This is a genomic window from Alsobacter soli, from assembly GCF_003004785.1.
Classification (GTDB): Bacteria; Pseudomonadota; Alphaproteobacteria; order Rhizobiales; family Beijerinckiaceae; genus Alsobacter; species Alsobacter soli.
Genome location: NZ_PVZS01000003.1, coordinates 110938 through 223669, shown reverse-complemented (window position 1 = coordinate 223669; position 112732 = coordinate 110938). Strand labels below are relative to the sequence as shown.

Below are 112732 nucleotides of genomic sequence, written 5' to 3'. Positions count from 1 at the left end.
ATTTCCGGCAGGGCATGCTGGTCAGCATTCCGCTGCATCTCGACACCCTGAAGGGCTCGCCCAAGCCGCAGAACCTCTGGGAGGTCCTGGCGGCCCGCTACGCGGGCTCGGAGCTCGTGTCGGTGATCCCGTCGACGGACCCCAGCGTCGCCGGCGGTAAGCTGGAGCCGGAGGCGCTGAACGACACCGACCGGATGGAGCTGCGCGTCTACGGCAACGAGACGCGGAGCCAGGCCGTGCTGGTCGCCCGGCTCGACAACCTCGGCAAGGGCGCCAGCGGCGCGGCGGTGCAGAACCTGAAGCTGATGCTCGGGCTGGCGTAAGGCGAATCCGTCATCCCCGGCGGCGCGCCCATGGCTGGAAAAGGTCCGGCCTTGGCCGCCACGGCGCGGGCCCTCTCCGCCGTCATCCCCGGCGCGCCGAAGGCGCGGGAAGGGGATCCAGGGCAGTGCGCGCAATGCTTGCCGCGCCGTCTATTGGAGGTCTGACCGGGACTTCAGAGCCGCGGCCCAGTCGCCTGGATCCCCTTCCCCTCCGCGGCTTCGCCGCTCCGGCCGACGATGACGGTGTCCGGGACTGAGGCGTGCGGCGACTGAGCGCGTCGCAACGAAAATGGCCGGGGCGAGCCCCGGCCATTTCACGTTCAGTTCTCTTGAAGGGGCGCTCAGCCCTGCTGCTGGATCGCCGACAGCTTCCAGCTATCGCCGGGGTCGCGGCGGAAGGTCCAGATCTCCGTGACCTCCTGCGGCCGGGTCGGGTCGCCTTCCACCACGCGCCCGCTGGCGCGCTCGAAGAGAGCGTTCACCACGGAGAAGCGCATGGCGACGGTCGCATAGTCCGCCGAGCCCTCGCGCCAGGCTTCCGCCAGGTCGCCCTGGAGCAGTTTCACCTCCTTCACGCGGTCGTGCAGGCCCTTTCGGGCATTGTCCGCCAGCTCCTGGCCGAAGTAGCTCGCCATCTCGGGCGTGGTGTAGCGGCGCAGAAGGCCTTCGTTCTCGGCGTCCCAGGCGGCGTTGACGTCGCCGAGCAGCTTTTCGAAAGCAGCGTAGTCCTGCGGGCCGATCTCGATCGGCGTCCCGGCCGGAGCCGGCTGCGGCTGGCCGCCGCCGAAGCCCATCCCGGACCCGCCGAGACCGCCCATGCCGCCGCCAAGCGCGCTGCGCTGGTAGCCGGCGTCGCCAGCGCCCGCGCCGGCCGCCGCAGGCGCGTTACGCGAGCGGAACCAGTTGATGGCGAAGCGCACGACGAAGAACACCAGCGCCAGCTGCAGCAGCAGGCCCAGAAACGACATGATTCCGCCCAGGCCGCCGAAGAAGCCGTGGCCGAACAGGGCGCCGAGAAGGCCGGCGCCGAGCAGTCCGCCCAGCAGGCCCGTGCCGAAGCCCGGCCGGAAGAAGCCGCCCGGACGCGTCGCGCCCGTGGCCTGCTGGCCAAACGAGGGCTGGCCGGGCTGGGTGATGGAACGCTCGATGGGGGCGGCGGTGCGCGGAGCCGTCGTTGTGGCCGGCGGGGCCGAGAACGTGCGCGATCCGCGGCTGCCGAAGCTGCCGCCGCCGCCGGGCCGGGCCTCCGCGGCTCCGAGGCCGAGCGCCAGGATCGCCGCAGCGGCGAAGAGGACGCGGCCGCGCCGCGAGGTCTTGAGTGTCGTCATGGTCCTACCAAAAGGGCCTTTCCATGGGCACGATGCCCACGAACGCAGCATATGGGAGGTCGGTTGCTGAATTTCAAAGGTAGGACGGTAAAGTGGCCCCAGCCTGCGCCGCTCCGGCCGGGGATGACGGCGAAAGAAGCGCCGATCAGTTAGGCAAGCCGTCCGGTTGGGGCCGCCCGCGCGCTTGCGCTTCGCGAAGGCCCCGACTATAAGCGCGCGCATTCCACACGCGGATCTATCGGCTTCGGCCGTTCCGGTGCCCGGGAGAGGTCTCCCGGCTCACTTGTCCGCGGAGGCTCAACCGGAGAAACACGACCATGGCTCTGCCCGATTACTCCATGCGCCAGCTCCTCGAGGCCGGCGCCCACTTCGGCCACCAGGCTCACCGCTGGAACCCGAAGATGCAGCAGTACATCTTCGGCACCCGCAACAACATCCACATCATCGACCTCGCGCAGACCGTGCCGATGCTGCACCGCGCGCTGCAGGCGATTTCGGATACGGTGTCCCGCGGCGGCCGCGTGCTGTTCGTCGGCACGAAGCGCCAGGCGGCGGACTCCATCGCCGACGCGGCTAAGCGTTCGGCCCAGTACTACGTCAACTCCCGCTGGCTCGGCGGCATGCTGACGAACTGGAAGACGATCTCCGGCTCCATCCAGCGCCTGCGCAAGGTGGACGAGATCCTGGCCGGCGGCGCCCAGGGCCTTACCAAGAAAGAGCGCCTGATGCTCTCCCGCGAAAAGGAGAAGCTCGAGCGCGCCCTTGGCGGCATCAAGGACATGGGCGGCGTGCCGGACCTGATCTTCGTGATCGACACGAACAAGGAGCAGCTGGCGATCCAGGAGGCCAACCGCCTCGGCATCCCGGTGGCCGCCATCGTCGACACGAACTGCAACCCCGACGGCATCGCCTTCCCGGTTCCGGCCAACGATGACGCCGGCCGCGCCATCGCGCTCTACTGCGACCTCGCTTCGCGCGCCGCCATCGACGGCATCTCGCGCGGCCAGGGCGCGCTCGGCATCGACATCGGCGAGTCCGAGGCTCCGGTCGAGGAGGCCCTCGAGACGGCCGACGCCGCTGCTCCGACGGGCGAGGCCTTCGAGCTGCTGGCCGCCCCGCGCGGCGCGCCCGACGACCTGACCAAGCTCACGGGCGTTGGCCCGCAGCTCGAGAAGAAGCTGAACGAGACCGGCCTCTTCCACTACTGGCAGTTCGCGGCCATGACCCCGGACGACGTCGCCAAGGTGGACTCGGCCGCCAAGCTCAACGGCCGCATCGAGCGCGATGGCTGGGTCGCCCAGGCTCGCTCGCTCCTCGAAGCCGCGTAAGAAAGCCTGCCGGCCGCCGGATGATCGCCCCATTGGGTGGTCACCCTGCGGCCCGGCGCAGGAATTGACGGGCGGCGTCCTACGGCGTCGTCGATCACGGGAGCGGTCGCCGTTCCCGTGTTTTCACATGATCGATCGAAAGGTGAACCATGGCTACGATCACCGCCGCTCTGGTGAAGGATCTGCGCGAGAAGACCGGCGCGGGCATGATGGACTGCAAGGCCGCCCTCGAGGCGAACGGCGGCGACGTCGAGCAGGCTATCGACTGGCTGCGCAAGAAGGGTCTGGCCAAGGCCGCCAAGAAGTCCGGGCGCGTCGCCGCCGAGGGCCTGGTCGCCGTCGCGGTGCGTGAGAACCGTGGCGTGGTGGTCGAGGTGAACTCCGAGACCGACTTCGTGGCCCGCAACGAAGAGTTCCAGGCGCTGGTGCGCACGGTCGCCGACGTGGCTCTCGAGAAGTCGGCCAATGTCGAGGCGCTGCTGGGCACGCACTACCCGGGCGGCGAGGCCACCGTGCAGGAAGCCATCAGCAACGCCATCGCCACCATCGGCGAGAACATGACCCTGCGCCGCGCCGCCGAGCTGCAGGTCGCCCATGGCGTGGTCGGCCAGTACATCCACAACGTCGTGGCTCCCGGCCTCGGCAAGATCGGCGTGATCGTCGCCCTCGAGTCCACCGGCAACACCGACGAACTCGCTGCGCTCGGCCGCCAGCTCGCCATGCACATCGCCGCCTCGAACCCGCAGGCCCTGGACGCCTCGGGCCTCGATCCGGCGGTGCTGGAGCGCGAGAAGGCCGTGCTGGCCGACAAGAACGCCGGCAAGCCCGCCCACGTGCTCGAGAAGATCGTCGAGAGCGGCCTGAAGACGTACTACAAGGAGGTCTGCCTCCTCGACCAGGCCTACGTCCACGACGGCGGCAAGTCGGTCGCCCAGGCCGTAAAGGAGGCCGAAGGCCGCGTCGGCGGGCCGATTGCGATCAAGGGCTTCCACCGCTTCGCCCTCGGGGAGGGCATCGAGAAGCAGGAAAGCGACTTCGCGGCGGAAGTCGCCGCCGCGGCAGGCCAGGCCTGATCGGCTTCGAACAAACGGCGGCGCCCAGCGCCGCCGTTCTTGTATTGGGAGCCCTTTTTCGCGGAGATAGCGCATGATCGTCGGCAAACGTGTTCTGGTGAAGCTTTCCGGCGAGGCTCTGATCGCCGCAGACGGCTACTGGCTGAACCCGCAGACGCTGACGACGCTCTCGCAGGACCTGAAGCAGGCGGCGGACGCCGGCTTCGAGATCGCCGTCGTGATCGGCGGCGGCAACGTGATCCGCGGCGCCAAGGTGGGCGCGGCAGGATGGATCGACCGGGCCACCGCCGACGCGATGGGCATGCTGGCGACCGTGATGAATTCGATCGCCCTGGAGAGCGCGCTGGAGAACGTGGGCGCCTCGGCCCGCACGATGTCGGCGGTTTCCATGCCGTCCATCTGCGAAACCTATGCGCGCCAGCCGGCGCTTCATCACCTGGCGAAGGGCAGGGTGGTCGTGCTCGGGGGCGGCACTGGCAACCCGTTCTTCACCACGGACACGGCCGCCGTGCTGCGCGCCATCGAGCTCAATTGCGACGCGGTGCTGAAGGCGACACAGGTGGACGGCGTCTACTCGGCCGACCCCAAGAAGGACCCGAACGCGACGCGCTTCGACGTGCTGTCGCACGACGAGGCCATCCAGCGCGACCTGAAGGTCATGGACACGGCGGCCTTCGCCCTGGCGCGAGAGAACCGCCTGCCCATCATTGTGGGCTCGGCCCACGGTCCCGGGGCGATCACGGCCATCTTGAAGGGTGAAGCCCCTGCAACCAGGGTGACGCCCTGAGGCCCCTCACCCCAACCCTTTCCCCGTGCCGGGGAGAGGGGCGCGCGACGGCGCCGTTCTTCCCTTCTCCCCGGCACGGGGAGAAGGTGGCGCGGAGCGCCGGATGAGGGGAACGCCTCTCGAATGGGACCATTCGCGGGCTCCGTCCGCCTCGGGCCTTGAACCTCGGCAGATGCGGGCGTAAGCCCATCCGTAACGGCAAAGAAGAATCCGGGTGTCACGATGAGTACGCAATTCGACCTCGCCGACATCAAGCGTCGCATGGCCGGCGCCGTGCAGGCCTTCCACAAGGACCTGTCGAGCCTTCGCACGGGCCGCGCTTCGCCCACTCTGCTCGACCCGATCCAGGTCGACGCCTATGGGGCGCTGATGCCGATCAGCCAGGTCGCGACCATCAACGTTCCGGAGCCGCGCCTGCTCACGGTGCAGGTCTGGGATCGTGGCATGGTCAACGCCGTCGAGAAGGCGATCCGCGACTCGAACCTTGGCCTCAACCCGGCCACGGAAGGCCAGGTGATGCGCATCCGCATCCCCGAGCTCAACGAGCAGCGCCGCAAGGAGATGGTGAAGGTCGCCCACAAATACGCCGAGGAGGCGCGCGTCGCCGCCCGGCACGTCCGCCGCGACGGCCTCGACCTCCTGAAGAAGCTGGAGAAGGACGGCCACATGTCGAAGGACGACCTCGACCGGCAGTCCGACCAGGTGCAGAAGGCCACCGACCAGACGATCGCCGAGATCGACGCCGCGCTGGCGTCCAAGGAAAAGGAGATCATGCACGTCTGAGGACGGCATGAGGAAAGCGCCGATGGTCTCCATGACAGAGACGGCCCTCGAGAGCCCTGCCGCGGACGCGGGTGGGGCCGCAGGCGCTCCCGCGCACGTCGCCATCATCATGGATGGCAACGGGCGCTGGGCGGCTGCTCGCGGGCTGCCGCGCTTCGAAGGCCATCGACGGGGCGTCGAGGCGCTGCGCCGGACGGTGCGGGCTGCGCAGGACCTGGGGATCCGGTATCTCACGGTCTACAGCTTCTCGTCCGAGAACTGGGCGCGGCCGGCTGAGGAAGTCAGCTTCCTCATGGGCCTGTTGAAACGGTTCATCCGCAACGATCTGGCCGAGATGCACCGCAACAATGTGCGCGTGCGCATCGTGGGCTCGCGCAAGGGCCTCGCGGAGGACATCGCGGCGCTGTTGGCCGAGGCGGAGACGCTCACGGCCGACAACACGGGCCTCACCCTGGTCGTGGCGTTCAACTACGGCGCGCGACAGGAACTCGCCGAGGCTGCCGCCGCGCTGGCGCGCGACGTGGCGGAGGGGCGCCTGAGCGCCGACGCGATTTCGCCGGAAGCCGTGTCGGCCCGGCTCTGGACGGCGGGGATTCCCGATCCCGACCTCGTGATCCGGACCTCGGGTGAGGTGCGGCTGTCCAACTTCCTCCTGTGGCAGGCCGCCTACTCGGAATTCGTGTTCACGCCCGTGCTGTGGCCCGATTTCGACCGGGCCGCCTTCGAGGCCGCCATCGCCGAGTACCGGGGCCGCGACCGCCGGTTCGGCGGATTGTCGGCGCGCGTCGGAGCCGGCGGGTGAGCGAGCCGGCCCGGGCTCCGGACCCGACGCCGCGCCGCGGCCCCTCCGAACTGCTGCTTCGCGTGATCTCCGGAATCGCGCTCGCCGCGTTGGCGCTCGTCACAGCATGGGAGGGCGGCTGGTCCTTCGGGCTGCTGTGGACATTGGCCGCCGTGCTGGGCCTTCGCGAATGGCTCACTCTGGTGGGCCTGTCAGGCGGCCGGCGCACGCTGGCGTGGGCCGTCGGCGGGCTGGCGATAGCCTTCGCGGGCGTCGTCGCCGAAACGTCGCCGCTGCCGTCGCCGCAGGCGTGGCTGGCTCCCGCCGTTGCGGGCCTGATCGCCATGGCGGTCGCGCCCACGAATCGGGTGTGGGCGGGCGTCGGCGTGCTCTACGCCGCTGTGCTGGCGATCGTGCCCATCGACCTGCGTGGCGACCCGGCCTTCGGGCTCGTCGCGATCCTGTGGGTCTTCGCGGTCGTGTGGGTGACGGATGTCGCCGCCTTCTTCGTCGGCCGCACGCTCGGCGGGCCGAAGCTGTGGCCGCGCGTGAGCCCCAAGAAGACGTGGTCCGGCTTCATCGGCGGCGTCACAGGCGGAACCCTGGCGGGGCTCGCCGTCGTGCATTTCGCGCGCACGCGCTGGGGCCTCGGGTGGGAGTTCGGCGGCCTTGCGCTGGTCGCGCTCACCTTGTTCGCGGCGGTGCTGTCCCAGGGCGGCGACCTGCTCGAATCCAGCATGAAGCGCCGGTTCGGGGCCAAGGACTCGAGCCATCTGATCCCGGGCCACGGCGGCGTGCTGGACCGGCTCGATTCATTCTGGGCGGTGAACGTGCTGCTCGCCATCTTCATGTACGCCATGGCCCGGGGCTGAGCATGGTCACGCGGGTCAGCATCCTCGGCGCGACCGGGTCCGTGGGGCGATCCACGGCGGACATCCTCGTCGCGCACCGCGACCGCTTCGCGGTCGAGGCGGTCGCGGGCGGGCGGGACGCGCCGGCGCTGGCGGACATGGCGAAGCGCCTGGGCGCGCGCTTCGCGGCGATCTCGGATGAGCGCGCGCTGCCGGAGCTGCGCGCCTGCCTGGGCGGGACCGGCATCGCCGCCGCGGGCGGGGAGGGCGCGGTCATGGAGGCCGCGCTCAGGCCCGCGGACATCGTGGTCGCGTCCATCGTGGGCGCGGCGGGGGTACGGCCGACGCACGCCGCCGTGCAGGCGGGGCGCACGGTGGCGCTCGCGAACAAGGAGTCGCTCGTGTGCGCGGGCGCCGCCTTCATGCGCGACGCGCGCGCGGGCGGGGCCACGCTCCTGCCCCTGGACTCCGAGCACAACGCGATCTTCCAGGCGCTGGGGCGCCACCGCCCGGACGAGATCGAGCAGATGGTGATCACGGCCTCGGGAGGGCCGTTCCGGACGTGGCCGGCGGGCCGAATCGCAACCGCACGGCGCGAGGAGGCGCTGGCCCACCCCAACTGGTCGATGGGGGCCAAGATCACCATCGATTCGGCTTCGCTCATGAACAAGGGCCTCGAGCTGATCGAGGCCCACCACCTGTTCGGCGTTTCGCCGGAGCGGCTGGGCGTCGTGGTCCACCCCCAGTCCATCGTGCATGGGCTCGTGTCCTTCAGCGACGGGTCCGTCGTGGCCGGCCTGGCGCTGCCCGACATGCGGGTGCCGATTGCGCACTGCCTCGGCTTCCCCGAGCGCCTCGGCACGTCCGCCCGCCGCCTGGACCTGGCGTCCATAGCGCGTCTCGACTTCGAGGCGCCCGACTTGGCGCGTTTCCCGGCCCTGCGCCTCGCCATGGAGGCTCTCGAGGCCGGTGCGGGCGCGCCGACGGTGCTGAACGCCGCCAACGAGGTCGCGGTCGCGGCCTTTCTGGGCGGCCGGCTTCGGTTCGGCGACATGGCGCCGTTGTGCGAGGCCATGCTGGATCGCTTTGGCGAGGCCCGCGACTCGGGTGTCCTGGACAGCGTGGAGGCGGCGCTGGCGCTCGATGCGGAGGTCAGGCGCGCGGCGGAGGCGTTGGTTCCTGCAGCCCTGAAATCGGCGCATTAACCAAATATTCACTCTGCCTCGACGTTCGTTCCCGTTCGCCGTATCTTCACCCCTGCCGGCGCATAACGTCGGGGATGCTTCGGCTTGGGCCACGTGAGGTTTTCGACATGACGGTTCTGGAGACGCTGGCCGGTTGGGCCGGGTCGCTTGGTGGCTACATCCTGCCGTTTCTTTTCGTTCTCGTCATCGTCATCTTCATCCACGAGTTCGGCCACTACATCATCGGACGCTGGTGCGGCATCCGGGTGCAGGCCTTCGCGCTGGGCTTCGGGCCCGAGCTGATCGGCTTCACGGATAGCCACGGCACGCGGTGGAAGATCTGCGCCGTTCCGCTCGGCGGCTACGTCAAGTTCTTCGGCGATTCGGGCGCCGCGAGCACCCCGGACGGCTCGGCCCTGCGCGCCATGACGGCGGAGGAGAAGGCGGTCAGCTTCCATTACCAGCCCGTGTGGAAGCGGGCGGCCGTGGTGGCGGCGGGCCCCGTCGCCAACTTCATCCTGGCCATCGTCGTGTTCGCGGCCATGAGCTACGCCTATGGCCGCCAGATCATTGCGCCCCGCGTGGACCAGGTGATCGAATCGAGCGCGGCGGCCAAGGCCGGCATGCGCAACAACGACCTCGTGCTTTCGATCGACGGCCAGCCGATCGAGAGCTTCAGCGACATGCAGCGGGTGATCTCAACCTCGCCCGGCAAGACCCTCACCCTCGTGGTCGAGCGCGCCGGCAAGGAAGTGACGCTGACCGCGACGCCCGAGCTGAAGGTGATTGACACGCCATTCGGCAAGCAGCGGCTCGGCATGCTCGGCATCCAGGCCTCGCGCGATCCCGCTGACCTGAAGTTCCAGACGCTGGGCCTCGGGGCCTCGCTGAAGAGCGCCGTCCAGGAGACGTGGTTCATCGTCGAACGCACCGGCGCCTATGTGGGCGGCCTGTTCGCCGGCACCGAGAGCGCCGACCAGCTGTCCGGACCGATTCGGATCGCCCAGGTCTCGGGGCAGGTCGCCACGGCGGGAATCGTCGCGCTCCTGAACCTCGCCGCGATTCTCTCGGTCTCGATCGGACTGATCAATCTGGTGCCTGTTCCGCTGCTCGACGGCGGTCACCTGCTGTTCTACGCCTTCGAGGCGGCGAGGGGCCGGCCGCTCAGCGAGCGTACGCAGGAGTTCGGCTTCCGGGTTGGGCTCGCACTGGTGTTGATGCTGATGCTTTTCACGACCTTCAACGACGTCGTTCACCTCGTTTCCCTCTGAACTTTCCCGCTTTTTCAGAAGGCCAGCCAGCAAGCGGCTGGCCTTCATTAACCATGCGGTAAGTGTCATCGAAGCCACGCGCCCCCGGATTTAGCGGCTGCTGCGCATTCGTCATTTGCAGTGCGGCTGAAACTTGGTAGATGCGTCGAGTAGCTTGGGACATCCGGCCTGCCTGTGGGGGCTGCCGGAGAGATAAGAAATAAGGGCGGGTTCCTCGATGGCTTTCGAGACTGGCGGATTGCGGCGCACGACGCGCGCGCTCCAGCAGACGGCGGTGAGCATCGCCCTGGTGATCGCGATGGGGGCTCCGGCTTTCGCTCAGAGCGTCGTTGTCCAGGGCAATCGTCGGGTGGATGCGGAGACGATCCGCTCCTACGTCAACGGGCAATCTCCCGAGCAGGCGCGCCAGGACCTGATGGCGACGGGCCTGTTCTCCAGCGTGAGCGTCTCCCAGCGCGGCGGCCAGATGGTCGTGTCTGTGCGCGAGAACGAGGTGGTGAACCGCGTCGTTTTCGAGGGCAACAAGAAGCTCAAGAGCGACGCGCTCACCCAGGAAGTTCAGACCAAGGCGCGTGGACCCTACAGCCAGGCGACCATCGACGCCGACGTGCAGCGCCTGAAGGAGATCTACAGCCGCGGCGGTCGCAGCCTCGCGTCGGTCACGGCCCGCACCGTGCCGCTCGACAACGGCCGCGTCGACGTGGTGTTCACCATCAACGAGGGCGACAAGACCGGCGTGAAGTCGATCGAGTTCGTCGGCAATCGCGCCTACGGCTCTGGCCGCCTGCGCGACCAGATGACCACGACGGAGAGCAACTTCCTCTCCTGGCTGAAGACCTCGGACGTCTACGATCCGGACAAGATCCAGTCGGACCTCGAGCTCGTCCGGCGCTTCTACCTGAAGCACGGCTATGCGGATTTCCGCATCGTGGGCACGGACGTGCAGTTCGACCAGGCGGCCGGCGGCTACCGCATCGTCGTCACGGTCGACGAGGGCCAGCAGTACCACGTCGGCCAGGTCGGGGTTGAATCAAAGATCCCGGACGTCGATGCGGATCGCCTTCGCGGCAAGGTCCGTACGGCTTCGGGCGACGTGTACAACGCCGAGGACGTCGAGAAGACCCTCCAGTCGATCACGACCGAGGTCGCGAGCCGCGGCTACGCCTTCTCGCAGGTGCGCCCGCGTGGCGACCGCGACCCGGCGACGGCGACGATCAACCTCAGCTACGTGGTCGAGGAAGGTCCGCGCGTCTACATCGAGCGGATCAACATCCGCGGCAACACCCGCACGCGCGACTACGTCATCCGCCGCGAATTCGACGTGGGCGAGGGCGACGCCTACAATAAGGTGCTGATGGACAAGGCGGAGCGCCGCCTGAACAACCTCGGCTACTTCAAAAAGGTCCGGATCTCGAACGAGCCCGGCTCCACGCCCGACCGAGTCGTCGTGAACGTGGACGTCGAGGATCAGCCCACGGGCGCCTTCGCGGTCTCTGGCGGCTATTCTACGTCGGACGGCTTCATCGCCGAGGTGTCGGTCACCGAGACCAACTTCCTGGGTCGCGGCCAGTACGTGAAGCTCGCGGCGTCCACGGGCCAGTATTCCAAGGGCGTCGAGTTCTCGTTCACCGAGCCGTACTTCTTGGATCGCCGCATGGCGGTCGGCTTCGACCTTTTCGCCAAGCAGAGCGACAACACCCGGTACTCGTACTACGAGAACCGGATGACGGGCGGCACCATCCGCCTCGGCTTGCCGCTCACGGAAGAGGCGAGCGTGCTGTTCCGGTACTCGCTGTACAATCAGGACATCAAGATCCCGAATACCTACAGCAAGCCGTTCAACGACTGCTGGTATCCGCTTGATGCGAGCCTCGGCTATCCGGGCTGCTTGTACAATGGCGAAGCCTCGCTGGCCCTCAAGGAGTCGGCTGGCTCCTACCTGACGTCCGCCGCCGGTTACACGCTCAACTACAATACCCTCGACAACAACAAGAACCCGCGCGCCGGCTACTATGCGGAAATTAAGCAGGACATCGCCGGCCTCGGCGGCGATTCCCGGTGGATCCGTACGACCGGCGAGGCCCGGTTCTATCGCGAGCTGAGCGACGATTTCGTCGGCATGGTCAAGCTGCAGGCCGGCAATATCCATGCGCTCGGCGGCAAGGATCTGCGCATCACGGACCAGTTCTTCCTGGGCCCGAGCCTCGTGCGTGGTTTCGCTCCCTCGGGCATCGGCCCGCGCGACGCCGCCGATCCGAAGAACAACGCGTTGGGCGGCACGACCTATTTCGGCGGGTCGACCGAAGTGCAGTTCCCGATCTTCGGCTTGCCGCGTGAGCTTGGGTTCAAGGGCGCCGTGTTCGCCGACGCCGGTACGCTCTACGGCTATGAGGGTCGCAAGGACTTCAGCGGCATCATCCCGCCCTCGGCCGTCGCTGGATACCCTGCGACTGTGAGCGTGATCGACTCCCACAAGATCCGCTCGTCCGTGGGTGGCAGCTTGCTCTGGCAGTCGCCGCTCGGCCCGATCCGCTTCGACCTCGCCTACCCGATCTCCAAGGCGCAGGGCGATCGCACCCAGGTGTTCCGCTTCTCGGGCGGCACCAGCTTCTAATGACGGGCGCCCCGGCCACGCAGGCCGGGGCGCACCCGTCGGATGCATGATGACAGACCCCGTTTTCTTTAAGCTCGCCGCCCCCATCACGCTGGCGGATATCGCGGCTCTGACGGGGGCGAAGCTTCCCGAAGGCGCTGACGCTTCCCTGGCTATCGAGGCGGTTTCTCCGCTCGACTCGGCTGGTCCTCGCGACCTCGCGTTCCTGGAAAATCCGAAATACGTGGGCGAACTCGAGACGACCCGGGCTCTGGCCTGCCTGGTCGCTCCGAAATTCGCCGCGCGCGTTCCCGCCAATGTGGTGCCTCTCGTGGTGGGGCAGCCCTATCGGGCCTGCGCCATGGTCACGGCGAAGCTGTTTCCGGAGGCCATGCGCCCGGGCTCCAGCTTCGGAGCCAGCGGCATCGCCCCCGGCGCTTTCGTGCATCCCGAGGCGCGCCTTGAATCGGGCGTGACGGTCGACCCTGGCGCGGTAGTCGGCCCTGGGGCCGAGATCGGCGCCGGGTCGGTGATCGGCGCCAACACGGTCATCGGGCCGCAGGTGCGCATCGGCCGCCAGTCCTCCATCGGTCCGAACGTCACCATCCAGAACGCCCTGATTGGCGACCGGGTGATCATCCATCCGGGCGCACGCCTTGGGCAGGACGGTTTCGGCTTTGCGATGGGGCCGCAGGGGCACCTCAAGGTGCCGCAGGTCGGCCGCGTCATCATCCAGAACGACGTGGAAATCGGCTCCAACACCACGATCGACCGCGGGGCGAACCGCGACACGGTCGTGGGCGAGGGGACTAAGATCGACAACCTCGTGCAGATCGCCCACAACGTGGTGATTGGCCGCCATTGCGTCATCGTCGCCAATGTCGGCATTTCCGGCAGCACCACCCTTGGCGACTTCGTCGTGCTGGGCGGGGCAGTTGGGACGGTCGGGCACGTGCATATCGGGACCGGCGCGCAGATCGCAGGGGCCAGCAACGTGGCGACCGATGTGCCGGCGGGCGCCCGGTGGGGCGGCACGCCGGCCAAGCCGATGCGCCAATGGGTGCGCGAGTTGACGACGCTCAGCAATCTTGCGAAGCGGAAAAGCAGCGGCGCGCCGCAGGAAGACACCGACTAAGGCGGCGCCAGCCGACCTCGACAAGACAGAAGGCCTTGCCGATGACCGAGACGGAATCCACGACGCTGGCGACGGCGGACATCATGCGGGTCATGGACCTGCTTCCGCACCGCTATCCGTTCCTGCTCGTCGACCGCATCATCGAGATGAAAGGCGACGAGAGCTGCATCGGCATCAAGAACGTCACCATCAACGAGCCGCAATTCCAGGGCCATTTCCCCAATCGGCCGGTCATGCCGGGGGTTATGCTGATCGAGGGCATGGCGCAGACGGCAGGAGCCCTGTGCGTCAACGCCAAGCTCGGGACGTCCCGGCCGAAGGTCGTGTACTTCATGACCATAGACAAGGTGAAGTTCCGCAAGCCGGTCGAGCCGGGCGACGTCGTCGAGTACCACATGACCAAGCTGCGCCAGCGCGCCAACATGTGGTGGTTCGGCGGCCAGGCCAAGGTGCAGGGCAAGGTGGTGTGCGAGGCCGAGCTCAGCGCCATGCTGGTGACCGAGTGAGCGCAGTGACACAGATTCATCCGACGGCCATCATCGAGCCGGGCGCGGAGCTCGGCGAGCGCGTGCGCATCGGGCCTTATTGCATCATAGGCGCGGACGTCCGGCTGGGTGACGACAGCGAGTTGATCAGCCACGTCGTCCTGGCGGGGCGCACGACCATCGGGCCGCGGGCCAGGATCTTTCCCTTCGCCTCCATCGGTCACCAGCCGCAGGACCTGAAGTTCCACGGGGAACCCTCGACGCTGACGATCGGCGCGGACTGCATGATCCGCGAGAGCGTGACCATGAACCCGGGCACCGAGGGCGGGGGTCTGGCCACCGTGGTGGGAGACAAGTGCGTCTTCCTCACGGGGGCGCACGTGGCGCATGACTGCCGGGTCGGCAACAACGTCATCTTCTCGAACAACGTGATGCTGGCCGGGCATTGCACAGTGCAGGACTTCGCCATCATCGGCGGCGGGGCGGCCGTGCACCAGTTCTGCCGGATTGGCGCCCACGCCTTCATCGGCGGGCTCTCCGGCGTCGAGAACGACGTCATTCCGTATGGCATCGCCATCGGGAACAGGGCCCACCTGGCGGGCCTCAACATCGTGGGGCTGAAGCGCCGCGGCTTCTCGCGCGAGGTGATCCACGATATTCGCAAGGCCTATCGGCTGCTGTTCGCCGACGAGGGCACCTTGCAGGAGCGCGTCGAGGACGTGGCTGCCAGCTTCGAGGGCCACGGCGTCGTGCACGAGATCCTCGACTTCATCCGCGAGGGCGGCAACCGGTCCATCTGCACGCCACGCGACGCCCAGGAGGGCTGAGCCGTGGCGCCCGCCGAGGGCCCGGTCGCGATCGTGGCTGGCGGCGGCCGCTTCCCCGCCGAGGTGGCGGAGGCTGTGCGCGCAACCGGGCGCGAGGCCCTGGTCATCGGCTTGCGCGGCTTTGCGCCGCGGCGCATCGCGGGAAAGCGGGTCGCCACAGTCGACATGCTGGATCCAGCCGGGCTGATCGGCCTGTTGCGCGAGGCGCGGCCGGCTTGCGTCGTGCTCGCGGGCGCCGTGACTCGGCCTGGGCCCCTGGCGATCTCATCCGTCTTTTCAGCTTTCCGCAATCGCGAGGAGCTCGCGCGCATCCTGTCGAGTGGCGACGACCGGATTCTTCGGGGCGCCGTCGCGCTGCTCGAAGAGAACGGCTTCCGCGTGGTCGGCGCCCAGGAGGTCGCGCCGGGCGTCCTGGCGCCCGAAGGCGCGCTCACGGCTGCGCGTCCCACGGTGGCCCAGGAAGCCGACATCGCGCTCGCCACGGACCTGCTGGCCGTCACCGGGCGATTCGACATCGGGCAGGGCGTTGTGGTCAGCGGCGGGCGCGTGCTGGCCGTGGAGGGCCCGGAGGGCACCGACGCCATGCTGGACCGGGTCGCCCAGCTCCAGCGCAGCAGGCGCGTGCGCCTCGACGGCGGGGGCGGGGTGCTCGTGAAGCGGCCCAAGCCGGGGCAGGACCTGCGGGTGGACCTCCCGGCGCTGGGCCCCCGGACGATTGCGAAGCTCCGGGCGGCGGGACTCTCCGGGGCGGCCGTGGAGGCGGGCGGCGTGGTGCTGATCGACAGGGCCGAGACCGTGCGGGCGGCGGACGCCGCCGGCCTGTTCCTGGTGGGGCGGCGGGCATGAGCGCGCCCATTCCCGGGCAAGCCGCGGGCGCAAGCCCGCCGGAGCCGCTCAGGGTCGCCATGGTCGTCGGCGAGCACTCGGGCGACCAGCTCGGCTTCAAGCTGATGCGGGCGATCAAGGCCCGGCTCGGGGCGGACGGCGTCAGGTTCTCGGGCGTGGGCGGGGAGGCCATGGCGGGCGAGGGCCTGAGCAGCCTGTTTCCGCTGTCCGACATCGCCGTGATGGGCATCCTGCCCGTGCTGGCGCGGCTGCCGACCATCATTCGGCGCGTCCACGCGACCGTCGACGCCGTGCTTGCGGCAAGGCCCGACGTGCTGGTGATCATCGACAGCCCTGATTTCACGCATGCCGTGGCGAAGCGGGTGCGCAAGAGGGCGCCGGGCCTGCCCGTGGTGAACTATGTGAGCCCCAGCGTATGGGCCTGGCGGCCGGGACGGGCGCGCAAGATGGCGCGCTACGTGGACCAGGTTCTGGCGCTGCTGCCGTTCGAGCCGGACGCGCATCGGCGGCTCGGTGGGCCGGCCTGCGCCTATGTGGGGCACCCGCTCATCGAGCGGCTGGACGAATTGCGCCCGTCCGCGGCGGAGATGGCGCGGCGACGGGCGGAGCCGCCGGTGCTGCTGATGCTGCCGGGGAGCCGGCGCTCGGAGATCGGCCGGCTTCTCGAGCCCTTCGGGCAGGCGCTTGAACGCCTGGCGGACCAGGGCGTCGCGTTCGAGGCGGTGCTGCCGGCAGTGTCGCATCTGGAGCAGGCGATCCGGGCTGCGGTGGCGGGCTGGCGCGTGCAGCCGCGGATCGTGATGGGGGAGCGCGACAAATACGCGGCCTTCCGCCAGGCGCGGGCGGCCCTGGCTGCGTCCGGGACGGTGACGCTGGAGCTGGCGCTTTCAGGCGTGCCGATGGTGGTGGCCTACCGGGTGTCCAAGCTGGAGGAGCAGCTGAAGCACGTCATCCAGGTTCCCTCCATCGTGCTGCCGAACCTGATCCTGGGCGAGAACGCCATTCCGGAGCTGCTGCAGGAGGCGAGCGCGCCGGAGCGCCTCGCCGCGGCTCTCGGGCCGTTGCTGCGTGACAGCGCGGAGCGTCAGGCGCAGGTGACTGCCTTCGAACGCCTGGACCAGAAGATGATCCTGCCGGAAGGGGACACGCCGAGCGAACGGGCCGCCGCCGTCGTGCTCCGGGCGGCGGGGCGCTGAGCCAGCCGGGAAAGTCTCCCCTCGTACGTGCAATTCAGGATAGCGAGCTGCCATTCACGATCTTGAAAGATGTCATGTGGCTTCCTTGTGACGCAAATCGAGCTTCCCGCGGGGGCGGGGGCCCGCTCAGGAGGCAGGCATGAGCATCAACGCCGCTCAATCGGATATCACGCGGCAGCGGGACGCGGTTCTCAAGGAAGGCATGCGGTCTATGTGGACGCATGCGCTGGGCCGGACGGTGCTGGATCTGGCCCGCGTCGGCGAACTCGACGCGAAGCATCTGCTCGCGGAACTGGAGCGGCGGCTTTCTGACGCCAAGCACGAGCCGGCGCAGGCGTTGCGCATGGAAGCCTTCGACGAAGCCCTGTCGCGGCTGCGCGAGGCGCTAGCGGAGGCCGCCTGAGCGACTTGCCGAGCCGGTCCGGAAAGGTCCGGACGATCCCCCACCACAACGGAAAGGCCCGCAGATGCGGGCCCTTTTTGTGTCTGCCCGCTACGCGGCCGCCTCAGGCGGCGTCCGACGTGGCGGATAGCATTGCGCGGATCTTGTAGGGCAACAGGCGCCAGTTCACGGGCTTGCTGACGAAGGAGGCCGCGCCGAGCGCATGCGCTGCATCGATGGAGGCCAGATCCTTCCGGCCGCTGATGACCAGCACCGCCACCTTGGCGTGCGTCGGCGACAACCGGACCTGACGGAGCAGCGCGAGCCCGTCCAGCTTGCCCATGTCGATGTCGGTCATGATGAGGTCGAAACGTCCTCCGGAAAGCAGGTTCAAAGCCTCCTCGCCGGAACGGGCGACGTGTACCTCCGTATTGGGGTTCTGCAGAAAGCCTTTGGCCATCTCGCCCATCAACGGGTCGTCGTCAACAACCAGCAATCGCTTCATGTACCGCACCATTTCGCCGTGCGAAGCAGCCCCTCGGCCAGATGGATTCGTGATCCTCCCCAGCCTTTGCTCGCTCGTTCGCTCGCGCGCCTCTGACGGGCGCACCGAAGACCTTGGAAGCAAGATGTTTCCAAGTCCTTACGGGTTTTCCCTCACTCAACCTGCGATGGATTGGTCGTCGGCTCTTGAATGGGTGAGTGTGTGACTGCAGACTACAGGCAAAATTGCCGCTGGCCGATGATTTCCCGAGGGACGGTGACGCCGGAATGGATGGTGACCTGCTGCGCCGGCTCGCCGCAAGCGAAGAGCGGCTTCGGCTCGCCCTGGAAGCGACCGGCGTCGGGATCTGGGACAACGACATCGAGCGTGACGAGCACACGTGGTCGCCGGAGTTCCGCGCCATTCTCGGCGTTCCTTCCAATGTTCCAGCCCACCGCGACCTGTTCGCTGACCTGATCCACCCGGACGACCATGGGTGGGTAATGGAGCGCTACCGCAGCTCCTACGCTCCCGGCGGACCTGATCACTACGGCGCCGAATTCCGAATCTTTCGGTCAGACGGAGCCGTGCGGTGGGTCGTGGCCCGTGGTCGCATCCTTCGCGGTGACGGCGGGGTGGCCGTGCGCGGCGTCGGCACGCTTCACGACGTCACGGAGCGCAAGCTCGCAGAACTGGCTTTGCGCGCCAGCGAAGGCCGGCTCCGGGCGACGCACGAGAATGCGGCCGTGGGCATCGCGGAACTCGGCGCAGACGGGCGCATCAAGTCCGTCAACGAGGCCCTGTGCCGGATCACGGGCTATTCCCGCGCGGAAATGTTGGACGCGCCGATCTTCACCTTCGTCTCCGGTTCCGAATTCGCCAGCCAGGATGAGGAGCTCTTCTCGCAGCAGCGCGCCGGGGTCATCCCGAGCTATCAGCTGGAGAAGAAAATCAGGACAAAGGGCGGGGAGGAGCGCTGGACCCACGTCTCCAGCACGAGCGTGCGCTCCCCCGACGGCGCCTTCATCTACGCCGTGCGGGTCGTCCAGGACATCACGGAGCTCAAGCGGTTCTCGGCCCAGCGGGAGATGCTCCTGGCCGAGCTGAACCATCGCGTGAAGAACAGCCTTGCCGTCGTGCTGGGCATGATCACCCAGACCAGCCGAAACGCGGCGTCCTTCGCCGACTTCCGCGCCGCGATCGAGGGCCGCATCATGGCGCTCAAGCACTCCTATGACCTGCTCAGCGACTCGAGCTGGGATGGAGCCGACCTCGCCACGCTGTTGCGGACCGAACTGGAAGCCTTCGGCTTTGCCGACCCGGTTCACTGGCGCGTGACGGGCGGGCCCGTTCATCTTGGGCCGCGCCAAGTGGTGCCTGTCGCGCTGATCCTGCACGAACTGGCCACCAACGCCGTGAAGCATGGGGCTCTGGCGGCGCCCCACGGCGAGGTCGCGGTCGACTGGCGGGTCGAAGGAGAGCCGGAGCCGAGCCTGATCCTGCGGTGGCGTGAATCCGTGAGCTCCGACAGCGCGCCCGCGCCGGAGACCAGTGGACGACGGGGTTTCGGCTCGACTCTCATCGCGCTCTGCATCGAGCGCGAACTGCACGGCGGCTACTCCGTGGTCTACACGCCCGGGCTCGACGCCCAGTTCACGTTCCCGCTGGCCGCACGCGAGCTTCCAGACGCGGGTTGATCAGGCTCGCGCCTGAGTTCAGGCCGCGTCCCCCTGCGAGATGACGGTCCCCGAATAGGGCTCGATCGTCGTGACGTGGTCCTTCACAGCCTTGACCCCCGCAACGTTCTCGGCGGCCACCTGCAGCGCTTCGCGTTCGCGGTCGTCGAAGATGCACCCGTTCAACTCCACCACGCCGCCCTGGACGCTGATGTTGATGGTGCCGGTCGGAGCCCAGCTCTGCGCCTCCAACTCGGCCAGGATGGCGGACCTGATCTCGAGGTCGCTGGGGTTGGCGGCCACGGCCCCGCGCTCCAGCATGCCTTCGAGCGCCTTCAGCAGATCGGCCCGCGTGACGAGGCCAATCACTGAGCCCCCGCGCAGGACCGGGATGCGCTTGATCCGATGGTCGTTCATCGAAGTCACGACATCGGCCAGATCGGCGTCCTCGTTCACGGTCACGACACGGGAGGTCATCACCTCGCCGACCTTGCGGCCGCGCGTCTGGACATAGTCCGTCGACATGCGGCCGGGACCCAGGATGAACTCCAGCCACTTCGGCCGCTTCTGCTGGGTGCCCAGCTCGACTCGCTTGAGCAGATCGCCCTCGGTCACCATTCCGACCAGCGCGCCGGCCTCGTCGATGACCGGCAGTCCGCTGATGTGGCGCTCCAGCATGAGCGCAGCCGCATCCTTGATGGAGGCCTCCGGGGAAATCGAGACGACACCGGGGGTCATGACGTCTTTCGCCAACATGGCTTCGTCCTTTCGTGATCAGGCCGTGATCTGACCGCAGAATGCGCATGTCGTCATTGATCTCGATCCAAGACGGCGCATCGGGGGCGAATACCTTGTCTGCTACGGAAGGAGACCCGCCATGGCGAGAGTTCAAGGCAAGGTTTGCATAATCACCGGTGGCGCCCTGGGCCTCGGTGAAGCCGCTTCGCGCCTGCTGGCCCGCGAGGGCGCTGCGGTCGTGGTGACCGACGTGAAGGACGTGGAAGGACAGCGCGTCGCCGAGGAAATCCGGTCAGCAGGCGGGCAGGCCCTCTACCTGCATCACGACGTTGCGGACGAGTCGGCTTGGGAAAAGGCGATGGACGCCACCCTGTCGCGCTTCGGCCGGCTGGACGTGCTCGTGAACAATGCGGGTGTCGGCATCGGCTGCGCGCCGGATGAGCAAACGCTCGAACAGTGGCGCTTCCTCATGTCGATCAACCTGGACGGCGTGTTCCTCGGGACCAAGCACGCGATCCGCGCCATGCGTCGCAACAGCCCCGCGGCGGGATCCATCATCAACCTGTCCTCCATCGAGGGGCTGGTGGGAGACCCCAACCTGGGCGCCTACAACGCCTCAAAGGGTGGGGTCACGTTGTACACGAAGTCGGTCGCGCTCTGGTGCGCCAAGGAACGCACCGGCATCCGGGTGAACTCGGTGCACCCTGGCTATATCTGGACGCCGATGGTGGAGAACTACCTCAAGGAGGCTGGCGATGTCGCGGCCGGGCGGAAGGCGCTCGACGCCATGCATCCGGTCGGGCATGTCGGCGAGCCGGACGATATCGCCTACGGTGTGCTCTACCTCGCGTCCGACGAATCCAAGTTCGTGACCGGTTCGTCCCTCGTCATCGACGGCGGCTACACGGCTCAGTAGACGCCGCCCCCAGTCAGGTCGGGCCGTCCACGTCCGCGTCGTCGACCCGCCTGTACAGCTTGCGATCGAGCACGAAGCCGCCTGTCAGGATCACGAGCACCAGGAGCGAGCTGGTGAGCGCCAGTTGCCAGGCCCCCAGCCCGCAGGCCGTGCCAAGCGCGGCGGTAACCCAGATGGTGGCGGCCGTCGTGATGTGCTGAATGCGGTCGCCCGAACTGGAGCGCAGGATCACTCCTGCGCCCAGGAAGCCGATGCCGCCCACGATGCCCTGCACGATCCGGCTCACCGCCGCGACATCGAATTCGCCCCGGCCATAGCGGCCGGCGAGCATGACGAAAAGCGCACTGCCGAGGCCTACGAGCGAGTGAAGCCGAACGCCGGTCGGCTTGCCGTGCAGGTCCCGGTTCACGCCAATCAACGAGCCCGCCAGCACGGCCGCGCCCAGGCGCAGCAAAGGCTCCAGCAATTCGTCCATCCGTGTCTCCGCGAGGCTCCTTGGGGCCATGCTGGCCCTTGCTCAACCGCATTCGCGTCAATCGGGGGCGGCACGACCCTATCAGGCGGGGCGACTGGCGCGAAGATGCAGGGCGGTTCGGCTTCGGGTGACAGGGTTTGGCCTCGCGGCTGGCGTCAGGTATGGAGCGAGCGTCACGTCGCCCCAGGAGATCCCGTGCCGATCGCCTCGTTTCTTCGCCCGAGCCCGCCATGATCCCGTGGGAGCTCCTGGACACCGCCGAGATGCCTGGCGGGGGCGGCCAACTCCGGCTCATGCGCCGCGGGACCGAATACGTGATCCGGCTCGGGCATACGGAGCTGATGAACAGTCGCCTAAGCGGTTCGGAAGAGGCCCTGGCGACCCTGACAGCCGCGCGCTTGCGCAATCCAGCCGCGGCCCGCGTCCTGATCGGCGGCCTCGGCATGGGGTTCACGTTGCGGGCCGCCGAGAAGGCGTTGGGGGAGGGGGCCCGCATCGAGGTGGCGGAACTCGTTCCGGCCGTAGTGGCGTGGGCGCGCGGGCTGATGGCTCCCGTTTTCGGCGATTGCCTGGACGACCGGCGGGTCACCGTGCTCGAGTCGGACGTGCTCGACGTGATCCGCAAGGCGAAGCGCTGCTATGACGCCATCCTGCTCGACGTTGACAATGGTCCCGAGGGGCTGACCCGGCAGGAGAACGACGCCCTCTACGATGCGCGCGGACTCGTCGACGCCTTTGCGGCGCTGAAACCAGGGGGCGTGCTGGCCGTGTGGTCATCGGGCCCCGACCGCGGGTTCACCCCGGGGCTGAAGCGGGTGGGGTTCGCCGTGGAGGAGACCACCGTCAAGGCGGACCGCGGCAAGCGCGGGGCGCGCCACGTGATCTGGCTCGCGACGCGCCCCGGAAATGGCTGACTCTGCGGCAGCCTTCTGGGAGATCCGGCCGCTTATTATACGGCAATTTACGTGTAATATGAACAATTGACGTTCTGTTGCGGGAATACTATCTCGTCCACGAGCGCCCCACCGGGGCCGACGCGCCTCTCGCGTCGAGAATCTTCGCGGATGGATCTTCCGACATGACTAGCCTCAGCTCGGCCGTTGGCGCCGATCTCCACGGCCAAGCCGTCAAGCCTGCGGCCAGTGCGGCCGCTCCAAACACAGGCGCCGCCTGGGGCGCCGGCTTCGCCGTGGTCGCTGGCGCAGCGCTGGTGGGCGCCGTCGTCAATCCGAAGCAGGCGGCCCTCTATGTGCTGGGCGCGCTGATGGGGCTCGTGCTCTACCATGCGGCCTTCGGGTTCACGTCCGCCTGGCGGGTCTTCATCGCGGACCGGCGCGGGGCGGGGCTGCGGGCGCAGATGTTGATGCTCGCCGTGGCGGTGGCGCTGTTCTTCCCTGTGCTTGCTGCTGGATCCTTGTTCGGCCAGCCCGTGCAAGGGTTGGTGTCGCCGGTTGGCGTTTCCGTGGTGTTCGGGGCTTTCCTGTTCGGCGTCGGCATGCAGATGGGCGGCGGCTGCGCGTCCGGCACGCTCTATACCGTGGGCGGCGGCTCGACCCGCATGCTGATCACGCTCGCCGCCTTCGTGGCGGGGTCGACGATCGGGGCCGCTCATCTCCACTGGTGGGCGGCGCAGCCCAGCTTCGCGCCGGTCTCGCTCGTGAAGCTCTGGGGCCCCTGGACGGCGCTGGCGGTCAACCTGGCCGCATTCGCGGCCATCGCGGGCGTGACCATCTGGCTCGAGCGCCGCGAGCATGGCGCGCTCGAGGCCGCCAAGGCTTCGCCGCGGCGCGGCCTTGCGCGCTTCCTGCGCGGCCCCTGGCCGATGGTCGCGGGTGGGCTGGCGCTGGCGCTGCTGAACTTCGCCACTCTGGCCCTGGCGGGCCGGCCCTGGGGCATCACCTCAGCCTTCGCCCTGTGGGGCGCGAAGATCACGGCGGCGCTCGGGACCGCGGACGTGGCGAGCTGGCCCTATTTCGCCAATGCGGGGAACAAGGCGGCGCTCAACAGCAGCATCCTCAACGACGTCACGTCGGTGATGGACATCGGCATCATCGTGGGCGCGCTGCTCGCAGCGGCGCTGGCCGGCCGCTTCGCGCCAACCTGGCGCGTGCCGGTGAAGTCCGCCGTGGCGGCGGTCGTCGGCGGCCTGTTGCTCGGCTACGGCGCCCGCCTGGCCTATGGCTGCAACATCGGGGCGTATTTCTCCGGCATCGCCTCGGGCAGCCTGCATGGCTGGGTATGGATGGTCGCAGCTTTCGCCGGCAATGTTCTCGGCACGCAACTGCGGCCGCTGTTCGGGCTCGAGGTCGAGCGCACCCCCAGGCTGACCGCCTGCTGATCAGGCGATCGCGGCGAGGTACCGGTCGAAGGACGCCGCCACGGCGTCCTTCGCGTTTCCGATGATGTTGCGCCCCCACCAGGCGCCGTAGACGCGGTCGAAGGCCAGCGGCGCCACGATCGCCTCGACGCTGCGGATGGTGGCGGCGTTCACGGGGATGAGGTTCGGGTAGCTGAACATCACGCTCACATGCCGGCGGTCCTGCGTGACCTGCAGGATGTCGCCCGCGAGCAGCGCGCCCTTGCCGTCCGGCCCCTCCGCCCAGTGCAGGATCGTGCCGCCGTCGAAGTGGCCGGGGCAGCGATAGAGCGTCAGCCCTTCGGCGATGGCGCAGGATTCTCCCGCCCACCAGGTGATGGACGGATGGCGCCGCATCACCCAGTCGCGGTTGGCTTCGTGCAGCAGAATGGGGGCGTCCAGCCGCTCCGCCCACTCCACCATGGTGGTGTAGTAGTGGCAATGGGAAATGGCGATGGCGGTGACGCCGCCCATCGCCTTGATGCGCTCGACGGTGGCGTCATCCAACGGCGCGGAGCAGTCCCAGAGCACGTTGGCCCTGGGCGTGCGCACCAGGAGCGCACGCTGGCCGATCGCGAAAGCGGGCTTGCTGCCAATGCCCCAGAGGCCGTGGTCCTCCTCCCAATGCACCGGATGCGTGCGCGCGAGCTCGTCCAGCGCGGTCCAGGCCTGGCCTTCCCAGCGCACGTACTGGCGGACGTCCTCGCAGATCGGGCATCGCGCAGGCGGGGCCTCGGATGGCGGGTATTGCGTGCCGCACTGGACGCAGATGAAGGCCTGCATCCGGCTTAGCCCAGGAACTCTGTCACGAGCGCCGCGAAGCGCTCCGGATGCTCGACGTTGGAGATGTGGGCTGCGTCCAGATAAGCCTTTTGCGCGCCCGGGATGGCGGATGCGATGTATTCGCCGTCCGCCGGCGTGGTGGCGGGGTCGCGCGACCCGATGATGACGAGCACCGGCCGGTCGACCCCCTTGATGGCTTCGCGCTGGTCCATGTCGCGGATTGCGGCGCAGTTGGCCTGGTAACCTTGCGCCTGCGTGCGAAGGATCATGGCGCGCATGCGATCCATGACGGCCGGGTTCGCTCCTCGGAAGTGGGCCGGGAACCAGCGTTCCAGCGTGGCCTGCACGAGCGCCTCCATGCCGCCTCGCTCGGCGGTGCGGATGCGCCCGTCCCAAAGCTCGCGCGGGCCCATGTAGGCGGCCGTATTGGCCAGGACGGCGCGGTCGATGCGTTCGGGCGCGTGGGTCAGCATCCACATGCCCACCATGCCGCCCATGGAGAGGCCCACCCAATGGGCCTTCCGGACCCCGAGCGCGTCCAGGATGTTGACCGCGTCCCGGCCGAGCTGGTCCATGGAATAGGGCGCGGGCGACACGACGCTTTGGCCATGGCCACGGTGGTCGTATCGGATCACCCGGTAGCGCTCCGCCCAGACGGGGACCTGGTCGTCCCACATGGACATGTCCGAGCTCAGCGAATTCGAGATCAGCAGGGGCGGCGCGTCGTCGCGGCCGTCGATCTGGACGTGGAACGGCTCTCCCGCGATCTCGATCATGGCCATGCGCTCGGTCCTCCCGTTCTTGTCGGCGCGCATTGGATACCCGTGGACCGCCCGGACGCAAGGCGGACGGCGAGCCGAATTTGGCAGGCGGACCTCGGCTCGGCTAAAGGACGCCGGCCCAGTTCCGGGTCTTTCGGCCGATTCCCCCATGCTGCAGTTCCTGGCGACGAGTTCGCCCTTTTTTGCGGTGATCGCCGTCGGCGTGCTTGCGGCGCGCCGCCGCGGGCTGTTCGGGCCGGACGCCGTCAAGGTGCTGAACACCTTCGCCTTCATGATCGCGACGCCCGCCATGGTGGTGCGGGTGATGGCGCGCCAGCCCATCGCGGAGCTGTGGAACCCGCTTTACGTCGCAGGGCTCGCGCTCGTGGCCGTCGTGCTCCTGTTCTCTGGTCTCCTCGCGGCGCGCCGCCTTGCCGGGCTGCCGTTTCCGGACGCGGTGTCGCGGGGGCAGTGCCTGGTGGGCGGCAACTTTGCATTCCTTGGCATTCCGCTCACCATGGCCTTCCTGGGCGAGAGGGCGGCCGCCCCGGTGGCCATGGGGCTGATCTGCGACACGGCGCTCGTGGTGCCGCTCGCCATCGGCCTGATCGAAGCGGGGAGGGGCGTGGGCCGGCCCGGCGCGATCGCATGGCGGCTCGCCAAGGGCACGGTGGTGAATCCGTTCATGCTGTCCATCCTGGCGGGAGCGGGCCTGTCTCTTTCGGGAATCGCGCTGCCGGAGCCGGCGGACCGGTTTCTGGGATTTCTGGGCGGGGCCGCGGCGCCGGCCGGTGTCTTCGCGCTCGGACTGGCGCTCTCGCAGTGGATGCGGCCGGACCTCTGGCGGATCGCGCCCCTGGCTCTCGCGAAGCTCATCGTCCATCCCGCAGCCGTGTGGGGCGCGTTGTCGGCGATCGGGCTCGACCCGTTCTGGGTGAAGGCGGGCGTGCTCTACGCCGCCGTGCCGGTGGCCGCGAACGCCTTCGTGATCGCCGAGCGGTATGGAACGGGCGACAAGCCCGTGGCCGGCGCCATTCTGGTTTCGACAGCCCTCGCGACGCTGACTTTTCCAATGACGGTGTGGCTCGTCTCCGGTTGAGGCCAGGCTTCAGGCCGCCGGATACGTCATCTGCTCAAACCTGAGGCAATCGTCGCCAAACCCGCGAATCGGCGTGGACAAATCCGCCGGGCCCATCTTCTAATGGGTTCAATGACGAATGACGCCGCAAAGCCGGCGCATCAAGGAGGAACTGTCCAATGCAGGTGACGAGGCGCGTCTTCACGTCCGGACTGGCCGCGGGCCTGGCGGCCCCCGCGCTGTTGCGGGGCGCCCAGGCGCAGGGGGCGACCATCAAATTCGGCCAGGTGGTGCCGATCACCGGTCCGGCCGCGGAGGCCGGCAAATACGCGATGGCCGGGGCGAAGATCGCCCTTGAGAAGGTCAACAAGGCGGGCGGCGTGCTCGGCAAGCAGGTCGAGATCGTCACCGAGGACGACCAGACCACGAATCCCGGCGCTGTGCTGGCCTTCTCCAAGCTCGCCACCAACGCCGACATCGTCGGCTTCATCGGCTCGATCCGGTCCACCCAGGTCCACGCCATGGCGCCGGACATCCTGAAGACCGCAAAGCCTTGCATGTTCGGCGGCACCGACCCGACGCTGACGAAGCTCGGCAATCCGTGGCTGTTCCGCTGCCGGCCGAATGACAGCTATTCGGGCCGGGTGATCGCCGCCTACGGCCTTGAAGAGCTCAAGCTCAAGAAGTGGGGCATCGTCCATTCCACGGACGCCTTCGGCACCAACGGCATGAAGGCGCTCGCGGGCGCGCTGGAGGCCGCCGGCGTCAAGCCGGTCGTGATCCAGGGCTACGCCAACCAGTCCCAGGACTTCACGCCCGTTGTGCTGGCGCTCAAGCAGGCCGGAATCGACGTGCTGGGCTCCTATTTCACCTTCGAGAACGACCTCGGCATCTTCGCCCGCCAGCTTCGGCAACTCGGGGTGAACGCTCCCTGGGTGGGCTCCCCGTCCATTGTCAACGTGACGGCGCTGAAGCTCGCCGGGCCGGCGCTCTACAACACCTTCGGCGTGGCCGACTACGCCGAGGATTCGAGCCCCGAGGCCAAGGCCTTCGCGGACGCCTACCGGGGCATGATGAAGGTGGACCCGGACAATCAGTCGTCCTGGACCTACGACGCCGTGAACCTGCTGGCCGCGGCCATCAACAAGGCTGGCAAGACCGACCCGCAGGCTGTGCGCGAGGCGATGCTCTCCATCAAGGGCTTCAAGGGCGCCGAGGGCGAATACAACTTCGACCAGAACGGCGATGGACTGCACGGCTACAACGTGGTGCAGAACAAGAGCGGGAAGATCGTCTTCTCCAAGCACATCGAGTTCAAGGACTGACCCTTCGCGTCCCGCTGGCTGGCGCCGCCGGCCAGCGGTTTTCCGTTCCTACGTTCTCTCGTTTGAACACGCCGTCATCCCCGGCCGGAGCGGCGCAGCCGCGGAGGGGAAGGGGATCCAGGGCCGCTTGGCGCCAAGCCCCCCTGGATCCCCTTACCGGCGCTTCGCGCCGCCGGGGATGACGGCGGAGAACGCCAGACCGAAGGCTTGGCCACAAGCCGTTTCAAAGGGTCGTCATGGATCTCGTGCTTCAACTGCTGTTCACGGGCATCGGCATCGGGTCTGTCTACGCGCTGGTGGCGCTGGGCTTCGTGCTGATTTTCCGCGCCACAAACGTGGTGAACTTCGCCCAGGGCGAATTCTCCATGGTGGCGGCGTTCCTCATGGTCATCTTCGCGGTGGACCTGGGCTGGCCCTATTGGTTGTCGGCGCTGCTGTCGCTGGGCGGCATGGCGGTCTACGGGGTGATCTTCAATCTCGGCGTCTACTACCCGCTGCGGCACCGGACCTACCTGCCGGTCATCATCTCGACCATCGGGGCCTCGATCCTCGTCACCAACACCATGCTGGCGCTCTATGGACCGCAGCCCCAGGTGCTGGCGCCGGTGTTCGAGACGCCCGGCTTCAACATCGGGCCGGTCTACCTGGACAGCCAGTACCTGCTGATCATCGCGGTGACGATCGTGCTTGTGGCGTTCCAGTACTGGTTCTTCGAGCACACGCTGCTCGGCAAGAAGCTGCAGGCGACCTCGCAGGACAAGGAGATGGCCTCGCTGCTCGGGATTCCCGTCGCCGCGATGATCATGATCACCTTCGTGTACAGCGCCCTGATCGGCGGCCTCGCCGGCATCCTGGTGGCCCCCATCCTGTTCGTGTCCATCCAGATGGGCGGGACCATCGCGCTCAAGGCGTTCGCGGCCACCATCATCGGCGGGTTCGGCGACGTGGCCGGCGCGATCATCGGCGGGCTCGCGCTGGGGGTCATCGAGACGTTCGGGGCGGCCTACGTGTCCGTGCCCTACAAGGACGGCTTCGCCTTCCTGGTGCTCGTGCTCTTCCTCGTGTTCCGGCCGCAGGGCCTCTTCGGCGAACGGGTGGCGGAAAAGGCATGACCAGCATCACTGACGTCTCACCCGCCGCGCGTCGGACGGCCCCGCTCGGTCTCCTCGCCTATGTGGCGCTGGCCGCGGTGGCGGTGTTCTTCGCCGCGACGCATTCCTTCGACGCCTACATCACCAACATCCTCATGCAGGCCGCCACCTACTCGGTCGCCGTCATGGGGCTGACGGTGGTGCTCGGCCTTTGCGGCCAGATCAACCTGGCGCAGGCGGCCTTCTTCGGCCTGGGCGCCTATGCGGTCGGCCTCGGCACCGTGGATTACGGGCTCAATTTCTGGGTCTGCATCGGCCTGGGCCTCGTCACCGTGCTGGCTGCAGGCGCGTTCCTGGGCGCCTCGACGATCCGGCTCGGCGGCCACTACCTCGCCATGGTCACGATCAGCTTTCAGCAGATCGTTACGCTGGTGATGATCAACTGGATCCCGGTGACCCACGGGCCGGACGGCGTGTCCGGCATCTCCCGGCCGGGCCTGTTCACGACGGCGCAGGCCTACCTGGCCTTCTGTGTCACCGTGCTGGCGGTCGTCGGCTACCTCGTCTGGCGGCTGCCGTCGTCGCCGCTCGGGCGCGCGATGCGGGCCGTGCGCGACAACGAACTGGCGGCCAGCGTGGCCGGCATCGACGTGCAGCGCACGAAGGTGACCGCCTTCGCCATCTGCGCGCTTCTGGGCGGCCTCGGCGGCGCCCTGTTCGCCGGCGGCTTCGCCTATGTGAGCCCGGACCAGTTCTCGTTCGCCGAATCCATCGTGTTCCTCACCATGGTGCTTCTCGGCGGCGTCGCCTCGCCGATCGGGGCGGTGGTGGGCACCGGCCTGTTGATCCTGATCCCGGAATGGCTGCGCTTCCTCAAGTCGGTGCCGGGCCTCTACCTGGCCATCTATGGCTTGGCCGTGATCCTGATCGTGCTGTTCATGCCGGACGGCATCTGGGGGTGGATTTCGCAGTTCACCCGCCGCTTCGGATCCAGGTCGGGAGTGGCGCCGGTTCGGGCCGAGGCGACTGCGCTGGAGCTTCGCGGCTCCTCCGGCCACGCGCCCGAGGTGCTCAGGGTCGAGGGGCTCGCCAAGCATTTCGGTGGCCTGAAGGCGGTGGACGGGGTCAGTTTCAGCGTGAAGCGGGGCAGCGTGCACGCGCTGATCGGGCCAAACGGCTCGGGCAAGACCACGACGCTGAACGTGCTCTCCGGCATCTACGCGCCGACGGCGGGGTCGATCACGCTCGACGGTCTCGACGTCACCAATCTGCCGCCGCACAGGCGGACGATTGCGGGCCTGGGGCGCACGTTCCAGAACATCCGCCTGTTCCGCACCATGACGGCGGTCGAGAACGTGATCATCGGGGCGGAGCACCCCGGCAACCCCGTGCAGAAGGCGCACCATGCGCTGGACGCCCGGGCGCGTGCGGCCCTGGCCTTCGTGGGGCTGGGGGACCGGGCCGACGAATTGGTCACGTCATTCAGCTACGGCCACCAGCGCCTGATCGAGATCGCCCGCGCCCTTGCGGGGAACCCGACCCTGCTGCTGCTCGACGAGCCTGCCGCCGGCCTCAACTCGACGGAGAAGCTGGAGCTCACGGCCCTGCTCAAGCGCATCGCCGCCAAGGGGCTCACCATCCTGATCATCGATCACGACATGACGCTGGTCAGCGACGTGGCCGAGCACATCACCGTGCTGAACTTCGGCCGCCGCATCGCGGACGGCGATCCGGTCTCGGTGCTGAATCACCCCGATGTCGTCACCGCCTATCTCGGGAGCGAGCCCGATGCCCCTTATTGAGTGCAAGGACCTGGTGGTCCGCTACGGCGAGATCGAGGCCCTTCATGGGCTCTCGATCGCCGTGGAGGCTGGGGAGGTCGTGACCCTGCTCGGCGGCAACGGCGCGGGCAAGTCGACGACGCTGCGCTCCATCTCCGGTCTGGCGAAGCCCGCGGCGGGCGACATCCTGTTCGAGGGCCAGTCCATCCTCGGCCTCGGGCCGGAGGAGATCGTCCGGCGCGGCATCGCGCATGTGCCGGAGGGGAGGCGGGTGTTCCCGGGCCTCTCGGCGCGCGAGAACATCATGCTGGGCGCCTCCAACCGGAAAGGTCTGAGCAAGGCGCAGATCCAGCGCGAGGCGGACGAGATGTTCGACCTGTTCGCGGACATCCGCCCGTTTGCGGACGCGCTCGGATGGACGCTCTCCGGCGGCCAGCAACAGATGGTCGCGGTGGCCCGCGGCCTGATGGCGCAGCCCAAGCTGCTGCTCCTGGACGAGCCGTCGCTGGGGCTGGCTCCCGTCATCGTCCAGAAAGTCTTCGCCATCATCGGCCAGATCCGCGAGCGCGGCACGACCGTGCTGCTGGTGGAGCAGAACGCCCGCATGGGCCTCTCGGTGGCGGATCGCGGCTACGTGCTCGAGACCGGCAGGCTGGTGCTCACGGGCAACCCGGCCGAGCTCTGGGCCAACGAGGACATCCGGGCCGCCTATCTCGGCGGGCACTCGCGCGCCAAGGCGGCCGCGGGGTGAGCCCTTCTCCCCGGCGCGGGGAGAAGGTGCCCGAGCGAAGCTTGGCCGGATGAGGGGCGCGCGCGACGGCCCCAAGCCCAGCCCGCTCCCCGTTGCCGGGGAGAGACGGCGCCTGCGTCGGTTTCGCGACAGACATCATCCAGCCGCCTAGCCAATCTGGGGACGCATGGGGTATAGACCCCCCACATCTTGCGGGGGCGGCGGGCTGCGTCGTCGCCGCAGGTGCAAAGACCCGACAGTCGACACGAGCCGACCCGTCACGTGAGCCCCCTGGGCCGGAGACCAACGATGTCCCTCAGCGAAGCGCGCCAGAGCCATATGTCGAACAGCTTCTTCGCCGCGTCCCTCAAGGATCGCGACCCGGAGATCGCGGAAGCGATTCGCCTAGAGCTCGGCCGTCAGCGCGATGAGATCGAGCTGATCGCCTCGGAGAACATCGTGTCCCGCGCCGTGCTGGAGGCGCAGGGCTCGGTGATGACCAACAAGTACGCGGAGGGCTATCCCGGCCGCCGCTATTATGGCGGCTGCCAGTTCGTGGACATCGCCGAGAAGCTCGCCATCGACCGCGTGACGCGGCTGTTCGGCTGCAAGTTCGCCAATGTGCAGCCGAACTCCGGCTCCCAGGCCAACCAGGCGGTGTTCCTGGGGCTGCTGAAGCCGGGCGACACCTTCATGGGTCTCGACCTCGCGGCGGGCGGCCACCTCACCCACGGCGCCGCGCCGAACATGTCGGGCAAGTGGTTCAAGGTCGTGAGCTACGGCGTGCGGCCGGAGGACCAGACGGTCGACATGGACGCGGTGGAGCGCCTGGCCCAGGAGCACAAGCCGAAGCTCATCATCGCCGGCGGCTCAGGCTACGCCCGGCACTGGGATTTCGCCCGCTTCCGCCAGATCTGCGACGCGGTGGGCGCCTATTTCATGGTCGACATGGCGCACTTCGCGGGCCTCGTCGCCGGCGGCGCGCATCCGTCGCCGTTCCCGCACGCGCATGTGGTGACCTCGACCACCCACAAGACCCTGCGCGGCCCGCGTGGCGGCCTGGTGCTCACGGATGACGAGGACATCGCCAAGAAAATCAACTCGGCCGTGTTCCCCGGCCTGCAGGGCGGCCCGCTGATGCACGTGATCGCCGCCAAGGCGGTGGCCTTCGGCGAGGCGCTGACGCCGGAGTTCAAGCTCTACGCCCGCGCAGTGGTCGACAACGCCAAGGTGCTGGCCGACACGATCAAGGCGGCCGGCTACGCCATCGTGACGGGCGGGACGGACAACCACCTGATGCTGGTGGACCTGCGGCCGAAGAAGCTCACCGGCAAGGCCGCCGAGGCCTCGCTCGGGCGCGCCCACATCACCTGCAACAAGAACGGCGTGCCGTTCGACACCGAGAAGCCGACCATCACGTCGGGCATCCGCCTCGGATCGCCGGCCGCGACCTCCCGCGGCTTCGGCGTGGCCGAGTTCAAGCGCGTCGGGGAGCTGATCGTCGAGACGCTGGACGGGCTCGCCCAGAACGGCGAAGAGGGCAACGCGGCGACGGAGCAGGCTGTGAAGGACAAGGTGACGGAGCTGACGCGGCGGTTCCCGATCTACGCGTAACACGCCGTCATCCCCGGCCGGAGCGCCAAAGGCGCGGAGGGGAAGGGAATCCAGGGGCCGCATGCGCGTTTGCCCCTGGATTCCCTTCCCGACCTGCTTTGCAGGCGGCCGGGGATGACCGCGCCAATTCATCACGGCGAGGATCACCACCCGTGCGCTGCCCCTATTGCTCTAGCCTCGACACGCAGGTGAAGGACTCGCGGCCGACCGACGACAGCTCCGCCATCCGGCGGCGGCGCGTGTGCCCGGATTGCGGGGGCCGGTTCACCACATTCGAACGGGTGCAGTTGCGCGAGCTCATGGTCGTGAAGCGCTCCGGGCGGCGCATCCCGTTCGAGCGCGACAAGCTGGTGCGGTCCATCGAGGTCGCGTTGCGCAAGCGCCCGGTGGAGCCCGAGCGGGTCGAGCGCATGATCAACGGCATCGTGCGCCAGCTCGAGAGCCTGGGCGACGGCGACATCCCGAGCGCGACCATCGGCGAGCTGGTGATGGAGGGGCTGAAGGCCCTCGACGACGTGGCCTATGTGCGCTTCGCGTCCGTTTACAAGAATTTCCGCGAGGCCAAGGACTTCGAGAACCTTCTGGGCGAGCTGTCCGGGCCCGAGGAAGACCTCGCCGCGGCGCGCAAGGCGAGCTCGCGCGAGCCGTCATGACGACCGAGCCGCCCGTCGGCGCGCCGACCGGGCCGGCGCAGCGCTTCCATCCCGACGACATCGCCACCATGCGGATCGCCCTGGCGCTGGCCCGCCGGGGCCTGGGCGACACGTGGCCAAATCCCGCCGTGGGGGCCGTGGTGTGGAGGCCAGGCCCGCAGGGGCCGGTCATCCTGGGACGCGGCTGGACGCAGCCCGGCGGACGGCCGCATGCCGAGCCGGTGGCGCTGGCGCAAGCGGGGGAAGCCGCGCGCGGCGCTTTCATGAGCGTCACCCTCGAACCATGCTCCCACTTCGGCAAGACGGGGCCGTGCAGCCACGCCATCATCGAGGCCGGTATCGCGCGCGTGGTTTCCGCCATCGAGGATCCCGACCCGCGCGTGAACGGGCGCGGGCACATCCTCATGCGCGCGCACGGGATCGATGTGACCGTCGGCGCCCTCGGGCGCGAGGCGCGGTGGGCGAACCGTGGCTTCATCAAGCGCATGGTCGAGGGGCGCCCCATGGTGACGGTGAAGCTCGCCCGCTCGGCGGACGGCTTCGCCGCGGGAGCGGAAGGTCCTCGGCTGATGATCACCGGGCCGGAAGCCGCCGCCCGGGTTCACCTGATGCGGGCCCAGCACGACGCCATCATGGTCGGCGTCGGGACGGTGCTGGCCGATGATCCGGCCCTGACCTGCCGGCTTCCCGGGCTGGAGCATCGCTCGCCGGTGCGGGTCATACTGGACAGCGCGCTGCGCACGCCGCCCGCCAGCCGCGTGGCCGCCACGGCCGGGGAGGTTCCGACGTGGATCCTCTGCGCGGAGGATGCGCCCGCCGAGCGGGAGGCGGTTCTGGCGGGGCAGGGCGCTGTGATCGAGCGTCTGGCGTCGGCGCCTGAAGGTGGCGTCGATCTCCTGTCCGCCGTGGGGGCCTTGGCACGGCGCGGCGTTACGCGCGTCTTCTGCGAAGGCGGGCCGCGGCTCGCCGAGGCCCTCGCCGCCGTCGGCCAGGTGGACGCGCTCGAGTTGCTCACCGGGCCGGAGGCTCTCGGCCGGGCCGGACTGCCGGCGCTTGGGCCGGCCCTCGCCCGATTTATGGAAACTGACCCGCATGTCGAGCGCGCCGCGCCGGTCCCGCTCGGCCGCGACCTTTGGCAGAGCTTCGAAAGGAGGCGCTGATGTTCACTGGAATCGTCACGGACGTAGGCGAGCTCGTCGCCGTTGAGGATCACCAGGGATCGCTCCGGCGCCTGCGCGTCCATTGCTCCTATCTGGCCGAGAGCATCGAGATGGGCGCCTCCATCGCCACTGGCGGTCCCTGCCTGACCGTGACCGGCTTCGGGCCGCGGCCTGAGGGCGGCTCCTGGTACACGGTGGACGCCGCCGCCGAGACCCTGGCGCGGACCACAGTGGGCGCTTGGCAGGTTGGCCGGAAGCTCAACCTGGAGCGCTCTCTCAAGATTGGGGACGAACTGGGCGGCCACCTCGTCTCCGGGCACGTGGACGGGGTCGCGGAGGTGGTCGCGCGCGATGACGTCACGTCCGAGGACGGCGGCGCCTGGGGGCCGACGGCGCGGTTTACGATCCGCGCCCCAAAGGGGCTGGCGAAGTTCATCGCGGAAAAGGGCTCGGTGGCGATCGATGGCGTGTCGCTGACCGTGAACAGCGTGGAGCGCGACCTTTTCACGGTCTTCCTGATCCCGCACACGCTTGAGGTGACGACCCTCGGCGCGCTTAAGGCCGGCGACAACGTGAACCTTGAGGTTGACCAGATGGCGCGCTACGCCGCGCGGCTTGCAGAAGCGCGCGAGGGGGGCTACTGACAGCCGCCTCCAGACAACCGCCGGGATCCGACCATGGCCGCCCCTCGCTTCGCCCGCGCCACGACCGACGGCGTGCCCACCAAGGGCCGCCTGCTGATCGTTGAAGCCCGCTTCTACGACGACATCGCGGACGAACTGCTGGCCGGCGCCAAGGCGGTGGCTGAGGCGGAGCAGGCCGAAGTCACCGTGCTGACGGTCCCGGGCGCGCTCGAGATCCCGGCCGCCATCGCCATCGCGCTGGATGGGGCGGAGGCGGCCGGGCGTCCCTTCGACGCGGTGGTGGCCCTGGGCTGCGTTATCCGTGGAGAGACGGGCCACTACGACATCGTTGCTGGCGAGAGCTCGCGGGCGCTGATGGACCTTTCGGTGACGCGGCGCATTCCGCTCGGCAACGGCATCCTGACGGTCGAGAACGACGCGCAGGCATGGGCCCGGGCGCGGGTCTCGGAAATGAACAAAGGCGGGGGAGCGGCGGAGGCCGCCCTTGCCGTGCTGAGAATCAAGCGCCGCTGCGCGGCGGGAAGGATCTGATCGGATGGCCAAGGCCGAAAACCGCGGCGATAAGCGCGAGAAACGCTCCGCCGCGCGCCTCGCAGCCGTGCAGACGCTCTATGAGATGGAGCTGTCCGGCAAGGGCGTGCTGGACGCCGTCGCCGACTTCGAGGCCCACTGGATGGGGCGCGAGATCGAGGAGATGGAGTTCAAGCCGGCCGACGCCGGCTTCTTCCGCGAGATCGTGTCCGGCGTGGTGCAGGAGCAGCGCCTCGTGGATCAGAAGGTGGACGCGGCCCTCGCCAAGGGCTGGCCGCTGAAGCGGATCGAGGCGGTGCTGCGCGCGATCCTGCGCGCGGGCGCGTACGAGCTCATCCGCCGCCAGGATGTGCCCGCGCGCGTGGCGATTACCGAATACGTTGACGTGGCCAACGCCTTCTATGACGGAGACGAGTCCGGCATGGTGAACGCCGTGCTCGATTCCATCGCCCGCGAGGTGCGCGGCGACGAACTCAGCAAGCAGCGCGCCTGACGGCCCGCGGACGCCGGGAGGGCGCCATCGCCATGGAGCACCGGCCGTCCGAAGACGAACTGATCGCGAAGTATTTCCGGCCCATGGCGGGCGAGGGGGGCATGGCCCTCCTGGACGACGCGGCGCGGCTCGCAGGCGAAGCCGGGCGCGACCTCGTGCTCAAGGTCGACGCGATCGTCGGCGGCGTTCACTTCTTCCCTTCCGATCCGCCCCAGGACGTCGCCTGGAAGGCGCTGGCCGTGAACCTGTCGGACCTCGCCGCCAAGGGCGCGGAGCCCCGCGGCTTTCTGCTGGCGCTGGCCCTGCCGCCGGACTGGACGGAGGAGTGGCTCGCCGCCTTCTCGGAAGGCCTGCAGGCTGGAGCCGAGGCGACCGGCTGTCCGCTTCTGGGCGGCGACACGGTGAAGACGCCGGGGCCGCTGACGGTATCGGTGACGGTGATTGGCTCCGTGCCGGCCGGCCGCATGCCCGTGCGTATGGCGGCGCAGCCGGGGGACGTGATCCTGGCGTCCGGCACGATCGGCGATGCAGCGCTCGGGTTGGCCCTGCGGCTGGATCCGGATGCCCGCTGGGCCAAGGCGCTCACGCCGGCCCAGCGGGAGCACCTGCTGTCCCGCTACCTGCGCCCGCAGCCGCGGCTGGCGTTGGGGCCAGCCCTGCTGGCCTACGCCAAGGCCTCCATGGACGTCTCCGACGGGCTTGTCGGCGATCTTCGCAAGATGCTTGCGGCCTCGGGCGTAGGGGGCGCGCTGGATCTCGACGCGGCGCCTCTGTCGGAGGCGGCGAAGACGGCGATCGCGCACGAGCCCAGTCTTCTGGAGCGCGCGGTCACGGGCGGGGACGATTACGAGGTGCTCTGCACCATCGAGCCCGGCCAGGTCGAAGCCTTCCGCAGTCAGGCGGCTGCGCTGGGCGTGCCGGCGACTCCCATCGGGACGGTGGGCTCTGCGGGCGATCCCTTCGTGGTCTTGCGCCACGGCGCCCCCGTGTCCCTCGCCCACGGCTCCTTCAGCCACTTCTGAGGCCCCATGCACGCCCCTGTCGCCGATGACCGCCTCGCGCGTCGAAACGCCGTGATCCTGGCCGTGGCCCAGGCCTTGGCCGGCGCGAACTCGACCGTCGTCTTCGCCACTGGGGCGATCGTCGGAGCGCAACTGGCGCCCAGCGCGGCCTGGGCCACCGTGCCGGTCTCCGTGTTCGTGCTTGGCATGGCCTTCGGCACGCTGCCGGTTGGCGCCATCGCCAGGCGCTACGGACGCAGGGCGGCGTTCCTGACGGGTGCGACGGCGGGCGGCCTCACTGGCCTGATCGCCTGCGCGGCCATTATGACCGGCTCCTTCGCGCTCTATTCGCTGGCGACCTTCTTCGGCGGCTTCTACGCCGCCGTGGCCCAGTCGTACCGCTTCGCAGCCGCGGATACGGCCAGCGACCGTTTCCGCCCGCGCGCCATCTCGTATGTCATGGCTGGCGGCGTCGTGGCGGGCGTATTCGGGCCGCAACTCATCCAGCACACCATGAACTTCTGGCCGCCATACCTGTTCGCGGCCAGCTACCTGGCCCAGGCGGCCGTGGCCGTGATCGCCATGATGGTGCTCGCCCAGGTGCGCATTCCTTTGCCGCCACGAGCGGCGATCGGAGCAGGCGGAGGTCGCCCGCTTGGCGAGATCGTGCGCCAGCCCAAGTTCATCGCCGCCGCCCTGTGCGGCGTCATCAGCTATGCGCTGATGAACCTGGTGATGACCTCCGCCCCGCTCGCCATGAGGATGTGCGGCCATTCGCTGGAGGACTCGAACTTGGCGATCCAGTGGCACGTGATCGCCATGTATGGGCCGAGCTTCTTCACGGGAACGCTGATCTCCCGTTTCGGGGCGCCTCGGGTGATCACAGTCGGCCTGTTGCTGCTGTGCGCCGCCGGGATCGTAGACATGGCGGGCGTGAGCGTCGCTCATTTCTGGATAGGCCTGATCCTGCTCGGCCTCGGCTGGAATTTCGGCTTTGTCGGCGCTTCCGCCATGGTGACGGAAACCTGCGCGCCTGCCGAGCGCACCCGCGTGCAGGCCTTCAACGACTTCCTCGTCTTCGGGACGATGGCCCTGGGATCCTTCTCCTCCGGTCAGATTCTGGCCGCGGCCGGCTGGACGGCGGTGAACGAGGTGATCTTCCCGCCAGCCGCGCTGGGACTGGCCTTGCTGCTCTGGCGAGGGCTGGCGCGCAGGCCGGCTTAGGCGAGCCGCTGCCCGCGCCGGCGCAAAAGCCTAAAAAGACTGCCGAAACCTGCCATTCACTCGAAAGTCCGTTTGCGTCGGCCTTCCGATTTTGTCACGCTTGCGCCGCTTCCCTAGGGGGGCGCGTCACAATAGCGGCTCGCCGCCGTCAGGCGCAGAGGGCCGTACCGCGTGGGAACTGCAAGGACGGCACAATGGCTTTAGCGTTGATCATCATCGGCGGCCTGCTATCGGTCGCCTACGGCGTGTGGGCGGTCGCGGACGTGAACCGTCGCGACGCCGGCACCCAGCGCATGCAGGAGATCGCCGCCGCGATCCGGGAGGGGGCCCAAGCCTACCTCAAGCGGCAATACACCACGATCGGGATCGTCGGCGTGGTGTTGTTCGTCGTCCTCGCCTGGCTTCTGGGCGTTACCGTCGCCATCGGTTTCGCCATCGGAGCGATCCTGTCCGGCGCCGCCGGCTTCATCGGCATGAACGTATCCGTCCGCGCCAATGTGCGCACGGCGCAGGCCGCGGCGCAGTCGTTGGCTTCGGGCCTCGACGTGGCGTTCAAGGCGGGCGCCGTCACGGGCCTCCTCGTGGCTGGCCTGGCGCTGCTCGGCGTCGCCGTCTACTACACTGTGCTGACGGGGCCCATGGGGCTCGCCCCGGATAGCCGCGTGGTGGTCGACGCGCTGGTGGCGCTCGGCTTTGGCGCCTCCCTCATCTCGATCTTCGCCCGTCTTGGCGGCGGCATCTTCACCAAGGGCGCGGACGTCGGCGCCGACCTCGTGGGCAAGGTCGAGGCCGGCATCCCCGAGGACGACCCGCGCAATCCGGCGACCATCGCCGACAACGTGGGCGACAATGTCGGCGACTGCGCCGGCATGGCGGCGGACCTGTTCGAGACCTACGCGGTGACGGTCGTCGCCACCATGGTGCTGGCCTCCATCTTCTTCGCCGGGCAGCCGATCCTCGCCTCGGCGATGATCTATCCGCTCGCGATCTGCGCCACTTGCATCGTGACGTCGATCATCGGCACCTTCTTCGTGAAGCTGGGCGCCAACAACTCCATCATGGGAGCCCTCTACAAGGGCCTGATCGTAACCGGCCTGCTGTCGATCGCGGGCCTCGCCATCGCCACCCAGTACCTGGGCTGGGGCGCGATCGGGACCGTTGGGGGCGTCACGATCACCGGCACGAAGCTTTTCGCCTGCGGCATCGTGGGCCTGCTCGTGACCGGCCTGATCGTCTGGATCACCGAGTACTACACGGGGACGGGCAAGCGGCCCGTGGTCTCCATCGCCCAGGCCTCGGTCACCGGCCACGGCACCAACGTGATCCAGGGCCTGGCCGTGTCGCTCGAGTCGACCGCGCTTCCGGCGCTGGTGATCGTCGGCGGCATCATCGCCACCTACCAGCTCGCCGGCCTGTTCGGCACGGCGGTGGCGGTGACCACCATGCTCGGCCTGGCCGGCATGATCGTGGCCCTCGACGCCTTCGGCCCGGTCACGGACAACGCCGGCGGCATCGCGGAGATGTCCGGCCTGCCCAAGGAAGTTCGGCACTCGACGGACGCGCTCGACGCTGTGGGCAACACCACGAAGGCGGTCACCAAGGGCTACGCGATCGGTTCCGCCGGTCTCGGCGCGCTGGTTCTGTTCGCCGCCTACACCAACGACATCCAGGCCTTCACCAAGGCTGGCGTGCCGTACTTCAAGGACGTGGGCGCGGTCTCCTTCGACCTGTCCAACCCCTATGTGGTGGCGGGCCTGATCTTCGGCGGCCTCATCCCCTACCTGTTCGGCGGCATCGCCATGACGGCGGTCGGCCGCGCGGCGGGCTCCGTGGTGGAAGAGGTGCGCCGGCAGTTCAAGGAGAAGCCCGGCATCATGCAGGGCACGGACCGGCCGGACTACGGCCGCGCCGTCGACATGCTAACGCGCGCGGCGATCAAGGAGATGATCGTTCCGTCGCTCCTGCCGGTGCTGGCGCCTCTGGTGGCCTATTTCGGCGTGCTGGCCATCTCCGGCTCCAAGGCGTCGGCCTTTGCGGCGCTGGGCGCCTCGCTGCTGGGCGTCATCGTCAACGGCCTGTTCGTGGCCGTCTCGATGACCTCGGGCGGCGGCGCCTGGGACAACGCCAAGAAGTCCTTCGAGGACGGCTTCATCGACAAGGATGGCGTGAAGCACTTCAAGGGCGGCGACGCGCACAAGGCTTCGGTCACCGGCGACACGGTGGGCGACCCCTACAAGGACACTGCCGGCCCGGCCGTGAACCCCGCCATCAAGATCACCAACATCGTCGCGCTGCTGCTGCTGGCGATCCTCGCCCACGCGGCGTGACGGGGAGGGCCCGGTTGGACGGGCCCTTTCGTCTCGTTCGAGCGGCCAACGAGATCCGCCCAACAAAAAAGCCCGCGGGAGACCGCGGGCTTTCGCGTGCAGCTTGCGGCTGCGAATCAGATGACGCCCTGGCCGGTCGCGCGCAGGAGCTGGCGGACCACGGAGAGCTCGTTGCCGCCCGTCGGCGTCGTGCGGCTGATGAAATCGAACACGACGCCGTCCTGCATGCCGTAGCTGGCGATCTTCTCGACCTTCATGCCCTTGTTGAAGTTGACCACCAACACGCGCTGGTCGATCACCGTTGGGTTCATGAACTGCAGCGGCTGGCTCGTCTTCTGGCTGATGTAGTACCAGGTCTGGTTGCCGACCGTGGACACCGTCGAGGGCGTTCCCATGGTGGAGAGAACCTTCTGGGCGTCGGTTCCCACCTTCAACTGGCTGAGCAGGTTCTCGTCCAGCACGTAGCCGCGGTTCTGCGCCTCGGTGTTGCAGGCCGAGAGACCGAGGCCAAGCGCGGCGCCAAGCACGAGCCGCATGGACCAAGCCGCGGCGAAGGACCTTTCCGAGGTCTTGCGAGACGCCATCGATGAACTCCCAGGAGGCCGACGAAGGGGCCGGATAGAGGGGGGCGGGACTTCGCCCGACGAATTCTCTTGCCGGAACCGGCAGGGATGCCGTAACCCGCGTCCGATGGAATTGCAAGGAGCGCCGCGGGCGACCTGGGAGCATGGGCGCTCCGCCTCGCCGCGGCACAAGCAGGCATGATCTTCGGCCTTTTCAGGCGGCGGGACCCCAACGCCGATATGGTGGACCGGCTCTATGCGGCGGTCGCCGGGCACTCGCGCGAGCCCGCCTTCTATCATGAGGGCCGGGCCCCGGACACCGTCGAGGGGCGCTTCGACCTCCTGGTCATCCACGCCTTTCTGACGCTCAGGCGACTGAAGGCGCTGCCAGCGCCCGGGCCTGACCTGGCGCAGGATCTCGTGGACGCCATTTTCAAGCACCTCGACCATGCGCTGCGGGAACTCGGCGTGGGAGACGTGGTGGTTCCCAAGCGCATGAAGACGATGGCGAGCGCGTTTTTCGGACGCGCCAAGGCCTACGAGGACGCGCTCAACGGGGCCGAGCCGCTCGAGGACGCGATCCTGCGGAACGTTTATGCCGGCGCGGCGGACCTGCAATCCGAGGCTGCGCAGATGGCCCGCTACGTGCGTGATTCGGCGGACGCCTTCGATCGGGTCGGGTTCGACGACATCGCCGCAGCGCGGCTGCCGTTCCCGGCCCCGGACCCTTATTTCGGAGGTCGCCCATGAGCGAACATACCGTTCCTCCGCTGCTCTCCCGCATGGTCGATGTCTCGACGATTCCGGCGGGCGGCCTTCAGACGCAGGTGGAAGCGACGCCCGCGGAGCGAGAGGCGATCGCCAAGGCCTACAAGCTGAACGGCGTCGACCGGCTGGAAGGATTGTTCAAACTCACCGGCCGCGGCCGCACCGTGAAGGTGACGGGCGAGGTCACCGCCGACATTCGGCAGACCTGCGTGGTGACGCTCGAGGAATTCCCGGCCACCGTGGCGGAAGAGGTCGATCTCGAATTCGCCGAGGACGCGCCGGAGGCTCGGACTCAGGAGGGGGACGAGGAGCGCTCGTCCGAGCTCATTGATGCGCCGGATCCCATCGTGAACGGCAAGATCGATCTCGGCGCGCTCGTCGCCGAGTTCCTGGCGCTGGGCCTGGACCCGTATCCGCGCAAGCCGGGCGTGGAGGAATTCGAGCACCAGGAAGACAATGGGGCCGAGGACTCCCCCTTCGCGGCCTTGGCCAACCTGAACCGCGAGCGCGACAGCTGACGCTCTCTCGTTCTCGGGAAAACGCGGTTGCCTCGCGCGGCCGCTCCGTTATTGTCCGCCGTCCGCACGAGCCCGCGTGCGGCTCCGGGGTTGTCGAGTCGTTTCCGGGCAGGCCACTGTTTTCATGACCCAAAAAGTGAGGATTTCGCTCGACGCGATGGGGGGTGACCATGGGCCGTCCGTGGTGATCCCCGGGGCCGCGCTCACGCTTCAACGGCGGCCCGACGCCGAGTTCATCATTCACGGCAAGGCCGAGGACTGCTTGCCTTTGCTGGAGCAGCATCCGGTTCTGAAGGCCGTGACGACGTTCCAGCACGCCGATATCGCCATCCGCATGGACGACAAGCCGAGCCAGGCGCTGCGGCAGGGGCGGTACAAGTCATCGATGTGGCGGGCGCTCGAGTCCGTGAAGAAGGGCGAGGCGGACGTCGCTGTCTCGGCCGGCAACACCGGCGCGCTGATGGCCATGTCGAAGTTCTGCCTGCGCACCATGGCGCAGGTCGACCGGCCTGCCATCGCGGCGATCTGGCCGACCATCCGGGGCGAAACCATCGTGCTGGACGTCGGCGCCACCATCGGCGCGGACGCGCGGCATCTCGTGGACCTCGCCATCATGGGCTCGGCCATGGCGGAGATCGTGTTCGGGATCGACAAGCCGACCGTCGGCCTCCTCAACGTGGGCGTGGAGGAGATCAAAGGCGTCGAGGAGGTGAAGTCGGCCGGGCGCATCCTGAAGGAGGCCTCATTCCCCCATCTCAGCTACGCCGGTTTCGTCGAGGGCGACGATATCGGCAAGGGCGCCGTGGATGTGGTGGTGACGGAAGGTTTCGCCGGCAACATCGCGCTCAAGACCGCCGAAGGCACGGCCAAGCAGATGGCCACCTATCTGCGCAGCGCTATGAGCCGCACGCTCATGGCCAAGATCGGATACATCTTCGCCAAGGGCGCGTTCGCCGCACTGCGCGAGAAGATGGACCCGCGCCGCGCGAATGGCGGCGTCTTCCTCGGCCTCGACGGCATCGTCATCAAGAGCCATGGAGGGGCCGACGCGACAGGGTTCGCGGCGGCGGTTGAACTGGGCTATGACATGGTCAAGCACGACCTGCTGTCCAAGATTCGCGACAGTCTCGAGGTCCATTTCCCGAGCGCGGCGCCTGAAACGGCTGTCGCGGCGCCGGAGACCCCCTCGTCATGACACTGCGTTCCGTCGTCATCGGCTGCGGCCACAGCCTGCCAGAACGGGTTCTTACGAACGCCGAACTGTCCACCATGGTGGACACCTCCGACGAGTGGATCATCGAGCGCACCGGGATTCGCCGACGCCATATCGCCGCCAAGGAGGAGACCACCTCCGTGCTGGCCACGCGCGCTGCGCGGGCGGCTCTGGCCTCCGCGGGGCTCAGCGGACCTGACATCGACCTGATCATCGTCGCCACCGCGACCCCGGACTACACGTTCCCCGCAGTCGCCACGCAGGTCCAGGCGGCGCTGGGGTCGCACACCGGCGCGGCCTTCGACATGCAGGCCGTGTGCTCCGGCTTCGTGTACGCGCTGACCACGGCCGACAAGTTCCTGGCCGCGGGCGCCGCCCGGCGAGCCCTGGTGATCGGCGCTGAGACGTTCTCGCGCATCCTGGACTGGACGGACCGCACCACCTGCGTGCTGTTCGGGGATGGCGCCGGAGCGGTGGTGCTGGAGGCGCGACGCGGCGACGGAGAACTGACCGATCGGGGCGTGCTGTCGACGCACCTGCGGGCCGATGGCCGCCATCTCGACAAGCTTTTCGTGGACGGCGGTCCCTCGGCTACCGCCACGACCGGCCACCTGCGCATGGAAGGCAAGGAGGTGTTCCGGCATGCGGTGACCTGCCTTGCCGAGACCATCGAGGAGACGTTCCGGCTGACGGGCGTGACCGCGGACCAGATAGACTGGTTTGTGCCGCACCAGGCCAATCGGCGCATCATCGACGCGACGGCGCGCAAGCTGGGCATCGATGCGTCCCGCGTCGTGGTGACCGTGGAAGACCACGGCAACACCTCCGCGGCCTCGATCCCGCTCGCCCTTGCGACGGCCTGTGCGGACGGGCGGATCAAGCCCGGGCAACTCGTCCTCATCGAGGCCATGGGCGGCGGGTTCACCTGGGGCTCGGCCCTGATCCGCTGGTGACCTTTCCCGCCGCATTGCAACCGCAAGCGGTGCTGCGTGGACCTTGCCTCATCGGCGTTGACCCTGACCGGCAAGGTGAATAGCTTTTGGCGTTAACAGATTAGCGGCGATCAACGCCGGTCGATTCCCGAACAATTCCAACAAACAACGGGGTGGGGGACAGCGTGGCCGAACGGACCATCACGAGAGCTGAGCTTTCCGAAGCCGTCTACAAGGGCGTGGGCCTGTCCCGAACCGAATCCGCCGCCCTGGTGGAATTGGTCCTGAAGGAGATTTCCGACTGCCTCGCCGCGGGCGAGACCGTGAAGCTTTCTTCGTTCGGCTCCTTTGTGGTTCGCTCCAAGGGCGAGCGCATCGGCCGCAATCCCAAGACGGGTGTCGAAGTGCCGATCGAGCCACGTCGGGTGATGATCTTCAAACCGTCCAACATCCTGAAGGCCCGCATCAACGGGCTCGACGCCGCGGCCGAGGAGGAGTGAGAGCCGCCGGCCGGTTGGTCTGACAGTCTGCCCGGGGGCTTGTGGTGGACAAAAGTCCTGACGCCTTTCGAACCATCAGCGAGGTCGCGGACGACCTCGATCTGCCGCAGCATGTGCTGCGCTTCTGGGAAACGCGTTTCTCCCAGATCCGTCCTTTGAAGCGCGGCGGCGGCCGCCGCTATTACCGGCCCGATGACGTCGATCTGCTGCGCGGGGTCCGGCAACTGCTCTATGGGCAGGGGTACACCATCAAGGGCGTGCAGCGGATCCTCAGGGAGCAGGGCCTGCGATCCGTTCAGGCCCTGGGCCGGGGCGAAATCACCGCGCCGATGCCGCCGCCACGGTCCGCGTCGGGGCTGGAGAACGACGAGGACGATTTTGCGCCGGAGGACGAGCGCGAGCCTATTCCCGACGAGGACGGCCAATTGTCCCGTCCAGCCATGCGCGTCCTTGCCGGCCCGGCGGGCGGAATTGTGCTATCCCCGGACGCCTTGCGGAGCCTGCAGTCCGCCCTTTCCGAGTTGCTCGAGTGCCGGAGGCTGCTCGCCGCAGCACGCGGGCAGGTCGGGCAGGACCTCGAGCTTGAACAGGGCTGAGCGCGAAGCCCGCTCCGCGCCAAGACCATAAAACGGGAGGAAGTCGCATGCTGTCGATCCTGGAGATCCGCCGGCAGGTCGAAGCAGGCGTGCTCACGCCCCGGGAGGCGGTCGCCAAGGCGCTCGTGTCGAGCCGGGCCCGCAATCCTGACCTGAAGGCATTCGCGGCCCTTGCCGACGACGACGGCGCCTTCCCCGAGGCTGGCCCGCTCGCCGGGGTAGCCGTGGGCGTCAAGGACGTGGTGGACACGGCCGACTTCCCGACTGAGTTGGGCAGCCCGGCCATCTATGGCGGCTGGCGGCCCAAGGCGGACGCCGCCATCGTCAGCCGGATCAAGCGGCTTGGCGGAGCGGTGATCGGCAAGACGGTGACGACGCCGTTCGCTTATCTCGACCCCGCCGAGACTGTGAATCCCCGCATGCCGAACCGCACGCCCGGCGGATCGTCCGCGGGCTCGGCGGCGGCGGTCGCGGCCGGCTTGATCCCCCTCGCCGTGGGAACGCAGACGGGCGGATCCGTGATTCGGCCCGCGTCCTATTGCGGGGTCGCCGCCATCAAGCCGTCGTTCAGGCTCTTGCCGACGGTCGGAGTGAAGGTCACGGCCTGGACCTTGGACACCCTCGGACTGTTCGCTGGAGGCGTGGCCGACCTCGCCTATGCGCTCCAGGCGATCAGCGGGCGTTCCATGGAGGCGCCAAGCGATCCGGGGGCGTTGCGTTTCGGGGTGACCACGATGCCGCACGCGGGCGAGCGCAGCCCCGATTCGGAAGCGGCGCTGGAATCTGCCGCGAAGGCCTTGGCTGAGGGGGGCGCGAAGGTGATTCGGGTAGACGTGCCGGACGCCTTCGGGGAGGCCGACCGGCTGCAGCCCAGGATCTATGAATTCGAGCTGTTCGCCAGCCTGGAATGGGAGTGGTCCGCGCACAGGGCCGAGCTTCCGCCGCGGCTCGCCGAAGCGCTCCAGAGCGGCGAGGGTGTCTCGCCTGACGCCTACGACGAGGCCCGCGCCGCAGCCCGCCGCGCCCGGCTCGCCTCCAAGGACTTGTTCTCGTCCGTGGACATCTTGATCACCTTGTCCGCGCCGGGGCCGGCGCCCGGGCGCGAGACGACCGGAGAGGCGCGGTTCAACCGGCTCTTCACCCTGCTCGGCGTGCCTTGCGTGAATGTTCCGGGCCTGCGCGCAAGTGACGGCGCGCCCATTGGAATCCAGGTCGTGGCGCCCTTCGCGAGGGACACGCGTGCCCTGGCGGCGGCGCAGTTCCTGGAGCAGCGCATCGCGACTCTTCTATGAGACTTTGCGAATAAATCGAACTTTCGCTGACGGAAGAAGGCATTCCACTGCGAACGTATTCGCAAAAGAGAAGGTCTGAGCCGTCACGTGTCCTCCAGCTTGGCCGCAGCAAATGTGTGACAGTCGAATGAATTCGATTGTGGAAACTTGAAACAACTTGAAGTTGTTGCGCCGCAGCAACAAAAGCGCTTGCGGAACATGCGTGGCCTGATAGCGTTACCGCAATGTTAACCGCCTAAGGAGGACCACATGGCCCTGGTGCAGCGGCTCAACATGATGGCGATGTGCGCGGCTTTCGCGCTGGTGGGCGCCGTCATCTTCGGTCTCTTCTGACGTTGCGTTCAGGCCCGCGCTATGGCCGGGCCGGACAGGGCGCGCGACGTCCGACGGTTTCAGATCTCAAGAACGACAACGCCGCCGATCCCAGGATCGGCGGCGTTTTTCATGGAAGCGGCGAGCGGGCGCGAATCGGGCTCAGCCGATCTCGACCACCACGCGTCCCCGGACCGCGCCGTCGAGGATGGCCCGACCGGTCTCGATCACCTTGTCAAAGGGAATGGTCGAGGTCAGCGCAGCCAGCTTGGCGCGGTCCAGATCGCGGTCCAGGCGCGCCCAGGCCTCCTGGCGGCGTTCCTTTGTGGCCATGACGCTGTCGACCCCCAGCAGCGCCACCCCGCGCAGGATGAAGGGCGCGACTGATGACGGAAGGTCCATGCCGCCGGCAAGGCCGCATGCTGCGATCGCGCCGTTGTAGCGGGTCATGGACAACAGATTGGCGAGCGTATGGGATCCGACCGAGTCGACGCCCGCCGCCCAGCGCTCCTTGGCCAGGGGTTTCGCGGGTCCGCTCAATTCGTTTCGGTCGATGATCTCCGACGCGCCTAGCTCTTTCAGGTACTCGGCCTCGGAGGTCCGACCTGTCGAGGCGATCACACGCCAGCCGAGCTTCGACAGGAGCGAGATCGCCACCGAGCCTACGCCGCCGGAAGCGCCGGTGACGATGGCCGGGCCCTTGTCAGGCGTCACCCCGTGCTTCTCGATGGCGATCACCGCCAGGGCGGCGGTGTAACCCGCGGTGCCGATCGCCATGCATTCGGCGGGGGTGAGCCCCTTGGGCCTCGCGATCAGCCAATCGCCCTTCACGCGGGCCTTCTGGGCGTAGCCGCCGAGGTGGGTTTCACCGACGCCCCACCCGTCGAGGATCACCTCGTCGCCCGCCTTCCAGTCGGGATGAGAAGAGGACTCGACCACGCCTGCGAGATCGATGCCCGGGATCATGGGAAACCGGCGCACGACGGGCGCCTTGCCGGTGATCGCCAGGCCGTCCTTGTAGTTCACCGTCGAGTGCGTCACCCGGACGGTGACGTCGCCTTCCATCAGGTCGGCTTCGTCGAAATCCCGGAACCCGCAGGCATAGCCCTGCTCGCCCTTGTCCACCACCACTGCGCGGAACGTCGCCATGGTCATCTCCTCGCCTGCGTCATATTGGCGGGAGTTGTGGAGCAGGCCAGGCGAGGGGGCAAGCCTGCCATCGGTGCAGGCTCGCCAAGCCGGGATGGGCGGCTCAGGCCGCAGCGGCAGACCGTTCGACGGGCTGTTCGCGGATCGGCAAGTTGATGATCGCGGAGGCCACGCCGAGCGCGATCGAGATCCACCAGACGATGTTGTAGGAGCCGGTCCGCTCGTACAGCACGCCCCCCAGCCAGACGCCCAGGAAGCCGCCCAACTGGTGGGAGAAGAAGGCGAAGCCGTACAGCATGGCCAGGTAGCGCGTGCCGAACATCAACGCGACGAGGCTCGATGTCGGCGGCACCGTAGAGAGCCAGAGCACGCCGATGAACACGCCGAAAGCGAGGGCGTTGGCCGGGGAAGGCGGCAGCATGATGAAGATCAGGACCGCGACGGACCGCGCCAGGTAGATGCCGGACAGCAGCCAGCGCTTCGGCATGCGGCCCGAGAGCCAGCCCGAGGCCAGCGAGCCGACTGCGTTGGCGAGGCCGATGACGGCGAGCGTCCAGGCCCCCACCCAGGCCGGGAGGTTCTGGTCCTTCAGATAGGCTGGCATGTGGGCGGTGATGAAGGCGAGCTGGAAGCCGCAGGTGAAGAAGCCGAGCACCAGGAAGACGTAGCTCGGGTGCCGAAATGCTTCGCGAAGCGCCTGGCTGATCGACTGGGAGGGCCCCTTCGCGGCTGACTCCGCAGCGTTGCCGCGGGTCGCCAGCGTCACCGAGAGCGGAATGACGAGCAGCACAGTGGCTGCAAAGACCATGGTCGTCTGCTGCCATCCGATACGATCGATCAGCAGGGAGCCGAAGGGCGGGAACAGAAACTGGCCGAAGGAGCCGGCAGCCGTTCCAAGCCCGAAGGACAGCCCGCGCCATTTCTCCGGCAGCAGCTTGCCGAAAGCGCCCAGCACCAAGTTGAAAGAACAGCCTGACAGTCCGAAGCCGATGAGGACGCCTGCGCCGATCGTCATTAGCCCGGGGGTGCTGGCCACCGCCATCAGGGCGAGTCCGCCAGCGTAGAGGATCGCTCCCAGGATCAACACGCGGATCGTGCCAAAACGGTCGGCGATCGCGCCGGCGAAGGGCTGGCCCACGCCCCAGAGGAGGTTCTGGATGGCGATGGCGAAGGAGAATACCTCGCGTCCCCAGCCGTACTCCTGGCTCATGGGGATCTGGAAAAGACCCGCGGAGGCGCGGGGGCCAAAGGTGATCAGGCCGCAGAGGCAGCCTGCCGCGAGGATGATTTCGGGAGCGAAGCGCGTCGCCCGGCGGGCGAGCGTTGTTTCGGCTGCTGCAGTCATGGGCGACTCCCTGCGGGGGCCAGGCTGATTCCGGAGCGGGGCACCATAGATGAGGTCGCTTCGATCAAGAAACGACGGCTTGTGATGTTTCCAATCGCGGATCGCGATCAATCAAGATTCCAGGCTTGCCAATGAAGCCTTGAAATCTGTGGATCGGACCAGATCGGTGCTGTGCCTGCCTGGTCGATGGGAGCATCGTGGGGCAGGGGGAGGCCTTTCCATGATCTCCAAGACAGACATCGAGGCCTTCTCGGATGGACAGCAGCTGTTCGTCAGGGACGGCGACGAGCGACCCAGCGAGGCAAGCTCATCTTTCAGGGCTATCGAGCAGGCGTCCCGCGCGTGGCTTACGGCCTGGGCGACCCTGTGGCGCCTTTTCACGCCGCCTTGGCTTCGGCTCCCGTGAACGGCGTGCTCTTGGGTGGCGTCATAAAATCGTCTCGAACCCCTTTCCATACGCCGAGCGCCTGCCTATAATACTTATGCTCAAATTGAGCATAACGCCACCGATCGCGCGACATCGCCGATCGGTCTTCTCCGTCTCTTCTTATGCTCAAAGTGAGCATTAGGGGGTCGCCATGGAAGCCCAGTTCGCCGTCGCCGAAGCGCGTGTCGCTTCTCCCCCGTCCGTGGCCTCCGTCGAGCTCACGCCCGGCCAGCGCAAATACGGCGTGGCGCCGATGCCCACGATCGCGTGGACGCCCGAGGTGGAGAAGGCGACGGCGCATCTGTACGAGAAGGTGAAGGATGTCATCCCGTCCGTGGAATGGCCTTTCTTCGCCCCGTACATCAAGGCCATCAACGAGCTGAAGGCCCAGCGGGGAGCCGTGATCCTGGCGCACAACTACCAGACGCCGGAGATCTTCCACTGCGTGGCGGATGTCGTGGGCGACAGCCTCCAGTTGGCCCGCCTCGCCGCGAAGGCCAAGGAGGACATCATCGTCCAGTGCGGCGTGCACTTCATGGCCGAGACATCCAAGCTGCTCAGCCCTGAGAAGACGGTGCTCATCCCGGACAGCCGTGCTGGCTGCTCGCTGGCGTCCTCGATCACGGGCGCGGACGTGCGGCTCCTGAAGCAGCGCTATCCCGGCGTGCCGGTGGTCACCTATGTGAACTCGTCCGCCGACGTGAAGGCTGAGACGGACATCTGCTGCACCTCGTCCAACGCCGTGCAGGTGGTGGAGAGCCTTGGCGTCGACCGGGTCATTTTCCTGCCCGACGAGTACCTGGGCAAATACGTCCAGACGCAGACCAAGGTGCAGTTGATCCTCTGGAAGGGCCATTGCGAGGTGCATGAGCGCTTCACGGGCGCGGAACTCCGGGCCTACCGCGAGGCGGACCCTTCCGTGCAGATCATCGCGCATCCGGAATGCCCGCCCGACGTGCTGGCCGAGGCGGACTTCACGGGCTCGACCGCGCACATGATCGACTGGGTGAAGACCAGGCAGCCGCGCCGGATCGTCATGGTCACGGAGTGCTCCATGGCGGACAACGTGGCCGCCGAGGCTCCGAAGGTGGAGTTCGTGCGGCCCTGCAATCTCTGCCCGCATATGAAGCGCATCACGCTGCCGAAGATCCTCGACAGCCTGGTGAACATGCGTGAGGAGGTGCTGATCGACCCGGCGATCGCCGAGCGCGCCCGCCTGCCGATCGAGCGCATGATCAACCTGAAGAACTGACGGCCCCACGGCCAGCGAAGCGTCCTCCCCCGGGTGGGGGAGGACCCGGGCTGCGCTCGCATTGAAAGGGCCATCGCCATGGCCTCGCCCATCATCATCGTCGGCGGCGGACTGGCCGGCCTGTTCTGCGCCCTGAAGCTCGCCCCCCGTCCCGTGACGGTGCTGGCGGCCGCGCCCATCGGTGAGGGCGCCTCGTCGTCCTGGGCCCAGGGGGGCGTGGCCGCGGCTATGTCCGAGGGCGACAGCCCGGAGAAGCACACCGCAGACACGGTGGCGGCCGGGGCGGGTCTCGTGGACGAGGCCGTCGTCCTCGGAATGGCCCAGGAGGCCGGGGACCGCATCCGCGACCTGCTTGGCTACGGGGTGCCCTTCGACAAGGATCTCGAGGGCCGGCTCGTCCAGTCGCGCGAGGCGGCGCACTCGGAGCGGCGCATCGTCCGGGTGCGCGGCGACATGGCCGGCAAGGCAATCATGGAGGCGCTGGTCGCGGCCGTTCGCAAGACGCCGTCGATCACGGTGCTCGAGGGCGAGGTCGCCGAGGGCCTCGTTCGCGAGAACGACCGGGTGGTCGGCGTGGTCACCCGCGGGCAGGGCGGGGAGGCTTCGGTCGCCCGGGTGCTGCCGGCCGGCGCAGTCGTGTTGGCGACGGGAGGCGTGGGCCACCTCTATGCGGTGACCACGAATCCGCCGCAGGCGAATGGGCACGGGGTCGCCATCGCTGCGGAAGCTGGCGCCCTGATCGCGGACGCCGAGTTCGTCCAGTTCCACCCCACCGCCATCGACATTGGGCGCGATCCTTCCCCGCTCGCGACGGAGGCGCTGCGCGGGGAGGGGGCCACCCTGGTCGATGGCGAAGGCCGCCGCTTCATGCCCGCGCTGCACCCTGATGCGGAGCTCGCGCCGCGAGATATCGTCGCCCGGGGTGTGTTCGCCGAGATCGCGGCAGGTCGCGGCGCCTTCCTGGACTGCCGCGAGGCTGTCGGGGCGGAGTTCCCGGAGAAGTTCCCGACGGTCTATTCGGTGTGCCGGGCCGCCGGCATCGACCCTGTCACGCAGCCCATCCCGGTGGCGCCGGCCGAGCACTACCATATGGGCGGAGTCTGGACCGACGCGCGCGGACGGACCACCGTGGCTGGCCTTTGGGCCGCCGGCGAAGTGGCCTCCACGGGCGTCCACGGGGCCAATCGCCTGGCGTCCAACTCGCTCCTTGAAGCCGTGGTCTTCGCCGCACGCATCGCGGACGACCTCAAGGACGCGCACCTGCCGGACGTTGGGAGCGTCCGCGCTCAGGCGGCTCATGGGCATCTTCCGCCGGCCCCTGTCGACGGGGACGTCGTGAGTCGCCTGCGTCGCATCATGAGCGCTCGCGTCGGCGTCATCCGGGAGGGAGCAGGCCTTGCGCAAGCCTGCCGCGAGATCCTCGAGTTGAGCGACAAGGCCCAAGGGGCGACCGTGCGCAACATGCTGACCACCGCACTGATCATTGCCGCCGCAGCCCTGGCGCGCACGGAAAGCCGTGGCGGGCATTTCCGCTCCGATTTACCCGAGCAAGATCCGCTGCTGGCGCGCCGTTCGCGCTTGAACTTGGCGGAAGCCCGTTTCCTCGCCAGCCAGGCCTGATCGCCCGGAGACCGTCATGACGACCCTGTTCCTCAACCCGCTTCTGATCGACGACGCCGTGCGGCGGGCGCTGGAGGAGGATCTCGGTCGGGCCGGCGACATTACCACCTTGGCGACGATACCGGCGGACGCCACCGCCGAAGCCGTGATCGCATCGCGCAAGGACGGCGTCATCGCCGGCCTGCCGCTCGCGGCCGCCGCCTTCCGGATCTACGACCCGTCGGTTCGCTTCGAGCCGGCCGTGGCGGATGGCGACCACGTTTCGCCCGGCGGCGTCGTGGCCCGGATCTCGGGGCCGGCCCGGTCCATTCTGTCTGCCGAGCGCGCCGCCCTCAACTTCATGGGCCGTTTATCCGGGATCGCTACGGCTACCGCCGCCTATGTGGAGCGTGTGAAGCACACGCGCGCCAAGATCGTCTGCACCCGGAAGACGACTCCGGGACTGCGCGCCTTCGAGAAATACGCCGTGAAATGCGGCGGCGGCGCCAACCACCGCTATGGTCTTGATGACGCGGTCCTGATCAAGGACAACCACATCGCGGTCGCCGGCGGCATCGGCCCCGCGCTCCGCGCGGCCAAGGCGTCCGTCGGCCACCTGGTGAAGATCGAGATCGAGGTCGACCGGCTCGACCAACTCGACGAGGTGCTGGCGGAGGGCGCCGACGTCGTGCTCCTCGACAACATGAGCCCCGAGCTGATGGCCGAGGGCGTCCGGCGCGCCGCCGGGAAACTGCGCACCGAGGCTTCCGGCGGCGTCAATCTCGAAAGCGTCCGGGCGATCGCCGAGTCCGGAGTGGACATGATCTCGGTGGGCGCCTTGACCCACTCGTCCACGGTGCTCGACCTGGGGCTCGACATCGCGATCGCATGAGTGCGCGGTTTGGTGGGCCGATCAGGAGATCGGCCTGCTCCGGCTCGCGGTTGACGATCAGGTCTGTCCTGGCTTCAGCTTGTAGAAGATGTGCCGGCCGATCACGTCCATCTTCTTCAGGCGCTTGGCCCAGAACGGCTTCACGTAGTTGGCGTGATAATGCGTCGCGCCCCCGACCTCGGCGTTGTAGGTCTGGCCGAACGTCACCTCCCGCGCGATGCGGACCGCGGACTTCCAGGACTCCGCCTCTGTGATGCGCAGGGCCTTGCCCTCGCAGGCGAACGAGAATTGGCAGGCGAACCTGCGGTTCCTGTTCTGGTAGACGACGCCACACACCGTGCTCGGATAGAGGCCGCTCTTCACGCGGTTGAGCACCACCTGGGCGACGGCGGCCTGACCGGCCTCCGGCTCGCTCCGCGCCTCGAAGTAGACCGCCTCAGCGAGGCAGCGCTCTTCCTTGTTGAGGTTGTCGGGGTCGATCAGGCTGGCGTAGCTGGGCCGGCTGTCTTCCGGCTTCTGCACGATCGACATGCCGCCCGGCAGGGCTCCGCGCGCCTTGAGGGCGTTCAGGCCTTCGGGAGACACCGGTGCGGCGGCGATCTCGACTGGCGTGGCGTCCGCCGGGGCCGGGGTCGTGGATGAGAGCGCGACGGCGCGAGGCACCGTCGGCGTCGAGCCCACGCCGGTCGTGGTGGCGCCCGAGGCCCGGGACGCGGCCGTCAGCTGGGATGTCCCGGACCCGGAGGAGTCGGCTGCTGCGGCGCCGGGGGTCGTGGAGACTGCGTCCGTGGACGGCTCGAACGCCGTGACCGAGTCCGGCGGGTCAAAGCTCGGCGGCAGCAGAATGGTCGGGGGCAGCAGGTCCACATTGAGGCCCGTAGCGATCCGGTCGCCGCGACGCAGCGGAGCGTGGCCTGAGACGCTGGGCCGCAGCACGATCAGGGGATCGCTCTTGCGGCTCCTGTCGACCGTCGGAAAGCCTTTGGTCTCTGTCTTCATGTCGGCGCGCGGGCGAGGATCGGCCGCATAGGCCTCAGCCGGGGGGTCGGCGGCGGGCAGTCGCGCGGTGTGTATCAGGCCGTAGCGACCTGGCGACACCGTCGGGCCGAACGTCAGGGACGCAATGCCGGCGGATATCGGGGGAATCAGCGAACCGGGCTGCCCTATAGGCGGCTGCGACATGCCGGCGACCTGAAATCCACCAGACATATCGACGCCAGCGTCGGCCGCCATGGACACAAGAACGCCGGCTGCAAGCGCCCAGGGAGCGACCGTGCCACACGCCCAACGCACACTCGACACCATGCGCACGCAACCCCAACCGCAACCGCGCAATCCAAGGATCCGTTACCCGGACATCACCGCCGAGGGGAAAAGATCCACTTGATTCAGTTATCGAGGGGTAAGGTTGAGCGGCGGTTAACGCGCCGGTTCCCGAGAGGAGGTCCCGCGGCGGTACGGGGCGTTCAAGCCTCTGGAAATACTTTGTCTTGCTCGATGCGGCGAAAATGGCCTTGAAGGCCGGCCCCCATTCGGAACAGGCGCCAGCTTCGATCTCAACGTGCCCTCGCGCCGGCTCACGTCATGCCGGGCCATCCGGGATTGAGCGGAACTGTCCCAACGATGCGCCGTTCTGAGGCTCGTATCTGATCGTGGAATGGGGCAAGGAGACGCGTCCTGTCATCCCGGATCGAAGACTACGCCCTGATTGGCGATTGTGAGACCGCCGCGCTCGTGTCCCGCGCCGGCTCCATCGACTGGCTTTGCCTGCCCCGATTCGACTCGGATGCTTGCTTCGCGGCCATCCTCGGCTCCTCGCGCAATGGCCGCTGGCGGATCTCCTGCACGGATCCGAAGGCGAAGCGTACCCGGGGGTATCGGGAAGGGACTCTGATTCTTGAGACCCGCGTGGAGACTGCCCAGGGCGTGGCCACGGTGGTCGATTTCATGCCGCCCCGGAACGGCCGGGCGGACGTGATCCGCATGGTGATCGGCGAGCGCGGAACAGTTGGGTTCCGCACCGAGATCGTGGTGCGCTTCGACTACGGCCTGACTGTTCCTTGGGTGAACAGGTTGGAAGATGGCGCGATCCAGGCCATCGCCGGCCCGCACCGCATTCTGATCCATTCCGACATCCCGCTGCATGGGCAGGATCTCAGGACGGTGGGCGACTTCACCGTCGAGGAAGGGCAGACGATCTGCCTGTCACTTACTCAGCAAGCGTCCACGGCGCCATTCTCGCCCCGGGTCGACGCCCAGGCCGCGCTGAAGAAGACGGAGGCGTTCTGGCGCAGGTTTTCGTCCCGATGCCCCGACGTGGGCCGCTGGACCGAGCCGGTGCGGCGCTCCCTCATCGTGCTCAAGGCTCTGACCTACGAACCCACTGGCGGCATCGTGGCGGCCCCGACGGCCTCGCTTCCCGAGAAGATCGGCGGCGTGCGGAACTGGGATTACCGCTATTGCTGGGTGAGGGACGCCTGCTTCACGCTGCAGGCCTTCATGGATGCAGGCTACTTCGACGAGGCGGCCGCCTGGCGCGACTGGCTCATGCGCTCGATCGCGGGTTCCCCCTCGCAGATGCAGATCATGTACGGGATCGCGGGCGAGCGACGCTTGCCCGAGTGGGAGGCGACCTGGCTGCCGGGGCATCGGGGTTCGTCGCCCGTGCGCATCGGCAACGCGGCGGTCGACCAGTTCCAACTGGATGTTTTCGGGGAACTCGCCGACGCGCTTTCGGTCGCCCAAAAGGGGGGGCTTCCGCCCCACCCGCGCACCCTGGAACTCAGGCCGGTCATCATGAAGTTCCTGGAGACGGCCTGGCGGGAGCCGGACGAGGGCATCTGGGAGGTCAGGGGAGGCCGGCGCCACTTCACCCACTCGAAAGTGATGGCCTGGGTCGCCTTCGATCGGGCGGCCAGTTACGCCGAACGAGAGGGGGCCAAGGCGAACGCGCGCCGCTGGCGGGCCGTTGCCGACGAGATCCACGCCGAAGTGTGCGCCAAGGGCTACGATCCCGAGGCGAACTCCTTCGTTCAGTCATATGGCTCGAAAGCCCTCGACGCGAGCTTGCTGCAGATCCCACATGTCGGCTTTCTCCCGGCCGACGACCCACGGGTGATCGGCACGGTCCGAGCCATCGAGAGCCGCCTCGTGCGCGACGGGTTGGTATTGCGATACGACCTCGGAGAGACCACGGATGGACTTCCCGCGGGAGAAGGCGTGTTCCTGGCCTGCAGCTTCTGGCTTGCCGACTGCTACCTGATGCAGGGCCGGCGGGATGACGCGGAACGCCTGTTCGAGCGGCTGATCGGCCTCGCCAACGACGTGGGGCTGCTGGCTGAGGAATATGACCCGGTCGGCAAGGAGATGGTGGGCAACTTCCCGCAGGCGTTCAGCCACGTCGGCCTGATCAATACGGCCCTGAACCTCAGCCGGGAGAAAGGGCCTGCGGTGGAGCGGGCGGAGGACGGCCACAACTAGTCACTCGGCTTTCCCCGTTTTCCACAATCGGAAGATCTTGACTGGAGAGAGAGGTCCGACACGCCCCAAAGGGCTATGCGGGCGCCTCGATTTCGTCTTCATTGCGCAACAGTGTTGCCCGGGTGCATCACGGCCGCAACCGCGAGTCGCCGGGCGCGACCGCTGGAGACAAATTCGAGGTCCATGGCCGGAACAACCGCCACATTGCCTGAGGTCCAGGAAATCGCCCATCGCGAGGGTTCGCGCTGGTCGCGGGCGATCGGAACTGGCGTCGTCGTCCTGGCCCTTTTGTCGGCGCTGGCGACGTTCGCCGTCCTGGCCGGCCTCGTGCCACTGCCGCCCACCCACGATGTGGTCCTGCAGCTTTTCGCGGTCAACGCGCTGCTGATTCTCGTGCTCCTCGGCTTCGTCGTGCGCGAGGCCTTCCGGCTCGTCTCGGCCCGGAGGGCCGGGCAGGCTGCTTCGGGGTTGCACGCTCGGGTCGTCGCGCTGTTCGCGCTTGTGGCGGCGCTTCCGGCGATCCTCGTCGCGGTCGTCGGCTGGATCACGCTGGAGAGGGGGCTGGACATCCAGTTCAGCCGGTACATCCGGCAATTGCTCTCGACGTCGGTGGACGTGGCGAACGCGTATCGAGAGTTGCAGTGCCGGACCATCGGCCGTGAAATCAACCTGATGGCGGCCGATCTGGCCCGGGCCAAGCCGTTGATGGACCATGACCGCGCGGCCTACCACGACTTCATGCAGTCCAGGGCCGTGTTCCTCGGCTTCCCGGTGGCGATGCTGCTGAAGAACGACCTGTCCGTCATCGAACGCATCGAGATCAAGCCCATCGAAGGGCTGCCGCTGCCCAACAAGGACGACATGGCGGCGGCCCAGGACGCGGAGGCGTGGTGCCTCATTCCCAACCAGGGCAACGTGTTCCGGGCGGTTCTCAAGATCCCGTCCATGGACCAGACGTTCCTGTTCGTGGCCCGCGCTGTCGACCCCAAAGCGCTGGAGTTCCCGCAGCAGGCCGAGCAGGCCGCCGCCTATTATGAGGCGCTCAGCCAACGCAAGCTGGACGTCCAGGTGGCGTTCGCCAGTATGTATCTGCTCATCTCGCTGATCCTGCTGCTCTCGGCCGTCTGGATGGGACTGGCCTTCGCCAATCGATTCGTGTCGCCTATCCGTCGCCTGATCCACGCGACGGATCAGGTGGCCTTGGGGAATTTCTATGTCCAGGTGCCGGCCCGACGAAGTGAGGGCGATCTGGCCCATCTGGCCGAAACTTTCAACAAGATGACGTCGGAGCTGCGTCAACAGCACGATCGCCTGACGCAGGCCCGCGATCTCATCGATCGCCGGCGACGATTCACCGAAGCCGTGCTGTCCGGCGTCTCGGCCGGCGTGATCAGCATCGACAAGGTCGGCCGCATCACGGTCCTGAACCCCTCGGCCGAGCGGCTGCTCCACGGAACACGCGACAAGTGGATCGGCAAGCCCGTCCAGGAGGTCATCCCGGCGTTGGCCGATGTGGTGAACGAAGCGCTGAACGAGCGGGTGCGGCTGGTCCAGAGTCAGGTGGTGGTGTCCGCCAATGGCCAGGACAGGACGCTGACCGTCCGGGTGAGCAGCGAGCAGTCCCCCGACGGGGACAAGGGCTGGATCATCACGCTGGACGACATCACCGATCTCGTCTCGGCCCAGCGCACCGCCGCCTGGGCGGACGTCGCCCGGCGCATCGCGCATGAGATCAAGAACCCGCTGACGCCGATTCAGCTCTCGGCCGAGCGCATCAAGCGCAAATACGGCAAGGTCATCACCAGCGACCGCGAGATCTTCGACCAGTGCACCGAGACGATCGTGCGCCAGGTGGACGACATCAAGCGGATGGTGGACGAGTTCTCGTCATTCGCCCGCATGCCCAAGCCCATGGCGGAGGACGAGGACCTCGCCGCGATCGTGCGCCAGGTGCTCTTCCTGATGCGGGTCGGCCATCCCGACATCACCTTCGAGGAGGACATCCCTCCCGAGCCGCTCGTGGCCCGCTTCGACCGCCGGCTCCTGTCCCAGGCCGTCACCAACATCGTCAAGAACGCGACGGAAGCCATCGCCGCGGTGCCGGAGGAGACGCGTGGACCCGGCCTCATCAAGGTCGCGGTGCGGGCCGAAGGCGAGAATGTCGCCATCACGGTGGCGGAAAACGGCAAGGGCTTCCCGAAGGAGCATCGGCAGCGCTTGCTGGAGCCCTACATGACGACCCGCGAGGGCGGCACCGGGCTCGGCCTGGCGATCGTCTCGAAGATCCTCGAAGACCATGGGGGCGGCATCGAGCTGCTCGACAACCCGGATGTGGCCCAAGGCGGTCTGGTCCGGATGTGGTTCCCCCGCCAGGGTGTGTCGAAAGACACATCGCAACTGGCCGAATCCCGCAGGGATCTGGCCGCAGCCAGGCAGAAGGCGCGGTGAGACCCATGAGGCGACACACACAAAGGGAGACCGCGCGATGAGCGCCGATATCCTGATCGTCGACGACGAGACCGACATCCGCGAACTCGTCGCCGGCATCCTGGACGACGAGGGCCACCGGACACGGACGGCCGCCAATTCGGACGAGGCTCTGGCCGCGATCGAAGCGCGGCGGCCTCATTTGGTGTTCCTGGACATCTGGATCCAGGGCAGCCGGCTGGACGGTCTGCAACTGCTCGACATCATCAAGGAGCAGCACCCCGATCTCCCGGTGGTGATGATCTCGGGGCACGGCAACATCGAGACCGCCGTCTCGGCCATCAAGCGTGGCGCCTACGACTTCATCGAGAAGCCCTTCAAGGCCGACCGGCTGGTGCTTGTCGCCGAGCGGGCGCTTGAGGCCTCGCGACTCAAGCGCGAGGTGAAGGAGCTGCGGGTCAAGTCGCAGCAGGCCTCCCGCATCGTGGGTCATTCCCAGGCCGCCAACCAGCTGCGGCAGACGATCGAGCGCGTGGCGAGCACCAACGCCCGCGTGATGATTTCGGGCGCGCCAGGCTCCGGCAAGGAGTTGACGGCGCGAACCATCCACCAGCTGTCGGCGCGCGCGAGCGGACCCTTTGTGGCCATCAACGCCGCCACGATCACGCCTGAGAACATGGAAAGCGAGCTCTTCGGCGTGGAGGGCGCCGACGGCCGCGGTCGAAAGGTCGGCGCGCTGGAGGAAGCGCATGGCGGCACCCTCTATCTGGACGAAGTGGCCGACATGCCGCGCGAGACGCAGGGCAAGATCCTGCGCGTGCTGGTGGACCAGAACTTTCAGCGCGTGGGCGGGGCCATGCGCGTGCACGTGGACGTGCGCGTGATCTCGTCCACCGCTCGCGACCTGAGCTCCGAGATCGCGGGCGGCCGCTTCCGCGAGGATCTGCTGCACCGCTTGAGCGTGGTGCCGATCCGGGTGCCGAGCCTGGCCGAGCGTCGGGAGGACATCCCAGAGCTGATCGGCTACTTCATGGATCAGATCTCCGCGTCGACCGGCCTGCCCAAGCGCAACATCGCCTCAGACGCCCTGGCCGTGCTTCAGTCTCACGACTGGCCCGGCAACATCCGGCAGTTGCGCAACAACATCGAGCGTCTATTGATCCTGGCGGAGGGCGATCCTTCGGTCGAGGTCACGGCCGACCTGCTGCCCTCAGAGGTCGGCGCGCTCGTCCCGTCCACGCCGAACGGCGCCGGCGGAGAGAAGCTCATGTCGCTGGCGCTGCGCGAGGCGCGAGAAATCTTTGAGCGCGAGTATCTCGTGGCCCAGATCAACCGCTTCGGCGGCAATATCTCGCGGACCGCCGAATTCATCGGCATGGAGCGCTCCGCCCTTCATCGCAAGCTGAAGTCCCTCGGGATAGGCTGAGACATCCAAGACTTGCCCGAGTCGCACCCCCGCGGCTCGGTTGCTGCTGACCCGCCCCTCGAGGAGCCCTGCGAATGAGCCGCATCGCGTACGTCAATGGCCGTTACGTGCCGCATCGCTCCGCGAAGGTTCATGTGGAGGACAGGGGCTACCAGTTCGCGGACGGGGTCTATGAGGTCTGCGAGGTATTTTGCGGCAGGCTCGTGGATGAGACGCGGCACCTCGACCGACTGGACAGATCTCTTTCAGAGCTGCGCATTGCTGCGCCGATGGGGCGGAAGGCTCTCCTGACCGTGATGCGTGAAACAGTCGCCCGGAACCGGGTGCGCAACGGCCTTGTCTATGTCCAGATCTCGCGCGGCGTGGCGCGCCGAGACCATCCCTTTCCGGATCCGGCGCCGGTTCCAGCGGTCGTGGTCACGGCGAAGTCGCTGGACCCCCGCGCGGGGGAGAAGCTGGCGCAGGCTGGGGCTGCCGTCATCACCACACCCGAGATCCGCTGGGCGAGGCCCGACATCAAGTCCGTCGCGCTGCTTCCCAACGTGCTCGCGAAGCAGCAGGCCCGCGAGGCCGGCGCAAGGGAGGCCTGGTTCGTCGACCCGGACGGGACGGTGCTGGAGGGCGCCTCGACCAATGCGTGGATTGTAACCCATGACGGCACGATCGTGACGCGCCAGGCCGATCGGCGGATCCTGCGCGGCGTAACGCGCGCGGGCGTGATCGATGCGCTGGCCCGGCGCAACCTGCGGCTGGAGGAGCGCGCCTTCACGGTGGAGGAGGCCAAGGCTGCGGCAGAGGCGTTCATCACCTCCGCGTCCAGCCTCGTGATTCCCGTGGTGCGCATCGACGGAACCCCCGTGGGCGACGGCAAGCCCGGTCCGGTCGCCCTGGCCCTTCGGGCCGCGCTACACGATGTGACGGAAATGTCACATGTAGTCACGCCAGCGCTGTGATGAGGCTGGCTCCGCGCAGCAATCGTGCTACCTTTATTCGTGGAACGCTTTGCGATTTCCATCGCGCGAGCCGTCGACACGTTGGTTTGGGTGATTTCGAGACGTTAACGCACCAGCCGAAAAGCGGACCCGTCCTCGCGAGCTGGTGAGCAACAAAGGGGCAGTACACCATGGCTGCGGAGCGGAACCAGAACCTGCAGGACACCTTTCTCAACCACGTTCGCAAGAACAAGGTGCCATTGACGATCTTTCTCGTGAACGGAGTGAAGCTGCAGGGCGTTGTCACTTGGTTCGACAATTTCTGCGTGTTGCTCCGTCGCGACGGCCACAGCCAGCTCGTGTACAAGCACGCGATCTCGACGATCATGCCGGGCCACCCCGTTTCGCTCTTCGAACAGGACGAGGGCGGCCCCAGCCCCATGAAGGACTGATTTGAAGCACTCTCCCGGGCCGCACGAAAACCTCAACAAAGGCCCTGTCGAGCCGGAGAAGGAGATCGCCTCCGGCACCCGCACCTTGGTCGTCGGTCCTTATCCGTCAGCCCGGCAGCAGGCCCGCGTCGCTGCCTCCGAGGACGGCGGCGCTCCCAATCTGCGCGTCTCGCAAGCCCGGCTGGAGGAAGCCGTCGGGCTTGCCGCCGCCATTGATCTGGACGTCGTCCACAGCACGGTGGTGACGATCGCTTCGCCCCGCCCGGCCACTTATCTGGGCAAAGGCAAGGTCGAGGAACTCGCTGGGCTGGTCAAGGCTGAGGAGATCACCCTCGTCATGATGGACTGCGCGCTGAGTCCGGTTCAGCAGCGCAATCTCGAGAAGGCGTGGGGCTGCAAGGTCATCGACCGCACCGGGCTGATCCTTGAGATCTTCGGGCGGCGCGCGCGTACCCGCGAAGGCGGGCTGCAGGTCGAACTGGCTCATCTCGCTTATCAGAAAAGCCGGCTCGTGCGGTCCTGGACGCACCTTGAGCGACAGCGCGGCGGTTTCGGCTTCCTGGGCGGCCCCGGCGAGACACAGATCGAGGCGGACCGGCGCATCATCACCGATCGCATGGTTCGCATCGAGAAAGAGCTCGAGAACGTCAAGCGCACCCGCGCCCTTCACCGCGAGAGCCGGCGAAAGGTGCCGTACCCCGTGGTGGCCCTCGTGGGGTACACGAATGCGGGCAAGTCAACGCTGTTCAATCGCCTCACGACGGCGGACGTCATGGCGGAGAACATGCTCTTCGCTACGCTGGATCCGACTGCCCGCGTCGTGAAATTGCCGCACGGCGCGCCGGTGATCCTGTCGGACACGGTGGGGTTCATCTCGGACCTGCCGACAATGCTGGTGGCCGCTTTCAGGGCGACGCTGGAGGACGTGATCGCGGCGGACGTGATCCTCCATGTTCGGGATGTCTCCCATGGCGACACCGAGGCGCAGTCGGCCGACGTGATCGGAATCCTGCGCGAACTCGGGATCAATCCCGACGACCATCAGCGCATCATCGAAGTCTGGAACAAGGCCGATCTGTTGCCGGCCGATGAACGGGCGCGGCTCCTGGGCGTCGTCGCCCATCGCGCTTCCGAGGGCCGCCCCGTGCTCGTCTCAGCCCTCACCGGCGACGGGATGGACCAGCTCAAAACGACCATCGAAGGCCGCCTGGCCCAGGACCGCCCGGTCTTCCGTGTCTCGGTCGACCCGGCGGACGGGGCTGGGCTGCACTGGCTGTACCAGGAAACCGAGGTCCTCGACCGCCGTGAGGACAGCGACGGGGCGTTGCTGATCGCTTCCCGGATCGCGCCCGAGAAGGAACCTCGGCTGTTGCGCCGGTTTCCAGGCGCCCGGCGGATGCGATAGGAGCCGGCGCAGGCCGCCTGCTCATTCTTCTGCCTTGGCCGCGTTCCAAAGCGCATCCATGTCTTCGAGGCTGGCGTCGGACGTCGACCGTCCCTGCTTCCCCAGCGCTCGCTCAATAAAGCGGAAACGCCGTTCAAATTTGGCGTTCGTGCCCCGCAGGGCCGCCTCGGGATCTACGTCGAGGTGGCGGGCGAGGTTGGCCACCGCAAACAACATGTCGCCGAGTTCGGCGGCGACAGCCTGCCGGTCGCCGGCGTTCAGTTCGGCTTCGATCTCGTCGAGCTCTTCTCGCAGCTTGGCCAGGACCAGCCGGGCGTCGTTCCAGTCGAAGCCAACGGTGGAGGCCTTGGCCTGCAACTTCACGGCCCGCGTCAGGCCGGGCAATGAGGCCGGGATGCCGTCCAGCAAGCCGTCGTGTTCTTGCTGGTCGCGGCCTGCGGCTTGGCGCGCCCGCAGCCGCTCGGCCTTCTCGCTGGCCTTGATCTCTCCCCACAGCTTCTTGACGTCCTCCGGCGCCATGTCACGGGCCTCGCCGAAGACGTGGGGGTGGCGACGGATCATCTTGCTCGTGATCGCCTCGACGACGCCGCCAAAGTCGAAGGCGCCCTGTTCCTGCGCCATGCGGGCGTGGAAGACAACTTGGAGCAGGAGATCGCCGAGTTCGTCCTTCAAGTCCAGGAGGTCGCCCCGCTGGATCGCGTCGGCGACCTCGTAGGCTTCTTCGATCGTGTAGGGGGCGATGGACGCGAAGTCTTGCTCCAGGTCCCAGGGGCAGCCTGTTCCCGGCGTGCGCAGGGCCGCCATGATCCGGATGAGCTCGGCGATGTCTTGCGAAGGGCGTGGAAGAGAAGCGGGCAGGTCGTCGGTCACGGGCGGTCCTTTCACTGCCCGCAATCTAGCGACTCGACTCCTTTCCGTCCCCTATGGCGCGCCTCAAACGCCCGCAGGGCCACCCACATCCTCGTCGACGCAACTGAGATCGAAGGCGGCCAGACCCTCGTCCAGCAGGTCGGGAAGGTTCGGAATGCCGAGCAGGTAGTCGTCCGTGGGCGTGTCGCGGCGTTCCCGCGCCAAGGCGACCGCGTCGTCCCACTCATCAGGCCCGTAGTCGCCGCGGCCGACCCAGACGAGAGCCACTAGGTTCGCTCGCTCGTCCTCGTTCAGGCCTGAGATGAAGGCGCGAATCTCCCCCTCGACCGGGTCATCGGGCGCGTCTTCCAGAACGTCGAAGGCGCGGTCGTCGGTCGGATTGGAGCCCGAATCCGCGTCGCTGTCGCCTTGCTCCTTCACGTCGAACTGCCTGGCCTGACGGATGAGGGCGCAGACTTTGTCCAGAGCGATGTCCATGAGAGGGCCTCTTGCTGACGTGTCCCGAAAGACGCGTGTGCGGACCGAAAGGTTGCGTTTCACCCCGTTTCGCAGGCAGCCGCTCAACCTAGCGCAGGACCGCCCGTGACGTTTGAACGTCAGGTGCCGCCGTGTGCGCGTTCGCACATCAAAGAACGATCAAGCCGACGAAAAAAGCGCGCTCGGCCCAGAACTGAGACTGATTTCAGCCGTTTTCCCGGCAACCCGGAGAATTCATCGTGCGCCTGCTCATTGTCCTGCCGTTCGCCTTGATCGCCCTGCAAAGCCCCGCCTTGGCCAAGTCACCGACCGTAAGGGCCGAGCCGGCTTCGCTCGACCATGCGATTCGCGTTGGGGCGGTGCTGCCCGACTCGGCCCAGATCATCGCGCAGCCCAACAACGCCTTCGGAATCGTGATCGAGCAAAGCCGCGTGCTGGTGGTCGACCCCAAGACGCGGAAAGTGGTCGAAATTCTCGAAAGCGGCGCCTAAGTCAGGCTCCCAGAGGCCACAACCCAGGCGTGGCGAGTTCGAGCAAGTGACGGTCCGGATCTCGGAAGTAGATGCTCTGGCCGCCGCGTGGCCAAGTGGTCCGGCCTTCGATCGGAATGCCTTCCGAGGCAAGCTTGTCCTCCCACGCCTGGAGTTCCTCGGCCGCAATCGCGAAGGCGACATGCAGCGGGCCATGGCCGTCGTGGGGCGGGATCGTGCCGCCGGGCATATGGACGGTGCTCGTCGTCGACCCGCGCAGAAAAAGCAGCAGGATGTTGCGGCCGCCGACATCAAACGCGCACAGCCTTTCATCGGCGAACACCGGCTTGAGGCCGAGCTGTTGTTCGTAGAAGGCTCGCGCGCGCGGCAGGTCGTCCACATAGAGAGCCGTTTCTAGCACTGCGTTCAGGTTAGGCATTCGCACCGCCTCGGATCTTGGCGCCTCGCGTACTCGCCGGTCGCGCAAGCATTTCAAGACCACCATACATCACCGGCGACGCCCGACGGCGCCCGCGGCCACCCACGCCCGGAACCGCGCGCGGGCGCCGGAACTTGTCTGCCTGAGCCGAAGCCAATGCAGGCACAGGAGAACGGGATGGCGCCACGATCGGTCTGGAAGGGATACCTGAAGCTGTCGCTCGTGAATTGCGCAGTGGCGCTCTATCCCGCGGTGACCGAGGCGCGGGCGGTCCACTTCCATCGCATCAACCGCAAGACGGGAAACCGCCTCCGGATCCACCTTTTCGACGAGGAGACGGGACAGGAGGTCGAGAAGGAGGATCAGGCCAAGGGGTACGAGGTCGCGAAGGGCGAAATGGTCGAGGTCACCGAGGAAGAACTCGAGGATGTCCGCATCGAGGCCACCCACGTCATGGAGATCAATCGGTTCGTGGACAGGTCGGAAGTCGACCCCCTCTATTTCGATCGCCCGTATTTTCTCGCACCGGACGACAAGCCATCCCAGGAAGCTTTCCTGGTGATCCGGGAGGCGATGTCACGCCGCAAGCTGGCGGCGCTCTCGACGGTCGTCATGCACCAGCGCGAGCACATTGTCCTGCTCGAGCCGCGGGACGCCGGGCTCATGGCCACAGTCCTGCGCTGGCCCTATGAAGTGCGAAACGACGACGACGCCTTCGCGGACCTACCGAAGGATTCCGCCGTCGCCAAGGACCTGGCCGAGGTGGCCGACGCGCTGGTTGAGCGGAAGATGGGGCATTTCGACCCCGCCGCTTTCCGTGATCGCTACGAGGAAGCCCTTCGTTCGCTGCTGGAAGCCAAGAAGGCCGGCCACAAAGCCCCTGCAGCCCCGAACGCGCCCGCGCCCACGAAGCCCGCCGGCATCCTGGAGGCCTTGCGCATGAGCCTTCAGCAGGAGGACAAGCCCTCGGCCCGTCGCCGCCCCGCCCCGAGCGGCAGCAAGCCTGCAACGCCCGCCAAAAGACGGTCAGCCGCGGCGCCGCGCCGAGCGGCGGCGCGACGCTGACCAGGGGAGGGCGGATTGGCCACCAGAAAGGCGCCCAAATCCAGGACAACCGCCGAGGCGACCGCGCCCGCTAGCCGGCGGCCGGTATCGCCGGGTCGCGCTGGTGCACGAGGCAAGTCTGCAAAGACGGTGCAGCCCGACGGCGTGGATCCTCTCAGGATCTATCGCGAGAAGCGCGACTTCAGCCGGACGCCCGAGCCCGGCGCCAAGGTCAAGGAAGGGCCAGGTTTCCAGTTCGTGGTCCAGAAGCACGCGGCACGCCGGCTGCACTACGACCTCCGCCTCGAACTCGACGGCGTCCTCAAGAGCTGGGCTGTCACCCGAGGCCCGAGTCTGGTGGCGGGCGAGAAGCGCCTCGCCGTCCACACTGAAGATCACCCCATGCAGTATCTCGAGTTCGAGGGCGTCATTCCGCAGGGTGAATATGGCGGCGGGACCATGATCGTCTGGGATCGCGGAACTTGGTTCCCCGAGAACGATCCGCACAAGGGGCTCGCCAAGGGGCGCCTCGACTTCGCGCTGGACGGGGCTCGCCTGAAGGGGCGATGGCACCTCGTCCGCATGCGGCCGCGCCCGCACGAGAAGAAGGAGCAGTGGCTCCTGCTGAAGGGCGACGATGAGTTCGCCCGGACGCCAGAGGAACCCGACGTCCTTGAGGAAACCCGGTCCTTCCTGTCGGGGAAGACGAACGAGGAACTCGCGGCCGAGGGCGTCATCCGGGACGATCACGCGGCGCGACAAGCCCGAGCGTCATCCGCGTCGGTTACACCCCCCGAGGTCAAGCCCGCCAAGGCGCCCAAGGCCCGCAAGGGCCTTCTGCCCCTGTTCCTGGAGCCTAGCCTGGCATCGCTGGTCGAGCAGCCTCCGAGCGGGTCGGAATGGATTCACGAGATCAAATACGACGGCTATCGCATGCAGGCGCGGCTGGATGGCGGCCGGGTCCAATTGCTCACCCGCAAGGGGCTGGACTGGACGGCGCGATTCGGCCGGATTGCGGAGGCCGTCCAAAACTTGTCGCTCGGTTCGGCGCTTCTGGACGGTGAAATCGTCTCTGAGGGCGAAAATGGGGTCCCGAGCTTCAGCGGCCTACAGGCCGACCTGAAGGCGGGACGCCAGGAACGCATGGTCTATTACGTCTTCGACGTCTTGTACTTGGATGGCGTCGACCTCACCAGGACACCGCAGATCGAGCGCAAGCGCCTGCTCGAGGCGGCCCTTGCCGGATTGCCGGAAGGCACGCCCCTTCGCTACAGCGCGCATTTCGAGCACGACGGGGGCTCCATGCTGACCCATGCGTGCCGGCTGGGGCTCGAAGGGGTCGTGTCGAAGCGCAAGGACGCGCCCTATGTCCCGGACCGCGGCTCCCATTGGCTCAAGGCCAAGTGCGTGCTCCGGCAGGAGTTCGTGGTGATCGGCTACACCGTCTCCACCGCCGCCAAGCGTTCGATCGGCTCGCTTACGCTCGGCTACTACGAGGATGGCAAGCTCATTTATGCGGGGCGCTCGGGCACGGGGTTTTCCGGAGATGAATCCCAGAGCCTCTTCGCCGGCCTGTCGGCCATCGCGTCCGACAAGCCGCAGCTTGGGCGCAAGCCGCCGCAGGGAAGCGACAAGGGCGTTCGCTGGGTCGAACCGCGCTTTGTGGCTGAGATCGAGTTTCGGGGCTGGACCACCGACGGGCTCCTCCGCCAGTCCTCCTTCAAGGGGCTGCGGGAGGACAAGCCGCCGACCGAGGTGGTGCGCGAGGGCGGGTCGGGACGGGAGGACCCGAAGCCGGTCGACGCCACCGCGCTGGCAGGCGTGCGGCTGACCCACCCCGAGCGCATCCTGTGGGAGGACCAGGGCGTCACCAAGCAGGGACTGGCCGACTTCTACGCCGACATCGCGGATTGGGCCCTGCCGCATTTCGTCCGGCGGCCGCTCAGCCTGGTGCGCTGCCCCAACGGCGTCGGGCAGCAATGCTTTTTTCAGAAGCATCGATGGGAGGGGCTATCGCCCGACATCCATCCCGTCGATGTCGGCGACAGCGAGCCCATGACCTATATCGAGGACCTGCGCGGGCTCATGGGCCTCGTCCAGGCGGGCGTGCTGGAAATCCACCCCTGGGGCTCCAGCATCGAAGACATCGAGAAGCCCGACAGGCTCATCTTCGATCTCGACCCTGGCGAGGACGTCGCCTGGGGGCAGGTGATCGACGGCGCGCTCGAGATCCGGCGCCGGCTGGGCGATGACGGCCTGGAGAGCTTCGTCAAGACGTCCGGCGGCAAGGGCCTTCATGTGGTGGCGCCGCTCGAGCCCGCGGCGGATTGGGAAACCGCCAAGGACTACACCCGCCGCTTGGTTGCGGCGATGGAGCGCGACACGCCGTCTCTTTACGTGTCCACGATGGCCAAGCGGGTGCGGAAGGGCCGGATCTTCGTCGACTACCTGCGCAACGGGCGAGGAGCGACGGCGGTTGCGGCCTATTCGACACGGGCGAGGGCAGGGGCGCCTGTCTCTACTCCGCTGGCCTGGACCGAATTGTCAGAGGCCGTCAGGGGGGATCATTTCCGGATCGACAACCTGCGCCAACGCCTGGATTTTTTGGCCAACGATCCATGGGAAGGCTTTTTCAGCCTTCGCCAGAGGCTGCCTGGGGCGAAAGCTGTGCGGCGCGGCCGGTCTATAAAGCGCTCATAACAGAAACGGCTCCGGGATCGCCGGAGCCGTCCAAAGGCGCTCCAGGCCAGGCCTGGAGCGCGAATTTGGAGAGCGCTTACTCCACGACCTGCACCACGCGGCGGGTGTGCGGATCCACCAGCACGGTGCGGTTGTTGATGACCGAGTAGCGGTAGGTGGTCTTCACGCCGACATCCGCCGGGATCGGATAGAGCTCGACGCGCTCCGGCAGGGGCTCGCCCACGACAACGCGCTCGTTGTAGCTGACGGACGGGACGCGCTGCTCGACGACATAGCGGTGCACGCGGCTGCTGTCCGCCTGGGACAGCGTGCCGCCGACGATGGCGCCCGTCACGCCGCCCACGGCCGCGCCGATCGGGCCGCCGACGATCGCGCCGCCCACGGCGCCGGTCGCCGCGCCGGCCGCAGCGCCCGACTCGCCGGACTGCGCGAAAGCCGCGCCGGGGGCTAGAATCGCAAGCGACATCGCGGCGGCAAGAATTCCCTTGTTCATGGTCTCGTCCTCACTTTTCCTTTCGGTGCAGCAAGAACGTGGCCTTCGCCGGACGGTTCCCTTGAACCATTCACGAACTGTGACAAATGGCGAAAGCTTTTGATCTTCGCGGAAGAGGCGGCATCATTCCCAGTTGTATCCATCGTATGATGGCAACTGCAGGTACATTGCCGCGGCGTCAGACGGATTCATGGAACTTTTATTGAATGTCGGCATCATGAACGCGCGTAAAGTCATTCGGGTTAATGTTCATGCTGAGGGCGCCACTCTTTCCAAACCTGCCCGTCGTTGTGGCGGATGACAGTCCCTATGTGCGCCGGTTGATCCGCAACATGCTGATGCAGGTGGGCATGCGCGAGGTTCTCGACGCGGGGACCGGGCACGAAACGCTGGGTCAGCTTTCCTCGGTCACCCCAGGCTTGATTGTGCTGCAATGGGAGTTGCCGGAATTCTCGGCGGCCGAGATCCTCGATTTGCTGCGAGACCCGAACCGCGTGCGGGCCACGAACGTGCCCGTCATCGTCACCACTGAGCGACCGACCCGGCGCTTGTTGGACGCGGTGGCGGAGCGGCAAGTCCACCACGTGCTGCGCAAGCCGTTCTCGCCGAAGATGTTGTGGCAGCGGATCGGGGACTTTTATCCGGATCAGCGCGAGCCCGAGATGGACCCGCGCCTTTCCCCGACGTCAAAACAACCCAGCATGCTGCTGCAGCCGTCCCAGGTCGCCTGGGGCGGGGCGGCGGCGAGTTGAGGAGGCTCAGTACGTTGCGCGTCCGCCGGACAGGTCGAAGACAGCGCCGGTCGTGAAAGAGTTCTCCCTGGAAACGAGCCAGGCGATCATCGCCGCGGCTTCGTCGACCAGCAGGAAGCGTCCGCGCGGAATGCGCGACAGCATGTAGTCGATGTGCTCCTGTTTGATCTGATCGAAGATGCGGGTCTTCGCCGCGGCCGGCGTGACGCAGTTCACCGCGATGTCGTGGACGGCCAGTTCCTTGCCGAGCGACTTGGTGAGCGCGATGACGCCCGCCTTCGCTGCGGAATAGGCGGAGGCGTTGGGGTTGCCCTCCTTGCCGGCGATGGAGGCGACGTTGAGGATCCGGCCGTAGCCGCGCGCGACCATGCCGGGCGTGACCGCCTTGCAGCAATAGAAGACCCCGTTCAGGTCGATGTCGATGACCCGACGCCACTCCTCGATCGGATAGTCGGCCACGGGGTGGTTCGCGCCCGCGATCCCGGCGTTGTTGACGAGGATGTCGATCCTGCCGAATTCGGCCTCCGTCTTCCGGGCGGCGGCCGCGCAACTCGCGGGATCGGTTTGCTCGTACGCGACGGTGAATACGCGACCTTGGGCGGCGAGCGAGGCGGCTGCTTCAGCCAATAAGGATTCGTCCCGATCCCAGAGGGCGACGGCGGCTCCGGACTGCAGCAGGCGCGCGGCGACCGCATAGCCGATTCCCTGCGCGCCGCCGGTGACTGCGGCGGCCTGGCCTTGGAGGTCGATGGTGTTGGGCATAAGTGAGCGTTTCCCGATGGTTGCCGACGCGATCATACGGATCGAGAGCCGACGGTCGAGCCCGCGGCGCGCAGAGCTGAAGAGCGCGGCGTTTGGTCGACGAAGTGCGACCCCCTTCCGTCTTGCGGTTCGCAATCCGCTGAGATAAGCCTCCGCGCGACCCTCCAAAGAGGGGTCGGGCGCATGACTTCGGCGTTTTTGCGACCGGCTCAACCTCCTCTGGTTGCGTCAGCCTCGGGAAAGCCGATTGGCGCACCCGCCCTGTTGAAAGTTTGGCCGCCCGCGCGGAGACGCCATGCCTGAGCTTCTGGTCGACTACCTGCCGCTCGTGATCTTCATCGGCGTGTCGCTGGTGATCGCGGCTGCGCTGCTCGTCGCCCCCTTCATCATCGCCTACAAGAATCCGGATCCGGAGAAGCTGTCGGCATATGAGTGCGGGTTCAACGCGTTCGACGACGCGCGCATGAAGTTCGACGTGCGCTTCTACCTCGTATCGATCCTGTTCATCATCTTCGACCTCGAGGTGGCGTTCCTGTTTCCGTGGGCGGTGGCCTTCAAGGAAGTCGGCGTTTTCGGCTTCTGGTCGATGATGACGTTCCTCGGCGTCCTCACGATCGGCTTCGTGTACGAGTGGAGAAAAGGAGCCCTGGAATGGGATTGACCCTCAGCAACGAGGGCGCGCTCGTCGCTCCTGCGCCCAAGGGCATCATCGACCCCAACACCGGGAAGCCGGTGGGGCACAATGACCCGTTCTTCTCGGATGTGAACGCGGAGCTCGCCGACAAGGGCTTCATTGTCACGGCCACGGACGACCTCATCCAGTGGGCCCGCACGGGCTCGCTGATGTGGATGACGTTCGGGCTCGCCTGCTGCGCGGTCGAGATGATGCAGCTGTCGATGCCGCGCTACGACGTGGAGCGCTTCGGGTTCGCGCCCCGCGCTTCGCCGCGCCAGTCGGACGTGATGATCGTCGCCGGCACGCTGACAAACAAGATGGCCCCCGCGCTCCGCAAGGTCTACGACCAGATGCCGGAACCGCGCTACGTCATCTCCATGGGCAGCTGCGCCAACGGCGGCGGGTACTACCACTATTCCTACTCGGTGGTCCGCGGCTGCGACCGCATCGTGCCGATCGACGTCTACGTGCCCGGTTGCCCGCCCACGGCCGAGGCGCTGCTCTACGGCGTGCTGCTGCTGCAGAAGAAAATCCGCCGCACCGGCACCATCGAACGTTAAGGCGGGCGGGCTTCCGCCCGCTCTGCGCGTGGCCCGTCCTGGGCCGTCCGAGTTCCTCTGCGCGGCTCCCGCGCGACCTGACCGAAGAAAGCCAGTTCTCATGCCGGTTCTCTTGGACGAGACGCTGAAACAGCTTGGCGAAGCCATTCAGAACGCGCTTCCGGGCGCGGTGACTGGCTGGAAGTTGGCCTTCGGCGACCTGTCGATCGAGGCTGAAGCTGCGCAGATCGTCCCAGTGCTGACCCGGCTGCGCGACGACGCGCAGTTCGGTTTCGTCAGTTTCATCGACATCTGCGGGGTGGACTACCCGGCGCGCGAGAAGCGCTTCGATGTCGTCTATCACCTGCTCTCCCCGAAGCTGAACCTGCGCGTGCGCGTCAAGGTTCAGACGGACGAGGTCACGCCAGTTCCGTCCGCCATCTCGGTCTTTCCGGCCGCCAACTGGTTCGAGCGCGAAGCCTACGACATGTATGGCATCCTGTTCTCCGGACACCCGGACCTGCGCCGGATCCTCACGGACTACGGCTTCGAGGGTTATCCGCTCCGGAAGGACTTCCCGACCACCGGCTTCGTGGAGGTGCGCTGGGACGAGGAGCAGAAGCGGGTCGTCTACGAGCCCGTCCGGCTGACCCAGGAATTCCGCAGCTTTGATTTCCTCTCGCCCTGGGAGGGCACGGATTACGTGTTGCCCGGCGACGAGAAGGCCAAGCAGGCCTGAGCGAGGGGAGGGAGATCGCCATGGGCGAGCAGCAGATCCGCAATTTCTCGATCAACTTCGGGCCGCAGCATCCTGCGGCCCACGGCGTGCTCCGGCTGGTGCTGGAACTGGACGGGGAAGTGGTCGAGCGCGTCGACCCGCATATCGGCCTGCTGCATCGCGGCACCGAAAAGCTGATCGAATCCAAGACTTACCTGCAGTCCGTGCCCTATTTCGATCGGCTCGACTATGTCGCGCCGATGAACCAAGAGCATGCGTTCTGCCTGGCCGTGGAGCGTCTGCTTGGCATCAGCGTCCCGCGTCGCGCCCAACTGATCCGCGTTCTCTACGCCGAGATCGGCCGGATCCTGTCCCATCTCCTCAACGTGACCACGCAGGCCATGGACGTGGGCGCGCTCACCCCGCCGCTGTGGGGCTTCGAGGAGCGCGAGAAGCTCATGATCTTTTATGAGCGGGCCTCGGGGTCGCGCATGCATGCGGCCTATTTCCGGCCGGGCGGCGTGCGGCTCGATCTGCCGCCGGACCTGATCGACGACATCGACGCGTGGTGCGATCCGTTCCTGAAGGTCCTGGACGACCTCGACGTGCTCTTCATCGGGAACCGCATCTTCAAACAGCGCAACGTCGATATCGGCGTGGTTTCGCTGGAGGAATGCTGGGCCTGGGGCTTCTCGGGCGTGATGGTGCGCGGCTCGGGCGCGGCATGGGACCTGCGCAAGGCGCAGCCCTACGAGTGCTACGAGGAGATGGATTTCGACATCCCGGTGGGCCGCAACGGCGACAACTACGATCGCCAGGTGATCCGCATGGAGGAGATGCGCCAGTCCGTGCGCATCATGAAGCAGTGCATCGCCAAGCTGCGCGAGCCGGCCGGGCAGGGGCCCGTGTCGACGATGGACGGCAAGATCGCGCCGCCGCGCCGCGGCGAGATGAAGCGCTCCATGGAGGCGCTCATCCACCACTTCAAGCTCTACACCGAAGGCTTCCACGTTCCGGAAGGCGATATCTACGCGGCCGTCGAGGCGCCGAAGGGCGAGTTCGGCGTCTATCTCGTGGCGGACGGCACCAACAAGCCCTACCGCTGCAAGATCCGCGCTCCGGGCTTCGCCCATCTCCAGGCCATGGACCACATGAACCGCGGCCACATGCTGGCAGACGTGTCGGCGATCCTCGGATCGCTCGACATCGTGTTCGGCGAGGTGGATCGGTGATTGATTTCGCGCGCGCCGGTTTCCGGCTAGCGCGGGTATGAGGACGTCATGTCAGTCAGAAGACTAGCCGCCGAAACGGTCCAGCCCGCGAACTTCGCCTTCACGCCGGAGAACCTCTCCTGGGCGCAGGGCATCATCGCGAAATATCCGGAAGGCCGGCAGGCCTCGGCCGTGATCCCGCTGCTGTGGCGCGCCCAGGAGCAGCACGACTACTGGCTGCCGAAGGCGGCCATCGAGTATGTCGGCCAGATGCTCGGAATGCCCTATATCCGCGTGCTCGAGGTCGCGACCTTCTACACGATGTTCAACCTGGAGCCGGTTGGGAAGCACTTCATCCAGCTCTGCGGCACGACCCCCTGCCGCCTGCGCGGCGCGGAGGACCTGATCAAGGTCTGCCACGATCGGATTGGGGACCAGCGCCACGTCTCTGCGGATGGCAACTTCTCCTGGCTCGAGGTCGAGTGCCTGGGCGCGTGCTGCAACGCCCCGATGGTGCAGATCAACAACGACTTCTACGAGGACCTGACGGCCGAGAGCTTCAATGCGCTGCTCGACGACCTGGCCGCCGGCCGTCCCGTCAAGAAGGGCCCGCAGAACGGCCGCGTCTCCTCCGAGCCGCTCGGCGGGCCGAACACGCTGACCGATCCATCGCTGTTCGACGGCTCCGTGGTCGGCGCCTGGCGCAAGCGATTCGAGGAAGAGGACGCGAAGGTCAAGGCCGCCGCCGCCGAGAAGGAGGCAGCGGACCGCGCCCAGGCCGCCCAGGCTGCCGTGACGCCAAAGCCGGCCAAGCCGAGCGACGATACGGCCGGCACGAAGGCGACCGATACGCCCGCCCACCGCGTCGCCGAAGGCAAGCCGGCCGTGTCGCCGGCGGACCAGGCCAAGGCCGCCGACGCCTCGAACGCTTCTTCCGACGAACCGCTCTCGAAGCGGCCAGACGCGCCGACGCAGGACCGCGCATCCTCGTATGCGGCCAACCCGAACCAAGGCGAGGTCGCCAAGCCCGCCGACGACAAGGCGAAGGGGTGAGCGGACATGCTTGCTGATCGCGATCGCATTTTCACGAACCTCTACGGGCTGCATTCGCCGGGCTTGAAGGCCGCGCAGATGCGCGGCGCCTGGGACGGCACCAAGTTCCTGCTCGAAAAGGGCAAGGACTGGATCATCGACGAGATGAAGAAGTCCGGCCTGCGCGGCCGCGGCGGCGCCGGCTTCCCTACGGGCCTGAAGTGGTCCTTCATGCCCAAGCAGTCCGACGGCCGCCCGAGCTACCTCGTCATCAACGGCGATGAGTCCGAGCCCGGCACCTGCAAGGACCGCGAGATTCTGCGCCACGACCCGCACCTGCTGATCGAAGGCGCCATGATCGCGTCCTTCGCGATGGGCGCGCACGCTGCGTACATCTACATTCGCGGCGAGTTCATCGCGGAGCGTGAAGCGCTTCAGCGCGCCGTGGACGAGGCCTATGAGGCTCGCCTCATCGGCAAGGACAACATCCACGGCTACCCCTTCGATTTCATCGTTCACCACGGAGCCGGCGCCTATATCTGCGGCGAAGAGACGGCGCTGCTGGAGAGCCTGGAAGGCAAGAAGGGCATGCCGCGGCTGAAGCCGCCGTTCCCGGCCAACATGGGCCTCTACGGTTGCCCGACCACGGTCAACAACGTCGAGTCGATCGCCGTCGCCGGCACCATCCTGCGCCGTGGCGCCGCATGGTTCGCGGGCCTCGGCCGGCCCAACAACACCGGCACCAAGCTCTTCTGCGTCTCCGGGCACGTGAACACGCCCTGCAACGTGGAAGAGGAGATGGGCCTCACCTTCCGTGAGCTGATCGACCGCCACTGCGGCGGCATCCGCGGCGGCTGGGACAACCTGCTCTGCGTCATCCCGGGCGGCTCTTCGGTCCCGCTCGTCCCGGCCGAGCAGATCATCGACGCCAACATGGACTTCGACACGCTGCGCAACCTCAAGTCCGGCTTGGGCACGGCGGCCGTGATCGTGATGGACAAGTCGACCGACATCGTGCGGGCGATCGCTCGCATCTCGTACTTCTACAAGCACGAGAGCTGCGGCCAGTGCACGCCCTGCCGCGAGGGCACCGGCTGGATGTGGCGCGTGCTCAACCGCATGGCCGAGGGCCGCGCGCAGAAGCGCGAGATCGACATGCTGCTCGAGGTCACGACCCAGGTCGAAGGCCACACGATCTGCGCGCTGGGCGACGCCGCAGCATGGCCGGTCCAGGGCCTGATCCGGCATTTCCGGCACGAGATCGAGAAGCGCATCGACCAGTACGCGGCCAACCCGCACAGCGAGCCCGTTCGCAACTACGGCGTGGCGGCGGAATAAGAGAGAGTGCATCGATGACCAAGATCATCGTCGACGGCATCGAGATCGACGTTCCGGCCGACTACACGCTCCTTCAGGCGTGCGAGGAGGCGGGCGCCGAGATCCCGCGCTTCTGCTTCCACGAGCGGCTCTCGATCGCGGGCAACTGCCGCATGTGCCTCGTGGAGGTGAAGGGTGGGCCGAAGCCGGTCGCGTCCTGCGCCTGGGCCGTGCGCGATTGCCGCCCGGGCCCGAACGGCGAGCCCCCGGTCATCTCCACCAAGTCGCCCATGGTGAAGAAGGCCCGCGAGGGGGTGATGGAGTTCCTCCTCATCAACCACCCGCTGGATTGCCCGATCTGCGACCAGGGCGGGGAGTGCGACCTGCAGGACCAGGCGATGGCCTACGGCGTCGACACGTCGCGCTTCGCCGAGAACAAGCGCGCCGTCGAGGACAAGTACATCGGCCCGCTGGTCAAGACGCAGATGAACCGCTGCATCCAGTGCACGCGCTGCGTCCGCTTCACCACGGAAGTGGCCGGCGTGCCGGATCTCGGCGCAATCGGCCGCGGCGAGGATATGGAGATCACCTCCTATCTCGAGAACGCGATGCAGTCCGAGCTGCAGGGCAACGTCATCGACCTGTGCCCGGTCGGCGCGCTGACCTCGAAGCCCTTCGCCTTCAAGGCGCGTCCTTGGGAACTGTCCAAGACCGAGTCCGTCGACGTCATGGACGCGCTCGGCTCGGCCATCCGCGTCGATGCCCGCGGGCGCGAGGTGATGCGCATCCTGCCGCGCATCAACGAGGCGGTGAACGAAGAGTGGATCTCCGACAAGACCCGCTTCGTTTGGGACGGCCTGAAGACTCAGCGCCTCGATCGGCCCTATGTGCGCGTCGACGGCCGGCTGCGGCCCGCGTCGTGGGGCGAGGCGTTCCAGGCCATCGCCGCCAAGCTGAAGGGCGCAGATCCGAAGCGCATCGGCTTCATCGCGGGCGACCTCGCGTCCGTCGAAGAGATGTATGCGCTGAAGCTGCTCGCGTCTTCCCTCGGCGTCGCTAATATCGACGGCCGCCAGGACGGCACGAAGCTGCATCCGAAGTTCGGGCGGGCCTCGTACCTGTTCAACAGCACCGTACTGGGGATCGAGGAAGCGGACGCGATCCTGCTGGTCGGCTCCGATCCGCGGCGCGAAGCGCCGGTTCTGAACGCCCGCATCCGCAAGCGCTGGCGCATGGGGCCGCTGCCGATCGGCCTGGTGGGCGAGCCCGTGGACCTGACCTATGACGTCCAGGCTCTTGGCGCCGGGGCTGAGACGTTGGCCGGTATCGCCGACGGCTCGGTCGCTTTCGCGGGCGTGCTCAAGAACGCGAAGAAGCCGCTGATCATCGTGGGGCAGGGCGCCCTGACGAGGCCGGATGGCGAAGCGGTCCTGGCGCTCGCCGCCAAGGTCGCGCAAGCCGTCGGCGCGGTCACGCCGGAGTGGAACGGCTTCAGCGTGCTTCACACGGCGGCCGCCCGCGTCGGCGCGCTCGACCTCGGCCTCGTGCCGGGCGAAGGCGGTCTCGACGCCGCCAGCATGGCGGCGCCAGGCGGCGCCGACGTGCTCTTCCTGCTGGGCGCCGACGAGATCGAGGTCGCCCCCGGCGCCTTCGTGATCTACCAGGGCACCCATGGCGACCGTGGCGCCCATCGCGCCGACGTGATCCTGCCGGGCGCGGCCTACACCGAGAAGCACGGGACTTACGTCAACACCGAGGGCCGGGTGCAACTCGGCGCTCGCGCGAGCTTCCCGCTGGGCGAGGCCAAGGAGGACTGGGCCATCCTGCGCGCCTTGTCGGACGTGCTCGGGCATCGCCTCCCGTTCGACTCCCTGCAGCAACTGCGGGCGAAGCTCTACGCCGACGTTCCGCACATGGCGCAGATCGACCGCATCGTCCCTGCGGACCCGGCCGCCATCGCGGGGCTTGCCGCGGCGGGTGGAGCCCCCGACAAGGCCCCGTTCCGCCGCGCGGTGACGGACCTGTATCTCACGAACCCGATCGCCCGCGCTTCGGCGGTCATGGCCGAGTGCTCGGCGTTGGCTCAGGGCGGCGTCGCCGTCGCGGCCGAGTAAGGGACACAGCGATGGACCTCTTCCTCTCCGTGCTGTTGATGCTGGGCAAGAGCCTGCTGCTCATCGTCGCCCTGCTCGTCTTCATCGCCTTCGCGCTCTATGGCGACCGCAAGGTGTGGGCGGCTGTCCAGCTGCGCCGTGGCCCGAACGTGGTCGGGCCGTGGGGCTTGATGCAGTCCTTCGCCGACCTCCTCAAGTTCGCCTTGAAGGAGCCGGTAATTCCCGCGGGCGCCAACAAGGGCCTGTTCCTGCTGGCCCCGTTCGTGACCACCCTGCTGGCCTTGTCGGCGTGGGCGGTGATCCCGCTCAACGATGGCTGGGCGCTAGCCGACATCAATGTCGGCATCCTATACCTGTTCGCGATTTCGTCGCTGGGCGTCTACGGCGTCATCATGGGCGGCTGGGCGTCGAACTCGAAGTACCCGTTCCTGTCGGCGCTTCGCTCGGCGGCGCAGATGGTGTCCTACGAAGTCTCTATCGGCTTCGTGATCATCACGGTGCTGCTCTGCGTGGGCTCGCTCAACCTGACCGACATCGTCAACGCGCAGGACACGCGCGCCGGCCTGCTCGGCTGGTATTGGCTGCCCCTGCTGCCAATGTTCGTGATCTTCTTCATCTCGGCCATGGCCGAGACGAACCGTCCTCCTTTCGACCTGGTCGAGGCGGAGTCGGAGCTCGTGGCGGGCTTCATGGTCGAGTACTCCTCGACGCCGTACCTCCTGTTCATGCTAGGCGAGTACGTGGCCATCATGACCATGTGCGCGCTGATGACGATCCTGTTCCTTGGCGGCTGGCTGTCGCCGATCCCGTTCGCGCCCTTCACCTGGGTGCCTGGCGTGATCTGGTTCGTCCTCAAGGCGTCCTTCATGTTCTTCCTCATCGCCATGGTGAAGGCTTTCGTGCCGCGCTACCGGTACGACCAGCTCATGCGGCTTGGCTGGAAGGTGTTCCTTCCGATCTCGCTGGCCATGGTGGTGATCGTCGCCGGCGTGCTCCAGCTCACGGGCTGGGCTCCGGGGCACTGAGATGGAGCTCTCCATCCCGGGCCTGATGGGCGCCGCCATAGGGCTGGCGTTGGGCTACGTCGACTTTCGTGTGGTCGGCGGCGTGGTGGAGAGCAGGTTGCGCAAGCTGGACCGCTCCGGCAGTCCAGACGAAAAGGCGGTCTTCGAACGGAAGCTGGGCGTCCTGCGCGGCGTGCTGTTCCTGGGGACCGTGATGTTCTTCCCGGTGATCGGATACCTGCTCGGGTTGACGGTCTCGGGCCGCGGTTGATCGCCGGCGGGGCAGGGGCCTCGCAGGCATGACATGAGAGCGGCGCGCGAGCGCCCGGAGTGAGACGGATGGCATTCGCCCAGGCTGCACGGTCGCTGATCTTGAAGGAGTTCGTGGACGCCTTCGTGCTGTCCATGCGGTACTTCTTCAAGCCCAAGCCGACCTTGAACTATCCCTATGAGCGCGGTCAGATCTCGCCGCGCTTTCGCGGCGAGCACGCGCTTCGCCGGTATCCCAACGGGGAAGAGCGCTGCATCGCGTGCAAGCTGTGCGAGGCGATCTGCCCCGCTCAGGCCATCACGATCGAGGCTGGTCCCCGCCGCAACGACGGCACGCGGCGCACGACCCGTTACGACATCGACATGACGAAGTGCATCTACTGCGGCTTCTGCCAGGAGGCCTGCCCGGTGGACGCCATCGTCGAAGGGCCGAACATGGAGTTCTCCACCGAGACCCGCGAGGAGCTGTTCTACGACAAGCAGCGGCTGCTCGATAACGGCGCCCGGTGGGAACGCGAAATCGCTCGCAACATCGCTCAGGACGCGCCCTACCGCTGAGGCGGTTCGCCTGGGCGAGCCCGCCCGAAGTCGGGTTGTCGCCTCGGGAATCGGCGTCTATAGACGGCGCGGCGCCCGATTGGGCGATTGAGGTTTCAGGATGGCCGTCCCGCGGCCATTCGCAGTCAGGGCCGGGCCGCTGGGCCAGGTTCGGGGATCGTACGAGGCCGCCGCCCGGCGGCCGGTGAGGAACCAGCACGATGGCAGCCGCCGCCTTCTTCTACCTGTTCGCGGGGATCACCCTGGCCTCGGCCCTGATGGTGATCGCTGCGAAGAATCCCGTGCATTCGGTTCTCTTCCTGATCCTCGCCTTCGTGAACGCCGCCGGCTTGTTCCTGCTGATGGGCGCCGAGTTCCTGGCGATGATCCTCGTGGTCGTCTATGTCGGGGCGGTCGCGGTGCTCTTCCTGTTCGTCGTGATGATGCTGGACGTGGACTTCGCGCAATTGCGGCAGGGCTTCCTGAGCTACCTGCCGTTCGGCGCGGTGATCGCGCTCATGCTGCTGGTCGAGCTGGTGCTGGTGGTCACGACCTACATCGTGCAGCCCGGCGCTTTGAAGGGCCCGGCCCCAGCGGCGCCGTCCGCCGACGCGCTGATATCCAATACCGAGGCGCTCGGCCGAGTGCTCTACACCCAGTATCTCTACTTCTTCCAGGCTGCGGGGCTCGTGCTGCTGGTCGCCATGATCGGCGCGATCGTGCTGACGCTTCGCCACAAAGCCGGCGTCAAGCGCCAGGACATCTCCCGCCAGGTCGCCCGTACGCCTGAGGCCGCGGTCGAGATCAAGAAGGTGCCGTTCCGGCAGGGCGTCTAAGGAATTTCGCGATGATCATCGGTCTCGGACACTACCTGACGGTCGCGGCGATGCTGTTCACGCTCGGCGTGTTCGGCATCTTCATCAACCGCAAGAACGTCATCGTCATCCTGATGTGCGTCGAGCTCATCCTGCTCGGAGTGAACATCAATCTCGTGGCGTTCTCGACCTTCGGCGGCGACCTCGTCGGACAGGTCTTCGCCCTGCTGATCCTGACCGTAGCGGCCGCCGAGGCCGCCATCGGGCTCGCGATCCTCGTCGTCTACTTCCGCAACCGCGGCTCCATCGCGGTTGAGGACATCAACATGATGAAGGGCTGACTCGGGGCCTTGTCCCCGACGGGAAACGGACATGTATCAGGCCATCGTCTTCCTGCCGCTCGTCGGCTTCCTCATCGCCGGCCTTTTCGGCCGCATCATCGGCGCCCGCGCCAGCGAGGTGGTCACGACCGCCTTCCTGATGGCGGCAGCGCTGCTGTCCTGGATCGCCTTCTTCCAGGTCGGCCTCGGTCACCACGAAGCCCTGCGGGTGCAGGTGGCCCAGTGGATGGTCGCGGGCGATCTCAAGGTCGACTGGGCCTTCCGCATCGACACGCTGACGGTCGTCATGCTGGTGGTCGTGAACACGGTGTCATCGCTGGTTCACCTCTACTCCATCGGCTACATGCACGAGGATCCGCACCGGCCGCGGTTTTTCGCCTATCTGTCGCTCTTCACCTTCGCCATGCTGATGCTGGTGACGTCGGACAATCTGGTGCAGATGTTCTTCGGCTGGGAGGGCGTCGGCCTGGCGTCCTATCTGCTCATCGGCTTCTGGTACCAGAAGCCGTCGGCCGTGGCGGCGGCCATGAAGGCCTTCATCGTCAACCGCGTCGGCGACTTCGGTTTCTCGCTGGGCATCTTCCTCGTGTTCGTGCTGTCGGGCTCGGTCGCCTTCCCGGAGATCTTCCCGAAGGCCGAGGAGATCGCGAAGGGAACGTTTCACTTCATCGGCTACGACTGGAACGCGATGACCATCGCCTGCCTGCTGCTCTTCATGGGCGCGATGGGCAAGTCGGCGCAGTTCCTGCTTCACACCTGGCTGCCTGACGCGATGGAGGGGCCGACCCCGGTGTCGGCGCTCATTCACGCCGCGACCATGGTGACCGCCGGCGTATTCATGGTGGCGCGCCTCTCGCCGCTCTTCGAGCAGTCGCATGTCGCGCTGTCCGTTGTGATGATCGTAGGCGCCACGACGGCGTTCTTCGCCGGCACCATCGGGCTCGTGCAGAACGACATCAAGCGCGTCATCGCCTATTCGACCTGCTCGCAGCTCGGCTACATGTTCGTGGCGCTGGGCGCAGGCGCGTATGGCGCTGGCATCTTCCATCTGTTCACGCACGCCTTCTTCAAGGCCCTGCTGTTCCTGGGCGCCGGCTCCGTGATCCACGCCATGCACCACGAGCAGGACATTCGCCACATGGGCGGCCTGGCTCGGAAGATCCCGTTCACGACGGTGATGTTCGCCATCGGCACGCTCGCGCTGACCGGCTTCCCGCTCACCGCGGGCTACTACTCGAAGGATGCGATCATCGAGTCATCCTACGCGGCGCACACGTTCGGCAATGCGTACGCGTTCATCCTGCTGTCGATCACGGCCGGCCTGACCTCGTTCTACTCGTGGCGTCTGTTCTTCGTGACCTTCATGGGAGCGCCGCGCTGGGATACGCCGCACGGGCATGATCTGGCCGTCAGCCACCACGTCGAGTCCGAGGATGACAGCCATGGGTCGCATGCCCATGCGGGCGATCACGGGCATGGCCATCACGAGCCGCACGAGTCGCCGCTCACCATGCTGATCCCGCTCGGCGTGCTCGGCCTGGGCGCCCTGTTCGCTGGCCTGGTGTTCGAAGGCTACTTCTTCGGCCACGCCTATGACGAGTTCTGGAAGAACGCGCTGCACACAGGCCCGGAGAACCACATCCTTCACGCCGTGCACGAGATCCCCGCCTGGGCGAAGTACTCGCCGACGGTCGAGATGATCATCGGCTTCGTGGTGGCCTACATCTTCTACATTCAGAAGCCCTATCTGCCGCGCCAGCTCGCCGAGAGCCAGCCGCTGCTCTACCGGTTCCTGCTGAACAAGTGGTACTTCGACGAGCTTTACGACGTGATCTTCGTGCGCCCGGCGAAGTGGCTGGGCCGGTTCCTCTGGAAGAAGGGCGACGGGGCGGTCATCGACGGCTTCGGTCCCGACGGCGTGTCGGCCCGCGTGGTCGACGTCACCCAGGCCGTGGTGCGGCTGCAGACCGGCTACGTCTACCACTACGCCTTCGCGATGCTGATCGGCGTGGCGGCCCTGGTCACCTGGTACATGTTCGGCGGAGCCCACTGAGATGATGTCCCACCTGCTCACGGGCCTGCTCGTCCTGCCGCTGGCCGGCGCGCTGTTCGTCCTGATGACCCGGGGCGACACGGAGGCGGGCCAGAGGAACATCCGCTGGATCTCTCTGATCGCGACGGTCGTCACCTTCCTGTTGTCGCTGGTCGCCTGGGGACGCTTCGACGCGGGGAACCCGACGTTCCAGTTGGTCGAGGAGGGCGCGTGGCTCTCCGAGACGATCAAGTTCAAGCTGGGCGTGGACGGCTTCTCCATGCCGTTCATCATGCTCACGACGTTTCTGATGCCGTTCTGCATCGTGGCGTCGTGGATCTCGGTCGAGAAACGCGTGAAGGAGTACTTCATCGCGTTCCTGGTGCTCGAGTCGCTGATGATCGGCGTCTTCGCCGCCCTGGACCTCGTGCTCTTCTACCTGTTCTTCGAGGCTGGCCTCATCCCGATGTTCCTGATCATAGGCATCTGGGGTGGCAAGCGGCGCATCTACGCGAGCTTCAAGTTCTTCCTCTACACCCTGCTCGGGTCGCTGCTGATGCTGGTCGCCATCATGGCGATGTACTGGGACGCCGGCACGACGGATATCCCGACGCTGCTTGCGCACAAGTTCCCGCATGGCATGCAGTTCTGGCTGTGGCTGGCCTTCTTCGCGTCTTTCGCGGTGAAGATGCCGATGTGGCCGGTGCACACCTGGCTGCCTGACGCTCACGTGGAGGCGCCGACGGCGGGTTCGGTGATCCTGGCCGCCATCCTGCTGAAGATGGGCGGCTACGGTTTCATCCGGTTCTCGATCCCGATGTTCCCGGATGCGTCCCACTACTTCGCGCCGTTCATGTTCGCCCTGTCGGTGATCGCGATCGTCTACACGTCGCTGGTCGCGCTGATGCAGGAGGACATGAAGAAGCTCATCGCCTACTCGTCGGTGGCGCATATGGGCTTCGTAACCATGGGCCTGTTCACCCTCACGCCCCAGGGCATCCAGGGCGCCATGTTCCAGATGGTCAGCCACGGCATCGTGTCGGGCGCGCTCTTCCTTTGCGTGGGCGTGATCTACGACCGCATGCACACCCGCGAGATCGCGGCCTATGGCGGTCTGACGGAGCCGATGCCGAAATACGCGGTGGCGCTCATGGTGTTCACCATGGCCAATGTGGGCCTGCCGGGCACGTCTGGCTTCGTCGGCGAGTTCCTGACGCTGCTGGGCGCCTTCCGGGCCAATACCTGGGTGGCGTTCTTCGCCACAACGGGCGTGATCCTGTCTGCCGCTTATGCGCTTTGGCTTTACGCCCGCGTCATGTTCGGTCCGTTCGAGAAGCCGAGCCTGAAGGGCATTCTCGACCTCACGCCTCGCGAGGTCGGCCTGCTGGTTCCGCTGGTCCTGCTGACGATCTACTACGGCGTGCATCCGGCCCCCGTGCTCGACGCCTTCGCCGCATCCACCGACGCATTGTTGAAGACCACGCAGACCGCGCTCGCGGGCGCTGCCAAGATCGCCTCCGCGGCGCACTGAGGACCGTTCGATGCCTGGATTGACCGCTGCCGTTCCGGCCTTCGGCCTCGCGCTGCCGGAGATCGTCCTCGCCGCGGGCGCGCTCGTGCTGGTGCTGATCGGCGCCATTCGCGGGGAGCGCTCCGTCGGCCTGATCACCGGCTTGGCTCTGGCCCTGATCATCCTGGTCGGCGCGCTGGTGTTCGTGCGCACGGGCAAGGCCGTGACCTTCAACGGCTCCTTCGTGCAGGACGACTTCGCGCGCTTCATGAAGATCGCGGCGCTCGTCGGCTCCGGCGTGGCGCTCGTGATGTCGATCGACTTCTGGCGCGGTGAGCGCGTCGATCGGTTCGAGTACGCCATTCTTATCGTGCTCTCGACGCTGGGCATGATGATGATGATCTCGGCCGGGGACCTCATCGCGCTGTATCTCGGTCTGGAACTAATGAGCCTGGCGCTTTATGTCGTGGCCGCGATCCATCGCGACAACGTCCGGGCGACGGAGGCGGGCCTCAAGTACTTCGTGCTCGGCGCCCTTTCCTCCGGCATGCTGCTCTACGGCGCGTCGCTGATCTATGGCTTCACCGGCTCCGTGTCGTTCGGCGGCATCGCCACCGCGCTGAAGGACCACAACTCGACCGGCGTGATCTTCGGGCTGGTGTTCGTGATGGCGGGCCTTTGCTTCAAGATCTCGGCGGTCCCGTTCCACATGTGGACCCCTGACGTCTACGAAGGCGCGCCGACTCCGGTCACCGCTTTCTTCGCGGCGGCTCCCAAGATGGCCGCCATGGCGCTTGCGGTGCGTGTCGTCATCACGGCCTTCCCCGGCATCCTGACGCAGTGGCAGCAGATCATCGTCTTCGTGTCGATCGCCTCCATGGGCCTTGGCGCCTTTGCGGCGATCGGGCAGCGCAACATCAAGCGACTGATGGCCTATTCGTCGATCGGCCACATGGGCTTCGCCCTCGTGGGGCTCGCCGCGGGCACGACCGAAGGCGTCCAGGGCGTCGCCATCTACATGGCGATCTACCTGGTGATGACGCTCGGCTGCTTCGCCGTGATCCTCGCCATGAAGCGCAAGGACGTCTACGTCGAGAACATCGACGATCTCGCCGGCCTGGGCCGCACGGCGCCGGCGACGGCGTTCGTGTTCGCCATGCTGATGTTCTCGCTGGCCGGCATCCCGCCGCTCGCGGGCTTCTTCGCCAAGTGGTACGTCTTCGCCGCGGCCGTGCATGCCAACCTTTATACGTTGGCTGTCATCGGTGTTCTCACGTCCGTGGTCAGCACGTTCTACTACCTGCGCATCGTCAAGGTGATGTACTTCGATGAGCCGGCGGAAGCGTTCGACCCGATGACGCCCGTTCTGAAGGTGGTTTCGGGACTGTCCGGCGCCTTTATCCTGCTGTTCTGGCTTTGGCCGGCTCCGCTCGTGACGGCCGCGACGGCGGCCGCCAAGTCGCTGTTCTGACGTGAAGCTCGGCCCGGCGGCGCAGGCGGAAGGCTATAGGCTCGAGAGTTTCGCGACGCTCGGGTCGACCAACGACGAGGCCATGGCGCGGGCCAGGGCCGGGGATCCTGGGCGGCTCTGGATCACGGCCCAGGCCCAGGAGCAGGGCAGGGGGCGCAGCGGCCGTCGCTGGGTCTCGCCAAAGGGAAACCTCTACGCCAGCCTTCTGCTGCGGTCTCCCTGTGCTCCCTCGGTCGCTCCGCAACTTGGGTTCGTCGCGGCGGTCGCGTTGCACCGAGCCCTCTCTGGGGTGACCGGGCTCCCCCCGGGCCGGCTCGCCTTGAAGTGGCCAAACGACCTTCTGCTGGATAGGGCCAAGCTGGCCGGCGTTCTGGTCGAGGGCTCGCTGCTCGGGGACGAACTGGCCGTCGTGATCGGCATCGGCGTCAACGCCGCCCATCATCCGGCTGAAACGCCCTATCCGGCCACGGATCTCGGAGCGGCAGGCTTGCCGGTCGGCGTAGCGCCCCTGTTCGCTTCCCTTTCGGATTCACTGGCGCTCACATTCAAGCGCTGGGCGGGCGGCGAGGCCTTCGGCGCCATTCGGCGTGACTGGCTCGACCGCGCCGGCGGGCTTGGCGAGACGATCACGGTGCGGCGTCCAGAAGGGGACAGGCGGGGCGTCTTCGTCGATCTGGATCCGGGTGGGCGTTTGCTGCTGGATGAAGGTGGCCGTAGGGTCGCGATCGAGGCCGGAGACGTCTTCCTGGCCGGTTTGAACGACAATCCTCGAATTGGAGCGTGAACTGATGGCGTTGGGCGACGACGAACTCGTCTTCGTGCCGCTGGGCGGATTGGGCGAGATCGGCATGAACGCCGCCCTGTATGGGTTCGGCCCCAAGGGCCGGCGCAAGTGGATCATGGTGGACTGCGGGGTCGCTTTTGCGGGCGACGACCTGCCGGGCATCGATCTGCTGATGCCCGACTTGCGATTTCTCGAAGCCAATCAGCGCGATCTCCTGGGCGTGATCATCACGCACGCGCATGAGGACCATATCGGCGCGCTAGCGGATTTGTGGCCGCGCCTGCAGGCGCCGGTCTACGCTACGCGCTTCGCTGCGGACCTGCTCGAAGTGCGGCGCTTCAACGAGCAGAGCGGCCGCAAGATCCCGATGAACGTCATGGAGCGGGGCGGCCGCGTCCAACTCGGCCCCTTTGAGATCGAGATCGTCGGCATGGCGCACTCCATTCCGGAGTCCTGCGCCCTCGCCATTCGGACGCCGGCCGGGACGGTCATCCACACCGGCGACTGGAAAATCGACCCGACGCCGGGGGCCAGTTGGATCACCGACGAGAAGCGCCTGCGCGAAATCGGCGACGAGGGCGTGCTGGCCCTGATCTGCGATTCCACCAACGTCGTGCGCGGGGGGGAAAGTCCCTCGGAAGCGGACGTGGCGGCTTCGCTGAAGCAGATCATCGCGGAAGCCAAGAACCGCGTCGCCGTCACCACCTTCGCCTCGAACGTGGCCCGCATCCGCGCAGTGGCGGAGGCCGCGGCCGCGAATGGGCGGGAGTGCATCGCGATCGGGCGGGCCATGGATCGCGTGATCCAGGTCGCGACCGAGCTGGGTTACCTCGATGGCCTGCCCCCGTTCCGGGGGGCGGACGCTTACGGCTATCTCCCGAGGGACAAGGTCGTGGCTCTGTTGACGGGTAGCCAGGGCGAGCCCCGCGCCGCGCTGGCGCGCGTGGCGGAAGACCAGCACCCGGATGTCGCGCTGGCCTCGGGCGACCTGGTGATCCTGTCGTCCCGCACCATTCCGGGCAACGAGAAGGCGGTCGGGCGCATCGTGAACAACCTGATCCGTCAGGGCGTCGAGATCATCACCGACAGGACCCACCTCGTGCATGTGTCCGGCCATCCCCGCCGGGGCGAGCTCGAGCGCATGTATTCCTGGGTGCGGCCAAAGGTGGCTGTTCCGGTCCATGGCGAGCCGCTGCATCTACATGAGCACGCCAAGCTCGCTCGGTCCCTGGGCGTGGAGGAGGTCGTCGTCGCCAAGGACGGCGACATGATCCTTCTCGGTCCGGATAGGGCGGGGATCATCGACGAGGTGCCGTACGGGCGGTTGTTCAAGGATGGGGAGTTGCTGATCAGCGCCGGCGAGTCCACCGTCCAGGAACGCAGGCGGCTTGCATTCGCCGGTGTGGTGTCCGTGGCGCTGGCTCTGGACGGGCGGGGAGACCTGGTCGGCGATCCCGGCTTCGAGATCACCGGGCTTCCCCAGAAGACGCGCAACGGCGAGCCGTTCGAGGACGTGATCGACGAGGCCATCGTCTCCGTGCTCCAGAGCCTGCCGCGCCAGCGGCGTCGTGATCCGGACCTCGTCGAGAACGCCATCGAGCGAGCGGTGCGCGCGGCCGTCGGCGAGGCCTGGGGCAAGAAGCCCACGTGCCATGTGCACGTCGTGCTCGTCTGAGGCGTTTGGACCTGTATCGCCCGGCGGGTGATCTGGCGCGTGCGCCCCAGCGCCCTATTTGCCTCGCCGGAGCGGATGCGGTAGCGAGCGCTCCTTAGCTTTGAACCTGGGCCCCGAAACGGGGTCCGGGATTGTTTGCATTTGGCGGCAGCGGTTTCCCATGGCAAAGCCTCAACGTTCCAACGACCGGATCGCGGACCTCCTTGGCGGCGGTCAAAGCGTGACGCTCTCGTCCGTGCCGGACGGCTTTGACGCGCTTGTGGTTGCGGATCTGGCGCGAACCCTGGCGCGAAAGGGGTCGGAACGGCCGGCCGTTCTCGTTTTCGTGGCCCGGGACGGGCAGCGCCAGGCCATGCTGGAAACAGGCCTGGGCTTCGTCGCACCGGATATCGAAATCCTGTCCCTCCCAGCCTGGGACTGCCAGCCCTACGACCGCGTGTCGCCGAACGCCGCCATCGCGGCTAAGCGCATGACCGTGCTGGCCCGGCTCGCGAAGTCCCGCTCGGGAGAGGACAAGCCCCGCATCCTGACCACCACCGTCAACTCCATCCTGCAGCGCGCGCCCGAGCGTCGGAAGGTCGCCACCGAAAGCTTCTCGGCTGCGCCGGGCAATATGGTGGACACGACCGCGCTCGCCGGATGGCTCGAGACCAATGGATTCCTGCGCACGTCCACCGTGCGCGAGACGGGCGAATACGCGGTGCGGGGCGGCATCGTGGATCTCTATGCTCCAGGCCTGCCAGCGCCGGTGCGCCTCGACTTCTTCGGGGACACGCTGGAATCGATCCGGGCGTTCGACCCCGAGACCCAGCGGACCACGGGACAGTTGCGGTCGCTCGACCTCGTGCCAATGAGCGAGGTGCAACTCACCACCGAGAACATCAAGCGCTTCCGCCAGAACTACGTGTCGCTTTTCGGCGCGGCGACCCGTGACGACCTGCTGTACGAGGCCGTGAGCGAGGGCCGGCGCTACCCCGGCCTGGAGCACTGGCTGCCGCTGTTCCACGAGCGGCTGGACACCCTCTTCGACTACATCGCCGGCGCGCCCCTCGTTCTGGATCACAACGTGGACGACGCCGCAGGGGAGCGCCTGGCGCAGATCCAGGACTATTACGACGCCCGCAAGACCGTGCTGGACAAGGGCGGCCAGCCAGGCGCCCCATACAAGCCGCTTCCACCCGACAGGCTCTATCTCGCACCCGAGGAGTGGGCCGAACGCCTGGGCGCGGCGGCGGTAGGGAGGCTGACGCCCTTCGCCCAGCCGGAAGGCGCTGGCCGTACCGTGGTCGACCTCGGCGCTCGACAGGGCCGCAGCTTTGCGGCGGAGCGCGCCCAGGAAGGCGAGGGCGCCAACGTGTTCGACGCGGCTGTAGCCCATATTCGGGCGCTTCAGCAGGGCGGCAAGCGCGTGATCCTCTCCGCCTGGTCGGATGGCTCCCGCGAGCGACTGGCGCACGTGCTCTCCGACCACGGGCTCAAGGGCGCCGTTTCGGTCCAGGTGCTCGCGCACGCCCTGGCGCATCCGCGCAACGTAGCGAGCTTGGCGGTCTGGGGCATGGAGGCGGGCTTCGAGGCGGAGGACCTCGCGGTCGTCGCCGAGCAGGACATTCTTGGCGATCGCCTCGTCCGCAAGGCGCGCCGCGCCAAGCGGCCGCAGGACATGCTGGCCGAGGTCGGCAGCCTGACCCAAGGCGACCTCGTGGTGCATGTCGACCACGGCATCGGGCGCTTCGTCGGCTTGAAGTCGATCGATGCCGCCGGAGCCCCGCATGACTGCCTGGAGATTCACTACGCGGGCGGCGACAAGCTCTTCCTGCCAGTCGAAAATATCGAACTCCTGTCGCGCTACGGTTCGGAGGACACGGAAGTCGCGCTCGACCGCCTGGGTGGAGGGGCGTGGCAGGCCCGCAAGGCCAAGCTCAAGCAGCGCATCCGCGAAATGGCGCACGCGCTCATCAAGATCGCGGCGGCCCGCGCCCTCAAGGAGGCGCCCAAGCTGGCGCCCCCGGATGGGGTCTACGACGAGTTCGCGGCCCGCTTCCCCTACGAAGAGACCGAGGACCAGCAGAACGCCATCGACTCCGTGCTGGATGACCTCGGCTCGGGCAGGCCGATGGACCGGCTCATCTGCGGCGACGTCGGCTTCGGCAAGACCGAGGTGGCGCTGCGCGCGGCTTTTGCGGCGGCGATGGCCGGGCGGCAGGTCGCCGTCGTGGTGCCCACGACCCTCCTGGCCCGCCAGCATTTCAAGACCTTCTCGCAGCGGTTCCATGGGCTCCCGATCAAGGTCGCCCAGGCGTCCCGCTTCGTGCCGGCAGCCGAGATGAAGGCCGTGAAAGCGGGGCTTGCGGACGGAACGGTCGACATCGTGGTCGGCACGCATGCGCTGCTCGGCAAGGGCATCCAGTTCAAGGATCTCTCGCTCCTGATCGTGGACGAAGAGCAGCACTTCGGCGTGGCCCACAAGGAGCGCCTGAAGGACCTGCGCGCCGAGGTCCATGTCCTGACGCTGTCCGCCACGCCGATCCCGCGCACCCTGCAGCTGGCCCTCACCGGCGTGCGCGAGCTCTCCATCATCGCCACCCCGCCGGTGGACCGGCTGGCGGTGCGCACTTTCGTGACGCCGTTCGATCCGCTGATCGTCCGGGAGGCGCTTCTGCGGGAACGGTATCGCGGCGGACAGAGCTTCTACGTCTGCCCGCGTATCGAGGACATCGCCGAAGCGCGCGCCTTCCTGGCCGCGGAGGTGCCGGAAGCGAAGGTCGCCGTTGCCCATGGGCAGATGGCCGCGACAGAGCTCGAGGACGTCATGACAGCCTTTTACGAGGGCAAGTACGATATCCTCCTCTCGACGGCTATCGTGGAGTCCGGCCTCGACATCCCGACGGCGAACACCATGATCGTGCACAGGGCCGACATGTTCGGGCTCGGCCAGCTCTATCAGCTGCGTGGACGTGTGGGCCGCGGCAAGACGCGCGCCTACGCGCTCTTCACCGTTCCGGCGAACCGCACCCTCACGGTCCAGGCGGAGCGCCGGCTAAAGGTGCTGCAATCGCTGGACACCCTGGGCGCGGGCTTCCAGCTGGCGAGCCACGACCTCGACATCCGCGGCGCCGGAAACCTCCTGGGCGACGAGCAGTCGGGCCACATCAAGGAGGTGGGGTACGAGCTCTACCAGCAGATGCTGGAGGAGGCGGTCGCGCAACTGAAGGCCGGCATCAGCGACGAGGACGCCACCGAGACCCAGTGGTCGCCGTCCATCACCATGGGCGCGCCGGTCATGATCCCCGAGCACTACGTCCCGGACCTGCACCTGCGGCTGGGGCTCTACAAGCGGCTGTCCATGCTGGAGACGGACGGCGAAATCGAGGGCTTCGGGGCCGAGATGATCGACCGCTTCGGCCCGCTGCCTGAAGAGGTGAAGCAGCTGCTGCAGATCGTCGCCATCAAGGCGCTGTGCCGCCGCGCCAATGTGGAGAAGGTCGACGCCGGCCCGAAGGGGCTCATCCTCAGCTTCCGCGACAACGCCTTCGCCAATCCGGAAGGGCTCGTGCGCTTCGTTGGGGAGCAGGGCTCGCTCGCCAAGGTGCGCCCGGATATGAAGATCGTCTTCATCCGGGATTTCGACGACTTGGACGAGCGGCTCAAGGGCGCCACGCGGATCCTGCGGGACCTCACGCGCATCGCTGAGACGCGCAAGGCGGCGTGAGGACGTCTGCGAACTCCCACCCGCTCGGCGGGTCGGGAGTTCAGCCTTCCAGGCCCAGTCTGGCGACGATCTCGCGAACCACGGCGGCCGGGGTCTGCGCCACGGAGATGTTCAGGACATGCTCCTCGTCGGCTGGCTGCTCGAGCGTGGCGAACTGGCTGTCGAGCAGGCTGGTCGGCATGAAGTGGTCCTTGCGCGCCGCCATGCGCCCGCCGATCAACTCGCGGCTGCCCACGAGGTGAATGATGCGCACGCCCGCGCGGCCTCCGACTAGCACGTCCCGATAGGCGCGCTTCAGGGCCGAGCAGGTCACAATGCAGCTCTGGCCGGCGGCGAGCTTTTCGTCCATCCATGACGCGATGGCCTGCAGCCAGGGCCACCTGTCCTCGTCCGTGAGCGCCTTGCCCCGGCTCATCTTCGCGACGTTGGCTGGCGGATGGAATTCGTCGGCGTCCCGATAGGGCCAGCCGAGTTCGCGGGAGAGGTTCTGCGCCGTCGTGGTCTTGCCGGCTCCGGCGACGCCCATGATGACGAGCGCTAAAGCCTGGTCCTGGACGGGTTTCATGGACGACACGGTCACGCGGCGGGGCCTTTCTTTGGCTCGACATGGCCGCCGAAGCCCTTGCGCATGGCCGAGAGCACCTTCTCTGCGAAGGTATGGTCCTGCCGGGAACGGAAGCGGGTATAGAGCGCTGCGGTGAGGACCTCGGCCGGCACGGCCTCCTCGACCGCGGCCTGCACGGTCCAGCGGCCCTCGCCGGAGTCTTCCACATAGCCCGAGTATCCGGACAGGGTTTCGTCGGCCGCCAGCGCCGTGGCGGTGAGGTCCAGCAACCAGGACGTGATCACGCTGCCGCGGCGCCAGACCTCGGCGATCTCGGCCACATCCAGGGTCATCCGATGCTCTGGAGGCAATTGGTCGCTGTCGGCGTGGCGCAGAATGTCGAAGCCCTCGGCGATGGCCTGCATCATCCCGTATTCGATGCCGTTGTGGATCATCTTGACGAAGTGGCCGGCTCCATTCGGCCCGGCGTGAAGGTAACCCTGCTCGACGCGGTCGTCGCGGCCTTCCCGTCCGGGCGTCCGGGGAATGTCGCCGAGCCCGGGAGCGAGGGCGGCGAAGATGGGATCCATGCGCTCCACGACGTCCTTGGGGCCGCCGATCATCAGGCAGTAGCCGCGCTCGAGCCCCCAGACGCCGCCGCTGGTGCCGACGTCGAGGTAGGCGATGTCCTTGTCACGGAGTTCGCCGGCGCGGCGAATGTCGTCCTTCCAGAAGGCGTTGCCGCCGTCGATGATCACATCGCCGGGGGCGAGCAATCCGGCGAGCTCCTGGATGGCGGCCTCCGTGATCGCCCCGGCCGGCAGCATCAGCCAGACATGGCGGGGGGCCTGGAGCCCCGCCACCAGGCCGGCGAGGTCGGCGGCGGCTATGGCGCCTTCAGCGGCGAGCGCCTTGCCCGGCTCGGGATTGCGGTCGAACACCACGCATTGATGCCCGCTCCGCATGAGCCGGCGCACGATGTTGGCGCCCATGCGACCCAAGCCGACCATTCCGAGCTGCATCGTGCGTCTCCACCCTGCCTTTGTCGCCCTGTCGCCTGTCGTCGCGACCGGACCTGAGCGCTGTCAATGAGGCGCGCCGGCCCTGAGCGCAAGAGTGAACCTGCAACTCCTGCTGGCGTTGTCGTCGCAACGAGTGGAGGTTCCCATGCCAAAAGAAAGCGAAGGGCAGAAGAAGACGGTTGAGCGCGTGATGCATGAGTTCAAGCACGGCGAACTCGAGCAGCGCGGCGGCCGCAAGGTGAAGAACCCCAAGCAGGCGATCGCGATCGCCCTTCACGAGGCCGGCGCCAGCAACAGGGAGAGCCCGAAAAAGAACGCCAAGGCGCTCGCGCGGACGAAGCAGAAGGAACGTCGTGGTGAAACCGCGATGGCGGAGAAGGAGGGCAAGACGGCGCAGCGGAAGATCACTGGTGACGGCGGCCGGACCAAGTCCGAACTCTACGCCGAGGCTCGCAAGCGCGATATTCCGGGCCGCTCGCGGATGTCGAAGGCGCAGTTGCAGCGCGCGCTCCATCATTGATAAGTCAACAGAGAAGCTTTCGCTTCCGAGCTAAGTAGAAGAATGCGCGCACTTGCGCGCAGGTGGTTCATCTTGAGCAATGAATGCTGATCAGTGTGGCCAATGCAGCACACTCGCGGCCGGAGGGCCGGTGTTCTACGCCGAAAGGCCAGCAGGTCGGCCCATCTCGCCCGCTTAAGCTTATCGCATGTCGCGTCCAAAGACGGCGAACTCCGTCTCAGCGGCAATCCGCACTTCCGTAAGATCACGCACGCGTGAGCCCGCGCCGCATTCCAGCCACATCCGCCCGTCAATGAGCCATTAACCAAGACGGCCGCGGACGAGCGGCGATGGGCGCGGAAGCGATCTTCCGTGCTCCCAGAAGCATTGTGTCGCGCCTTCCAATGACGTGTACGACCACGTCTCCGAAGACGCAGGGCTGCGCGGAGTGAGTATGCGAGGTCAAGTCGCTGCAACGCCGGCGTTCCAGAGCGCCGATCGTCCTGCCGACAACGCGGGGAAAACGCTCATGTTCCCCGGAAAAACAAAAGCCGCGAAGGCGGCGCGCTGGTGCCTGGCCGTGGTCGCCGGCACCGTGCTGTCGGGCATCGTGCCTGCGGTCGCGACCGCGCCGTCAGTAGCCTTTGTGCCCGCCCAGGAGTTCGACAAGGACAAGCTGCCGGCCATCGCCATCGCGATCGCCCATAGCGTGCCTGGTTTTGCGGAACGCGCATTGACCGGGCGCATTTTTGAGCTGCCTGGCGACGCAGACACGAGCGAAGGCCCCACGGTTTCGGCTCCAGAGGGCGAGGCGGCTGCGCCGATCGAAGCTCCGGAAGAAAAGCTGCAGTTCGGCAAGCTGAACGTGCCACGCAAGATGGTCATGACCATGCTGCGCGCGGCCGAGCAGGCCGAGGTGGACCCGGTCTACCTGATGGCGCTGGCCGACAAGGAGTCGAGCTTCCGCCCCGAGGTGCGCGCTTCTTCATCCTCCGCGGAAGGGCTCTTCCAGTTCATCGAGTCCACCTGGCTCGAGGTGGTGCACGACTACGGCGCGCGGCACGGCCTGGCGTTCGAGGCGTCCTCGATCGACACGACGGGCGACAAGCCGACCGTCAAGGATCCGGAGTTGCGCGAGCGCATCCTCGACCTGCGCCGCGACCCGTACATCGCGGCTGTGATGGCGAGCGAGTTGATGAAGCGCGATCGCGCCCAGGTCGCGTTCCGCATCGGTCGCGACCTCAAGCCCGCCGAACTCTACCTGACGCACTTCCTCGGCCCGCAGGACGCAGCCACGCTGCTGGAGCTTCAGCGCAACAAGCCCGGTCTCGCCGCCGCGAGAGAGTTCCCCGCCGCGGCGCGCGCCAACAAGACGATCTTCTACGCCCGCAAGGGGCGTCGGCTACGCCCGCTCAGCGTCGCGCAGGTCTATGACTCGATCGACTCCATGATCGGCATGCGCCTGGCGCGCTACACGGGAGTCACCGCCTTCGGCGACCCGGCTTACACCGCGGCGGCTAACGATCCGAGCTGATCGGTTCGCTAGCGCGCGAACCTTGGCGTGGGCGCGGCGTTGATCAGCCGTGCCCATGCTACGCGCCATCCTTTGTGTTCTTCTCGCGTCCGCTCCCGCCGCGGCGGCCGAGCGCAGCGCGCCGTTGCCGCCCGAAAGGCCGGCCGACGCGGCCGCGGACCACAGTCCGGACTCCGGATCGCCGCTCCCGCCCGAACGGCCGCCCGAATTCGGCTACTCTCCAGAAACCAGCTCCATCAGCGCAGTTCCTCTGCCGCCTGATCGGCCGCCTGGCCTCGGATCCGGCGAAGCTTCGACGGCCCCTAGGGTGCAACGGAACATCGCGGAGCAGGACGATGACGCGGGCTGCGAGGAGCGCCTCGCCCGCTTGGGCGTCCGCGCCAAGGAACGCCCTCCCATCGAGGAGGGAGCCTGCGGGGCCTCGAAGCCGCTTGAAGTGAGCGGTTTGCCCGATGGCGTCGAAGTCTCGCCGCCGGTCACCCTGACCTGCGCGGCCGCAGAGGCGCTGGCGCTCTGGTCCCGGGACGTGGTGACGGCCGCTGCGGAAAAGGACCTGAGCGCGGCTCCGCGCCGGATCGCGATCGGCACGTCCTATCAATGCCGCACCCAAAATCATCAGCAAGGCGCCAAGCTCAGCGAACACGCCTTCGCGAATGGCGTCGACGTCGTCGGGTTCGACTTTTTCAAGCGCGGCTCGGTCACGATCGGGAAGGCGGACCCCGAGGGGCCGGACGGACGTTTCGCGGGCGAGGTGCGGACCGGCGCCTGCGGTTATTTCACCACCGTCCTGGGTCCCGGAGCCAACCCCGAACATGCCGATCATCTTCACCTGGACTTGCGGGGCCGGAAGAACGGCTACCGCATCTGCCAGTAGCGAGAGCGTGTCCGGGAACACGGGCCCACCTAAGGCATTGTCAAAGCAAGGGCGCCATCGCCCATTTGCTTTGGAGATTCAGAATGAAGAGGCTGGCCTTAGCTCTGCTCGTGGGCGTCGCCGCCTTGCCCTGCACGGCGCAGGCCAAGACGCACGCGCCCAAGCTCGATGCGGACACCATCAACAACGCCCCGATGCCCCGCGAGGCTCAGCCCGCTCGGGGCAAGCACGCGAAGGCGCCCGCCAAGGTGGACCCTGGCTACCTGAAGGCGCAGGTGCTGCTCGATCGCCAGCGCTTCTCGCCGGGCGCCATCGACGGGAAGGACGGCGACAATTTCCACAAGGCGCTCGCGGCGTTCCAGGAGGCGAGGGGCCTTCCGGTCAGCGGCAAGTTGGATCAGGCGACCTGGGACGCGCTGAACCAGGACCAAAAACCCGTGATGACTGAATACGAGATCAAGAAGGCTGACCTGAAAGGCCCCTTCATCAAGAAGATCCCGTCCAAGCTGGAAGAGCAGGCGAAGCTGAAGAAGCTGGCCTATCGCACGCCCCGTGAAATGTTCGCGGAGCGCTTCCATGTCGACGAGCCCCTTCTGTCGCAGCTCAATCCCCGCGAAAGCTTCAAGAAGGATGGGGACACGTTGCTGGTGCCGGACGTCACGCGGGAGGGGAACGCCGCCAAGGTGACACGCGTCGAGATCGACAAGGATCAGCGCGTGTTGCGCGCCTTCTCGGACGACGGCCGCCTCGTTGCGTCCTACCCGGCGACGATCGGCAGCAATGACAAGCCGGCGCCCACGGGCGACTTCAAGATCACAGGCGTCGCGAAGGATCCCATCTACCACTACGATCCGAAATACGCCTTCAAGGGCGTGAAGGCGACGGAGCCGTTCACGGTGGCGGCCGGCCCGAACAGCCCGGTCGGCGCGGTCTGGATCGACCTCTCCATTCCCAGCTACGGCATCCATGGCACGGCCGAGCCGAGCCGCATCGGCAAGACCTTCTCGCATGGCTGCGTTCGTCTGACGAACTGGGACGTGAAGGACCTGGCCGGGATGGTGAAAAAGGGGACCCAGGCGGTGTTCAACGACGTCTCCCCGACCATCGAGACCGGCAGCATCAAGAAGCCCACGCAGGGACAGGACGAGGCGCCTGCCGCAGGGCGGCAGGACTCGACGGCGACAAACGCTGGCGCTTCGCCTCGCGGGATCCCGAGTTTCTTCCTCGCGCCTCCGCTGTCGGCCACGGCGGCAGGCCGCATGTAGCCGACGTCGACTCGCCGAGCGGCCGGCCTTATGGTCCGGCCTCTCTGCGAGGCCATCATGCAACTTGAAGCCATCACACCCGCCCGGAAGCTCCGGGCGGTTTGCTCTTCCGTGCTCGTCGCCGACGGGGACGGGTTCGAGACCCGCCCGGTCGAGCGGGCCACGCTCGATTTCGAAGGCATCGACGGCCTTTCGGGCGAGCGGCATCGCGGTCACAGCCGGGCGGCCGACGCGCGGACGCCCTGGTTCCTTAGGGGTCTGCGGATCCGCAATACGCGTCAGCTTTCGCTTGTCAGCCGGGAAGAACTCTCCGTGGTCGCCGAGGCCATGGGCTTGGAGGAGGTTCGTCCAGAGTGGCTCGGCGCCAACCTGGTCGTCGAGGGAATCCCCTCGTTGTCTCGGCTGCCACGCGGCACGCGCATGTTCTTTGGGGGAGGCGCCGTCCTCGCGATCGAGGAGCAGAACGCGCCATGCCGGAAATCCGGAAAAGCATTGGCGCGCCACATCGGCGGAAGCGCCGACCTGGCGCAGAGGTTCGTGAACGCGGCCCGGCGGCGGAGAGGGCTTGTCGCGTGGGTCGACTCGCCAGGAATGATTGGGGTTGGGGATGCGGTCACCGTCCGCATCCCCGAGCAGTGGATCTATTAGAACAACGCTTCGCCCGCCATGAGGCCGAGCACCAGCAACACGATGAAGATGATCAAGGCCACGACGAAGAGGATCTTCGACAAGCGCCCCGCCGCCGCAGAAACTCCGGTGAAGCCCAGTGCGCCTGCGATGATCGATATCACCAGGAAGATCAGCGCCCATTTCAGCATTTGGAAAGCTCCCGAGCCCAAGGTGGTTCAACGTCTGCGGGCTAACCGCGAGCGCGGCGGGAAGGTTCCTTGTCTGGCAAGGCTTCTGCCGCCTTGCGAGCGGCCGTTCCGACTTGCGCGATGGCGTGCAAATCTCATATGAGGTGCGGAAACGCCTTCGCGCAGCAACCGCCTTCCGGATCGCGCCGCGGCGCGACGTTTTAAGACGCCGAAGCGCAGCTGCGCGGTTTCGGTGGCTGCCTCCGAAACCGCCGCTCCCGACCAACGGCGGTTTTACGCACAGAACTATCGCGGGAGTTGCAATGGCGAAGGAAGAACTCATGGAATTCGAGGGTCTCGTGACCGAGATCCTTCCGGATGCGCGCTTCCGGGTGCAGCTTGATACCGGGCACGAGATCGTCGCCTATACCGCCGGCAAGATGAAGAAGCACCGCATCAAGACGCTGGCGGGCGATCGCGTGACCGTCGAGATGTCGCCCTATGACCTCGAGAAGGGCCGCCTGATCTTCCGTCATAAGGACGAACGCGCGGGACCGCCCGGGGCCCGTCCTCCCCAGCGCGGCCAGTTCCGCCGCCGCTAAGCTCCCTTCGTCGGCGGCGTTGCGCGTCGACACGCGGCGCAGGGCAGGCATGCCTCGCGCCTTTTTGGTCGGCTGGCGCTGGAACAGCGGGGGTGATCGTGGCATTGGGGGCCGTCCGGCTGGAGCCCCCGAGAGCCGATCTTCATGCGCCGACTTGCGTCTTCATCCTCGCGGTTCTCCCTCCCGCCCGAGCGGTTGGTGCCGCTGATCGTCGCCACCGCGCTGTTCATGGAGAACCTCGACTCCACGGTGCTGGCGACATCCTTGCCGGCCATCGCCAGGGACCTCGGCGAGAACCCGATCCATCTCAAGCTGGCGCTGACCTCCTACCTGTTGGCGCTCGCGATCTTCATTCCGGCCTCCGGCTGGCTCGCCGACCGGTTTGGGGCGCGAACGGTATTTCGGCTGGCCATGGGGGTCTTCGCGGCGGGCTCCATAGGCTGCGGCTTCTCCACCGACATCGGCAGTCTCGTGGCCGCCCGCGTGCTGCAGGGCATGGGTGGCGCGATGATGGTGCCCGTCGGGCGCCTCGTGGTGCTGCGCACCATCGACCGGAGCCAGATCGTCGACGCCCTTGCCTGGCTGACAATTCCGGCGTTGCTCGGGCCTATCCTCGGGCCTCCCGTGGGCGGCTTCATCACCACTTACCTGAACTGGCGATGGATCTTCTGGGTCAACGTGCCGATCGCCGCCCTCGGGATCGTACTGGCGACCCTCCACATTCCCAACGTGCGCGAGGAGGAGCGCCGGCCCTTCGACATGATCGGCTTCGTACTGGTCGGGCCCGGGCTCGCGGCCTTCCTGACCGGCGCAACGCTGTCCGGCCTGGGGCTCATCCCAGCGTCGGGAGTGGTTGGCCTCATCGTCGGCGGCTTCCTGCTCCTGGTGCTCTATGTGCGCCACGCCTTGAAGGCGCCGGCGCCGCTGATCGACCTGCGGTTGCTGAGCCTGCCGACTTTCCGGGCCAGCATTACGGGAGGCTTCCTGTTTCGCGTGGGCGTCGGCGCGACGCCCTTCCTGCTGCCGCTGCTCTTGCAGGCCGGGTTCGGCTATGACGCCTTTCGCTCGGGCTTGACGACGTTCGCGGCCGGGATCGGGTCCATGGCGATGAAGCTCGTGGCGTCGCCGATCCTGCGCCGGTTCGGGTTCCGGCGTGTTCTGGTGCTGAACGCGGTGATCTCGTCGATCTTCGTCGCCGCCCCTGGACTGTTCGGACCCTCCACGCCGGTCGTGCTGATGATCGCCATCCTGGTGACCGGCGGGTTCCTGCGCTCGCTGGAATTCACGTCGATCAACGCGGTCGCCTACGCCGACATGCCGGCCGAAAAACTCTCGCGAGCCACCACCTTTGCGACCGTGCTTCAGGAGTTGTCAGGATCGGTGGGGGTGTCCATCGCCGCCCTCGGGCTCGAGGGCGCCAGCAGGATAATGGGAGGCGACCCGCTCGCCCTCAACCATTTCCCCTGGGTCTTCGCCCTGATCGGGTGCATTTCCGTCTGTTCGGCGGTGATTTTCTGGCGCCTGCTGCCGCTTGGTGCGGGGGAGGCCCTGGTGGCGCGGCCGGTCAGCGGGGGCGCTCCGGTCGGCGCGAAAATGGGCGCGGCCGACAAGCCCTGAGGAGATCGGGCGCCTGGCCCTGGAAAGCCTCGGTCAGAATGCGGCATGGATTTCGGCCTACGAATCCCGAACAGTTCCGCCATGGCCAAGATCCCCGTTACCAAACGCATCGCGCTCGACCCGCAAGAGATCGAAGAGAGCTTCGCGCGCGCTTCGGGCCCGGGCGGTCAGAACGTCAACAAGGTCGAGACGGCCGTGCTGCTGCGTTTCGACGTCGCCCGCAGCCCGTCGCTGCCGGACGACGTGCGGGCGCGATTGGCGCATCTCGCCGGAAGCCGCCTCACCCAGGATGGGGTGCTCATCATCGGCTCCCAGCGGTTCCGCACGCAGGAGCGCAATCGGCAGGACGCGCTCGAGAAGCTTCTGGCGCTGATCCGGGAGGCGTCTGTTCCACCGAAGGTCCGCCGTCCGACGCGCCCAACCCTTGCATCCAAGAAGAGGCGCCTCGAAACAAAGGCGCGGCGTTCCGGCCTCAAGAAGCTGCGCGGCGCCGGCCCAGATGATTAGTCCGCAACTTGGGCGAGCATTAAGTCCAAGAGCTACTTTTGCGTTCATTTATACGTTCGCGGTGATTTAGCCTATCTCAAGAATTGATGTTTATCCTGAAAGTCCATTTCAGGATGAGAACACATGATTGGCACCCCGCGGTTTCCTGACATGCTGGTCCTTGTGGCGGATCAGAGCGAGTTTACGCGTCGCATCGTGAGGGACACCCTGCGCATCGCCGGCGTGAAGCGCTTCATCGACGCCGCCGACGGGCCCAGCGTCATCAAGACGACGCTGCGCTCCGGACCCGACATGCTGATCCTCTCCGACGACCTGCCGCACCTGCCCGGGATCGAGGTCGCGCGCGCCCTGCGGCGGGTGCCCAACTTCCAGGTTCCCATTCTGCTGATGACGGCCCAGCCATCGCCGGAGCTGATCGACAGCGCTCTGGATGTCGGCATCCGCGACATGGTCTCGAAGCCGCTGACGCACAGCGCGCTGTGGACCCGGGTCGACTCGATCGTCAAGTCCGGACGCATCGACTGGTCCAAGGGTGAGATGCCCCTGATGAGGGAGTTGCTGCGTCGCCGGTGATCGTCGGCTGTGCTTCGCGGAGGGCGCTGCCTGCGTTTGTCTTGTGATTGGCCCACAGCCGTTGGTACACTCGATTCCAAGTGGATGGAGAGGTGCCGACGGTGTCGCCGGTCGATGATGGAGGAGTACGCGCGTTCGCTGAAGCAGGGTCGGTCGGTACAGGGGCGACAAGCGCCCAGAGTCCGCCTCCGATCGTGATTGGCGCTCCGCCCGTCGCCGCGCTTGCGCGCGGAGTGGCGCCTGTTGGCGTTCCCAGCGGCCAGCGCAGCGCGCATGAGCGTCGCACCTATGCGGCGCTCGACCTCGGGACGAACAATTGCCGGCTGCTCGTGGCCCGTCCCAATGGGGACGGATTTCGGGTCGTTGACGCGTTTTCGCGCATCGTGAGACTCGGCGAGGGGCTTGGCGGATCGCGCCGGCTCAAGGAGACGGCGATCGCGCGCACCATCGACGCCCTCCACGTGTGCCGCACCAAGATGGAGGCCAGGGGCGTCACGCGCGCGCGCCTGATCGCCACGGAAGCCTGCCGGGCCGCCGAGAACGGCGCGGACTTCATCGCCCGGGTGCGTGAGGAGACCCGGCTCGACCTCGAGGTGGTGGACCGCGAGACCGAAGCTCATCTGGCCGTCGCAGGCTGCGCCGCGCTGGCCGATCCCCACGCCGAAGGCTCGATGCTGTTCGACATCGGCGGGGGGTCGTCCGAACTGGCCTGGGTCGCCGGCGCGGCGCGGGACCGTCGGAGCCTGCGCCAGCGCGTCCGCGCGTGGACGTCCCTTCCGGTCGGCGTGGTGACCCTGGCCGAGCGGCATGGCGGCGTGGACGTTGACCGGCGGATTTTCGAAGCCATGGTCAGCGAGGTGCTCGGCCACATGAAGAGCTTCGCCGACGAGGTCGGGTCGGCCAAGCGGTGCGGGCGCTTCCACCTGCTGGGCACGTCCGGCACGGTCACCACGATCGCCGGCGTTCATCTCGGATTGAAGCGCTATGACCGGCGGCAGGTGGACGGCATCTGGATGAACGACGCGGACGTGTCGGACGTGATCGAGCAGCTGCTCAACATGTCCTTCGAGGAGCGCGCCGGAAACGCGTGCATCGGTTCGGAGCGGGCCGACCTGGTGCTGGCGGGCTGCGCGATCCTGGAAGCCATTCGGCGCAACTTCCCAGCGAGCCGCTTGCGCATCGCCGATCGCGGCCTGCGCGAAGGAATTTTGATGCAAATGATGGATGAAGACGGCGTCTGGACCTCAGGTCGGAGGTCCCACGCGTGAACGCCAACGAGTCGGGATCCGGCCGCGCGGGCGGCCGCTCCCTGAAGCAGCGGGTCAAGACCGCGAAGAAGCGGACGGTCTCGCAAACGCGCTGGCTGGAGCGTCAGCTCAACGACCCCTATGTGGCGCGGGCAAAGCGCGAGGGCTATCGCTCGCGGGCGGCCTACAAGCTGATCGAGATGGACGAGAAGTTCCATCTGTTCCGGCCTGGCCTGCGCGTGGTGGACCTCGGCGCCGCGCCGGGAGGCTGGTCGCAGGTGGCTGCCGGAAAGGTGGGCTCGCTCAAGGGGAAGGGCAGGGTGGTCGGCATCGACCTGCTGGATATCGACCCCATCCCGGGGGTCGAGTTCACGGTCATGGACTTCCTCGATGAGGACGCGCCCGACCGCCTCAAGGCCATGCTGGGCGGACCGGCCGACGTGGTCATGTCCGACATGGCCGCCAACGCCACGGGGCACAAGAAGACCGACCACCTCAAGATCGTGGCGCTCGCGGAGCTCGCGATCGAATTCGCCCGCGAGGTGCTGGCCCCCGGTGGCTCATTCGTCGCCAAGGTGCTGCAGGGCGGCACCGAGGGCACGCTGCTGGCCGACCTGAAGCGCGATTTCTCGACGGTGCGGCACGTCAAGCCGGCGGCGAGCCGGGCGGATTCGGCGGAGCTGTACGTGCTCGCGACGGGCTTCCGGGGCCGTGCGGGAGACGAAACGTCCGGGGATGAGGAAGGCGCCGACGTCGCTCCCTCCAGCGGGTGGGATCCGGCCGCGAAGAGCTAGGAACTGCGCCGCCGCGTAGGCGTGGCAAAGAAGCTTGGGGGCATCCACGAGGTCATGGGCGCCTGCCCATGAACCCTTCCTCACTGCCGGTGAGTCGTCTTTCCTGGCCAAGTTTCAGCCCGAATGCGGCAGCAGGCGCGCTCTGGCGCTCCCGCGCACATCAGCCCTGCGCATGTTGCACTGCAAAACGCTTTCGACTCGACCCCGGCCGTGCTAACAGCACGCGCCAACTCGTTGTGAAGCGCCGGGTCCCGCCCCGAGGCGCTCTTTTCGTTTATCCGGTCGGGACAGAGGAGTTGGCCATGGCGACCATCCGCGAAGCGCTCACATTTGATGACGTGCTGCTGCAGCCCGGCCATTCCGAGGTGATGCCCGGCGACGTCAACATCGCCACGCGCCTGACCCGCACCATTCGCCTCACCCTGCCGATCATCTCCTCCGCCATGGACACGGTGTCCGAGGCGCCGATGGCGATCGCCATGGCGCAGGCCGGCGGTCTTGGGGTCATCCACCGCAATTTCGACCCGGAAGCGCAGGCCGCCGAGATCCGCAAGGTGAAGAAGTTCGAGAGCGGGATGGTGGTCAACCCGGTCACCATCCACCCCGACGAGACGCTCGCTGATGCGCTCGATCTCATGAAGCGCCACGGCATCTCCGGAATCCCGGTGGTGGAGCGCGGTCCCGCCGGCAAGCCGGGCATGCTGGTGGGCATCCTCACCAATCGCGACGTGCGCTTCGCCACGAGCCCGCAGCAGCCCGTGTCCGAGTTGATGACCAAGGACCGGCTCATCACGGTGCGTGAGGGTGTCAGCCAGGACGAGGCGAAGCGGCTGCTCCACCAGTTCCGCATCGAGAAGCTGCTGGTGGTCGACGACCATTACCGCTGCATCGGCCTGATCACCGTGAAGGACATGGAGAAGCAGGTCGCCTATCCGAACGCGTCCAAGGACGAGGCCGGGCGCCTGCGGGTCGCCGCCGCGACCACCGTGGGCGAGCAGGGCTTTCTGCGTGCCGAGATGCTGATCGACGCGGGCTGCGACGTGCTGGTCGTGGACACGGCGCACGGCCACTCCCAGCGGGTGCTCGAGTCGGTGTCGCGCATCAAGAAGCTGTCCAACGCCGTGCAGGTGGTCGCCGGTAACGTCGCCACCAAGGCCGGCGCCCAGGCCCTCATCGACGCCGGGGCGGACGCGGTGAAGATCGGCATCGGCCCGGGCTCCATCTGCACCACCCGCATTGTCGCAGGCGTCGGCGTGCCCCAGCTCACCGCGATCATGGACGCCGTCGAGGCGGCCGCGAAGGCCGACACGCCCGTGATCGCCGATGGCGGCATCAAGTTCTCCGGCGACCTCGCCAAGGCGCTGGCCGCCGGAGCCGAGTGCGCCATGGTGGGGTCGCTTCTGGCCGGCACGGACGAGAGCCCGGGCGAGGTATTCCTCTACCAGGGCCGCTCCTACAAGGCGTATCGCGGCATGGGCTCGGTGGGCGCCATGGCCCGCGGCTCGGCGGATCGCTACTTCCAGCAGGACATCAAGGACACCCTGAAGCTCGTGCCGGAGGGTATCGAGGGGCAGGTGGCCTACAAGGGGCCGGTCTCGGGCGTGCTGCACCAGCTCGCCGGCGGCCTGCGCGCCGCCATGGGCTATGTGGGCGCCAAGACCTTGCCGGAGTTCCGCGAGAAGGCCGAGTTCGTTCGCATCACCTCGGCAGGCCTGCGCGAAAGCCATGTCCACGACGTGACGATCACGCGCGAGAGCCCGAATTACCCGACGCGGGTTTAAGTCGCCTCGCCGCTCGCTCTCTCATCCGCGCAGAGCCGGCGGGCCGCCCGCTCTTGCGCCCGAACGCCCCGCGCGGCGGCCGAAAGGTCAGCTCCGAGACAGGATCACTCATGGCGCTTCTCTATCCGGTTCTTGCGCAGGTGCTGCTGACCTTCATCGTGCTATTCGGGACCGGAGCCGCGCGATTCAAGGCGATCCGGGAGGGGCGCGTGCGGGTCGGGGAGATCGCGGTCTCCAACGAGCCGTGGCCCGGTGAGGTCCGCAAGTTCTCCAACAACTTCGCCAACCAGTTCGAGACGCCCGTCCTGTTTTACGTGCTCGTCGGCGCGGCCATGTACATCCGCGCGACGGACGTCCTCATGGTCGTGCTCGCGTGGCTTTTCGTGGCGACCCGGATCGTGCATGCGTTCATCCACACGGGCCGCAACGATGTCCTGCTGCGTTTCCGAGTGTTTCTCGCCGGCGTCGTCGTTCTCATCATCATATGGGCCCTGATCGCCCTGAGGCTGCTTCTTCCATGACACCCGCCGCCCGCATCTCCGCCGCCATCGAGGTCCTTGCCGATATCGAGGCGCGCCGCCGCCCTGCAGCGGACGCCTTGAAGGACTGGGGCCTGTCGCATCGCTTCGCCGGATCGGGCGATCGCTCGGCCATCGGCGGGCTCGTCTTCGACGCGCTGCGGCGCAAGGCTTCGGCGGCGTGGCTCTCCGGATCGGACGCACCGCGCGCGGTTCTGATCGGAGCCCTCCGGCTCGCGCGCGGCTGGGACGCCGAGCGGATCCAAAGCCTCTTCACCGGCGAGCGCTTCGCGCCGGAGCCGCTGACGGACGAAGAGCGGAGCGCGCTCACAGGTCGGACGCTCGAGGGCGCGCCGGCCTGGGTGGCTGGCGATTATCCGGAATGGCTGGACGGACAGTTCGCAGCCGCCTTCGGGGAGAGCCGGGCGGAGGAACTGGCGGCGCTTGCGACGCGGGCGCCGGTCGACATGCGGGTCAACACCCTGAAGGCGGCGCGCGACAAGGTGGCGGCCGCCCTCGCGCACTTGGGCGTTCAGCCCACCCCGCGCTCGCCGCTCGGACTGCGCATCACCGTAGGCGAAGACGCGCGAGCCCCGAACGTCCAGTCCGAGCCCGCTTTCCAGAAAGGCTGGATCGAGATCCAGGACGAAGGGTCCCAGCTCGCCGCGCTGCTCGCGGCGGCCGACCCTGGCATGCAGGTCATCGACCTTTGCGCAGGCGGTGGCGGCAAGACGCTCGCGCTCGCGGCGCAGATGGACAACCGCGGCCAGGTCTTCGCGACGGACAGCGACAAGCGCCGCCTGGCGCCGATCTTCGAGCGCCTCACCCGCGCAGGCGTCCGCAACGTCCAGATCAAGGCGCCCAAGGGCAAGGACGGCGAGCCGTTGGCCGACCTGCGCGGCCACGCCGACCTCGTCGTGGTGGATGCGCCCTGCACGGGCACGGGCACCTGGCGCCGCAACCCGGACGCCAAGTGGCGCGTGCGCCCCAATAGCCTCGACACGCGTATCGCCGAACAGGCCGTTGTGCTGGATCGGGCAGCGACCTTCCTGAAGCCGGGCGGCCGCATCGCCTATATCACCTGTTCTGTGCTGCCGGCCGAGAACGACGAGACCGTCGCCGCTTTCCTGGACCGGACAAGCGGTTTCGGGGTCATTCCGCCTGCGAAGGTCGCCGCCGACGCCGGCCAGCCGGACCTCGCCGCTTTCGCCAGCCCGGCAGGGCACGGCATCCAGATGAGCCCCAGGCGCACGGGTACGGACGGCTTCTATGTCGCCCTGCTGCGCCGCACGGCATGACCACACATTGATCCGAGTTGCGCCGCACGAGACCGGGGGGTATCCGACCGCCATGACCGAGCATCATCACGACAAGATCCTCATCGTCGACTTCGGCAGCCAGGTGACGCAGCTCATCGCCCGGCGGGTGCGGGAGGAGGGCGTCTATTCCGAGATCGTGCCGTTCCAGTCGGCCGAGAAGGCTTTCCGCGAGATGCGGCCCAAGGGCGTCATCCTGTCCGGTGGCCCCGCCTCGGTCACCGAGATGGAGTCGCCCCGGGCGCCGCAGGCGATCTTCGAGGCGGGCGTGCCGGTGTTCGGCATCTGCTACGGCGAGCAGGCCATGGCGGCCCAGCTCGGCGGACAGGTGGAGGGCGGCCATCACCGCGAATTCGGCCGCGCCGAGGTCGAGGTGTTGGAGGAGACCCCGCTCTTCCAGGATGTCTGGCGTGTCGGCGAGCGTTACCCGGTCTGGATGAGTCACGGCGACCGGGTCACCAAGCTGCCGGACGGCTTCAAGGTCGTCGCCGTCTCCGACAATGCTCCGTTCGCAGCCGTCGCGGATGTGAAGCGCAACTTCTATGGCGTGCAGTTCCACCCCGAGGTGATCCACACGCCGAACGGCGCCGCGCTGATCCGCAACTTCGTGCGCAAGATCGCCGGCTGCGGCGGCGACTGGACCATGAAGGCCTTCCGCGACGAAGCGATCGAGCGCATCCGGGCCCAGGTCGGCCAAAGCCGGGTCATCTGCGGGTTGTCCGGCGGCGTGGACTCGGCCGTGGCCGCCGTCCTGATTCACGAGGCGATCGGCGACCAGCTCACCTGCGTGTTCGTGGACCATGGCCTGCTGCGCATGGCGGAGGCCAAGAAAGTCGTGGCGCTGTTCCGCGACAGCTACAACATTCCGCTCGTGCATGTGGACGCGGAGGAGACCTTCCTGGGCGCGCTGGCGGGCGTCTCGGACCCGGAGGTCAAGCGCAAGACCATCGGCCGCCTGTTCATCGAGGTGTTCGAGGCCGAAGCCAAGAAGATCGGCGGCGCGGAGTTCCTGGCCCAGGGCACGCTCTATCCCGACGTGATCGAGAGCGTCTCATTCACAGGCGGCCCGTCCGTCACGATCAAATCGCACCACAATGTCGGCGGCCTGCCCGAGCGCATGAACATGAAGCTCGTGGAGCCGCTGCGCGAGCTGTTCAAGGACGAGGTGAGGGCGCTCGGCCGCGAGCTCGGCCTGCCCGAGGCCTTCGTCGGCCGCCACCCCTTCCCGGGGCCGGGCCTCGCCATTCGCATCCCGGGCGAGGTCACCAAAGAGAAGTGCGACATCCTGCGCCTCGCGGACGAGATCTACCTCGAGGAGATCCGCCGCGCCGGTCTCTACGACGACATCTGGCAGGCTTTCGCGGTGCTGCTGCCGGTCCGCACGGTGGGCGTGATGGGCGACGGCCGCACGTACGACTACGTCTGCGGCCTGCGCGCCGTGACGTCGGTGGACGGCATGACGGCGGACTTCTACCCCTTCGACATGCGCTTCGTGGGCCATGTCGCGACCCGGATCATCAACGAGGTGCGGGGCATCAACCGCGTCGTCTACGACGTCACGTCGAAGCCGCCGGGCACCATCGAGTGGGAGTGAGGCAAGCTTCATCAGGGTGCGTATATCCCATTGACATATCCAACTTCCCGAACCAATCTGGTCGGGAGGTCGTCCATGTCTCGTACCACCGTCTTTCAATCCAACCGTTCTCAAGCAGTTCGGCTCGCCAAGGACGTGGCCTTTCCCCCTGGGGTGCGCGAAGTGGTTGTCCTGAAGGAGGGCAAGAAGAGGGTCATTCTGCCCGCAGACGCCCTGTGGGACGACTTCTTCGACCAGCCGGGCGCGGATCTCGGTGAAAGACTTCAGCCAGCCGCCCAGGAGCGAGAGCGCTTCTGATGCTGCGGTACATGCTGGACACCAATTTGTGCATTCGCGTGCTGAGGGACCGGCCAGCTTCCGTCCGAGAACGCTTCAACCGGGAGGCGGAAGGGCTCTGCATATCCACAATCGTCCTCACGGAACTGATGCACGGGGCAGCGAAGTCGGCCGCCCCTGACCGGAACCGTCGCGAGGTGGAGAGCTTCGCTTCCCGCCTCGAGGTCCTGCCCTTCGATGACGCAGCCGCGGACCATGCGGCTGAGATTCGGGCTACGCTCGAGCGTATGGGGCAAATGATTGGTGGCTATGACGTGCTGATTGCTGGTCACGCGCGGAGTCGCGGGCTCGTGGTCGTGACCGCAAATCTCGGTGAGTTCCGGCGCGTGGAGGGACTCCGATGCGAAGATTGGCTTGCGTGAGAATACGACGGGTCCAACGCTAGGTCTGTGGTGCTTACCGAGATTCGCTCCATGCTCCTCCTGATCCTCGGCCTTGTCCTCCTCCTGGGCGCCCACACCTTCACCACCCGGCGTGCTGCGCGGGCCGCGGCCGTGGAGCGGCTGGGGGAGGGGCCCTACAAGGGCCTCTACAGCCTGGTCTCCCTGCTGGGGCTGGCGCTGATCGTCTACGGCTTCAGGACCTACCGCGAGGCGGGCTACATCCAGGTCTGGGATCCGCCCACGGGGATGCGCCACCTCACGCTTCTGCTCATGTGGCCCGCCATGATCTGCCTGGTGGCCGCCTATGTGCCGGGCTCCATCAAGCGCGTGCTGAAGCACCCGATGCTGGTGGCCGTGAAGATATGGGCCTTCGCGCATCTGCTGGCCAACGGCGATCTTGGCTCCATGGTGCTCTTCGGCTCCGTCCTGGCCTGGGCGGTGTATGATCGCATCTCGCTGAAGCGGCGGGAGCAGGCCGGCGAGGTCAAGATCCGCTATGGGGGCAGGCTGAACGACGTCGTGGCCGTCGTCCTCGGGACGGTCCTCTACGCCGTCATGATCTTCCTGCATCCCATCCTGATCGGCGTACCGGTGGTCGCGTTCTGAGGCGAGCCCCGGCGGCGGCATGACAAAGCGGCCCTCCCATGGTAATCGCCTGCGCGACGAGGGATCC

109 protein-coding genes (1 of these 109 cut by a window edge) are annotated in these 112732 nt (G+C 67.3%); 91 read left to right on the top strand and 18 right to left on the bottom strand.

Annotation, left to right across the window (positions count from 1 at the left end):
* Nucleotides 1–323, top strand: partial view of an N-acetyl-gamma-glutamyl-phosphate reductase gene (gene argC / locus SLNSH_RS04075; protein WP_106335378.1) — the 3' portion only. 607 nt of this gene lie to the left of the window's left edge; 323 of the gene's 930 nt are visible here — the last part of the coding sequence; its start codon lies off the left edge, out of view; its stop codon occupies nt 321–323.
* A 341-nt stretch (nt 324–664) separates the two neighbouring features.
* Here the strand turns inward: argC and SLNSH_RS04070 are convergent, their stop codons facing one another.
* The gene (locus tag SLNSH_RS04070; RefSeq protein WP_106335377.1) at nt 665–1651 is read right to left on the bottom strand and encodes a Tim44 domain-containing protein; all 987 of its coding nucleotides are present in this window, start codon (nt 1649–1651) and stop codon (nt 665–667) included.
* A 317-nt stretch (nt 1652–1968) separates the two neighbouring features.
* On the opposite strand from SLNSH_RS04070, the gene SLNSH_RS04065 reads away from it, so the two are divergent.
* The 15 genes from SLNSH_RS04065 (at nt 1969) to SLNSH_RS03995 (ending at nt 17194) form a co-directional block, all read left to right on the top strand.
* Nucleotides 1969–2979 carry a 30S ribosomal protein S2 gene (locus SLNSH_RS04065; protein WP_106335376.1) on the top strand — a complete coding sequence of 337 codons (1011 nt, stop codon included), beginning with the start codon at nt 1969–1971 and terminating at the stop codon, nt 2977–2979.
* Nucleotides 2980–3128: 149 nt separating this feature from the next.
* The gene (gene tsf, locus SLNSH_RS04060) at nt 3129–4052 is read left to right on the top strand and encodes a translation elongation factor Ts (RefSeq protein WP_106335375.1); all 924 of its coding nucleotides are present in this window, start codon (nt 3129–3131) and stop codon (nt 4050–4052) included.
* A gap of 73 nt (nt 4053–4125) precedes the next feature.
* A complete protein-coding gene (pyrH, locus tag SLNSH_RS04055; RefSeq protein WP_106335374.1) occupies nt 4126–4839 on the top strand; it encodes a UMP kinase in 714 nt (237 codons plus the stop codon).
* A gap of 222 nt (nt 4840–5061) precedes the next feature.
* Nucleotides 5062–5622 carry a ribosome recycling factor gene (gene frr / locus SLNSH_RS04050; protein ID WP_106335373.1) on the top strand — a complete coding sequence of 187 codons (561 nt, stop codon included), beginning with the start codon at nt 5062–5064 and terminating at the stop codon, nt 5620–5622.
* Nucleotides 5623–5653: 31 nt separating this feature from the next.
* On the top strand, nt 5654–6424 hold the full coding sequence (locus SLNSH_RS04045; protein WP_245422039.1) for an isoprenyl transferase: 771 nt from the start codon (nt 5654–5656) through the stop codon (nt 6422–6424).
* The gene (locus SLNSH_RS04040) at nt 6421–7275 is read left to right on the top strand and encodes a phosphatidate cytidylyltransferase (protein ID WP_158266668.1); all 855 of its coding nucleotides are present in this window, start codon (nt 6421–6423) and stop codon (nt 7273–7275) included. The genes SLNSH_RS04045 and SLNSH_RS04040 overlap by 4 nt, the downstream gene beginning before the upstream one ends.
* 2 nt (nt 7276–7277) lie before the next feature.
* Nucleotides 7278–8459, top strand: a complete 1182-nt coding sequence (gene dxr / locus SLNSH_RS04035) for a 1-deoxy-D-xylulose-5-phosphate reductoisomerase (protein ID WP_106335370.1) — start codon at nt 7278–7280, stop codon at nt 8457–8459.
* A 107-nt stretch (nt 8460–8566) separates the two neighbouring features.
* Nucleotides 8567–9709 (top strand): RIP metalloprotease RseP, encoded by a 1143-nt coding sequence (gene rseP, locus SLNSH_RS04030; protein WP_106335369.1) that lies wholly within the window; start codon nt 8567–8569, stop codon nt 9707–9709.
* Nucleotides 9710–9926: 217 nt separating this feature from the next.
* On the top strand, nt 9927–12323 hold the full coding sequence (gene bamA, locus SLNSH_RS04025) for an outer membrane protein assembly factor BamA (RefSeq protein WP_106335368.1): 2397 nt from the start codon (nt 9927–9929) through the stop codon (nt 12321–12323).
* 49 nt (nt 12324–12372) lie between these two features.
* Nucleotides 12373–13437, top strand: coding sequence for a UDP-3-O-(3-hydroxymyristoyl)glucosamine N-acyltransferase (gene lpxD, locus SLNSH_RS04020; RefSeq protein ID WP_106335367.1), 1065 nt, complete (start codon nt 12373–12375; stop codon nt 13435–13437).
* 41 nt (nt 13438–13478) lie between these two features.
* Entirely contained in the window at nt 13479–13943 is a 465-nt protein-coding gene (gene fabZ, locus SLNSH_RS04015; RefSeq protein WP_106335366.1) for a 3-hydroxyacyl-ACP dehydratase FabZ, read from the top strand.
* A gap of 5 nt (nt 13944–13948) precedes the next feature.
* Nucleotides 13949–14749, top strand: coding sequence for an acyl-ACP--UDP-N-acetylglucosamine O-acyltransferase (gene lpxA / locus SLNSH_RS04010; RefSeq protein ID WP_106335365.1), 801 nt, complete (start codon nt 13949–13951; stop codon nt 14747–14749).
* Nucleotides 14750–14752: 3 nt separating this feature from the next.
* The gene (locus tag SLNSH_RS04005; protein WP_106335364.1) at nt 14753–15595 is read left to right on the top strand and encodes an LpxI family protein; all 843 of its coding nucleotides are present in this window, start codon (nt 14753–14755) and stop codon (nt 15593–15595) included.
* On the top strand, nt 15592–16791 hold the full coding sequence (gene lpxB, locus SLNSH_RS04000) for a lipid-A-disaccharide synthase (RefSeq protein ID WP_106335363.1): 1200 nt from the start codon (nt 15592–15594) through the stop codon (nt 16789–16791). The genes SLNSH_RS04005 and lpxB overlap by 4 nt, the downstream gene beginning before the upstream one ends.
* A gap of 139 nt (nt 16792–16930) precedes the next feature.
* Nucleotides 16931–17194 carry a hypothetical protein gene (locus tag SLNSH_RS03995; protein WP_106335362.1) on the top strand — a complete coding sequence of 88 codons (264 nt, stop codon included), beginning with the start codon at nt 16931–16933 and terminating at the stop codon, nt 17192–17194.
* Nucleotides 17195–17297: 103 nt separating this feature from the next.
* Here the strand turns inward: SLNSH_RS03995 and SLNSH_RS03990 are convergent, their stop codons facing one another.
* Complete coding sequence (locus SLNSH_RS03990; RefSeq protein WP_280954450.1) at nt 17298–17678, bottom strand: response regulator; 381 nt, start codon at nt 17676–17678, stop codon at nt 17298–17300.
* Between the two features lie 266 nt (nt 17679–17944).
* Between SLNSH_RS03990 and SLNSH_RS03985 the strand changes: the two genes are divergently transcribed.
* Complete coding sequence (locus SLNSH_RS03985; protein ID WP_106335360.1) at nt 17945–19354, top strand: sensor histidine kinase; 1410 nt, start codon at nt 17945–17947, stop codon at nt 19352–19354.
* Between the two features lie 18 nt (nt 19355–19372).
* On the opposite strand, the gene SLNSH_RS03980 is transcribed toward SLNSH_RS03985, so the two are convergent.
* Nucleotides 19373–20089, bottom strand: coding sequence for a CBS domain-containing protein (locus SLNSH_RS03980; RefSeq protein ID WP_106335359.1), 717 nt, complete (start codon nt 20087–20089; stop codon nt 19373–19375).
* 121 nt (nt 20090–20210) lie between these two features.
* Between SLNSH_RS03980 and SLNSH_RS03975 the strand changes: the two genes are divergently transcribed.
* Nucleotides 20211–20987 (top strand): glucose 1-dehydrogenase, encoded by a 777-nt coding sequence (locus tag SLNSH_RS03975; RefSeq protein ID WP_106335358.1) that lies wholly within the window; start codon nt 20211–20213, stop codon nt 20985–20987.
* 13 nt (nt 20988–21000) lie between these two features.
* Here SLNSH_RS03975 and SLNSH_RS03970 read toward each other — a convergent pair whose 3' ends face one another.
* Nucleotides 21001–21462, bottom strand: coding sequence for an MgtC/SapB family protein (locus SLNSH_RS03970; RefSeq protein WP_106335357.1), 462 nt, complete (start codon nt 21460–21462; stop codon nt 21001–21003).
* Between the two features lie 230 nt (nt 21463–21692).
* On the opposite strand from SLNSH_RS03970, the gene SLNSH_RS03965 reads away from it, so the two are divergent.
* Nucleotides 21693–22376, top strand: coding sequence for a spermidine synthase (locus SLNSH_RS03965; RefSeq protein WP_106335356.1), 684 nt, complete (start codon nt 21693–21695; stop codon nt 22374–22376).
* Nucleotides 22377–22540: 164 nt separating this feature from the next.
* Nucleotides 22541–23800 carry a YeeE/YedE family protein gene (locus SLNSH_RS03960; RefSeq protein WP_106335355.1) on the top strand — a complete coding sequence of 420 codons (1260 nt, stop codon included), beginning with the start codon at nt 22541–22543 and terminating at the stop codon, nt 23798–23800.
* On the opposite strand, the gene SLNSH_RS03955 is transcribed toward SLNSH_RS03960, so the two are convergent.
* On the bottom strand, nt 23801–24601 hold the full coding sequence (locus SLNSH_RS03955) for an MBL fold metallo-hydrolase (RefSeq protein WP_106335354.1): 801 nt from the start codon (nt 24599–24601) through the stop codon (nt 23801–23803). It abuts the gene before it with no gap.
* Between the two features lie 5 nt (nt 24602–24606).
* The gene (gene pcaD, locus SLNSH_RS03950) at nt 24607–25383 is read right to left on the bottom strand and encodes a 3-oxoadipate enol-lactonase (RefSeq protein WP_106335447.1); all 777 of its coding nucleotides are present in this window, start codon (nt 25381–25383) and stop codon (nt 24607–24609) included.
* 148 nt (nt 25384–25531) lie between these two features.
* Between pcaD and SLNSH_RS03945 the strand changes: the two genes are divergently transcribed.
* From SLNSH_RS03945 to SLNSH_RS03880, 14 genes are all read left to right on the top strand, one after another.
* Nucleotides 25532–26461, top strand: coding sequence for an AEC family transporter (locus SLNSH_RS03945; RefSeq protein WP_158266666.1), 930 nt, complete (start codon nt 25532–25534; stop codon nt 26459–26461).
* A 158-nt stretch (nt 26462–26619) separates the two neighbouring features.
* Entirely contained in the window at nt 26620–27765 is a 1146-nt protein-coding gene (locus tag SLNSH_RS03940; RefSeq protein ID WP_106335352.1) for an ABC transporter substrate-binding protein, read from the top strand.
* A gap of 236 nt (nt 27766–28001) precedes the next feature.
* Nucleotides 28002–28877 carry a branched-chain amino acid ABC transporter permease gene (locus tag SLNSH_RS03935; RefSeq protein ID WP_106335351.1) on the top strand — a complete coding sequence of 292 codons (876 nt, stop codon included), beginning with the start codon at nt 28002–28004 and terminating at the stop codon, nt 28875–28877.
* Nucleotides 28874–30658 (top strand): branched-chain amino acid ABC transporter ATP-binding protein/permease, encoded by a 1785-nt coding sequence (locus SLNSH_RS03930; protein ID WP_106335350.1) that lies wholly within the window; start codon nt 28874–28876, stop codon nt 30656–30658. Before SLNSH_RS03935 ends, SLNSH_RS03930 begins: the two co-directional genes overlap by 4 nt.
* Nucleotides 30645–31388 (top strand): ABC transporter ATP-binding protein, encoded by a 744-nt coding sequence (locus SLNSH_RS03925; protein ID WP_106335349.1) that lies wholly within the window; start codon nt 30645–30647, stop codon nt 31386–31388. The genes SLNSH_RS03930 and SLNSH_RS03925 overlap by 14 nt, the downstream gene beginning before the upstream one ends.
* Nucleotides 31389–31676: 288 nt before the next feature.
* The gene (glyA, locus tag SLNSH_RS03920) at nt 31677–32981 is read left to right on the top strand and encodes a serine hydroxymethyltransferase (RefSeq protein ID WP_106335348.1); all 1305 of its coding nucleotides are present in this window, start codon (nt 31677–31679) and stop codon (nt 32979–32981) included.
* A 152-nt stretch (nt 32982–33133) separates the two neighbouring features.
* A complete protein-coding gene (gene nrdR, locus SLNSH_RS03915; RefSeq protein WP_106335347.1) occupies nt 33134–33634 on the top strand; it encodes a transcriptional regulator NrdR in 501 nt (166 codons plus the stop codon).
* Nucleotides 33631–34794, top strand: a complete 1164-nt coding sequence (gene ribD, locus SLNSH_RS03910) for a bifunctional diaminohydroxyphosphoribosylaminopyrimidine deaminase/5-amino-6-(5-phosphoribosylamino)uracil reductase RibD (protein ID WP_245422033.1) — start codon at nt 33631–33633, stop codon at nt 34792–34794. Before nrdR ends, ribD begins: the two co-directional genes overlap by 4 nt.
* The gene (locus tag SLNSH_RS03905; RefSeq protein ID WP_106335346.1) at nt 34794–35438 is read left to right on the top strand and encodes a riboflavin synthase; all 645 of its coding nucleotides are present in this window, start codon (nt 34794–34796) and stop codon (nt 35436–35438) included. The genes ribD and SLNSH_RS03905 overlap by 1 nt, the downstream gene beginning before the upstream one ends.
* A 33-nt stretch (nt 35439–35471) precedes the next feature.
* Nucleotides 35472–35969 carry a 6,7-dimethyl-8-ribityllumazine synthase gene (gene ribH, locus SLNSH_RS03900; RefSeq protein ID WP_106335345.1) on the top strand — a complete coding sequence of 166 codons (498 nt, stop codon included), beginning with the start codon at nt 35472–35474 and terminating at the stop codon, nt 35967–35969.
* 4 nt (nt 35970–35973) lie between these two features.
* Nucleotides 35974–36462, top strand: coding sequence for a transcription antitermination factor NusB (nusB, locus tag SLNSH_RS03895; protein WP_106335344.1), 489 nt, complete (start codon nt 35974–35976; stop codon nt 36460–36462).
* Nucleotides 36463–36494: 32 nt separating this feature from the next.
* Nucleotides 36495–37484: a thiamine-phosphate kinase gene (thiL, locus tag SLNSH_RS03890; protein ID WP_106335343.1), complete on the top strand. Its 990-nt coding sequence runs from the start codon at nt 36495–36497 to the stop codon at nt 37482–37484.
* Between the two features lie 6 nt (nt 37485–37490).
* Nucleotides 37491–38687: an MFS transporter gene (locus SLNSH_RS03885; protein ID WP_106335342.1), complete on the top strand. Its 1197-nt coding sequence runs from the start codon at nt 37491–37493 to the stop codon at nt 38685–38687.
* Between the two features lie 194 nt (nt 38688–38881).
* Complete coding sequence (locus SLNSH_RS03880; RefSeq protein ID WP_106335341.1) at nt 38882–41014, top strand: sodium-translocating pyrophosphatase; 2133 nt, start codon at nt 38882–38884, stop codon at nt 41012–41014.
* Between the two features lie 116 nt (nt 41015–41130).
* Here SLNSH_RS03880 and SLNSH_RS03875 read toward each other — a convergent pair whose 3' ends face one another.
* A complete protein-coding gene (locus SLNSH_RS03875) occupies nt 41131–41598 on the bottom strand; it encodes an outer membrane protein assembly factor BamE (RefSeq protein ID WP_245422031.1) in 468 nt (155 codons plus the stop codon).
* A gap of 177 nt (nt 41599–41775) precedes the next feature.
* Here SLNSH_RS03875 and SLNSH_RS03870 point away from each other — a divergent pair, with 177 nt between their 5' ends.
* From SLNSH_RS03870 to SLNSH_RS03840, 7 genes are all read left to right on the top strand, one after another.
* A complete protein-coding gene (locus SLNSH_RS03870) occupies nt 41776–42327 on the top strand; it encodes a ubiquinol-cytochrome C chaperone family protein (protein WP_106335340.1) in 552 nt (183 codons plus the stop codon).
* Nucleotides 42324–42863: a YceD family protein gene (locus SLNSH_RS03865; protein WP_106335339.1), complete on the top strand. Its 540-nt coding sequence runs from the start codon at nt 42324–42326 to the stop codon at nt 42861–42863. Before SLNSH_RS03870 ends, SLNSH_RS03865 begins: the two co-directional genes overlap by 4 nt.
* 124 nt (nt 42864–42987) lie before the next feature.
* Nucleotides 42988–44058, top strand: coding sequence for a phosphate acyltransferase PlsX (gene plsX / locus SLNSH_RS03860; RefSeq protein WP_106335338.1), 1071 nt, complete (start codon nt 42988–42990; stop codon nt 44056–44058).
* The gene (locus tag SLNSH_RS03855; protein ID WP_106335337.1) at nt 44055–45029 is read left to right on the top strand and encodes a beta-ketoacyl-ACP synthase III; all 975 of its coding nucleotides are present in this window, start codon (nt 44055–44057) and stop codon (nt 45027–45029) included. The genes plsX and SLNSH_RS03855 overlap by 4 nt, the downstream gene beginning before the upstream one ends.
* A gap of 164 nt (nt 45030–45193) precedes the next feature.
* Nucleotides 45194–45508 (top strand): integration host factor subunit alpha, encoded by a 315-nt coding sequence (locus SLNSH_RS03850; RefSeq protein WP_106335444.1) that lies wholly within the window; start codon nt 45194–45196, stop codon nt 45506–45508.
* Nucleotides 45509–45552: 44 nt separating this feature from the next.
* Nucleotides 45553–46104, top strand: a complete 552-nt coding sequence (locus tag SLNSH_RS03845; protein ID WP_196240209.1) for a MerR family transcriptional regulator — start codon at nt 45553–45555, stop codon at nt 46102–46104.
* A gap of 47 nt (nt 46105–46151) precedes the next feature.
* Nucleotides 46152–47396, top strand: coding sequence for an amidase (locus SLNSH_RS03840; RefSeq protein ID WP_106335335.1), 1245 nt, complete (start codon nt 46152–46154; stop codon nt 47394–47396).
* Nucleotides 47397–47870: 474 nt separating this feature from the next.
* Here the strand turns inward: SLNSH_RS03840 and acuI are convergent, their stop codons facing one another.
* Nucleotides 47871–48857: an acrylyl-CoA reductase (NADPH) gene (acuI, locus tag SLNSH_RS03835; RefSeq protein WP_106335334.1), complete on the bottom strand. Its 987-nt coding sequence runs from the start codon at nt 48855–48857 to the stop codon at nt 47871–47873.
* Between the two features lie 103 nt (nt 48858–48960).
* Nucleotides 48961–50202, bottom strand: a complete 1242-nt coding sequence (locus tag SLNSH_RS03830; protein WP_106335333.1) for an MFS transporter — start codon at nt 50200–50202, stop codon at nt 48961–48963.
* A 220-nt stretch (nt 50203–50422) separates the two neighbouring features.
* Here SLNSH_RS03830 and SLNSH_RS03825 point away from each other — a divergent pair, with 220 nt between their 5' ends.
* From SLNSH_RS03825 to nadC, 4 genes are all read left to right on the top strand, one after another.
* Nucleotides 50423–50608 (top strand): hypothetical protein, encoded by a 186-nt coding sequence (locus SLNSH_RS03825; RefSeq protein ID WP_106335332.1) that lies wholly within the window; start codon nt 50423–50425, stop codon nt 50606–50608.
* 172 nt (nt 50609–50780) lie between these two features.
* The gene (nadA, locus tag SLNSH_RS03820; protein ID WP_106335331.1) at nt 50781–51881 is read left to right on the top strand and encodes a quinolinate synthase NadA; all 1101 of its coding nucleotides are present in this window, start codon (nt 50781–50783) and stop codon (nt 51879–51881) included.
* A gap of 78 nt (nt 51882–51959) precedes the next feature.
* Nucleotides 51960–53501 (top strand): L-aspartate oxidase, encoded by a 1542-nt coding sequence (locus SLNSH_RS03815; RefSeq protein ID WP_106335330.1) that lies wholly within the window; start codon nt 51960–51962, stop codon nt 53499–53501.
* A gap of 16 nt (nt 53502–53517) precedes the next feature.
* Nucleotides 53518–54372, top strand: coding sequence for a carboxylating nicotinate-nucleotide diphosphorylase (gene nadC / locus SLNSH_RS03810; RefSeq protein WP_106335329.1), 855 nt, complete (start codon nt 53518–53520; stop codon nt 54370–54372).
* A 57-nt stretch (nt 54373–54429) separates the two neighbouring features.
* Here nadC and SLNSH_RS03805 read toward each other — a convergent pair whose 3' ends face one another.
* Nucleotides 54430–55371 carry a cell wall hydrolase gene (locus tag SLNSH_RS03805; RefSeq protein WP_342587854.1) on the bottom strand — a complete coding sequence of 314 codons (942 nt, stop codon included), beginning with the start codon at nt 55369–55371 and terminating at the stop codon, nt 54430–54432.
* A 678-nt stretch (nt 55372–56049) separates the two neighbouring features.
* Here SLNSH_RS03805 and SLNSH_RS03800 point away from each other — a divergent pair.
* From SLNSH_RS03800 to hflX, 6 genes are all read left to right on the top strand, one after another.
* A complete protein-coding gene (locus tag SLNSH_RS03800; protein ID WP_106335327.1) occupies nt 56050–57852 on the top strand; it encodes a glycoside hydrolase family 15 protein in 1803 nt (600 codons plus the stop codon).
* A 183-nt stretch (nt 57853–58035) separates the two neighbouring features.
* Entirely contained in the window at nt 58036–60300 is a 2265-nt protein-coding gene (locus tag SLNSH_RS03795; protein ID WP_196240208.1) for a sensor histidine kinase NtrY-like, read from the top strand.
* Between the two features lie 37 nt (nt 60301–60337).
* Complete coding sequence (ntrX, locus tag SLNSH_RS03790) at nt 60338–61705, top strand: nitrogen assimilation response regulator NtrX (RefSeq protein ID WP_106335326.1); 1368 nt, start codon at nt 60338–60340, stop codon at nt 61703–61705.
* 74 nt (nt 61706–61779) lie between these two features.
* Nucleotides 61780–62658, top strand: a complete 879-nt coding sequence (locus tag SLNSH_RS03785) for a D-amino-acid transaminase (RefSeq protein ID WP_106335325.1) — start codon at nt 61780–61782, stop codon at nt 62656–62658.
* Between the two features lie 170 nt (nt 62659–62828).
* Nucleotides 62829–63089, top strand: a complete 261-nt coding sequence (gene hfq / locus SLNSH_RS03780) for an RNA chaperone Hfq (protein WP_106335324.1) — start codon at nt 62829–62831, stop codon at nt 63087–63089.
* A 1-nt stretch (nt 63090) separates the two neighbouring features.
* Nucleotides 63091–64494, top strand: coding sequence for a GTPase HflX (hflX, locus tag SLNSH_RS03775; protein WP_106335323.1), 1404 nt, complete (start codon nt 63091–63093; stop codon nt 64492–64494).
* A 21-nt stretch (nt 64495–64515) separates the two neighbouring features.
* Here hflX and mazG read toward each other — a convergent pair whose 3' ends face one another.
* Both mazG and SLNSH_RS03765 read right to left on the bottom strand, forming a co-directional pair.
* The gene (gene mazG / locus SLNSH_RS03770; RefSeq protein WP_106335442.1) at nt 64516–65298 is read right to left on the bottom strand and encodes a nucleoside triphosphate pyrophosphohydrolase; all 783 of its coding nucleotides are present in this window, start codon (nt 65296–65298) and stop codon (nt 64516–64518) included.
* A 129-nt stretch (nt 65299–65427) separates the two neighbouring features.
* Nucleotides 65428–65841, bottom strand: a complete 414-nt coding sequence (locus SLNSH_RS03765) for a DUF3775 domain-containing protein (RefSeq protein ID WP_106335322.1) — start codon at nt 65839–65841, stop codon at nt 65428–65430.
* Between the two features lie 239 nt (nt 65842–66080).
* Here SLNSH_RS03765 and SLNSH_RS03760 point away from each other — a divergent pair, with 239 nt between their 5' ends.
* Nucleotides 66081–66332, top strand: coding sequence for a DUF1236 domain-containing protein (locus SLNSH_RS03760; protein WP_158266665.1), 252 nt, complete (start codon nt 66081–66083; stop codon nt 66330–66332).
* A gap of 1 nt (nt 66333) precedes the next feature.
* Here SLNSH_RS03760 and SLNSH_RS03755 read toward each other — a convergent pair whose 3' ends face one another.
* Nucleotides 66334–66750 carry a VOC family protein gene (locus SLNSH_RS03755; protein ID WP_106335320.1) on the bottom strand — a complete coding sequence of 139 codons (417 nt, stop codon included), beginning with the start codon at nt 66748–66750 and terminating at the stop codon, nt 66334–66336.
* Nucleotides 66751–66927: 177 nt separating this feature from the next.
* On the opposite strand from SLNSH_RS03755, the gene ku reads away from it, so the two are divergent.
* Nucleotides 66928–67815, top strand: coding sequence for a non-homologous end joining protein Ku (ku, locus tag SLNSH_RS03750; protein WP_158266664.1), 888 nt, complete (start codon nt 66928–66930; stop codon nt 67813–67815).
* 144 nt (nt 67816–67959) lie between these two features.
* Nucleotides 67960–70494: a DNA ligase D gene (gene ligD / locus SLNSH_RS03745; protein ID WP_106335441.1), complete on the top strand. Its 2535-nt coding sequence runs from the start codon at nt 67960–67962 to the stop codon at nt 70492–70494.
* Between the two features lie 76 nt (nt 70495–70570).
* Here ligD and SLNSH_RS03740 read toward each other — a convergent pair whose 3' ends face one another.
* Nucleotides 70571–70987 (bottom strand): DUF1236 domain-containing protein, encoded by a 417-nt coding sequence (locus tag SLNSH_RS03740; protein WP_106335318.1) that lies wholly within the window; start codon nt 70985–70987, stop codon nt 70571–70573.
* A 251-nt stretch (nt 70988–71238) separates the two neighbouring features.
* On the opposite strand from SLNSH_RS03740, the gene SLNSH_RS03735 reads away from it, so the two are divergent.
* Nucleotides 71239–71739: a response regulator gene (locus SLNSH_RS03735; RefSeq protein ID WP_158266663.1), complete on the top strand. Its 501-nt coding sequence runs from the start codon at nt 71239–71241 to the stop codon at nt 71737–71739.
* Between the two features lie 6 nt (nt 71740–71745).
* Here the strand turns inward: SLNSH_RS03735 and SLNSH_RS03730 are convergent, their stop codons facing one another.
* The gene (locus SLNSH_RS03730; protein WP_106335316.1) at nt 71746–72501 is read right to left on the bottom strand and encodes an SDR family NAD(P)-dependent oxidoreductase; all 756 of its coding nucleotides are present in this window, start codon (nt 72499–72501) and stop codon (nt 71746–71748) included.
* A gap of 295 nt (nt 72502–72796) precedes the next feature.
* On the opposite strand from SLNSH_RS03730, the gene SLNSH_RS03725 reads away from it, so the two are divergent.
* From SLNSH_RS03725 to mfd, 18 genes are all read left to right on the top strand, one after another.
* Complete coding sequence (locus SLNSH_RS03725) at nt 72797–73162, top strand: NADH-quinone oxidoreductase subunit A (protein ID WP_106335315.1); 366 nt, start codon at nt 72797–72799, stop codon at nt 73160–73162.
* Entirely contained in the window at nt 73153–73737 is a 585-nt protein-coding gene (locus SLNSH_RS03720; RefSeq protein ID WP_106335314.1) for a NuoB/complex I 20 kDa subunit family protein, read from the top strand. The genes SLNSH_RS03725 and SLNSH_RS03720 overlap by 10 nt, the downstream gene beginning before the upstream one ends.
* A 100-nt stretch (nt 73738–73837) precedes the next feature.
* A complete protein-coding gene (locus SLNSH_RS03715; RefSeq protein WP_210202477.1) occupies nt 73838–74455 on the top strand; it encodes an NADH-quinone oxidoreductase subunit C in 618 nt (205 codons plus the stop codon).
* Between the two features lie 20 nt (nt 74456–74475).
* The gene (locus tag SLNSH_RS03710; RefSeq protein ID WP_106335313.1) at nt 74476–75666 is read left to right on the top strand and encodes an NADH-quinone oxidoreductase subunit D; all 1191 of its coding nucleotides are present in this window, start codon (nt 74476–74478) and stop codon (nt 75664–75666) included.
* Between the two features lie 48 nt (nt 75667–75714).
* Nucleotides 75715–76698, top strand: coding sequence for an NADH-quinone oxidoreductase subunit NuoE (gene nuoE / locus SLNSH_RS03705; protein WP_106335312.1), 984 nt, complete (start codon nt 75715–75717; stop codon nt 76696–76698).
* Between the two features lie 6 nt (nt 76699–76704).
* On the top strand, nt 76705–78015 hold the full coding sequence (nuoF, locus tag SLNSH_RS03700; RefSeq protein ID WP_106335311.1) for an NADH-quinone oxidoreductase subunit NuoF: 1311 nt from the start codon (nt 76705–76707) through the stop codon (nt 78013–78015).
* A 14-nt stretch (nt 78016–78029) separates the two neighbouring features.
* Nucleotides 78030–80108 (top strand): NADH-quinone oxidoreductase subunit NuoG, encoded by a 2079-nt coding sequence (gene nuoG / locus SLNSH_RS03695; protein WP_106335310.1) that lies wholly within the window; start codon nt 78030–78032, stop codon nt 80106–80108.
* Between the two features lie 11 nt (nt 80109–80119).
* Nucleotides 80120–81133 (top strand): NADH-quinone oxidoreductase subunit NuoH, encoded by a 1014-nt coding sequence (gene nuoH, locus SLNSH_RS03690; protein WP_106335309.1) that lies wholly within the window; start codon nt 80120–80122, stop codon nt 81131–81133.
* Between the two features lies 1 nt (nt 81134).
* Entirely contained in the window at nt 81135–81383 is a 249-nt protein-coding gene (locus SLNSH_RS03685) for a hypothetical protein (RefSeq protein ID WP_106335308.1), read from the top strand.
* A 68-nt stretch (nt 81384–81451) separates the two neighbouring features.
* Nucleotides 81452–81940, top strand: coding sequence for an NADH-quinone oxidoreductase subunit NuoI (nuoI, locus tag SLNSH_RS03680; protein ID WP_106335307.1), 489 nt, complete (start codon nt 81452–81454; stop codon nt 81938–81940).
* Between the two features lie 200 nt (nt 81941–82140).
* Entirely contained in the window at nt 82141–82755 is a 615-nt protein-coding gene (locus SLNSH_RS03675; protein ID WP_106335306.1) for an NADH-quinone oxidoreductase subunit J, read from the top strand.
* Nucleotides 82756–82766: 11 nt separating this feature from the next.
* Nucleotides 82767–83075, top strand: coding sequence for an NADH-quinone oxidoreductase subunit NuoK (nuoK, locus tag SLNSH_RS03670; protein WP_106335305.1), 309 nt, complete (start codon nt 82767–82769; stop codon nt 83073–83075).
* A 31-nt stretch (nt 83076–83106) separates the two neighbouring features.
* On the top strand, nt 83107–85128 hold the full coding sequence (gene nuoL / locus SLNSH_RS03665) for an NADH-quinone oxidoreductase subunit L (RefSeq protein ID WP_106335304.1): 2022 nt from the start codon (nt 83107–83109) through the stop codon (nt 85126–85128).
* 1 nt (nt 85129) lies between these two features.
* A complete protein-coding gene (locus SLNSH_RS03660) occupies nt 85130–86638 on the top strand; it encodes an NADH-quinone oxidoreductase subunit M (RefSeq protein ID WP_106335303.1) in 1509 nt (502 codons plus the stop codon).
* 10 nt (nt 86639–86648) lie between these two features.
* Nucleotides 86649–88088, top strand: a complete 1440-nt coding sequence (gene nuoN / locus SLNSH_RS03655; RefSeq protein WP_106335302.1) for an NADH-quinone oxidoreductase subunit NuoN — start codon at nt 86649–86651, stop codon at nt 88086–88088.
* 1 nt (nt 88089) lies between these two features.
* Nucleotides 88090–88872, top strand: coding sequence for a biotin--[acetyl-CoA-carboxylase] ligase (locus tag SLNSH_RS03650; RefSeq protein WP_245422029.1), 783 nt, complete (start codon nt 88090–88092; stop codon nt 88870–88872).
* Between the two features lie 4 nt (nt 88873–88876).
* A complete protein-coding gene (locus SLNSH_RS03645) occupies nt 88877–90547 on the top strand; it encodes a ribonuclease J (protein ID WP_106335301.1) in 1671 nt (556 codons plus the stop codon).
* 160 nt (nt 90548–90707) lie between these two features.
* Nucleotides 90708–94256, top strand: a complete 3549-nt coding sequence (gene mfd, locus SLNSH_RS03640; protein WP_106335300.1) for a transcription-repair coupling factor — start codon at nt 90708–90710, stop codon at nt 94254–94256.
* A gap of 40 nt (nt 94257–94296) precedes the next feature.
* Here the strand turns inward: mfd and SLNSH_RS03635 are convergent, their stop codons facing one another.
* Both SLNSH_RS03635 and gnd read right to left on the bottom strand, forming a co-directional pair.
* Nucleotides 94297–94821, bottom strand: coding sequence for a gluconokinase (locus SLNSH_RS03635; protein WP_210202476.1), 525 nt, complete (start codon nt 94819–94821; stop codon nt 94297–94299).
* Nucleotides 94822–94832: 11 nt separating this feature from the next.
* Nucleotides 94833–95822, bottom strand: a complete 990-nt coding sequence (gnd, locus tag SLNSH_RS03630; protein ID WP_106335299.1) for a phosphogluconate dehydrogenase (NAD(+)-dependent, decarboxylating) — start codon at nt 95820–95822, stop codon at nt 94833–94835.
* A gap of 94 nt (nt 95823–95916) precedes the next feature.
* Between gnd and SLNSH_RS03625 the strand changes: the two genes are divergently transcribed.
* From SLNSH_RS03625 to SLNSH_RS03605, 5 genes are all read left to right on the top strand, one after another.
* Nucleotides 95917–96342, top strand: coding sequence for a DUF6496 domain-containing protein (locus SLNSH_RS03625; protein ID WP_245422027.1), 426 nt, complete (start codon nt 95917–95919; stop codon nt 96340–96342).
* Between the two features lie 508 nt (nt 96343–96850).
* Complete coding sequence (locus SLNSH_RS03620) at nt 96851–97855, top strand: transglycosylase SLT domain-containing protein (RefSeq protein ID WP_158266662.1); 1005 nt, start codon at nt 96851–96853, stop codon at nt 97853–97855.
* Nucleotides 97856–97910: 55 nt separating this feature from the next.
* On the top strand, nt 97911–98729 hold the full coding sequence (locus SLNSH_RS25550; RefSeq protein WP_106335296.1) for an extensin-like domain-containing protein: 819 nt from the start codon (nt 97911–97913) through the stop codon (nt 98727–98729).
* An 83-nt stretch (nt 98730–98812) separates the two neighbouring features.
* Nucleotides 98813–99994: a L,D-transpeptidase family protein gene (locus tag SLNSH_RS03610; protein WP_106335295.1), complete on the top strand. Its 1182-nt coding sequence runs from the start codon at nt 98813–98815 to the stop codon at nt 99992–99994.
* 57 nt (nt 99995–100051) lie between these two features.
* Nucleotides 100052–100642, top strand: a complete 591-nt coding sequence (locus SLNSH_RS03605) for an MOSC domain-containing protein (protein ID WP_106335437.1) — start codon at nt 100052–100054, stop codon at nt 100640–100642.
* On the opposite strand, the gene SLNSH_RS03600 is transcribed toward SLNSH_RS03605, so the two are convergent.
* Nucleotides 100639–100812: a DUF1328 domain-containing protein gene (locus tag SLNSH_RS03600; RefSeq protein ID WP_106335294.1), complete on the bottom strand. Its 174-nt coding sequence runs from the start codon at nt 100810–100812 to the stop codon at nt 100639–100641. The two genes, SLNSH_RS03605 and SLNSH_RS03600, sit on opposite strands and share 4 nt — an antisense overlap.
* Nucleotides 100813–101114: 302 nt before the next feature.
* Between SLNSH_RS03600 and infA the strand changes: the two genes are divergently transcribed.
* From infA to SLNSH_RS03535, 13 genes are all read left to right on the top strand, one after another.
* Nucleotides 101115–101393 carry a translation initiation factor IF-1 gene (infA, locus tag SLNSH_RS03595; RefSeq protein ID WP_106335293.1) on the top strand — a complete coding sequence of 93 codons (279 nt, stop codon included), beginning with the start codon at nt 101115–101117 and terminating at the stop codon, nt 101391–101393.
* Nucleotides 101394–101537: 144 nt separating this feature from the next.
* Nucleotides 101538–103010 (top strand): DHA2 family efflux MFS transporter permease subunit, encoded by a 1473-nt coding sequence (locus tag SLNSH_RS03590; RefSeq protein WP_106335292.1) that lies wholly within the window; start codon nt 101538–101540, stop codon nt 103008–103010.
* An 81-nt stretch (nt 103011–103091) separates the two neighbouring features.
* On the top strand, nt 103092–103517 hold the full coding sequence (gene arfB / locus SLNSH_RS03585) for an alternative ribosome rescue aminoacyl-tRNA hydrolase ArfB (RefSeq protein ID WP_106335436.1): 426 nt from the start codon (nt 103092–103094) through the stop codon (nt 103515–103517).
* Between the two features lie 123 nt (nt 103518–103640).
* Nucleotides 103641–104090 (top strand): response regulator, encoded by a 450-nt coding sequence (locus tag SLNSH_RS03580; RefSeq protein WP_106335291.1) that lies wholly within the window; start codon nt 103641–103643, stop codon nt 104088–104090.
* Between the two features lie 233 nt (nt 104091–104323).
* Nucleotides 104324–105358, top strand: coding sequence for a Ppx/GppA phosphatase family protein (locus tag SLNSH_RS03575; RefSeq protein ID WP_245422021.1), 1035 nt, complete (start codon nt 104324–104326; stop codon nt 105356–105358).
* A complete protein-coding gene (locus SLNSH_RS03570) occupies nt 105355–106131 on the top strand; it encodes an RlmE family RNA methyltransferase (protein WP_106335290.1) in 777 nt (258 codons plus the stop codon). Before SLNSH_RS03575 ends, SLNSH_RS03570 begins: the two co-directional genes overlap by 4 nt.
* Nucleotides 106132–106433: 302 nt before the next feature.
* Complete coding sequence (gene guaB / locus SLNSH_RS03565; protein ID WP_106335289.1) at nt 106434–107912, top strand: IMP dehydrogenase; 1479 nt, start codon at nt 106434–106436, stop codon at nt 107910–107912.
* A gap of 110 nt (nt 107913–108022) precedes the next feature.
* Nucleotides 108023–108433 (top strand): MAPEG family protein, encoded by a 411-nt coding sequence (locus tag SLNSH_RS03560; protein ID WP_106335288.1) that lies wholly within the window; start codon nt 108023–108025, stop codon nt 108431–108433.
* Nucleotides 108430–109728, top strand: a complete 1299-nt coding sequence (locus tag SLNSH_RS03555; RefSeq protein WP_106335287.1) for an RsmB/NOP family class I SAM-dependent RNA methyltransferase — start codon at nt 108430–108432, stop codon at nt 109726–109728. Before SLNSH_RS03560 ends, SLNSH_RS03555 begins: the two co-directional genes overlap by 4 nt.
* Before the next feature lie 52 nt (nt 109729–109780).
* Nucleotides 109781–111340, top strand: a complete 1560-nt coding sequence (gene guaA / locus SLNSH_RS03550; protein ID WP_106335286.1) for a glutamine-hydrolyzing GMP synthase — start codon at nt 109781–109783, stop codon at nt 111338–111340.
* A 75-nt stretch (nt 111341–111415) separates the two neighbouring features.
* The gene (vapB, locus tag SLNSH_RS03545; protein ID WP_106335285.1) at nt 111416–111637 is read left to right on the top strand and encodes a type II toxin-antitoxin system VapB family antitoxin; all 222 of its coding nucleotides are present in this window, start codon (nt 111416–111418) and stop codon (nt 111635–111637) included.
* Nucleotides 111637–112038 (top strand): type II toxin-antitoxin system tRNA(fMet)-specific endonuclease VapC, encoded by a 402-nt coding sequence (gene vapC / locus SLNSH_RS03540; RefSeq protein WP_106335284.1) that lies wholly within the window; start codon nt 111637–111639, stop codon nt 112036–112038. Before vapB ends, vapC begins: the two co-directional genes overlap by 1 nt.
* Nucleotides 112039–112089: 51 nt before the next feature.
* A complete protein-coding gene (locus tag SLNSH_RS03535; protein ID WP_106335283.1) occupies nt 112090–112665 on the top strand; it encodes an NnrU family protein in 576 nt (191 codons plus the stop codon).
* Nucleotides 112666–112732: the final 67 nt, after the last annotated feature.

Bases quoted from the DNA above. Each gene is read 5' to 3' on its own strand.
- SLNSH_RS04070 (WP_106335377.1), bottom strand. From the start codon at position 1,651: ATGACGACACTCAAGACCTCGCGGCGCGGCCGCGTCCTCTTCGCCGCT.
- SLNSH_RS04065 (WP_106335376.1), top strand. From the start codon at position 1,969: ATGGCTCTGCCCGATTACTCCATGCGCCAGCTCCTCGAGGCCGGCGCC.
- tsf (WP_106335375.1), top strand. From the start codon at position 3,129: ATGGCTACGATCACCGCCGCTCTGGTGAAGGATCTGCGCGAGAAGACC.
- pyrH (WP_106335374.1), top strand. From the start codon at position 4,126: ATGATCGTCGGCAAACGTGTTCTGGTGAAGCTTTCCGGCGAGGCTCTG.
- frr (WP_106335373.1), top strand. From the start codon at position 5,062: ATGAGTACGCAATTCGACCTCGCCGACATCAAGCGTCGCATGGCCGGC.
- SLNSH_RS04045 (WP_245422039.1), top strand. From the start codon at position 5,654: ATGACAGAGACGGCCCTCGAGAGCCCTGCCGCGGACGCGGGTGGGGCC.
- dxr (WP_106335370.1), top strand. From the start codon at position 7,278: ATGGTCACGCGGGTCAGCATCCTCGGCGCGACCGGGTCCGTGGGGCGA.
- rseP (WP_106335369.1), top strand. From the start codon at position 8,567: ATGACGGTTCTGGAGACGCTGGCCGGTTGGGCCGGGTCGCTTGGTGGC.
- bamA (WP_106335368.1), top strand. From the start codon at position 9,927: ATGGCTTTCGAGACTGGCGGATTGCGGCGCACGACGCGCGCGCTCCAG.
- lpxD (WP_106335367.1), top strand. From the start codon at position 12,373: ATGACAGACCCCGTTTTCTTTAAGCTCGCCGCCCCCATCACGCTGGCG.
- fabZ (WP_106335366.1), top strand. From the start codon at position 13,479: ATGACCGAGACGGAATCCACGACGCTGGCGACGGCGGACATCATGCGG.
- lpxB (WP_106335363.1), top strand. From the start codon at position 15,592: ATGAGCGCGCCCATTCCCGGGCAAGCCGCGGGCGCAAGCCCGCCGGAG.
- SLNSH_RS03995 (WP_106335362.1), top strand. From the start codon at position 16,931: ATGAGCATCAACGCCGCTCAATCGGATATCACGCGGCAGCGGGACGCG.
- SLNSH_RS03990 (WP_280954450.1), bottom strand. From the start codon at position 17,678: ATGAAGCGATTGCTGGTTGTTGACGACGACCCGTTGATGGGCGAGATG.
- SLNSH_RS03985 (WP_106335360.1), top strand. From the start codon at position 17,945: ATGGATGGTGACCTGCTGCGCCGGCTCGCCGCAAGCGAAGAGCGGCTT.
- SLNSH_RS03980 (WP_106335359.1), bottom strand. From the start codon at position 20,089: ATGTTGGCGAAAGACGTCATGACCCCCGGTGTCGTCTCGATTTCCCCG.
- SLNSH_RS03975 (WP_106335358.1), top strand. From the start codon at position 20,211: ATGGCGAGAGTTCAAGGCAAGGTTTGCATAATCACCGGTGGCGCCCTG.
- SLNSH_RS03970 (WP_106335357.1), bottom strand. From the start codon at position 21,462: ATGGACGAATTGCTGGAGCCTTTGCTGCGCCTGGGCGCGGCCGTGCTG.
- SLNSH_RS03965 (WP_106335356.1), top strand. From the start codon at position 21,693: ATGATCCCGTGGGAGCTCCTGGACACCGCCGAGATGCCTGGCGGGGGC.
- SLNSH_RS03960 (WP_106335355.1), top strand. From the start codon at position 22,541: ATGACTAGCCTCAGCTCGGCCGTTGGCGCCGATCTCCACGGCCAAGCC.
- SLNSH_RS03955 (WP_106335354.1), bottom strand. From the start codon at position 24,601: ATGCAGGCCTTCATCTGCGTCCAGTGCGGCACGCAATACCCGCCATCC.
- pcaD (WP_106335447.1), bottom strand. From the start codon at position 25,383: ATGGCCATGATCGAGATCGCGGGAGAGCCGTTCCACGTCCAGATCGAC.
- SLNSH_RS03945 (WP_158266666.1), top strand. From the start codon at position 25,532: ATGCTGCAGTTCCTGGCGACGAGTTCGCCCTTTTTTGCGGTGATCGCC.
- SLNSH_RS03940 (WP_106335352.1), top strand. From the start codon at position 26,620: ATGCAGGTGACGAGGCGCGTCTTCACGTCCGGACTGGCCGCGGGCCTG.
- SLNSH_RS03935 (WP_106335351.1), top strand. From the start codon at position 28,002: ATGGATCTCGTGCTTCAACTGCTGTTCACGGGCATCGGCATCGGGTCT.
- SLNSH_RS03930 (WP_106335350.1), top strand. From the start codon at position 28,874: ATGACCAGCATCACTGACGTCTCACCCGCCGCGCGTCGGACGGCCCCG.
- SLNSH_RS03925 (WP_106335349.1), top strand. From the start codon at position 30,645: ATGCCCCTTATTGAGTGCAAGGACCTGGTGGTCCGCTACGGCGAGATC.
- glyA (WP_106335348.1), top strand. From the start codon at position 31,677: ATGTCCCTCAGCGAAGCGCGCCAGAGCCATATGTCGAACAGCTTCTTC.
- ribD (WP_245422033.1), top strand. From the start codon at position 33,631: ATGACGACCGAGCCGCCCGTCGGCGCGCCGACCGGGCCGGCGCAGCGC.
- SLNSH_RS03905 (WP_106335346.1), top strand. From the start codon at position 34,794: ATGTTCACTGGAATCGTCACGGACGTAGGCGAGCTCGTCGCCGTTGAG.
- ribH (WP_106335345.1), top strand. From the start codon at position 35,472: ATGGCCGCCCCTCGCTTCGCCCGCGCCACGACCGACGGCGTGCCCACC.
- nusB (WP_106335344.1), top strand. From the start codon at position 35,974: ATGGCCAAGGCCGAAAACCGCGGCGATAAGCGCGAGAAACGCTCCGCC.
- thiL (WP_106335343.1), top strand. From the start codon at position 36,495: ATGGAGCACCGGCCGTCCGAAGACGAACTGATCGCGAAGTATTTCCGG.
- SLNSH_RS03885 (WP_106335342.1), top strand. From the start codon at position 37,491: ATGCACGCCCCTGTCGCCGATGACCGCCTCGCGCGTCGAAACGCCGTG.
- SLNSH_RS03880 (WP_106335341.1), top strand. From the start codon at position 38,882: ATGGCTTTAGCGTTGATCATCATCGGCGGCCTGCTATCGGTCGCCTAC.
- SLNSH_RS03875 (WP_245422031.1), bottom strand. From the start codon at position 41,598: ATGGCGTCTCGCAAGACCTCGGAAAGGTCCTTCGCCGCGGCTTGGTCC.
- SLNSH_RS03870 (WP_106335340.1), top strand. From the start codon at position 41,776: ATGATCTTCGGCCTTTTCAGGCGGCGGGACCCCAACGCCGATATGGTG.
- SLNSH_RS03865 (WP_106335339.1), top strand. From the start codon at position 42,324: ATGAGCGAACATACCGTTCCTCCGCTGCTCTCCCGCATGGTCGATGTC.
- plsX (WP_106335338.1), top strand. From the start codon at position 42,988: ATGACCCAAAAAGTGAGGATTTCGCTCGACGCGATGGGGGGTGACCAT.
- SLNSH_RS03855 (WP_106335337.1), top strand. From the start codon at position 44,055: ATGACACTGCGTTCCGTCGTCATCGGCTGCGGCCACAGCCTGCCAGAA.
- SLNSH_RS03840 (WP_106335335.1), top strand. From the start codon at position 46,152: ATGCTGTCGATCCTGGAGATCCGCCGGCAGGTCGAAGCAGGCGTGCTC.
- acuI (WP_106335334.1), bottom strand. From the start codon at position 48,857: ATGGCGACGTTCCGCGCAGTGGTGGTGGACAAGGGCGAGCAGGGCTAT.
- SLNSH_RS03830 (WP_106335333.1), bottom strand. From the start codon at position 50,202: ATGACTGCAGCAGCCGAAACAACGCTCGCCCGCCGGGCGACGCGCTTC.
- SLNSH_RS03825 (WP_106335332.1), top strand. From the start codon at position 50,423: ATGATCTCCAAGACAGACATCGAGGCCTTCTCGGATGGACAGCAGCTG.
- nadA (WP_106335331.1), top strand. From the start codon at position 50,781: ATGGAAGCCCAGTTCGCCGTCGCCGAAGCGCGTGTCGCTTCTCCCCCG.
- SLNSH_RS03815 (WP_106335330.1), top strand. From the start codon at position 51,960: ATGGCCTCGCCCATCATCATCGTCGGCGGCGGACTGGCCGGCCTGTTC.
- nadC (WP_106335329.1), top strand. From the start codon at position 53,518: ATGACGACCCTGTTCCTCAACCCGCTTCTGATCGACGACGCCGTGCGG.
- SLNSH_RS03805 (WP_342587854.1), bottom strand. From the start codon at position 55,371: ATGAAGACAGAGACCAAAGGCTTTCCGACGGTCGACAGGAGCCGCAAG.
- SLNSH_RS03795 (WP_196240208.1), top strand. From the start codon at position 58,036: ATGGCCGGAACAACCGCCACATTGCCTGAGGTCCAGGAAATCGCCCAT.
- ntrX (WP_106335326.1), top strand. From the start codon at position 60,338: ATGAGCGCCGATATCCTGATCGTCGACGACGAGACCGACATCCGCGAA.
- SLNSH_RS03785 (WP_106335325.1), top strand. From the start codon at position 61,780: ATGAGCCGCATCGCGTACGTCAATGGCCGTTACGTGCCGCATCGCTCC.
- hfq (WP_106335324.1), top strand. From the start codon at position 62,829: ATGGCTGCGGAGCGGAACCAGAACCTGCAGGACACCTTTCTCAACCAC.
- mazG (WP_106335442.1), bottom strand. From the start codon at position 65,298: ATGGCGGCCCTGCGCACGCCGGGAACAGGCTGCCCCTGGGACCTGGAG.
- SLNSH_RS03765 (WP_106335322.1), bottom strand. From the start codon at position 65,841: ATGGACATCGCTCTGGACAAAGTCTGCGCCCTCATCCGTCAGGCCAGG.
- SLNSH_RS03755 (WP_106335320.1), bottom strand. From the start codon at position 66,750: ATGCCTAACCTGAACGCAGTGCTAGAAACGGCTCTCTATGTGGACGAC.
- ku (WP_158266664.1), top strand. From the start codon at position 66,928: ATGGCGCCACGATCGGTCTGGAAGGGATACCTGAAGCTGTCGCTCGTG.
- SLNSH_RS03740 (WP_106335318.1), bottom strand. From the start codon at position 70,987: ATGAACAAGGGAATTCTTGCCGCCGCGATGTCGCTTGCGATTCTAGCC.
- SLNSH_RS03735 (WP_158266663.1), top strand. From the start codon at position 71,239: ATGCTGAGGGCGCCACTCTTTCCAAACCTGCCCGTCGTTGTGGCGGAT.
- SLNSH_RS03730 (WP_106335316.1), bottom strand. From the start codon at position 72,501: ATGCCCAACACCATCGACCTCCAAGGCCAGGCCGCCGCAGTCACCGGC.
- SLNSH_RS03725 (WP_106335315.1), top strand. From the start codon at position 72,797: ATGCCTGAGCTTCTGGTCGACTACCTGCCGCTCGTGATCTTCATCGGC.
- SLNSH_RS03720 (WP_106335314.1), top strand. From the start codon at position 73,153: ATGGGATTGACCCTCAGCAACGAGGGCGCGCTCGTCGCTCCTGCGCCC.
- SLNSH_RS03715 (WP_210202477.1), top strand. From the start codon at position 73,838: ATGCCGGTTCTCTTGGACGAGACGCTGAAACAGCTTGGCGAAGCCATT.
- SLNSH_RS03710 (WP_106335313.1), top strand. From the start codon at position 74,476: ATGGGCGAGCAGCAGATCCGCAATTTCTCGATCAACTTCGGGCCGCAG.
- nuoE (WP_106335312.1), top strand. From the start codon at position 75,715: ATGTCAGTCAGAAGACTAGCCGCCGAAACGGTCCAGCCCGCGAACTTC.
- nuoF (WP_106335311.1), top strand. From the start codon at position 76,705: ATGCTTGCTGATCGCGATCGCATTTTCACGAACCTCTACGGGCTGCAT.
- nuoG (WP_106335310.1), top strand. From the start codon at position 78,030: ATGACCAAGATCATCGTCGACGGCATCGAGATCGACGTTCCGGCCGAC.
- nuoH (WP_106335309.1), top strand. From the start codon at position 80,120: ATGGACCTCTTCCTCTCCGTGCTGTTGATGCTGGGCAAGAGCCTGCTG.
- SLNSH_RS03685 (WP_106335308.1), top strand. From the start codon at position 81,135: ATGGAGCTCTCCATCCCGGGCCTGATGGGCGCCGCCATAGGGCTGGCG.
- nuoI (WP_106335307.1), top strand. From the start codon at position 81,452: ATGGCATTCGCCCAGGCTGCACGGTCGCTGATCTTGAAGGAGTTCGTG.
- SLNSH_RS03675 (WP_106335306.1), top strand. From the start codon at position 82,141: ATGGCAGCCGCCGCCTTCTTCTACCTGTTCGCGGGGATCACCCTGGCC.
- nuoK (WP_106335305.1), top strand. From the start codon at position 82,767: ATGATCATCGGTCTCGGACACTACCTGACGGTCGCGGCGATGCTGTTC.
- nuoL (WP_106335304.1), top strand. From the start codon at position 83,107: ATGTATCAGGCCATCGTCTTCCTGCCGCTCGTCGGCTTCCTCATCGCC.
- SLNSH_RS03660 (WP_106335303.1), top strand. From the start codon at position 85,130: ATGATGTCCCACCTGCTCACGGGCCTGCTCGTCCTGCCGCTGGCCGGC.
- nuoN (WP_106335302.1), top strand. From the start codon at position 86,649: ATGCCTGGATTGACCGCTGCCGTTCCGGCCTTCGGCCTCGCGCTGCCG.
- SLNSH_RS03645 (WP_106335301.1), top strand. From the start codon at position 88,877: ATGGCGTTGGGCGACGACGAACTCGTCTTCGTGCCGCTGGGCGGATTG.
- mfd (WP_106335300.1), top strand. From the start codon at position 90,708: ATGGCAAAGCCTCAACGTTCCAACGACCGGATCGCGGACCTCCTTGGC.
- SLNSH_RS03635 (WP_210202476.1), bottom strand. From the start codon at position 94,821: ATGAAACCCGTCCAGGACCAGGCTTTAGCGCTCGTCATCATGGGCGTC.
- gnd (WP_106335299.1), bottom strand. From the start codon at position 95,822: ATGCAGCTCGGAATGGTCGGCTTGGGTCGCATGGGCGCCAACATCGTG.
- SLNSH_RS03620 (WP_158266662.1), top strand. From the start codon at position 96,851: ATGTTCCCCGGAAAAACAAAAGCCGCGAAGGCGGCGCGCTGGTGCCTG.
- SLNSH_RS25550 (WP_106335296.1), top strand. From the start codon at position 97,911: ATGCTACGCGCCATCCTTTGTGTTCTTCTCGCGTCCGCTCCCGCCGCG.
- SLNSH_RS03610 (WP_106335295.1), top strand. From the start codon at position 98,813: ATGAAGAGGCTGGCCTTAGCTCTGCTCGTGGGCGTCGCCGCCTTGCCC.
- SLNSH_RS03605 (WP_106335437.1), top strand. From the start codon at position 100,052: ATGCAACTTGAAGCCATCACACCCGCCCGGAAGCTCCGGGCGGTTTGC.
- SLNSH_RS03600 (WP_106335294.1), bottom strand. From the start codon at position 100,812: ATGCTGAAATGGGCGCTGATCTTCCTGGTGATATCGATCATCGCAGGC.
- infA (WP_106335293.1), top strand. From the start codon at position 101,115: ATGGCGAAGGAAGAACTCATGGAATTCGAGGGTCTCGTGACCGAGATC.
- SLNSH_RS03590 (WP_106335292.1), top strand. From the start codon at position 101,538: ATGCGCCGACTTGCGTCTTCATCCTCGCGGTTCTCCCTCCCGCCCGAG.
- arfB (WP_106335436.1), top strand. From the start codon at position 103,092: ATGGCCAAGATCCCCGTTACCAAACGCATCGCGCTCGACCCGCAAGAG.
- SLNSH_RS03580 (WP_106335291.1), top strand. From the start codon at position 103,641: ATGATTGGCACCCCGCGGTTTCCTGACATGCTGGTCCTTGTGGCGGAT.
- guaB (WP_106335289.1), top strand. From the start codon at position 106,434: ATGGCGACCATCCGCGAAGCGCTCACATTTGATGACGTGCTGCTGCAG.
- SLNSH_RS03560 (WP_106335288.1), top strand. From the start codon at position 108,023: ATGGCGCTTCTCTATCCGGTTCTTGCGCAGGTGCTGCTGACCTTCATC.
- SLNSH_RS03555 (WP_106335287.1), top strand. From the start codon at position 108,430: ATGACACCCGCCGCCCGCATCTCCGCCGCCATCGAGGTCCTTGCCGAT.
- guaA (WP_106335286.1), top strand. From the start codon at position 109,781: ATGACCGAGCATCATCACGACAAGATCCTCATCGTCGACTTCGGCAGC.
- vapB (WP_106335285.1), top strand. From the start codon at position 111,416: ATGTCTCGTACCACCGTCTTTCAATCCAACCGTTCTCAAGCAGTTCGG.
- vapC (WP_106335284.1), top strand. From the start codon at position 111,637: ATGCTGCGGTACATGCTGGACACCAATTTGTGCATTCGCGTGCTGAGG.
- SLNSH_RS03535 (WP_106335283.1), top strand. From the start codon at position 112,090: ATGCTCCTCCTGATCCTCGGCCTTGTCCTCCTCCTGGGCGCCCACACC.